Below are 115343 nucleotides of genomic sequence, written 5' to 3' on the forward strand. Positions count from 1 at the left end.
TTTGATCTCGCTTGCTGAACGTATTGGTATGCCTGATACAGAGCGGATTCATTTTTTTCGTATTGGCGCTTTTTCTGCTCATATTTTGTCTGCATGTCACGATATGCGCCGACTTGGCTGTGAATTTCCTGCTCGATTCGGGCAAACTCCGCTTCACATGAGGCTTTTCGCGCAGAAATATCGCGCCGTTCCTGAAGATGCTTTTCATTGTTGTCTGCAAGCCTCTGTAATGTGACAGCGGATTGGGACATCTGGTCATCCAGCAGCTGGAGCTCATTGCGAATTGAAGCCTGGCTGTTTAACAGCTCAAAGTAATCGCTTTTCAGCTGCTCGATCTTCTCTTCGACATTTTCATTGTGAAGACTGAGAGCCTGCTGTTTTTCTTTCACCTGAGCTCTTAACTGTTTCACCTCTGCCTGAAGCGTTTCGAAGACAGCTTCCTGCTTCGCAAGCTCTTCTTTCAGCACCGTTTCTTTTTGCTGAAACTGAATGATGGCTTCTTCCAGCTGTTCTTGGTTTTGCACAGCGTTTTTCTTGCGTTCTTTCAGGACTTCTTTACGGCCTTCAAGCTTTTCCAGCTCTTCACTCGTCACCAATAAGACCTGCTGGAGCTCATCTACTGATTCATCTAGCGCTTGAATTTTGTCTCTCGCATCTTCAATTTTCGCTTCTTTCGCAGAAAATGCAGACGATTCAGCGAGCTCTTCTTCCTTTGCGAGCTGCACTTTCTCTTTAAGCGTTGACCATTTGCCGTGCAGCTCTTCGATATCATAGGCAGTCAGCGCAATTTCAACATGCTCCAGCTCTTTCTTTTTCTCCAGATAGTCTTTCGCGATTGAAGCTTGAATTTTAAGAGGTTCAACCTGTCCTTCAAGCTCATGTAATATATCTTCTACCCGGTTTAAATTGTCCTGTGTCTCAAACAGTTTATTTTCTGCTTTTTTCTTTCTCGTTTTATATTTAAGCACCCCGGCCGCTTCTTCAAAGATACTGCGGCGATCCTCCGCTTTGCTGCTCAGGATCTCTTCCACTTTCCCTTGGCTGATAATAGAAAATGCTTCTTTACCTAGACCAGAGTCCATAAACAAATCAATAATATCTTTTAAGCGGCACGGCTGATTGTTAATCAGAAACTCACTCTCGCCTGATCTGTATACACGTCTTGTAACACTGACCTCATGGAAGTCAATCGGCAAGAAATGATCATCATTATCAAGAGTAAGTGTAACTTCAGCTAGGTTTAATCGCTTTCTCGAATCACTGCCGGCAAAAATGATATCTTCCATTTTTCCGCCGCGAAGAGACCGTGCCGATTGCTCTCCAAGAACCCAGCGAATGGCATCTGTGATATTGCTTTTTCCGCTCCCGTTTGGACCGACAACCGCTGTAACGCCTTTTACAAAATCTACGGAAATCCGTTCTGCAAACGATTTAAATCCTATAACGTCTAAACGTTTGAGGAACATAGCGATCCTCCTTATGTAATAAGTATTTCAATTCTATCATAAAACATGGATGAAATAAGACGGCATACATACTGAAATCCCCCTGAATGATAAAGGGGGATTTTATTGTCTCGTATGGTGTTTTTGCAATTTAGCTAAAGCTTCCTGAGCAGCGTGCTGTTCGGCTTCTTTCTTTGAACGGCCGTTTCCGACTCCGAGTGGTTCACCTTTTAGAGATACGATGGCTTCAAACTCACGGTTGTGCGCAGGCCCTTTTTCGTTGGAGATTTTATACTCCAGAGAGCCTTTGCCGTCCCGCTGCACGTATTCCTGCAGCTGGCTTTTGAAATCCATCACATGAGAAAAAGCACCATCGTTAATTTTAGGGAACACATAGACTTTTAAGAAACTTTCGACCGGCTCTAATCCCTGGTCAAGATACAAGGCTCCGATAAATGCCTCAAAAACATCCGCCAATAGAGCAGGACGCTTTCTTCCGCCTGTCATTTCCTCACCTTTACCTAATAGGACAAGGTCGCCGAATGACAGTTCGTGAGCCAATGAAACGAGAGACGGTTCGCATACAATCGCAGCTCTCAATTTCGTCAAATCTCCTTCACTCATAGCCGGGTACTTGGCAAATAAGAATCTGGAGATGGTCAGTTCCAAAACAGCGTCACCTAAAAATTCAAGCCTTTCATTATCTTCATACGGCTTTTTCCGATGCTCATTCACATAAGATGAATGTGTAAATGCTTGATACAAAAGCTTTTCATTTTGAAAGTGAACCGAAATCCGTTCTTGAAACTCTTTAAATTGTTCTACTTTTTTATAGAACTTTTTTTTATCTTTATAATGTGAGTGTTTTGACATAGTAACCTCCATAGGCACATCAGGTTCACCGCGCTTCTCTGACTAAACCGGATACAGCGCGCGTAAAAGCGGCATGCTGTAATAACTGCACGAATAAAGGGCTAAAGCCCCGCGTTTCGGCGGGACTTTTAGCATCAGCTTATTGCTGGTTTTGTATGTAGTTCACAGCGTCGCCGACTGTTGCAATCTTTTCAGCATCTTCGTCAGAAATTTCCATATCAAACTCGTCTTCAAGTTCCATAACAAGCTCAACTACATCTAGGGAATCAGCACCTAAGTCTTCCTTGAAAGAAGCTTCAAGTTTGACGTCTGCTTCATCAACGCCAAGGCGATCTACGATGATTTTCGTTACACGCTCTAATGTATCTGCCATAGCAATTCACCTCCCCTCAAGTATTATAGTGGATTCGTTTTTAAAAAACTAGAGAAACTATGATGAAATTTTCGAGAAAAAAACTTACATCACCATTCCGCCGTCAATATGAAGCGTTTGGCCTGTCATATAACGAGCTCCCTCTGAAGCAAGGAACGTGACCACGCTGCTGACGTCGCCAGGTTCGCCAAAGCGCGCGAGCGGAATTTGTTTCAGCATTTCGTCTTGAACATCTTTTGTTAGCTTATCTGTCATATCAGTTGAGATAAATCCAGGCGCAATCGCATTTACCGTAATATTGCGGCTTGCGAGCTCTTTAGCAGAAGATTTTGTTAAACCGATCACGCCGGCTTTTGCGGCCACGTAGTTTGCTTGTCCAGGATTTCCACTGACACCTACGATAGACGACACGTTAATAATACGGCCTGAACGCTGTTTCATCATTTGTCTTGTAACAGCTTTCGTGCAGTTGAAAACACCCTTTAAGTTAATGTTAATGACGTCATCCCATTCATCTTCTTTCATTCTCATGATGAGATTGTCTCTTGTAATTCCGGCGTTATTAACTAAAATGTCAATCGCAGAAAAAACAGACAGCGTTTCTTTTATCATGTTTTGTACATCTTCGGGATTTGATACATCCGCTTTGACAGCAATTGCTTTTCTGCCCAATGATTTGATTTCATCTACTACTTCATTAGCTTTCGCTTCATTGCCGGAGTAGTTCACGACAACGTTTGCGCCGCTTTTTGCCAAGTCAAGGGCGATTGAGCGGCCGATTCCGCGGGATGCGCCAGTGACAATAGCTGTTTTGTCATTAAGCATTTTCATTCTCCTCCTTAAGCGTTTGAATTGCCAGCTCGATCGTTTCCGGATCTGATACAGCAATTGTTTTTAAGCGTCTGTTTACTTTTTTCACAAGGCCTGAAAGCACTTTTCCGGGGCCGATTTCAATAAAAGTCGTAACACCCTCTGCAATCAGCTTGTTAATGCTTTCCTCAAAACGAACCGGAGAGTAGAGCTGCTCAATGAGCTTCTCTTTGATTTCTGCTTTATCAGTCATGGCATTAGCAGAAACATTTGAGATGACTGGAACGTCAGCGTCTTTTATTTCACAGGAGTCCAATACTTCTTTCAGCTTTTCAGCTGCTGGCTTCATCAGTTCAGAATGGAACGGACCGCTTACTTCAAGCGGAATCGCACGTTTTGCACCGTTCTCTTTTGCCCGTTCAGATGCAAGCTCTACCCCTTTAGCTGTTCCGGAAATGACGATTTGTCCGGGGCAGTTGAGATTCGCAAGCTGGACAAGGCTGCCTTCCTCCGTAACTTTATCGGTTACTTGCTTTAATGCTTCAGCATCCATGCCGAGAATCGCAGCCATGGCTCCTTCGCCAGCCGGCACTGCTTCATTCATAAACTCTCCGCGTTTTCTGACGGTATAAACAGCATCTTTGAAAGACAGTGCGCCAGACGCAACCAGTGCGGAATATTCACCAAGGCTGTGTCCTGCTGTAAAATCAGGTGTAATGCCTGATTCTTTAAATTTTTCAAGAACAGCAATGCTTGTCGTCAGCAAAGCAGGCTGTGCATTATATGTAAGCGTTAATTCTTCAGTATCACCTTCAAAAATCAGCGAACTGAGTTTTGTTTCCAATGTTTCATCCGCTTCATCAAAGAGACGCTTTGCAGCAGGGACCTGCTCATAAAGCTCTTTCCCCATGCCGATAAATTGTGATCCCTGACCCGGGAATAAAAATGCAATCTTACTCATGATGTAAAAACCTCCAGACTACTCATCTGTTTTTTCTTCTTTTACTTCTTCCTGAATGAGCGCAGCCACATTTTGGCTGACCATCTCTCTTGCTTGACGAATCGCGTGAAATACAGCATTAGAATCTGAAGAGCCGTGCGCCTTGATCACAGGGGCTTTTAAGCCAAATAGACTTGCTCCGCCATAATTCGAATACTCCATTTTCATTTTCATGTCTTTCATCTTCGGCTTCAGCACAGCTGCCGCGAGCTTTGATGTGAAATTAGACGTCATGACTTCCTTCATCATTTTAAAAATAGACAACGCAGAACCTTCCAGCGTTTTGAGTGTAACATTCCCGGTAAAGCCGTCTGTTACTACAACATCCGCCACATCATCTAAAAGGTCTCGCGCTTCCACGTTTCCGATAAAATGTATATTAGCTGTTTCTTTTAATAATTGAAACGTCTGCTTCGTCAGTTCGTTTCCTTTTTTATCTTCTGTTCCGACATTTAAAAGCCCGACTCTCGGTGAAGTGACACCGCGCACTTGCTGAGAATAAACAGAACCCATGATGGCATATTGGGCGAGGTGCTCCGGCTTGGCATCGACATTGGCGCCGACATCAAGGAGAAGAAATCCATCTCCTGAAATGGTCGGAAGCGTCGGGGCAAGCGCCGGACGGTCAATCCCTTTAATTCTGCCGACAATAAACAGACCGGCTGTCATTAACGCGCCGGTATTTCCTGCTGATATGCAGGCGTCAGCTCTGTTTTCCGCAACTTCCTGCGCCATAAGGACCATAGATGAGTTCTTTTTTCTTCGCACGGCGCGGACCGGTTCATCCGTAGGCTCAATCACTTCATCTGCGTGCAGCACCGTGATGCGATCTGGTGTTGTTGTTAAATGTGATTCTATCGTTGTTTTGTCACCGACAAGTGTGATATGGAGATCATCAAATGCCTCTATACCCTTTAAAACTCCGTCAATAACAGCTTTGGGAGCGTGGTCTCCTCCCATTGCATCTACAGCTATTCTCATGCATGCTCCACCTTTATAATTGTTTTGAACGGTACATGTCAAAATGTCCAGAAAAAACAATTTCTTCGCCAACATAGCTGTTCACTTCGACAACTGTTCTTCCTTTTTCTTTTTCGACCGCCGTCACTTTCGCTTTCGCTACAACACGTTCTCCCTGCTTTACCTGTCTTGTAAAGCGGATGTCTGCGCTTGCAGTCAGTGCCAGCTCGTCATCAATAACTGCCACAGCCAAAGAATTCGCCTGTGCAAACAAATGGTGTCCTCTCGCAATTTGATTCCGGCTGAACACATGCTCCTGTTTGATTTCTAAAATGGATATCGCCTGATCATCCAGCTCAAGGTCAATAATTTCTCCGATAACTTCGTCCAGTGACAGGGATTTCACTTCATCTTCAAGCGTTTTCTCTGCAACGTTCTTAATTCTTTCTCTCAGCTCCGGTATCGATAGCTCTAAGCGGTCCAAACGAATTGTCTGGATGCTCACCCCGAATTTACCCGCTAATTCTTCATCTGTAATAAAGGGGGTTGCTTGTATCGTCTGCTGAAGTAATTCCTGGCGTTCTCTCTTATTTCTTCTCATGTCTAAACACCATCCGGACAATTAAGACTAGGTACTAATAGTAGTATATAATTTCATAGATTGGAATGCAACGATTGTTTCTAGCTGAACACCGAAAACTTCTGGTAACTAGCTTAATTTTTCCCCGTCCATTGCTCCGCTCGTCAGTAATCGCTCTCTCAGCACACCGTATTCCGGCTCGTTCCAGAACGCGTCAGAAGCCACAAGATTCGCAGCATCCTGCCTTGCCGTTTCAAGCGCTCTGTAATCATGAACCATGTCCGCCACCTTGAATTCAGGCATTCCGCTTTGTTTTTTACCGAAGAAATCTCCCGGGCCTCTTAGTTCCAGGTCCTTTTCAGACAACTCGAAGCCGTCATTGGTCTCGGACATAATTCTCATCCGCTCTTTCCCTGTTTCTGATTTAGGATCGGCCATCAGAATGCAAAACGATTGATGCTCTCCCCGTCCGACACGGCCGCGCAGCTGGTGAAGCTGTGACAGTCCGAAACGGTCGGCGTCATAAATCACCATAATGGTTGCATTTGGAACATTCACGCCAACCTCAACAACAGTGGTTGATACGAGGATTTGACAGTGATTCGCACTAAACTCTCTCATGACCTGATCTTTTTCATCGGAATGCAGCTTTCCGTGCATCAGGCCGACATTCCATTTCCCTTGGAAAATGTCAGAAAGCATATTGTACACGTCAATGGCGTTTTGTACATCAAGCTTGTCTGATTCTTCAATCAGCGGGCAGATGATATAAGCCTGTCTGCCCTGTTTTAATTCTTTTTCGACGAATGCCAAAATACGATCCAGCATGTCATGTTTTACCCAATAGGTTTCGATCTGTTTTCGTCCCGCCGGCATTTCATCAATGACAGATACATCCATTTCACCGAACACTGTGATGGCTAACGTTCTTGGGATTGGAGTGGCTGTCATAAATAGAACATCGGGATCCTGCCCTTTGTTCCGAAGTTTTTTACGTTGCTCAACTCCAAATCGGTGCTGTTCATCTGTAATGACGAGACTCAGCGCCTTAAACTCCACCTCATCCTGGATTAAAGCGTGGGTTCCTACAAGAATATCAATCTCCCCCGCGGCAAGACGCTCAAGCAGTTCTTTTCGCCGCTTCCCTTTGACAGAGCTTGTCAAAAGGGCGACGCTGACATTCCACTTTTCAAATAGTGAAACGAGCGAATCAGCATGCTGTTCGGCCAGAATCTCTGTCGGCACCATGAGCGCCCCCTGGTATCCGGACAGGATCGCGGCATACAACCCAATGGCCGCGACTGCCGTTTTTCCTGATCCGACGTCTCCTTGAAGAAGACGGTTCATTCTGTATGGAGAAGACATGTCTGCTGTTATTTCGCGAAGCACGCGCGACTGGGCGTTAGTGAGAGGAAACGGAAGGCTATTGATAAATCTCATGAGTTCTTCGTTTGAAAAACGCTGCCGTATCCCTTGAGTCTGCTCTCTTTCCGCCTTTCGAAATGCCTGCATTTTCAACTGAAACAACAAAAATTCCTCATAAACAAACCGGCGTCTTGCAAGCGTTAACGCTTCTCTTGTTTCAGGCTGATGCATCGTTTTTAACGCCTGCTGATAGTCCGGCAGCTTATAGCGTGTTTTTAGCTTTTCCGGAAGAGGATCCGGAAGCGAGTCTGCATACTGGGTCAGCGCCTGCTGAATAAAGCGTCTCATCATTTTGACGGTAACATTTTCTTTCACAGAATACACTGGTTCAATGCTTTTATCCTCTTGGTGCGGCCCGTTTTTCAACTCCTGAACAGAGATGGTTTGGCGGTGCTTGTCCCATTTACCTGAAATCGTCACGACAGAGCCCAGCGAGAGCTTTTTCTTCAAATAAGGCCGGTTAAAACATACGGCTGTGATTAAATAGCGGCCGACAAGAAGCCTGAATGTCAGCCTGTTTCGTTTTTTTCCATAATAGGTAAGAGAAGGCTCTGAATGAACCTTCCCTTCGACTGTGACTCTTTCATCATGCTTCACTTCTTCTAAATCCCTCAGCTCGTAGTCATCATAGCGATAAGGGAAATAATTCAGAAGATCAGAAGTGTCATAAATACCGAGTTCATGTAATGTTTTTTCTGTTTCCGGCCCAATGCCCTTAATGTTAGCTATACTAGTTTGCTGATGTTGTTTCACGTGAACCTAGCGCTCCTCCGAAAATTTTTTTCTCTAATTCTCTGCCAGTCGGTGTTGCTGCTAAACCGCCCTGACCTGTTTCTCTAAGCGCAGTGGGCATCGTTTGGCCAATTTTATACATGGCATCAATAACCTCATCACATGGAATGCGGCTTGTAATGCCCGCCAATGCCATATCAGCAGCAATCATCGCATTTGACGCGCCCATCGCATTCCGTTTCACGCACGGCACTTCAACAAGCCCCGCTACAGGATCGCACACGAGTCCGAGCATATTTTTTAATGTAATGGCCATGGCCTCTGCGCTTTGTTCGGGTGTTCCTCCTGCCATTTCAACAATAGCCGCAGCCGCCATGCCTGAGGCTGATCCAACTTCTGCCTGACATCCTCCGGCGGCGCCGGAAATACTTGCGTTATTGGCCACGACAAATCCGAAAGCCCCGGACGTAAACAAAAAGCGGATCATTTGTTCTCTTGTTGGGTTCAGCTTTTCTTTTACAGCAAATAACGTGCCTGGCACCACACCAGCAGAACCTGCAGTCGGTGTCGCACAGATGGTACCCATGGCTGCATTTACTTCATTTGTTGCAACAGCTTTCGATACCGCATCTAAAATCAGCGGGCCAGACAGGCTTTTACCTGATCGAATGTAGGCCTGCAATTTAACGGCATCCCCGCCTGTTAAGCCCGTTTGGCTCGTAACTCCCTCGAGTCCTTTCTGAACCGCTGCTTCCATAACAGACAGATTGTGATCCATCTGCTGAAAAATCTCTTCTTTTGTTTTTTCTGTTACTCCCATCTCTTGAGCGATCATCACATCAGAGATGGATATTTGCTTTTCTTTTGTAATCTCTAATAATTCCTTTACATTACGAAACATAACTGGCTCCTCCTGACCTTTCGCTAGTCAGCAATCTTTGTCACTTGAATAATATTCGGCAGCTTCGACAGTTCGTCGAGAACATGATCATCGATATTTTGATCAACCTCTATTGTCATCAGCGCAAGCTGGCCGATATCCTTTCGGGCTACTTCCATATGACCTACGTTGATTGAAAATTTCGCCAGGACATTGGCAACACCGGCAATCGTGCCAAACTTGTCATTATGAACAACTAATATGGCCGGGTGATTTCCTGACAGCCGTAGTTCAAAACCGTTTAATTCTGTGATTTCAATCTTTCCTCCGCCAATCGAAATACCCGTCAGCTCAAGCTCTCCCTTTTCATCAGATATGGTGATTTTGGCTGTATTCGGATGGACGGGGACAGCATCTTCAACCCGAAACTCTATATCAATTCCTTTATCTTCTGCAATTTGTATAGCGGTTTTAATCCGTTCGTCGAATGTATCAAAATCCAGCAATCCGCCGATAATCGCGACATCTGTGCCGTGGCCTTTATACGTTTCCGCAAAAGAGCCGTAAAAGGATACGATGATGCGCTCAGGCTCTCTGCCAAATAAACTTCTGGCCACTCTCCCGATTCTCGCCGCTCCCGCCGTATGCGAGCTGGACGGACCAATCATAACGGGTCCGATAATATCAAAAACGCTTCTGTATTTCATGCTATTCCTCCTTATGAACCAGAGCTTATAAGCGCTTTGCTTCTAGACTAATTGATCATATATAAAATGGCAAGCGGGCGCGTCACAGCGCTGCCGCACTTAAAAGCAGACATAAGAATAGAAGGGCGAATCGCCCTTCTATTCTGCAGAAACTATATACGAATACAGCGGCTGTTTTCCGTTGTGGATCTCAACCTCAATCTCCTCGTACTTTTCACTAAGGAACGCTTCAAGCTCCTCAGCTTCTTCCTGAGACGCATCCTCACCATATAGGATGGTGACAATTTCGTCGTCTTCTCCGATCATTTCTGACAGCAGCATTTTCGCGGCTGACAGCTGATCTTCAGCAGTGCCGATAATCGTGCCATTCAGAATTCCCATAAAGTCGCCTTTTTTAATGTCTTTGCCGTCAATATGGGTATCTCTGACTGAGTACGTCACCTGCCCGCTTTTTACATGCTGAATGGCGTTGAACATATTGGCTTCGTTCGCTTCAGCTTCTTGATCCGGATTAAATGCCAGCAGGGCTGACATCCCTTGCGGAACCGTTTTGGCAGGAATGACAAAAACCTGTTCACCCATTACACTGGCCGCTTGATTAGCCGCCATGATGATGTTCGAGTTATTCGGTAAGATAAACACTGTTTCCGCATTTACGGATTTCACGGCATCGACAATATCCTCAGTGCTCGGGTTCATGGTCTGCCCGCCTTCAATCACAACAGAAGCGCCGATGCTTTTGAATAAATCGGAAATACCTTCTCCCATCGCCACAGTCACAATGCCATACGGCTGTTTTGCCGGCGGTTTTTCGTTGTCAGCAGGTTTACTTTCCTGGCTGATGAGGGAGGTATGCTGCTCTCTCATATTTTCTATTTTAATTTTAATCAATTCACCGTAATGCTGGGCATAATTTAATACGTTTCCTGGTTCTTCCGCATGAATATGAACCTTCGCCAGCGATTCATCCGCAATGACTAACAGAGAATCACCGAACTGGCTGAGATCTTGTCTGAACGTACCTTCGTCGAATTCTCGTTTTGCCTGATCGAGTCTAACCATCACTTCGGTACAAAAACCAAATTCAATATCTTCGGTATTCATCACGCTTTGCGCGCTCTTATGATGCTCTGCGCTGACCATGTCGTCAAGTGACGGAAGAACAGCTTTCTGAGGCACAGCCTCACCTTTTAATGAAGCAAGGAAACCTTCATACACACAAAGCAGGCCTTTGCCGCCGCTGTCGACGACTCCTACTTCCTTCAGGACAGGAAGCAATTCAGGGGTCCGGTTTAAAGACGCTTCTGCTTCTTCTGTCACTGCAGTCATCAGCGCTGTGATATCGGTTTCTTTTTCTGCCAGAGCCATCACTTTTTTCGCAGCGTCTTTTGCAACTGTTAAAATGGTGCCCTCTACAGGTTTCATGACAGCTTTATAAGCCATGTCAACACCCGCTTGCAGCGCAGCGGCAAACTCTTGTGCATTTATTTCTTTTTTTGATTCAATGCTTTTACTGAATCCACGGAACAATTGGGACAGGATCACTCCTGAATTTCCGCGTGCTCCCATGAGCAGTCCTTTAGATAACGCAGAGCCTATCTTACCGATATCATCCGTATCCATTTGCTCCACTTCTCTTGCTCCGGAAGTCATTGACAGGTTCATGTTTGTTCCCGTATCGCCGTCCGGCACCGGAAACACGTTCAGCGCATCAACTGCACTCGCGTTTTGAGACAGATTCTGCGCTCCCGCGAGAATCATCCCGGCAAAAGTTCTGCCGTCTAATGTTCTAATAGACAATCCTACTCCTCCTAACTACGGGTTCGTCACTCGGACGCCTTGGACATAAATATTAACAGAGTCCACTGCCAGTCCGATGGTTTGATTTACTGTGTACTTTACTTTTGTTTGGATATTATGTGCCACTTCAGAAATTTTCGTGCCATAGCTGACAATGATATACATATCAATATGTATCTGTTCTCCTTCTTGGCGAACTTGGACACCTCTGCTGAAATTCTCTTTCCGAAGGATTTCAGTCAGTCCGTCTTTAATCTGATTTTTAGAGGCCATGCCGACAATGCCGTAACAGTCAATCGCCGCGCCACCTGCAACCATCGCAATGACTTCATTAGATATATCAATCTGCCCGTACTTCGTTCTTAATTCAATGGACACACTAGTTCCTCCTTCGAATGCATAGAGTTACAGCTATTCTACTATATGGTTTCCATTATGAAAAGAAAAGACCCGGCTGTCGCTGCCTGTCCCTCTACATATACTATAGCACCGCTGTTTCCGCAAGATGTCAAGTGGATTTTCTTGAAAGATGATGAAACAATAGTTGCAAACGTTTTTTAGCTGTGGTAAATTATTTAAAGTATCCATATCGAAAGCATCTAAGATCATATGAAATGTTAAAAAGTAGATGTTTTGTGCAAGTGAGGAGGGAAACAAATGGCACGTAAATGCGTTATCACAGGTAAAAAAACAACAGCTGGGAATAACCGTTCTCACGCAATGAACGCTTCTAAGCGCACTTGGGGCGCGAATCTTCAAAAGGTTCGTATCCTTGTGAACGGAAAACCTAAAAAAGTATATGTATCTGCTCGAGCTTTAAAATCAGGTAAAGTTGAGCGTGTATAACAAAATGAACGCCTGCCCCGATATGTGGCAGGCGTTTTTATGTGGTGAAAGAGGGCTTTGAACCCCTGGGCTTTAATCTTTTCTGAATGAGCCCAGCATCGCCCGGACAATTCCTCCTAAAAACTTCGGCAATTTAATGGTGTAAAATTTCATTTTTTGTCCCCTCCTATAACGTACCGTAACCGCCTGTTCATTGATTTTAGCAAATGAATGAAAGCACATGCTAATCCGTGCTTCTTATCATTATTAATATGCCTTTTGCAAACGAAAAAGTACCTCGTGAATGAATGAGTTCGTTACTAATACATAGTGTTGAACCGAGCGTAATATGACATTTATTTAGCGGATATTTAAAACCGGTCAGTGTCAGCTCATGTATTTCTTCGGAAAACGGTATGAAGGAGATATATCGCTTGTTTTCATCCTTCTCCATATCATATTCACCAGGAGGGAACATTTGAATATGATTTTGTTTGTCTATCAGCCTAATTTTTATATTCGTTTTTACACCTCTGTACAGAAGCTGAATATTTCCTAAAAAATGATCAGCTCTGCCGCCTGTAATGCCGAAAATCTGAATCATATCAGGCTGCTTTTCCAGCGCCCAATCAAGGGCGAGGTCCAAATCTGTCTGATCTTTTTCTGCTTGATACACATGGAGTGCGGGAGCCGCTTTTTCAATTTGGCGGCGTTCTTGATCTGTTATGCTGTCAAAATCTCCAAAAGCTTCATCAGGAATGATACCGGCATCCAAAAGATTGACGGTGCCTTTGTCAACACCGATCCAAAGGACGTCCTCAGCCGTATAGCCAGTTAAATCGGGAATGAGATCTTTAGGGCCTCCCGCAACGATATTGATTGTCTTCATCTTTGATTCCTTTCTCTGATACAGGAAAAAGAGCTTAGGCGTTGTATGCCCAGCTCTTTTTTTGCTTTTTATTAACTTCCTCTGATTTCAGAAATCGCTTTTTTGCGGTCAGGCTGGCCGTAAACAGCTGAACCGGCAACGAGTAAATTTGCGCCCGCTTCAATAACTAGCGGAGCGGTTTCTTTGTTGACGCCGCCGTCTACTTCAATCAACAGATCTTTTTTTCCTCTTTCATCCGCCATTCGCTTAACTTCTTTTATTTTAGGAAGGACGGAATGAATAAATTTCTGTCCGCCAAATCCCGGGTTCACCGTCATTAAAAGAACAAGATCGAGGTCGTCGAAAACATGCTCGATGACCTGTACAGGTGTATGCGGGTTCAGAACAACACCGGCCTTTGCGCCTTGCTCTTTAATAAGCTGGATGGTACGGTGCAGATGCGGACATGCCTCAGCATGCACAGACAGGATATCTGCGCCCGCTTTAGCGAAAGCCGGGATGTAACGATCCGGCTCTTCTATCATTAAATGAACATCAAGCGGCAAATCTGTTACCGGCCGTACAGCTTCTACAATCAGCGGACCGATCGTGATATTCGGGACAAAATGCCCGTCCATGACATCAATGTGAATACAATCGGCTCCGCCCTTTTCTACATCTTTAATCTCATTGCCTAAAGCGGCAAAATCAGCGGAAAGAATAGATGGTGCAACCTTTATCATTATGCTAATACCTCGGCTTTCTGTCTTTAATCTCCGTTATAAATTCAACATAATGGTCGTAGCGGTACTGCTTTAATTCTCCGTCTTCAACAGCTTGTTTAACTGCACATTTCGGTTCTTTTAGATGTAAGCAGCCTCTAAATTTGCATGAAGAGCTTTTTTCTCTGATATCAGGGAAGGTATAGCCCAGCTCTTCTTCCTCAATGTCTGTAAATTCAAGCGAGCTGAATCCCGGAGTATCCGCAACCAAGCCTCCGGACGTGTGAATCAGCTCCACGTGGCGGGTAGTGTGTTTCCCGCGGCCCAAATGTTCGGAAATCTCGTTTGTTCTTAAACCGAGCTCCGGACTGATTGCGTTGAGGAGCGAGGATTTTCCAACACCGGACTGACCCGCAAATACCGTTGTTTTGTCCTTAAAATGCGGGATAATATCCACCAAAGTGTCTTGGTCCTTAGAGGAGGTGAGACACACGTCATAACCAATATTCCGATAGTCTTCTGCATAGGCTTGTATCGTATCTTTTGTATCTTGATCTTCAATCAGATCCATTTTTGTAACGCATATAATCGGTTGAATATCATTAGCCTCAACGAGAACCAGGAAACGGTCGAGCAACGCCGTGCTGAAAGAAGGCTGAACCGCTGAGAAAACAAGGACCGCTTGATCAACGTTGCAAATTGGCGGCCTGATCAGCTCGTTGGTTCTTTCTTTAATTTCTAACAAATATCCCTCTTTGTCATTTTCAGCCTGATACACAACGTAATCGCCGACGAGAGGGGTAATTTTGTTCTTTCTGAAAATGCCTCTTCCTCTGCATTGCACCACTTTATCTGAATCCTCTGATTCATCCAGTACATAGTAAAAGCCGCTAAGCGCCTTAATAATTTTGCCCTCAGGCATATTTTCCCTCCTTGTTATTCATCTTTCGGATACTCAATGGTTTTGTAGCTGACGACTTTATTGTTTACCATCACTTGATAGTACCCTTTTTGGCCGGATTCAATCTTCAGTTCGATCGTTCGTTCAGTCGGCTCTTTTATCTTAAATTCTTCGTAAGTGTCAGAGATACTGTGATCCGCATCGTCAATAGCGATTTGCACTTCAAGCTCGTCCCCTTCATTTTCTGGCTCGTAGGGGATCTCGACCTTTTCTTTCACTGTTTTCGCAGGTTTTTTCTCAGGTCCGAGAGAGAAAGTCACTTCCACTTCGTTTCCCGGCTTTACTGCCGTTCCTGCTGCTGGTTTTTGTTTGACAACCTGCCCTTCTGGAACGTCATCTGAGTATGCTTCTTTTTCTTTCAGCTTCAGTCCGTTGTCTTCCAGATATCCAGACGCTGCTTCTTTACTGTAAGTTTTCAAGTCTCTAAGCGTAATGTCTTCAGGCCCTATACTGACTGTGAGTTTGACTTGATCATCACTCGGCACAAGCCCAGTCCCTGCTGACGGATTCTGTTCAATGACAGTGCCCGCGTCTTTCTCATCATTCACTTCATTCACCGTGACATGTTTAAAACCTTGGTCTTTCAACGCTTTTTTTGCCTGATCGACCGTTTGGCCTGTAACATCACCGATCTCCGTTTTAGCTTTTCCAGTGCTTTTATAAAGCGTGACCGTTGCGCCTTCTTTGACTGTAGAATCCGCTTTAGGATCCGTTTTTACCATCAGGCCTTCTTCAATTTTCTCATCTGAGATTTCCAAAACCTCAGAATCAACCTGCAAACCGTCTTTTTCCAAGATGTCTGCCGCCTTTTCGTATTCCATTCCGGAGACATCAGGTATTTTGACATCTTCAGGCATAAAAAGCGACGGAAAAACAGTGACAGCAAGAATTCCAGCCGTGATGAATACGACGCAAACCGTGAGCAAAACCCACGGCCACTTTTTTCTTTTGCCGTTTTTCTTTGTTTTATTTTCGTTGCTGGGTGTCAATTCGGCTTCTTTTTCGCCAGCAGCTTTAGCGAGCTCTTCATCTTTAATGATAGGAATCGCTTTTGTCATTTCTTCATCTTCTTGAATCATAAATTTCTTTTCATTGAGTCTGTCGGCATCAAAAGCTGTTTTGATATCAGCTTCCATGTCTTCAGCCGTTTCATAGCGATGAAAAGGATCTTTGGCAGTTGCCTTTAGGATCATGTTTTCTACGCTTTGGGGTACTGACGGATTCCACCTTCTCGCCGAAGGAGTTTCCGCCTGAAGATGCTTTAAGGCGATGCTGACTGCCGATTCTCCATCAAATGGAATACGGCTGGTTAAAAGCTCAAATAGAACGATTCCAAGCGCATAAATATCCGATTTTTTTGTCGCCAAACCGCCCCGGGCCTGTTCAGGTGATAAGTAATGTACTGAGCCCAGCACAGAATTGGTATGGGTGATTGTGGTCGAACTTAGTGCCGTCGCAATTCCGAAATCTGTCACTTTGATATTTCCCATGTGGTCAATCAAAATGTTATGCGGCTTAATGTCTCTGTGAACAATCTGATTTTGATGGGCATGAGCGATGGCTGAGACAATTTGCTCCATGATGTTCAGCGCTTCTTTAGGGTGAAGCGGCCCATTTGCTGTTATGTATTCTTTAAGCGTCATGCCCTCAACGTACTCCATGACAATATAATAAATATCATCTTCCTCGCCCAAATCGTAAATGCTGACGATATTCGGGTGATCGAGGCTTGATGCGGATTGGGCTTCTCTCCGGAAACGCCTGATAAACTCATTGTCATTCACATAGTCAAACCGCAGGATTTTGATTGCGACTTCACGGTCTAGAATCATATCCTCAGCTAAATACACGTTGGCCATTCCCCCGCCGCCTATGACGCGGAGAATTTGGTAACGTCCGCTGATCCGCTTGCCGATTAGCACTGATCTTCACCCTCTTCAACATGTAAAGCAAGCTCAAGCAAAACTGCTGTAATGTTGTCTTCCCCGCCATTCTGATTGGCTTTGTCCACAAGCAGGTTTACTTTTTCCTGAGGAGCTGAATCGCTTTGCAGGATGTCTTTTAATTCAGTGCCTTCCACTTTATTCGTCAGTCCGTCAGAACATAGAAGCAGTTTGTCCCCGGGTTCGATATCAAAAGAACGTGTGTCAATACTTACTGACAGGTCTGTTCCGAGTGCCTTCGTCAGCACATTTTTTCGCGGATGATGTTCAGCGTCTTCTCTTGAAATCTCTCCAGTGCGTACCAGCTCATTTACAAGCGAATGATCTTCTGTCACTTGAAAAAAATGGTCCTCCTGAAGCAAATAGCATCTGCTGTCACCTATATGAGCAACAGAAACTGTTTTCCCCGTAAAAAGCGCACATACAATCGTCGTCCCCATGCCTTGGCATTCTTCGTGGGCTTGGGCATGATCGTATATTTTGCTGTTTACCGCCAGAATCTGTTCAATGAGCCATTTTTCACATTCTGCGGGCGCAACTGGAATCGCCTCCGCTTCATTCCATTTCTCCCCCATGGCTTTCACAGCCATCTTGCTTGCAACATCTCCAGCAAGATGGCCGCCCATGCCATCAGCGACAACCGCTAATACAAATTCATCTTTCCCCTTGAATACCCCCGCATCATCTTCATTATGCTGGCGGATTTTTCCTGTATCTGATTTTAAGGCTGTTAACAACCCTCATCACCTCGTCTCGTCTTGACGCTCCTTCGCGCGAAGCTGACCGCAGGCTGCGTCAATGTCATGGCCTTGCTCTCTTCTGATTGTGACATTTACTCCGCGAGATTTCAGCGTTTTCTCAAAAGCAAAAATCTGATCACGCGGTGTGCGCACATAGTCCCGTTCAGGCACGTAGTTTACTGGAATCAAGTTCACGTGACATTTGATTCCTTCCAGCAAGTCGGCAAGCTCTTCAGCGTGCTCGACCTGGTCGTTTACGCCTCCGAACAGCCCGTATTCAAAGCTGATTCGGCGTCCCGTTTTGTTAATATAATATTTAACGGCTTCCATTAATTCAGGCAGCTTGTACGCTCTGTTAATCGGCATCAAACGGCTTCTGATTTCTGTATTAGGCGCATGCAGAGAAATCGCAAAGTTAATCTGCATTTTCTGATCAGCGAATTCGTAAATTTTCGGGATGATCCCGCTTGTAGAAACCGTAATATGGCGGGCACCGATATTCAGGCCCTTGTCATGGTTAATGATTTTCAAGAAAGCGAGCATTTCTTCAAAGTTATCAAAAGGTTCACCGATTCCCATGATCACGACAGAGCTCACGCGTTCATCCGTTTCATCAAGGGCTTTTTGAACTTTGACGACTTGAGCGACAATTTCGCCCGCTTCAAGGTTTCGTTTCAAGCCCCCGAGCGTCGAAGCGCAGAATGTACAGCCAATGCGGCAGCCAACCTGTGTCGTTACACATACAGAATTACCATACTCATGTCTCATTAAAACGGTTTCGATTGTATAACCGTCATGAAGTTCGAATAAAAACTTCATTGTACCATCTTCAGAGGTTTGTTTAACGGCCGTTTTCAGCGTTGTTAACACAAAATGAGTGCTTAATTTCTCACGCAGATCCTTTGACAGGTTTGTCATTTCCTCAAAAGAAGATATCCGTTTTTCATATAACCATTCAAAAATCTGTGCCGCGCGGAACGGTTTCTCTCCGTTGTCTGTCAGCCATTGTTTGATTTCATCTAATTCTAAAGAATAAATAGACGGACGCTCTGTCCGCAATTCTTTTCTTTCTTTCGTTTTTTTCATTTCTGCCATTGTTATCCCTTCTTTCTCATGCTGCAAATAAAGAAACCATCTGTTCCGAAATAATGAGGAAGGATTTGCACCCTTCCTTCCCGAACAAAGGGTCTCGCCTTTTCGGGCAGCCGCTTTTCCAGAGACAAATCGGGTTCAAAATCAGGATGTTCTTGTATAAACGCATGTATGACTTCTTCATTTTCTGTCCGGTCCATTGTACACGTACTGTAGACAAGAGTGCCACCTTTTTTTACTAATGGTGCGATTTCCGCCAAGATCGACAGCTGGATTTCAGCAAGACGTGCGCTGTCATCAGGCTTTTTCGTGTATTTCATGTCCGGCTTTCTTCGGATGACACCAAAACCTGAGCACGGGGCATCTACCAATATCCGGTCAAACTGTTCGTTTTCAAACGTTTCTCCTGCTTTTCTCGCATCCATTGTTTCCGCATGAATGATTGTAAGGCCAAGCCGGTCTGCCGCTTCTTTGATCAGCTTCACTTTATGTTTGTGAAGATCAAGCGACGTAACGTTTCCCTTGTTCTCCATCAATTCTCCGATATGAGCCGACTTTCCGCCAGGCGCCGCACATGCGTCAAGCACCGTTTCACCAGGCTTAGGATCAAGGGCACGGGCGACGAGCATGGAGCTCTCATCCTGGATGGACACTTCACCGTTTTGGAAGAAATGAGTTCCAGCAATTGTTCCCTTTAGGAGCTTCACAGCGTCTTCAGCGAGGTCGCCTTTTTCAACGTCGATTCCCTCAGCTGCCATTTGATCAAGCAAATCCGTTCTGTCCGCTTTCATTTGGTTGACACGCAATGTCTGCTTCGGCGGAATGAGGTGGATGCGGCAAATCTTTTCAGCTGCTTCAAATCCATACGCACCGGCCCATTCTTTCACGAGCCATTCCGGATGGCTTGTCTCTGTCGCCAGCCGGCGGACAGGGTCTTCAATGGCGTCAAAGGTTGGAACACCTTCGCGCTGAATGGAACGAAGTACGCCGTTGACAAATGAAGCAATGCCTTTGTGTCCTCGGATTTTCGCAATTTCGACCGCTTCATGAATAGCAGCCCTGTCTGGTATCTTCTCCAAATACTCCATTTGATATAAGGATAGGCGAAGAAGCTGAATCACCCACGGCTTTACTTTTTGAGGCTTATTAACAAACGGTTTGAGCATATAATCGAGCGCGATCTTGTTTTGCAATGTACCGTAGACAAGTTCAGTCAAAAGACCTCTGTCCTGATCGCTCAGTTCATTTGATTTAATAACCGACTTCAGGAGCAGATTGCTGTAAGCCTGATTTTGTTCTAGTTTGATGAGCGCCTCAAGGGCGATATCACGAACACTATTTTTTTTCATTGTTTACTCCTAACATATCGCCTGCTTCAACATGGGCGCCGCGCACAAAGTCCTCGCCTTTCATGCGTTTTTTGCCGGCCGGCTGAAGTTCGATTAATAACAAGGCCGTGCCGTTACCTGTGGCTACTATAATCCCTTCCTTTTCAATCGCAACGACTGTGCCGGGCTCGGCTTTTGTTGGTGCGGGTGTTTTTTTCGACGTCCACACTTTCAAGTTTTGTCCATTAAGAGTCGTATAGGCCACAGGCCAAGGATTTAAGCCGCGGACTTGGTTGTAAAGCTCTTCACCTGTTCTAGACCAATTGATCAGCTCTTGCTCTCTTTTGATGTTAGGCGCGTATGTCGCTTTCTCTTCATCTTGCTTTTCAGGTGATATGCTGCCGGCAATGACGTTTGGAACGGTTTCAGACAATAGCTTCGCGCCAGCCGCGCTTAATTTATCATGCAGCGTTCCGACATTGTCGGTTTCTTCAATGTCCACTTCCACTTTTGAGATCATATCGCCCGCATCTAATTTTTCTACCATATACATAATGGTAACACCGGTTTTTTTCTTTCCCTGCAGAATGGAGTAATGGATCGGAGCTCCGCCGCGCAGTTCCGGTAAAAGAGACGCGTGAACGTTAATGCAGCCGTATTTCGGGCTGTCGAGAAGCTCCTTCGGCAAAATTTGTCCAAATGCTGCGGTTACAATAAGGTCAGGCTTAAATGCCAGCACTTTCTCGATTTCTTCTTTCAATCTGACTTTTTCCGGCTGAAGAACCGGGATGCCGTGACGCAATGCCTCTTCCTTGACCGGAGGAGGTGTCAGCACTTTTTTTCTGCCCTTCGGACGGTCCGGCTGTGTGACGACCCCTACTACTTCATATCCGTCCTCTATCATGTTTCTTAAAACAGGAACTGAAAAATCAGGCGTTCCCATAAATACGATTCTTGTCATCAAATCATCCTTCCATATCCGCTAGTTCATCTTCTGTATAGTATTTGCTTATTTTAGATGTAAACAGCACACCGTCTAAATGGTCCATTTCGTGCAGCACAGCCCTCGCTAAAAAGCCTCGCGCTTCCAGAATGAACGGTTTTCCCTGACGGTTAAATGCACGCACTTTGACGTAATCGGCACGTGTGACATCACCATAGACGCCGGGAAAGCTCAGGCATCCTTCAATTCCGGTTTGCTCACCGCTTTTTTCTACAATCTCGGGATTAACGAGATCGATTCTGCCGCTGTCATCCCCAATGTCTACGACAGCCGCTCTTTTTAAAATGCCGATCTGCGGCGCTGCCAGTCCGACCCCATCCATTTCAAGCATGGTGTCGTACATATCATCAAGCAGTTTTTTTAGCTTTTTATCAAAAACAGTCACGGTTTCCGTCGGTGTTTCCAAAACCTCCGCAGGATGTGTGACGACCTTTTTCACAGCCAATTTGTTACCCTCCAAGACGTGAGATCTTACATCATCATATAAGGATTCATATCAATTGAAATCATTACATGCTTTTGTTCAATTTCGCGTTTATAATGTTCCAGTATCTTCTTCAATAAAGCGGATAACCGGGTTTCCTGTTTGTATTTTATCACGCATTGATAGCGATATCTATCTTTGATCCGGGCTATCGGCGACGCGCTAGGCCCGAGAATTTTCGTGTCAGCTCCGCAGTTTGCTTTCAAAAAGTGAGCGATTTTTTCAGCCGTAACAGCTGCTTTCGCCACTTCCTCATGAGAAACCGTCACAAGAGCCAAATAGTAATAAGGCGGATAGGATTGTTCTCTCCTGTGCGCCATTTCATGCTGATAGAACGTTTCATAATCGTGCGACTTCGTCAGCTGGATGCTGTAATGGGACGGTGTGTACGTTTGAATGATGACACGGCCGGGTTTCTCATGCCTTCCTGCCCGGCCGCTGACTTGCGTTAACAGCTGAAATGTTTTTTCGGCCGATCTGAAATCAGGAATATGGAGCGTTGTATCAGCGCTTAACACTCCGACAAGTGTGACATTGGGAAAATCAAGCCCTTTCGCGATCATTTGCGTTCCGAGAAGAATATCCGCTTTTCCTTCTCCGAAAGCTGACAATAATTTTTCATGGGCGCCCTTCCTTGAAGTCGTATCAACATCCATCCGAATCACTCTCGCATTTGGCAGAACTTTTGTCAGTTCTTCCTCCACTCGCTGTGTCCCCGTCCCGAAAAAGCGGATATGCTCGCTTGCACATTCGGGACAAGTATGCGGGACAGGCTCTTCATGTCCGCAATAATGGCATTTCAGCCTTTGGCCGTAACGATGATACGTCATGGAAATGTCGCAGTGCGGGCATTGCGGGACATATCCGCAATCCCTGCACATCACAAAGGAAGAATAGCCTCTTTTATTTAAAAACAGCACCGCCTGTTCACCCTTGGCAATCGTTTCTTCAAGCTGTTCCATTAATTCAACTGAAAACATTGAGCGATTGCCGTTTCTGAGCTCCTCTCTCATATCGACAAGCGAAACCTCAGGCATCACCTGTTGGTTAACGCGGTGCTTCAGCGAAAGAAGCTCGTACACACCCTTTTGCGCCCGTGCATATGACTCTAATGTCGGCGTAGCACTGCCTAACACAACGGGACAGCTGTGATGCTCAGCCCGCTTGATTGCCACCTCTTTCGCATGATAGCGCGGCATTTCTTCTTGTTTATAAGAGGACTCATGCTCTTCATCGATGATAATCATGCCAAGATTTTCAAACGGAGCAAAAATAGCCGATCTGGCGCCGACGACAAGCCGCACTTCCTTCCGGTGGATTTTACGCCACTCGTCATATTTTTCCCCTGTGGATAATCCGCTGTGCATGACTGCTACCTGAGAGCCGAAACGGCCCTTAAAGCGATTGACCATCTGCGGCGTCAGCGAGATTTCCGGTACGAGGACGATGGCTTCTTTTCCTTTCGCCAGTACTTTTTCAATCGATTGCAAATAAATTTCCGTTTTTCCGCTTCCTGTCACGCCGTGAAGGAGGAACACTTTATGCTCATCATTGTCCAATGTCTGTCGTATTGGCTGAAAGGCAGCGCTCTGTTCGTCTGTCAGCGGGAGCGGCTCTGTTTTTTTGAACATTTTGTCCTGATAGGGATCTCTGTAAACCTCTTCATAGCTTTCCTTCAAAAGCCCCTTTTGGATAAGGGTTTTGATGGTCGCAGAGCTTGCATCCGTTTTTTTGCACAAATCCGCCGCAGGGATTTTTACACCTTCCGGCTCAGCGATGAAAAAGTGAAGAATCGCCTGCTGCTTGGCTGCTTGGCGGGATAATTCCTCTGCTTGCTTGGCAAGCTCTTCTATATTCGCATTTGCCTGAATATGCCTGACCACTTTTTTATTCGTTTTTTGCGCGACTTTATATGTCACGTCAATGCTGCCTTTTTGAACATGCTTTTGAATCAGTTTCAGCGTATCGTGATCGGGTATATCTGAATACAGCAGAGTCTTTGTTTCAGAAAACAGCCGATCCACTTGCGGCGGAAGATCGGCGCCCTGTGTGATTTTTAGTTCTTTTTCATATTTTGCCTTTAATGCGGCAGGCAGCATCACTTGAAGCGCCGTTATTTTAAAAGACAGCGTTTTGTCGGACAGCCATGATGACAAATTCATCAGCTCCTCTGTCAAAACAGGTGTAAGATCTAATAAATCCTCTACTTCCTTGACAGATTTCCCCGAGAGATCAGATGCTTCTTTCACAGCTGTCACAAACCCTTGAATTTTACGGGGGCCAAATGGAACAATGACCCGCATGCCCGTTTTAATCATGCCTTTGAGATGGTCCGGGATTTTATAATCAAAAGGCCTGTCAATATTTTTAGTGCTGACATCAACGATGACCTCGGCAAAATTCATGATTGCTCTCCGGTTTGTTTTGAGAGGACTGCGATTTCCTGAAGGATTCCAAAAGAAACATCGAGCTTAGACATCATCGGAAGCTCGCGTTTGCGCCCGTCTTCGAAAAAGATTGTCACGATATTCGTATCAGCACCAAAACCGGCCCCGTTTGCTTTCACATCATTTGCCACAATCATATCAAGATTTTTGGCGGCGAGCTTTTTGCGCGCATAGTGTTCAACGTCTTGTGTTTCAGCGGCGAAACCAACTAAAAGCTGGGACTGCTTTTTCTCGCCCAATTCTTTTAAAATATCAACCGTTCTTGTCAATTCAAAGGTCATATCGCCGTCTTGTTTTTTTATTTTATGGTCAAATACGGTTTTCGGCGTAAAATCGGCTACCGCAGCTGTTTTAATGACAATATCGCTTGAGTCATACACAGAGAGCACCGCATCGCGCATATCCGCAGCAGATTGAACAGGAATGAACTGAGCCAGACCTTTAGGCTGATCAAGTGAAACAGGGCCAGAGATTAAGGTTACCTGTGCGCCGAGCTGAACAGCAGCCCCCGCTAATGCGTATCCCATTTTACCCGTTGATTTATTGGTGAAAAATCGGACAGGATCAATCGCTTCCCGTGTCGGGCCAGCTGTAATGACCACATGTTTGCCCTCCAAAGGAGCAATTTTTTCTTCAGCAAAATGCTTTTCGGCTAGCTCCACGATATTTTCTGGCTCTTCCAATCTGCCTTTCCCTACATAACCGCACGCTAAATAGCCCTCACTCGGCTCAATAAAACGATAACCATCCTTATACAGAACAGAAATATTTCGTTTGACTGCCGGGTGGTCATACATGTGAACGTTCATCGCCGGCGCGATCCATACGGGAGCCGTTGCCGCTAACAACGTGGTCGTCAGCATATCATCGGCGATGCCGTTTGCCAATTTTCCAATCACATTAGCCGTAGCCGGTGCCACGATAATCAAGTCGGCCCAGTCTGCAGCATCAATATGAGATATGACACTTGGATTCTGTTCTTTAAATGTATCTGTATATACTTCATGGCGGCTCAATGACTGAAATGTCAGCGGTGAGACGAATCGGCATGCTGATTCAGTCATAATCACTTTGACATTTGCTCCTGCCTGAACCAGCTTACTCGTTAACGCACAGGCTTTATAAACAGCGATGCCTCCGCTCACGCAAAGTAACACATTCCGATTGTTAAGCAATGACTTCTCCCCCTCTGCACTTTACAAAAACCGCACGGAAAAAAATAACAACCTACATGATATAGGTTGCTACTTGTGCTACTATTCGCGGTCTTCCTTTTCAAACGAAAGCAGGCCTGCATCAATTTCTTCTAAAGCTTTGCCTACATATTTGTGTGAAATCGTATGTTCAATCAACTGATCTTTTTTGATTTGCATTTCACGCGCACGTCTCGCAGAAACAGTCACGAGCGTGTATTTGGAATCTAATTTATTCATTAATGAGTCAATCGACGGATCTAACATCTGTTATTCAACCTCCAGCATTTTCTTATATCTCGGTGCAACGCGCTCCCGCTTCAAATGTTCAGCGAGAACGATTGCTTTGATTTTGTCGCAAGCCTTTTCGACATTATCGTTTTCAACGACATAATCATAAGCATCCATCATTTCGATCTCAGCTTTTGCGGCTTTCATTCGATTTTCAATCAGAGCGTCTGTTTCCGTTCCCCGTGTCACGATTCTGTTCTTCAGTTCAGAAAGGCTTGGAGGCGCAAGGAAAATAAACAGGCCTTCCGGGAAAGCATTTCTCACTTGAAGAGCGCCTTGAACTTCGATTTCTAAAAAGACATCTTTTCCATCTTGAAGCGTCTGTTCAACATAATCGACAGGAGTGCCGTAATAATTGCCGACATACTCCGCCCATTCAAGCAGCTTGTTGTCTGCAATCATTTGCTCGAATTCTTCTCTCGTTTTGAAAAAATAATCGACTCCGTTCACTTCGCCCTCTCGCGGACTTCTTGTGGTTACCGAGATCGAATATTCAAATTTTGTGTCTTCCTGCGAAAAGATCGCTTGCCGAACCGTTCCTTTACCAACTCCTGAGGGACCTGAGAGAACGATTAATAACCCTCTTTCTTTCATGCGGCAACTATCCCTGCCCTTCATCCATAATTTCTTCTTTAACAGAAAGTCTGTGTGCAACTGTCTCAGGCTGGACGGCAGATAAGATAATGTGATCACTATCCATGACGACAACTGCACGGGTTCTTCGCCCGTATGTAGCGTCAATTAGCATTCCGCGGTCTCTTGCATCCTGGATCATCCGTTTGATTGGCGCAGACTCCGGGCTGACAATCGAAATCATCCGATTGGCGGAGATAATATTGCCAAATCCGATATTAATCAGTTTAATCGTCATCTTCTACGTTCCCCCTGTAAAGTAGACGTCTCTAGTTTAGCCTAGTAAGACCGTCTGTAAACAATACGCACAGTCACTATTCTATATTTTGCACTTGTTCTTTTATTTTTTCAATAGAACTTTTCATTTCGACGACAAGCTTTGTGATCTGATGATCATTTGCTTTTGAGCCGATTGTATTTGCTTCCCGGTTCAGCTCCTGAACGAGAAAATCGAGTTTGCGCCCGACAGCTCCTCCACCAGCTAATATATCACGAAATTGGGCGAAGTGGCTCTTCAGTCTGGTAATCTCTTCAGAGATATCAGATCGGTCTGCAAAAATAGCGCATTCTGTTACAAGCCGGCTCTCGTCTAACACGTCTTCAGTCCATTCTTTTATTCTGGCGTACAGCCGTTCCCGGTAGCGAGATACGACATCGGCTGCCAGCAATTCAGTTTCATTCACCAGCTCTTCAAGCTGATCAATATGCATCAGGCAGTCTTTTGCTAAAAGCAGCCCCTCTTTTTCACGCATTTCACAGAGCCCTTTTACCGCTTCCTCTGCAGCAGCGGTGATTAACGCCTCCAGCTTGTCATTTTGCGTCTGTTCTTCATGAATCTGGACGACATGGTCAAGCTTAAAGAAATCCATTACTTCAGGCTCTGCAGCCAATTGATACCGCTTCTTCATATCTCTCGCGGCTGCGACATATTCATCGAGCAGCGGCCAATCAATTTCAAGCCTTTTCTCAACAAGCATATCGCTGTCAACGGACACGAAAAGTTCAATTCTTCCGCGCTGGATATGCTGCAGAATGGTCTGTTTCAGTTTATCTTCAAAATATAGCAATGGCCTTGGCAAACGAGCGTTCACTTCTTTAAATCTATAGTTCACAGATTTAAGTTCAACGCTTACAGAGAGATCATCTTGTGTTTTGCTTGCGCTGCCGAAGCCTGTCATACTTCGTATCATTTTAAAACACCCAATTCTTCCCTGTTCTATAATAAAAGGGCAATAGACATGCTATTACCCCTAAGATTATATCATATGAATTTATTTTTTTCTTGTCAAAAGTGACCCAGCCAGCAAAAAAGTAGGAATGGCGGACATGCCGATGACGAGCATCCAGTCTCCCGGTGTGATGGCTACCGTATGAAAAATCGGCTGAAGCGGCGGATAGTAGATGACGACAAGCATCAGCAACATGGATGACAATACCGCGCCGATTAAGTACAGGTTTTCAAACGGATTTCTGGAAAAAACAGAGGTCTCGCTGCGGCAGTCAAAAACGTGAATCAGCTGAGCCAGCACCAATGTTGCAAACGCGATCGTCTGGGCGTAAGCCAAATTCTCCGGATTCCGGTGATATACAATGATAAACGCTAAAATAGTGGCAGCTCCGATTAAAAATCCTCTGGAGACGACCTTCCATCCAAGCTTGCGGGCAAATACCCCTTCCTTCGGATGACGAGGCTTCCGCTTCATCACGTCTCCTTCCGGCTGATCCATGCCGAGCGCCATTGCCGGCAATCCGTCCGTCACCAAGTTGACCCACAAAATCTGAATCGGCACGAGCGGCAAAGGAAGGGCAAGCAGCATCGCAAACAGCATGACAAGGATTTCTCCGACGTTAGAAGCCAACAGATACCTGATGAATTTTCTGATATTTTCATAGATGTTTCTGCCCTCTTTTATCGCTGATTTGATCGTCGCAAAATTATCATCCGCGAGAACAAGGGATGACGCTTCTTTGGCCACATCAGTGCCGGTAATGCCCATAGCGACTCCGATGTCAGCTTGTTTAATGGCTGGGGCGTCATTGACGCCGTCTCCCGTCATTGCCACAATATGCCCGTTTTCCTGGTAGGCTTTCACGATTTTCAGTTTATGCTCAGGAGAAACGCGGGCAAATACATACACATCCTCTACGACACCTGAAAGCTCTTCTTGAGAAAGTTCATTCAGCATCTTGCCGTCCATGATTTTGCCGCTTTTCGGAAGGAGGCGCAAGTCTTTCGCTATCGCTTTAGCGGTCTCCAGATGATCGCCTGTAATCATGACAGTCTTGATTCCCGCTTCACGGCATTCTTTAATCGCCTGTCTGACTTCCGGCCGCGGCGGATCAATAATGCCTGAAAGGCCGAGCATCGTCAAATCTTTTTCCGCCTGCTCCATAGACGGTGTTTCACCTGCTTTAATCGGCTTGTAGGCAACTGCTATCGTTCTGAGCGCCTGGGATGCCAAATGTCTTAATACCGACTCTGTTTCTGCTTTTCTCTCATTAGAGAAAAGAGCCGCTGAGCCGTCATAATAAATACGGGAAGAACGCTGCATCAGCACATCCGGTGCACCTTTTGTAATGATATACCGCTTTCTGTCCTGATCCTCTACAATGACAGTCATCATTTTTCGTACAGAATCAAACGGAAACTCTTCAATCACCCGATAATGAGATTCAACAAACTCCTTAGAAAAACCGCCTTTTCTCGCCGCGGTAAGCAGCGCCCCCTCTGTCGGATCTCCGTCAAGCACATATTCGCTGTCTCTTTTCTCAATATTGGAGTTGTTACAAAGCGCTCCGAACAGCAGCATCTGCTGAAGCGGCATATGCTCATTGACACTGATCTCTTTTTCATCCAGTGTGAAGCTTCCATTCGGTTCATAGCCGGTCCCAGTTACTCTCCATGTTTTTCCTCCGGACCAGACATGTGTCACCGTCATTTTGTTTTGCGTCATTGTCCCTGTTTTATCTGAACAAATGATGGATGCACATCCAAGCGTTTCAACCGCAGGGAGCTTTCTTACGATTGATTTTTGCTTAATCATCCGCTGTACGCCAAGTGACAGCGCCACTGTCACAATCGCCGGGAGCCCCTCCGGAATAGCAGCTACAGCCAGCGACACACCCGCTAAAAACATACTGTACAGATCATGGCCCTGAATGACACCGACAGCAACGACAAGTACCGTCAGCAGCAACGCAACAACAATTAAAATCTTCCCGAGCTGCTCCAGTCGTCTTTGCAGCGGTGTTGACAGTGTCCCCGCCGATTCAAGCATATCGGCAATTTTCCCCATTGCGGTATTCATACCTGTTCCGACGACGACCCCGATACCGCTGCCGCGGGTCACAATCGTTCCCATAAATGCCATATTCGTAATATCACCGAGCGAAACATCCGATTTTTTTAATTTGTCGGCATGCTTCACAACCGGAATTGATTCCCCGGTCAGCGCTGATTCTTCTATTTCAAGGCTTTTCGCTTCAACAATTCGAACGTCCGCGCCAATTCTGTCACCGCTCGTAAATTTCACAATATCCCCCGGCACAAGTTCTTTAGAAGGAATCTTTATCCAGCTTCCTCCCCTGAGCGCCATGACATGTGGTGTTGAAAGCTCTTTTAAAGCCTGAAGAGATTGCTCAGCACGCCTTTCTTGAAAGAAACCGAGTATGCCATTCACAAACACAATCGCAATAATCGCAACCGCGTCTACGTATTCACCAAGAAATCCTGAGATTAACGTTGCCGCCAGAAGCACAAGCACCATAAAATCTTTGAACTGCGCGAAAAACAAGAGAAGCGCTGATGTTTTTTTTCCTTCTTGAAGCTCGTTTGGCCCATGCTTGTCGAGGCGTTTTTTCACCTCTTTTTCTGTTAATCCTTGTTTCATGGACGTATTGGTTGCCTCTAGTAAATCTATTTGTCCCATTTCATGAAACTTCATTCCGCTCGTCCACTCCCCTGCTCTTATAGAGATATCACTCTATAAGCATGCTTATTCTGACTCGTCCCATTTCATGCTATAATTATCGAATGCAGGAAGAATGAGAGGGTGTATTGCATATGTCGTTTGATGGCATGTTTACATACGGAATGACACACGAACTTAACGAGAAAATCATGGGAGGGCGAATTACGAAAGTCCATCAGCCATATAAGCATGATGTGATTTTTCACATTCGCGCGAATGGAAAAAACCAAAAACTATTATTATCGGCACACCCGAGCTATTCACGGGTGCACATCACAACGCAAGCTTATGAAAACCCAAGCGAACCGCCAATGTTTTGCATGCTGCTGAGAAAGCATATCGAAGGCGGATTTATTGAGAAAATTGAACAAGCGGGCTTAGACCGCATTATGATTTTTCATATTAAAAGCCGGAACGAAATAGGCGATGAAACAGTTCGGAAGCTTTATGTGGAAATTATGGGACGCCACAGCAATATCATTTTGACAGATGGAGCTGAAAATCTGATCATCGACGGACTTAAGCATTTATCTCCGTCAATGAACAGCTACCGTACAGTACTGCCCGGCCATGATTATAAGCTTCCGCCGGCCCAGAACAAAATCTCGCCGTTCGAGGCGACAGAAGACGATATTTTACGTCATCTCAGTTTTCAAGAAGGACGGCTTGATAAACAAATTGTCGACCACTTTTCAGGCGTGTCTCCGCTCTTTGCCAAAGAAGCGGTCCACAGAGCGGGTCTCGCCAATAAAGTCACACTGCCAAAAGCGCTGCTGGAGCTGTTTGCGGAAGTAAAAGAACACCGGTTCATTCCAAACATTACGACTGTAAGCGGAAAAGAATATTTTTATCTGCTGGAGCTGACTCATTTAAAAGGTGAAGCGCGCCGGTTTGATTCATTAAGCGAGCTGCTCGACCGTTTTTATTTCGGAAAAGCTGAACGAGACCGCGTTAAACAGCAGGCACAGGACCTTGAACGGTTTGTTGTCAATGAACGGAAGAAGAATGCAAACAAAATCAAAAAATTAGAGAAAACACTGGAGTATTCGGAAAACGCGAAGGAATTTCAGCTTTACGGGGAGCTTTTAACTGCTCATTTATATAGGCTGAAAAAAGGTGATAAACAGGCTAAGGTCATCAACTATTACGATGAAGAAAGTCCGACAATCACGATTCCTTTAAACCCGAATAAAACGCCGTCTGAAAACGCACAGGCCTACTTCACGAAGTATCAGAAAGCAAAAAACTCGGTCGCAGTTGTCGAGGAACAAATTAGGCTGGCGCAGGAAGAGATCGAATACTTCGATCAGCTGATTCAGCAGCTTTCGTCCGCTTCCCCTCGAGATATTAGCGAGATCAGGGAGGAGCTTGTGGAGGGTAAATATTTACGCCCTAAGCAGCAAAAAGGGCAGAAAAAACAAAAACCTCACAACCCAGTTTTAGAAACATATGAATCCTCTTCAGGCTTAATGATTTTAGTAGGAAAAAACAACCGCCAAAATGAGTATTTAACGACAAGAGCCGCAGCCAGAGACGATATTTGGCTTCACACGAAGGATATTCCAGGCTCCCACGTTGTGATCAGAAGCAGCGAGCCGGATGAGCAAACAATCATGGAAGCCGCGACGATTGCTGCTTATTTTTCAAAAGCTAAAGATTCAAGTTCAGTGCCTGTAGACTATACAAAAATCAGGCATGTCAAAAAACCGAACGGCGCGAAGCCCGGCTTCGTCACCTATGATAGCCAGCATACCGTCTTTGTCACACCTGATGCTGATACTGTCATCAAGCTGAAAAAAAGCTGAACCGCATGGATAAAGAAAAGCCAGAGCTTTGTATGCTCTGGCCAGCGTGTCGACAAACCCTCGCATTCGTTGTCAGGCCTGCGCGTCGGTGCTCACGAACTCCGAAAGGAACGGCGGCTAAATGCTTAGGCGTCCTGCCTAAACACCGCCGTCATCACATCCTGTGAAAGTCTGCTTAGATGCTCGTCCTTTCTAGACTTCAAGGGTTTTCAATCACGCTGAAAAAACGACAAAACCCTAAAACGAAAACTGTTTTAGGGTTTTGTCAACAATCTGAAGTCAGAGCATTTGTATGCTCTGGCTTATTTCTTTCTTCTCGTCTGATAAAGTCTGTCAACTTCAGCGACAAAACCGCCGTCAACCAGCTCATCCACTTTTTCAGCCAGCTCCTTTGTGTGCTTTGGGCTGGCTCCGTTTGTAGAAACAGATACCGTAACATGCCCTCTTTTTACGATTTTCGGTATGTACACATTGCCAAGCTCAGCATCACTGACACAATTGACAAGCTGAAAAGGCGAAGCGGTTTGAGCAATCTCTTTGTTGACTGCCGCATTATCCGTTGCGGCAATAATCAAAAACGCATCGAGATAATCTTCTTTTTCAATCGTACGGCTGACCCATCTGATGCGGCGATTGTCTGCCATCTGCTTGATTTCCGGTTCAACATCCGGGCTGACAAGCGTAATATCAGCTCCCTCTGAGAGCACCGTTTTCAGTCTTCTGAGAGCGATGCCGCCGCCTCCCGCAATGACAACCTTTTTCTTCTCCAGGCTAATGTGCAGCGGGAGCATATGAACCTCCGTCAAAATCAAATTGTCCTTCAGGGTTTGTAGCGGTTTCTCTCACACGATTCAAAAATGCGTTTTTCACGTGAGGGTGGAAACCGATATAGGAGGAGAGGTAAACATTCGGATTAACAGCCTTTAATTCCTGAAACTCTCGTTCGATTTCATTCATCAGCATGCCCGTAAAGAGCAAATAGGGAACGATAAAGGTTGTTATGCCGTCATTTTCTTTAAGTTCTGAAAAAATCTCTTTGTAATTCGGGCCGCATGCTGTCAAAAAGCACGGGATGACCTCCTTGACCGGAATCATATTTTGAAGAAGATTGGCAATACCGGTTACATCTCTTTTGACTTCGGGGTCTGAACTTCCCCTCCCGATGAGCACGACTCTGGCATTTTCATACGGAACACCTATGTCTTTCATTCGGTGGTATACGGCTTTGACTACTTCTTCGTCAATTCCGATCGGCCTTCCGTATGAAACGCGGACCGAAGGATATCGAGATACGGCACGCGCAATTTCTTCCGGAATATCATGTTTTGCATGCGCAGCTGTTAAAAGAAGCAGAGGCACCACTGCGATATGAGTGGCGCCTTGTTTCACACATGCTTCAAACCCTGTCTCAATTGTTGGCTCCTGAAGCTCTAAAAAGCTGATTTCCTGTACAGGCGCAGAGACGTGCGCCTTGCATCCTTCCAAAAAGGCCGCGGCTTCTTGCTGCGCCTTTTTCACCCGGCTGCCGTGGCCGACATATAAAATTGCTTGTTTCATTTTTACAACGCCTCGCTTAAATCTTGTTTTTTCAGTTCAGACTTAAACCATTCCAGCTTATAGTGATAATTTACAACATTTCCAACGACAATTAAACTCGGATTTTTAATGTCCTCTTTTATCACCGTTTCTGAAAGGGTATCAACTGTACAAAAAACAGTTTTTTGCTTGTCCGTTGTTCCCCAGTGAATAAAGGCTGCCGGCGTAGATCCGTCCCGGCCGTTTTCAAGGAGCTTTCTTTCAATCTGCTGTATGTTTTTGATACCCATATAGATAACAAGTGTATCAATTCCTGTAGCCAGCGCTTTCCACTTTTCCTCAAAATCCTCTTCTTTTTTATAATGACCCGTTACAAAAGCGACGTTAGAGCCCGCATCACGATGAGTAACAGGAATCCCGGCATAGGCAGCTGCCGCAATTCCTGACGTAATGCCGGGGATGATTTCAAACGGAATTCCGTTTTCTGAGAGGCATTCCGCTTCTTCTCCCCCTCTGCCGAACACAAAAGGGTCACCGCCTTTCAGTCTGACAACAGTTTTTCCTTTTTGCGCATACTTCACAAGAAATCGATTGATGGTTTCTTGCTTCATCGTATGAAAATCTGGAAGCTTCCCGCAGTAGATCAGGTCTGCTTGCTCTTTGGCATATTGTAAAATCTCTTTATTTACTAATCTGTCATATAAGATGACATCAGCTTTTTCAATGGCTTTCAGCGCTTTAATTGTCAGCAGATCAGGGTCTCCGGGACCCGCTCCTACAATATATACTTTCCCCATCGTATTTCCCCCGATCTATTCGAGTTCTTCCAGAACATTCGCTGTAATGTTGTTCTCGCTTGCATTCCGGCATCTGAGAAGAACACAGCAGATCATACTAGCTCAATTTTTTTTGACAAACTCGATCAGCTGGTTTTTACACGCTTCACGGTCATGCTGTCCTGAATCAAGAACAAGCTCCGGTGCTTCCGGCTCTTCATAAGGAGAATCAATTCCCGTGAAGAAGGGAATTTCCCCGTTTCTTGCTTTTTTGTAGAGCCCTTTCGGATCCCTTTGTTCACAAATATCGAGGTCGCATTTAATGTATACCTCATTGAATTCGCCTGCTTCTACAAGCTGGCGAACCTGTTCTCTGTCCTCGCGGAAAGGAGAGATAAAAGCAGTGATCACAATGGTGCCCTGCTGAACAAACAACTTTGCCACCTCTCCGATTCGGCGGATGTTTTCTTTACGTTCTTCATCCGAAAAACCAAGATCCTTATTTAAGCCGTGACGGATATTATCCCCGTCCAGCACAATGACTTGGTAGCCCAGCTCAAACAATTCTCTCGCAGCGGCATTGGCAATGGTTGATTTGCCTGAACCGCTTAACCCTGTCAGCCAAAGAATAGAGCTTTTATGCTTGTTTTTTTGCTGGTACTCTTCTTTTGTAATAGAGGCTTCATGCCATACGATATCGCGATTTGTCACTGCCAGTCCTCCTTAAAATACGCCTGCTTCTTCTTTTTTCTTCATCCCTTTGATTAACACTTCTACGACTTCTGCGCGGCTGAATTCAGCAGGCGGCAGCACACCGTCTCTCAGCATGCCTCTTACCTTAGTGCCTGATAAAATCACGTGATGCTCTCTGCCGTGAGGGCAAGTTTTCGCGGTTCCCATATTCCCGCATTTTTCACAGAAGAAGCTGTGCTCGAATTTCAGCGGTGTAATCCCGAGCTCTTCAGGTTTAAATGTGTCAAACAGCTCCTGTGCTTCGTATGTTCCGTAATAGTCACCTACACCCGCGTGATCGCGGCCGACGATGAAATGCGTGCAGCCGTAGTTCTTTCTGACAAGCGCGTGGAAAATCGCTTCTCTCGGTCCTGCATAACGCATCGCCGCTAAGAAGACGCCGAGGAACACGCGATCTTTCGGATAATAATTGTCAAGAAGCACTTGATAGCTTTCCATCCGCACATCAGCTGGGATGTCATCAGATTTTGTTTCACCTACCAGCGGGTTTAAGAACAAACCGTCTACTGTTTCAAGAGCCGTCTTTTGAATGTATTCATGTGCTCTGTGAACAGGATTTCTTGTTTGGAAACCGACAATTGTTTCCCAGCCATTTTCCGCAAACTGGCGTCTTGTTTCTGCCGGTTCAAACGTAAATTCAGGGAACTGTTTTGAAGCTTTTTTAATCAATGTGATCGGTCCGCCGACATATGTATCGCCGCGGCTGAACAGCTTTTTAACACCCGGGTGTTCCTGATCATCGGTTTTGTACACATTGACCGCTTCTTTTTGTTTGTCTGGCACGTACAGATCTTCAATTTGGATAACGCCGTATGTGTCTCCTTCATACGTTAACTTTACCGTTTCACCGACTGACAGTTCAGCTGCTTTTTGCGCGCCCACCGGGAGCGTGATCGGCAGAGACCAGACAACACCGGAAGAAAGACGCATGTTTTCAACAACAGATACGTAATCCTTTTCATTAAAGAAGCCTTCGATCGGGCTGTAGCCGCCGATTCCAATCAACTCTAAATCGGCAAAAGAAATTAAATCAAGTTCAATTTCTTTTTGAATGCTGCTTACATCATATGATTCATCTACTCTGTTTACTAATGTTCCTCCGTGAGGTGCTAAGTTCATAATATCTATTTCCTCCTAGTTAACATATAAAAAAACTCAGATTAATGATCAGATTCCCCCACCTTGTTCGTGGACAGAGCGTCTCTCTTTACGTATGGCCTTCATCAGGCTGACGGCACCGACCGTCGCTAAGAGCACACTTACCATAATAAAGATTGAATAATAATCCGCTTTTAAAAACAAGGATACAAGCATATAAGAAATCGATAAAGATAAAAACGGCGATACAATCCATACCTTCAGCATCGTTTGAACAACTTGTTTATGGAACACATTCGGACCGTTTTTTGCCATGCCTATTCCGATAATAGACGATGAAGTGACTTGCGCCAAAGGCACCGGCATCCCAAATACCGAACTGATGATCACCAGTCCCGCTCCCGTACCGGATAAGAGAATGCCTTCTCCTTTTGAAAATCTCGTAATTTTCTTCCCGTTTGTTTCTAACACACGCCGGCCTAATAACAGCGCGCCAAGAGCAACAAAAGCTCCTCCGTACAAAGTTCCTTTCGCGACATCCAGCACACCGGCCGCCACTAACGGGCCAACGGCATTCGCCACGTTGTTCATGCCGGCAGAGAAAGCTTCGAAAAATCCGGCACCTAACAACGCAATACCAAGGAATTTTTGCTTTTTAGAAGATTTAATTTCAATCTTAAAATAACGAAACAGCTTAAATACGAAATAGGTGAAGCCGAAAGCGAACAGCGGGACAAAAACCCAAAACGACACAATGACCAAAAGGCTGTTCACAAACAATACTTTGTAAGCGACTCCCACGCCGACAACAGCGCCGACTGTTACTTCACTTGTCGACAAAGGAATGCCGAGCAGATTAGCCGTAAAGAGCGACAGCGCAGCGGCTCCAATAATAATGCAAACAACCGTCAGTGTAATCGTCTGCTCGGGGATAATTCCGGAACTGATGGTTTTTACAACCTCCCCCCCGCCAATGACCGCCCCAGCTAGCACACCGACTGCGCATAGGATCAAAGCGTAGGTTTTCTTTCTGATGGCTCCAGAGCCGTAAGCAACTCCCATCGAAGCTGCAGCGCCGCTTGCACCAATATTCATCGCGAAAAACAAGCTAAATAAAATAGCGGCTAGTTCCATTTTGCAGCTCCTTATTCATGCAGTCCGCATTCTGTTTTCGCCATGCCATTCCATCTGCCTGAGCGTAAATCCTCTGCGGTAAAAGCAGGAGCCGTACAAGGCGCGCAGCCAATACTTGGATAACCTTGGTCATGAAGCGGGTTGTAGTCCAGCTCATTCCGGGATGTGTATCTCCAAATGTCTTTCCAAGTCCAATGGATAAGCGGGCATACTTTTACTGATTTGAATTTTTCATCTTTGTTTAAGAAATTCGTATTGGCACGGCTTGGCCCTTGATCGCGGCGCAGACCGGAAAGCCAGGCCGGATGTCCCGAAAGCGCCTCTCTTAAAGGAACGATCTTTCTGAGATAGCAGCATTGATTAGGTTCTCTTTCCCACAGTTTGTCACCATATTCACCGGCTTGCTGTTCAAGGGTAAGGTCTGGTTTTTTCAGGATGATATGAAGACCGGGATAACGCTCTTTCACTCGTTCAATCGTTTCATATGTTTCTTTAAAATGAAGCCCTGTATCAAGAAACACAATCTCTGCGTCTTTTTTCACTTTATAAATTAAGTCAATCAAAACGATTCCTTCAATTCCGAAACTGCATGCATAAACAAGCTGATTGCCGTAATGGCCGTATGCCCACTTTAAAACTGACAGCGCTCCTTTATAAGGATCGTCTTCCGGAAATGTAATCGTTGGTTCTTCCCAATTATCGTACGTTAACATTTCTTCTTTCCTCCTTTCGGAGACAACAGTAGCTTTCTGCTGGTTGTCTTTTACCAATTGTATTGCGCGGCTGCGGTTATCGCAGTCAGCCTTTTTTCCTCTTAAAATAAAAAACTTTCAATCCGGCGGAAAGAAAGACAGGAACAGCATGTAGCCCTTATCTTTCAAAATGGAATTCATTTTGCTGGAAGTAGCACCTTACAAACTGTGCAGGTTGCCGGGCTTCATAGGTCCAGTCCCTCAGCCGCTCTTGATAAGTTTTTAGATTTGTAGTAAATTTTAGCACAATTCTAACATAAGTCAACCCGACTTTTTTTATAGGATTAATAAAAAAACAGGCTGCAAGGCCTGTTTTCAAGTACAGAAAGGCTTTGGAGCCCTTGTACATCACCAAAATTTATTTGTTATTTTTTAAACCAATCTTTTGACTCGGGATTTTGTTTCCACGTTTTCAGCTTTTCTAAATCGCCTGAATGAATATTTCCGTTTTCAAGCGCGACCTGTGTGAGCGTATCATAATCAGTTAAAGAGTAGTATGGCAGCTCTGCCTTCGCAAACGCTTCCTGCGCTTTAGGCAGTCCGTACGTAAAGATTGAGACGACACCAAGCACTTCACAGCCTGCCGCTTGTAAAGCCGCCGCAGCTTCAAGCACACTGCCTCCTGTGGAAATTAAGTCTTCGATCAAGACCGTTTTTTGGCTTTTTTGAACAGTTCCCTCAATCTGATTGCCTTTTCCGTGCGTTTTCGGCTTGCTTCTCACATAACACATCGGAAGATTCAAACGGTCAGCCGCCAGAGCAGCATGAGGAATACCGGCTGTTGCTGTTCCCGCAATCATTTCAGCTTCAGGAAAATGCTCTTCGACAAGCTTGCTGATGCCTGAAGCGACATCATTTCTGACCTCCGGGAATGATAGCGTAAGGCGATTGTCACAGTAGATGGGCGATAAAATGCCGCTAGCCCATGTAAATGGCTCGTTCGGGCGTAAAAATACAGCTTGGATGTTTAATAGATGTTTTGCGATGACTTGTTTCATGATTTGATCCCCTCCCATTCGAGTCTGACAGCTTCATAGGCTTTTACCGGGTCTTTCGCTTTTGTAATCGAGCGTCCCACCACAATCGCTGATGAACCTTTCTCTCTTGCAATTGCAGGTGTCGCTACGCGGATTTGGTCATTCGCAGCGTCCTCTGACAGCCTGATCCCCGGAGTAACAGTCAGAAATGAAGGCGATACCGCTTCGTAAATGGCTTTTGCTTCATGAACAGAGCAGACCACTCCATCCAGCCCGCTTTCTTCCGCCAGTTTGCTGTAGTGGACGACCGTGTCGATCAGAGGCTTTTCGATCAGCAGTTCATCTTTCATGAGTTGTTCAGATGTGCTTGTCAGCTGGGTTACCGCGATAAGGGAAGGGCGTTTTTGTCCGGCCGGCGTCCCTTCTTCTAAGCCTTCCAGAGCTGCTTGCATCATTTTTTTGCCTCCTGCCGCATGAACATTGACGAGGTCTACTCCGAGACCGGCAAGGCGCTTCATCGCTTTGTTTACAGTGGTCGGGATGTCATGAAGCTTTAAATCTAAAAACAGCTCGCAATTTCTTTCTTTTAGTTGTTTGACGATAGATGGTCCTTCTTGATAAAAAAGCTCCATCCCAACCTTTACAAATAACGGTCCTTGCTGAAAAGGCGCTAAGAATGCAAGTGTTTCTTCAGCTGTTGCAAAATCAAGCGCGATGATGGGCAGGTTGTTTTTCATGGTTCCAGCTCCTTCCGATGCATTCTTCAATTGATTGATAGCCGTATTGGCGCAAAACAGCTGGGAGCTGGCCTATAATGTCTGGGCATGCAAAAGGATTTACAAAGTTTGCTGTTCCGACAGCGACCGCGCTTGCTCCCGCAAGAAGAAATTCCAGTGCATCTTCGGCCGTCTGCACGCCTCCCATTCCGATAATCGGGATGTTGACCGCCTGACTGACTTCATACACCATGCGAATAGCAACCGGCTTCACAGCGGGACCAGAAAGCCCCCCTGTTTTATTCGCTAATATCGGCTTTCCTGATTTTAAATCGAGTCTCATCCCGATTAATGTGTTGATCATCGTAAGACCGTCCGCTCCCGCCCCCTCGATCGCTGATGCAATTTCTGTGATATTTGCCACGTTCGGGGAAAGCTTCACATAAACGGGTACATCTGAAACCTCTTTAACCGCTTTCGTCAAATCAGCAGCCATTTTAGGGTTCGTGCCAAAAGCGATTCCGCCTGTTTTCACATTCGGGCAGGAAATGTTCAATTCAAGTGCATGAACGTTGGGCGCTTTACTGATATACTCTGCGACTTCTACATAATCCTCGATCTGAGAACCTGCGACATTGGCAATGATCGGTGTTGCAAACTGCTCAAGCCACGGCAGCTCATTTTGCAAGACGCTTTCCAGCCCCGGGTTTTGCAGACCGATCGCATTGAGCATTCCAGCGCCAGTCTCAGCTACCCTAGGCGTTGGGTTCCCGAAGCGAGGCTCCTTCGTCGTAGCTTTGATCATGATTGCTCCGAGACAAGATAAATCATAAAAACGCGCAAACTCTTTTCCAAAACCGAAGCAGCCTGATGCAGGAATGATCGGATTTTTCAAATCTAGTCCAGGCAATTTCACCTCTAGCATTACAGCGCCACCTCCTGAGCTTTAAATACAGGCCCGTCGAGACATACTTTTACGTAGGATGTTTCACTTTCGTTTGTATGGCACACACACGCGAAGCATGCGCCGATTCCGCAGCCCATTCGTTCCTCCATCGACAGGTAAACTTCTTTATGGGCATATTCCTGTTTTAACGCCTTCAGCATCGGTGTCGGCCCGCAGCTAAGAAGGATGTCAAACTCTAGGTTTTTCTGTTTTATCACGTCTGTGACAAATCCGGTTTCCCCATAGCTTCCGTCAGCTGTTGCCACATAAGTGTCTCCGTACTGCCGGCACGCTTCTTCGTAAAAAACATCCTTTGCCGATTGGAATCCTAAAACGTGTATGACTTTGACCCCTTTTTCGTTCAAGCGTTTCGACAGCTCTTGGAGAGGGGGCACACCAACACCGCCTCCCACCAGCAAAGCCGTCTTTCCGGGTTTGACTTCATTGACAGGAAAGCCATTTCCCAAAGGCCCGAGGACATCCACAAGCTCTCCCTGCTGCTTTAGCGACAAGAGTCTTGTTCCTTCCCCATCTACTCGATAAATGATGGTGACTTCATTTTTTTCAAAGTTGACGTCGGCGATGCTGATTGGTCTTCTCAATAGAGGCGTAACCGCTTCGCTCACTTTAAGATGAAGGAACTGTCCCGGGGTTGTAAACCCTTGGACAAGCTCCCCTTTCAAAACCATTTGATACACCCGGTCCGCAATTTGCTGGTTAGAACATACTGTCAAATACGCTTTTTTCATATAGTGACTGCCGCCTCCTGATTTGTGTTAACTTCCGGCATTTGATCAGCACGGAAGGTCATGCTTTCCAGCACTCGCAATATCGCTTCTGCCGTATCTAAAGATGTTAAGCAGGCAACACCGTTTTCTACTGATTCACGTCTGATTCTAAATCCGTCTCTTGCCGGCTGCTTTCCTTTTGTCAGCGTATTGATGACAAACTGCGCTTCTCCGTTTCTGATCACGTCAAGCAAGTTCGGGCCGTCCTGGCCGATTTTTCCGACCACCTTCGCAGGAATTGAAGCTTCTTTCAGGTAACCTGCCGTTCCTTCCGTCGCTAAAATGTTGTAGCCGATCGCATGGAACCGCTTAGCGATGGCAAGCCCTTCTTCTTTGTCCTTATCAGCCACTGTTAAAAGCATGGAACCGTAGTTAGGGATTTGAATGCCTGAAGCGATCAAGGCTTTATAGAGCGCCTTTTCAAGGGTTGAATCTTTCCCCATGACCTCACCAGTTGATTTCATTTCAGGCCCTAACGTAATGTCCACTCTTCTCAACTTAGCGAAGGAGAAGACCGGCGCTTTTACAAATACACCCTGCTGTTCAGGCTGAAGGCCCTCTGTATAGCCAAACGCTGCCAGCTTTTGCCCGAGAATGACTTTTGTGGCTAGGTTCGCCATTGGGATACCCGTAATTTTGCTTAAGAACGGTACGGTTCTGCTTGATCTCGGATTCACTTCGAGCACGTACACTTCGCCTTGTGACAGTACGAATTGAATGTTGAGCAAACCGACAATGTTCAGCCCTTTGGCTAATGCGATCGTATATTGTTCAATTTTTTTCTTAATGTCTTCTGTGAGTGACTGAGGCGGATAAACAGCGATTGAGTCTCCGGAGTGAACACCCGCCCGTTCAATGTGCTCCATAATTCCCGGGATTACAACTGTTTCACCGTCAGATACTGCATCCACTTCAATTTCTTTCCCTGTTAAATATCTGTCAATTAATACTGGGTGCTGCGGATTGATTTTGACTGCGTTTTTCATGTAATGAAGCAGTTCTTCCTCATGATACACAATCTCCATCGCCCGGCCGCCAAGAACATAGGACGGGCGCACCAGTACCGGATAGCCGATGTCACTCGCGATGCTTACCGCCTGATCAACTGATGTCGCTGTTTTGCCAAGCGGCTGCGGAACACCAAGTGCTCCAAGCGCTTGTTCAAATTTATCCCGGTCTTCCGCACGGTCTAAATCCTCTAATGAAGTCCCAAGGATCTTCACTCCGCGTGCAGAAAGCTCATCAGCAAGGTTAATGGCAGTTTGTCCGCCAAACTGTACGACAACGCCCATTGGCTGTTCGAGGTCAATGATGTGCATCACATCTTCAATCGTAAGCGGCTCAAAGTACAGCTTGTCCGAGATACTGAAATCTGTAGAAACGGTTTCCGGGTTGTTATTGACAATAATGGCTTCGTAGCCTGCCTGTTTGATTGCCCACACAGAATGAACAGTGGCGTAATCGAACTCAACCCCCTGACCGATTCGGATCGGACCGGAACCCAGCACGATCACACTTTTCTTATCCGTAACGACTGACTCATTTTCTTCTTCATATGTGCTGTAGAAGTATGGCGTTTCCGATTCAAACTCCGCCGCGCACGTATCTACCATTTTGAATACGGGCGCAATTGCCGCTTGTTTTCTCAAGCTGTAAAGCTCCGATTCTTTCATTTTCCACTCACGGCTGATGTACTTATCAGAGAATCCGAGTTCTTTTGCCCGTCTCAGCACATCCGTATCGCCCACATTTGCCTTCAGTTCTTTTTCAAACTTTACGATTCCCAAAAGCTTATGCAAGAAGAAGACATCGATAGCGGAAAATTCATGGAGGGCTTCTACCGTGTAGCCTCTTCTATACGCTTCAGCTAAGTAGAATAAGCGTTCATCACCGGCCTTTTTAATTCGTTTTTCAAGAAGCTCATCTGAAATGTCGGCAGCGTCTTTCAATTCCAAGTGATACACATCTGCTTCCAGTGAACGCACAGCCTTCAGTAATGACTCTTCAAGCGTGCGGCCGATCGCCATGACCTCTCCTGTCGCTTTCATTTGCGTGCCAAGCTTTCTGTTTGCTGATTCAAACTTATCAAACGGCCAGCGCGGAATTTTGGATACGACATAGTCAAGAGCTGGTTCAAATGCTGCATATGTTTTTCCTGTCACTGGGTTCATCATTTCATCTAATGAAAGGCCGACTGCAATTTTAGCAGCGAGCTTTGCAATCGGATATCCTGTCGCTTTTGATGCAAGGGCAGATGAACGGCTGACACGCGGGTTTACTTCAATAATGTAGTATTGGAAGCTGTCTGGATCTAAAGCGAGCTGGACGTTACATCCGCCTTCAATTCCAAGCGCGCGGATCAGTTTTAATGATACATTCCGCAAGAGTTGATATTCGCGGTCGCTGAGCGTTTGGCTCGGCGCGACAACAATGCTGTCTCCAGTGTGGATTCCGACTGGATCAATGTTCTCCATGTTACAAACAACGATGGCGTGATCCTGGCTGTCTCTCATGACTTCATACTCGATTTCTTTATAACCGGCGATGCTTTTTTCAAGCAGACACTGGTGAACCGGACTTAATTTTAAGCCGTTCTCAACAATTTCTTTCAGCTCGGTTTCATTCGAGCAGATGCCTCCGCCTGTTCCGCCTAATGTATATGCCGGGCGGACAATGACAGGGAATCCAATTTGACTGACGAAGTTTTCTGCTTCTTCTAAGGAGTGGATGATTTCACTTTCAGGCACCGGTTCATTCAGTTCGTTCATTAATGTTCTGAACAAGTCGCGATCTTCAGCCTGCTGAATCGCAGACAGCTTCGTGCCAAGCACTTCGACGCCGCACTCTTCCAGCACGCCTCTTTCAGAAAGCTCAACCGCAAGATTCAAACCGGTTTGGCCTCCAAGAGTAGGAAGAATGGCATCCGGGCGCTCTTTTCTGATGATTCGAGTCAGGAATTCAGGAGTGAGCGGTTCGATGTAAACCCGGTCAGCCATTTCAGTATCTGTCATGATTGTGGCGGGGTTTGAGTTGACAAGAATGACTTCATAACCTTCTTCTTTCAAAGCAAGGCAGGCTTGCGTTCCCGCATAATCAAATTCTGCTGCTTGGCCGATGATGATCGGTCCAGACCCGATTACTAAAATTTTGTTAATGTCTACGCGTTTTGGCATACCGCTTCCCCTTCTTTCTCCGTTGTTTCAATCATTTCGATGAATCTGTCAAATAGATGGTTGGCATCCTCTGGGCCAGGTGAAGCTTCTGGATGATATTGAACCGTAAATGCCGGCAGTGTTTTATGCTCCAGCCCTTCAATCGTATCGTCGTTAATTGCGATATGCGTCACTTCCAGTTCTGTTTCGCTGATGGATGACACTGTATAGCCATGGTTTTGAGATGTTAAGGCCACTTTTCCGGTTGCCAGCTCTTTTACCGGGTGGTTTGAACCCCTGTGGCCGAATTTCATTTTTTCAGTATTCGCTCCGCACGCCAGCGCGAATAATTGGTGGCCGAGACATATTCCGAATAATGGCACTTTACCGAGAATACCTTTGATCATTTCAATCGCTTCAGGCACATCTTTCGGATCTCCAGGTCCGTTAGAAAGCATGATGCCGTCCGGTTTCAGCTGAAGCACTTCTTCCGCTGTAATGTTGTAAGGCACAACGATGACGTCACATTTCCGTTTGTTCAGCTCTCTTAGAATCCCGTGTTTCATGCCGAAGTCAACCAAAACGATGCGTTTGCCTCTTCCCGGGCTCGGATATGCTGTTTTGGCTGATACTTGAGATACTTGATTTCTCGGCAGTTCAGTTTCATCAAGCCTTTTCAGCACTGCTTCGATATCTTCATCAGGTGAAGCGAATGTTCCTTTTAGCGCGCCTGCCGTGCGGATCATTCTTGTTAGCTTTCTTGTATCAATTCCCTGCAGTCCGGGAATGTTTTTCATTTTTAAATATTCGTCTAAGGTGTATGCTGAACGCCAGTTGGAAGGCAGTTCGCATAATTCTTTGACGACCAACCCTTTTACAAAAGGGGTAATGGATTCAAAATCATCACGGTTAATACCGTAATTTCCGATAAGCGGATACGTTAATGTTACGATCTGCCCGCAGTAAGAAGGATCAGATAAAATTTCCTGATAGCCTGTCATCCCAGTGTTAAAAACGACTTCCCCCATGCTGTTTTCTAAGCTTCCGAAGGCTTTCCCCTCGAATACCGCTCCGTTTTCCAGTACTAATCGTCTCTTCATTTGACAAGTCTCCCTTCTTCATAAGCAAGCATCCCCGCCGCAATTGTAGCGACTGGCCAGCCGGTGCAGCTGATGCCGTTGAATGGTGTATTTTTTCCTTTTGACAAAAATGTCTCTTTGTCTATCACTGCTTCTTTTTCCAAATCAATTAACGTAATATCAGCAACTTGCCCCGTTTGTAATGTTCCGTATGGGAGACCGAACGCTTCGCATGGTTTAATTGTCATATAGTCAATCAGCTGTTTCAGCGACCAGCTGCCATTTTTGACAAAGTGTGTGTATAGAAGCGGGAACGCTGTTTCTAAGCCGACAATTCCGAATGGCGCCAGCTTCATTTCTGTATTTTTCTCTTCTTCTGTATGCGGCGCATGGTCTGTTGCGATAAAATCAATCGTTCCGTCTAAAAGACCTTCGATTAAAGCAGCTCTGTCTTCTGCGCTGCGGAGCGGAGGATTCATTTTATAATTTGTGTCCAGCCCCGGAATGTCCTCATCACAAAGCAGCAAATGGTGTGGTGACACTTCTGCCGTCACTCTGATTCCTGCTTTTTTCGCATCACGTACGACCCTGACAGACTCTTTCGTGCTGATATGGCATACATGGTAATGGCAGCCTGCCGCCTCAGCCAGCAATACATCGCGGGCAATATGAACCGATTCACACACAGAAGGAATGCCGTTGAGCCCGTTTGCTTTTGAGAATGTCCCCTCATGCACACTTCCTCCGTAAATTAAGGAGTTGTCTTCGCAATGTGCAACAATCGCTTTGTCAATTGCGGCTGCCCGCTTCATCGCTTCATACATCATTCCTGCTGTCTGTATACCGACGCCGTCATCTGTAAAAGCAAATGCTCCGGCTTCTTTTAAAGCTTCAAAGTTTGTCATCTCATCACCGATTTGTCTGATCGTAATGGACGCATATGGAAGAACTCTCACGCATGAGGTTTCTTTAATTCTGTTTTGCACCCATTCCATCTGCTCCTTCGTATCAGGAACCGGCCGCGTATTCGGCATTGCCGCCACAGTTGTATAACCGCCGCGCGCCGCTGCTTTTGCGCCGGTTTCAATGGTTTCTTTCTTCTCACCGCCTGGCTCTCTGAAGTGTACGTGGAGATCAACAAACCCAGGTGAAACGAGCAATCCTTTTGCATCAATTACCGTTTCTTTATCCGCTGCATCAAGCTTTCCGATTTCGGAGATGATTTCTCCTGTCACTCGAATATCCGCTTCTGTTTTTTCACCATTTTCGTTAAGTATCCAGCCGTTTTTAATGAGATATGACATACGCTGCTTCTCCTCTTTTCACATTGGTTTGTAAGGCACGCTGTATCACTGCCATTCTGATAAATACACCATTTTGCATTTGCTTGAATATTCTTGATTTATTACTTTCTACTAAGCTGTCATCAATCTCCACTCCTCTGTTTACCGGAGCCGGATGCATAATGATCGCATGCTGCTTCATACGCTCAGCCCGTTCTACTGTCAAGCCGTATTTGTTTAAATAACCTTTCTGGCTGACAGCGGACTGATGTCTTTCATTTTGAATGCGCAGCAGCATCACGACATCGGAAGACTCAACTGCTTCATCCATTGAAGCAAACGTACCGAATGTGTTTTCTTCATCCTGCCATTCCGAAGGACCGGAAAACAGGACGCGGGCACCCAGTCTTGTCAAAACTTCCGCATTTGACCTTGCCACTCTGCTGTGCTTAATATCGCCGTGAATGGAGACGGTAAGCCCTTTGAACGTATTGAACTCTTCATAAATCGTCATGACATCAAGCAGTGATTGTGTCGGATGCTGGCCGCATCCGTCACCCGCATTCAGAATCGGGATATTCACCTGGCTGACAAGCTCTTTATAGTACTCATCCTCACTGTGCCTGATGACGCACACGTCTACACCGATTGATTCGAGCGTCCGGATGGTGTCATATAGGGTTTCGCCTTTTTGCACGCTTGTGCTTGTTCCATCAAGATTCAGGACATTCATGCCCAGCTTTTTTTCCGCGACTTCAAAGCTGAACCGCGTCCTCGTGCTCGGTTCAAAAAACAGGTTCGCTGCAAATTTCCCCGCAAGCCCATTGTCTGTGTTTCCGCTTTTGAGGTCGCGTGCTGTTTGAAGCAAATCTTTGATTTCCTCAGTGCTGAGTTCACTCATTGTCGTTAAATGCTTCATGTTTTTTCCCCTCTCATTTCAACTTTAAGGCTGAAAAAACCCCGGTCTAAGATAGACTCGGGGTATGGTTAAATAGAGGGCAGCATTGAAGCTTCCTTCTCTTTATAACCCTTCCAAGCCTCTCTGGACTTTCATTAAAAGGTTTTAGATATGATGTTGTTCAGATGTGTCAACCTGCTCTTCCTTCGCCTGCGGAAGAATCAGGTTTAAGATGACACCGACAATTGCGGCAAGCGCCATTCCCGACACTTGGAATCCTCCTTGAGACACTTGGATAAACGCGCCTCCTACACCGATCACGAGGATCACCGATGTGATAATAAGGTTTCTGTTGTTTTCATAATCAATTTTGTTATCAATCAGCATTCTCAGACCGCTCGAAGCGATGATTCCGAACAGCAGGAAGGAGACGCCTCCCATGACCGCTGACGGCACTGAACTGATCAGCGCTGAGATTTTGCCGATAAAACCGAAGCATAAGGCAATCACTGCCGCGCCGCCGATGACAAAGACGCTGAATACTCTTGTGATGGCCAGCACGCCAATGTTTTCCCCGTAAGTCGTTGTCGGCGGACCGCCGATCAGGGAAGCAAGGATTGTCGCCACGCTGTCACCCATAATAGAGCGATGAAGCCCCGGCTTTTTAATGAAATCTTGTCCGACAACTTTGCTCAGCACCATTTGGTGGCCGATATGCTCTGACATTGTCACAAACGCGACGGGAACCATTGCCGCTGCGATGCCAAGTGTGACTGACGGTGAATAGTCTTTGAACGGGATGATAAACTCAGGCACTGCAAACCATTTCGCGTCAAGCACAGGCTGGAAGTTGACAATCCCTTGAGTAAGGGCAAACAAGTATCCGCCGATGATGCCGATCAGAACCGGAATCAGGCTTAAAAACCCTCGTAAGAAAGTCGCGCAAATAATCGTAATCGCCAACGTAACGCCTGCGACACTGAAGTGCTTTAAGCTGTAAACCAATTCACTCGCGTTCGGATCAGCGTACATCGCCATGTTTACCGCAGTGCTGGCCAGCCCGAGCCCAATGACGATAATAACAGGTCCTACAACAACAGGAGGGAGAACCTTCATCAGCCATCCTGTTCCAAGCTGTCTGATCAATAAGGCAATCAGCCCGTACACTAACCCTGCAAGAAACGCTCCGACCATTGCCGCTCCCGGCCCGCCGGTCGCTTTGACCAGTATGATCGGAGAAATAAAGGCGAAGGATGAACCGAGATACGCCGGAATTTGCCCTTTCGTAATAAGCAGATAAGCGAGTGTCCCGATGCCGCTTGTCACCAATGCCACAGCAGGACTCATTCCAACCAGCTTCGGAACCAAAATTGTTGCGCCAAACATGGCAAATAAATGCTGCAGACTGAATGAAACCCACGAGAAAGGTGTCGGGACATCCCTGACTCCTAAATTCACTTTTTTCTTACTCATGATGATTTTCCCCCTGATAGTTGACTTTCATTTTAGGATGACTCAATGACTGTATAAAAAAACCTCTTTGCTATTTTTTACGCAAAGAGGCATACAAAGATCCGCCGTATACTTTCGGGGCTTTGTTGTGCACCTCTTTGCAACCTCTCTGGATTGCCTTTAAAAAGGTGATCTATTATTCATTCATTTTGATAAATGGCCACGAGATCGTTTTGATCTACCTCATGAAGCTGAACCATAACCTTTTCAGCCTTTGATGTCGGGATGTTTTTCCCGATATAATCCGCTCGGATCGGCAGCTCCCGGTGTCCTCTGTCAACAAGCACAGCAAGCTGAATGGAGGAAGGCCTGCCTACATCAACAAGCGCATCCATACCGGCTCTGACCGTTCTTCCGGTGTACAGGACATCGTCAACAAGAATGACTTTTTGATCGTTGATGTCTACCGGAATATCTGCACCTTTCACTAGCGGTTCTTCGTTGCTCGTTTTTTTGGAAAGATCGTCTCTGTAAAGGGTAATATCAATCTCACCGACTGTTACAGGACTTCCTTCAATCTGCTCGATTCGTTCCGCAAGGCGTTTCGCCAAGTAAATCCCTCTTGTCTTAATGCCGACAAGGATGCAGTTATTCATTCCTTTATTGCGTTCGATCATTTCGTGAGCAATTCTGGTCAGCGCCCGTCTGATTGCCTGTTCGTCGAGAATGACAGCTTTTTGATTCAATATGTGACACCTCACAGTTCATTTAGAAGAAAAAACCCCTCTTGCCAGAGCATAGAGGGGTTTTGGGACAAGGTGCGCGCATATACACGCATCCCAGTCTATCCGTTATCCTTCTCAGCCTCTCTGGACTGTTTTAAAGAATCTATTCAGCTTCGTTTATTATTTCAGAAAAGAAATAGTCTGTCAACCATTTCTTCTAAGGTTTTCGATTAATTCTGCCATATCCTCCGGAAGCGGCGCTTCAAATTCGATATATTCGCCAGTGCGGGGATGATCGAAACCTAAAATTCCGGCGTGAAGGGCCTGACCGTTAAAATCGATCGTTTTTCTCGGCCCGTACTTTGGATCGCCCGCCAATGGAAATCCAATATATTTCATATGCACACGAATTTGGTGCGTTCTCCCAGTTTCAAGCTGGCATTCCACCAATGTAAAATCCTGAAAACGCTCAAGCACATGAAAATGGGTGACGGCGTTTTTGCCATCACGCGCCACAGTCATGCTTTGACGGTCTTTCTTGTCCCGTCCGATCGGAGCGTCAATTGTGCCGTCATCGTGAGAAATAAGCCCGTGGACAACTGCCGTATATTTGCGTGTGACCGTTTTGTGGACCAATTGATTTACGAGTGACTCATGCGCCATATCATTTTTCGCCACCATTAGTAAGCCGGACGTGTCCTTATCGATTCTATGAACAATTCCCGGACGCATCACGCCATTGATTCCGGAAAGATCCGTGCAATGAGCCATAAGGCCGTTTACAAGTGTGCCCGTAAGATGCCCTGGGGCTGGGTGGACAACCATTCCACGAGGTTTATTGACAACCAGCACATCCTGATCTTCATAGTAAATATCCAAATCCATAGGTTCTGCCAGTACGTCGAGCGCTTCCGGCTCAGGTACAGTGACGGTCACCTGATCACCCGGCTGAATTTTATAATTTGATTTTACGGGGCTTCCGTTCACGACAACTTGTCCGTCTTTCACCCATTGCTGAACCTGGGTTCTCGACCAATCATTCTCAGTCGAGGCCAGAAATTTATCAATCCGCTCACTTTTTTGTTCTTCTGAAGCGGTTATATCAATTTGATTCATGCTATTGCTCCTTTTTCTTTTTCCCGCTGTCCAACAGCATTTGTATAAATAAAAGCATGACGCCGACACATAGTGAAGAGTCCGCGATATTAAAAATCGGGTAATTGTAATCCACAATAATGACATGGATAAAATCCACAACTTCCTGTCTGAAAGCCCTGTCGATGAAGTTGCCGATGGCACCGCCGAGCATAAGTCCAAGAGCTACGCCAAGAAGCCTTTGTCCTTTAGTATAACGCTGTATGTAATAAACAATGCCAATAATAACCGCGGTTGTAATGAGGTAGAAAAACCACATCTGACCGGCTAATATCCCCCATGCAGCACCCGTATTGCGATGGGAGGTGATATAAAATACCTGATCAATGATCGGAATGCTTTGGCCAAGCTCCATGTTCTTGACGACAAACCATTTTGTCAATTGATCGGCTGCAATAATAAGTAGTGCGATGACATAATACAGCACAAACGTTCCTCCAGTTTACGGTAACTTTAATCCATTATGCATTTTATCAATAAAAAGCACTGGAGTAAAGAAATATCAGGCATATTAACCGGCCAGACACTGTTATTCATACAGTGCCTGACCATATTCGATATCTGTTGACTTCCAGAGCGGAAGCGTTTTTTTTTCAAATTGGACAGAGTAAAGAAAATCGTCTGTAGTGCGGGCAGTCGGCAGCACAGCAAGCTTTGAAAGAGGAATGGGAGCCCCGGTTTCTTCACAATATCCGAATGTGTCGTTTTCGATTTTGGACAATGCGAGGAGAACGTCTTGAAGCTCTTCTTTAATGTGATAGATCAGAGTTGCTTTTTGTTTATGATTGATTGCTGCTTGCGGGCTTGTGGAAGCCTGAAAGCAAGAATACTCAAATAATCTCGACTGTAATTCTTCTTTCATTAGAAGAAGTTCCGTATAAATTGCGGTCAGTTGATCATTCATTCATCACAACTCCTGCTCTTAACGTAGTACTTATATTGTTGCCTGTGAATGATGATCTAAAGCCCATAAGATTTTTCCTTTCGTTCTAAACCATGTCACTCTTGGCACAAAAAAAGCCCGGCTTTTACGCCGGGCTCTCTTTTTCATTATTTTTGATAGTATTTTTCAACGATTTCAGCGTTTCGCAATGAAAGGGTAGGATAGTTCGGATTTGCACCCACATCTTTTGAAATCACACGAGATCTCTCACACATTTCGCCCTCGGCTTTCTCGACAGCAATTTTGCCTGTCGTAAAGCTTTGCGCATCGTTCGGCGCTTCATTTTCTTCGCTGATTGTCAGTTCAGAAACAATAAACAACTGAGAAAGATTTTCTTTTATGGAAGCTAAGAGCTCTTTGTTTTCTTTGTTTGGATACAATTTCAAGTTTGCTTCCAATGATTTGCCGATAATTTTTTCGTTCCGCGCGGTTTCTAACGCTTTTAGCACATCGTCACGGAAAGTCAAAAAGCGGTCAAATTTATCTTCTGTCGCTTCGCTGTTTGGAACCGTGATTGTTTCCGGCATATCTGTCAGCTGAACGCTTTGCTCTTCAACGAATGTTAAATGAGACCATAATTCGTCAGCCGTATGAGGAAGGATAGGAGCCGAAAGCTTCACTAATGCAAGCAGCGTCTCATAGAATACTGTCTGCATGCTGCGTCTGTCCGGATGATCCGCATGCTCGATGTACACAATATCTTTTGCGAAATCAAGATAGAATGAGCTCAATTCGATTGTGCAGAAATTATGGATACTGTGATACACAACCGCAAATTCGTACTCGTCATACGCTTTTTTCACTTTATCAATCAGTTTGTTCAGCTTAATCAGCATATACTGATCCACTTCGCGAAGATTTTCGACAGCCACCGCATTCGTTTTTGGATCAAAATCGAATAGGTTTCCGTGAAGAAAACGGAACGTATTGCGGATTTTACGGTATACTTCAGCAACCTGCTTCAAAATGGCGTCAGACACGCGAACATCCGCCTGATAGTCAACTGAAGATACCCATAATCTCAAAATATCGGCACCAAGCTGTTTCATGACTTTGGCTGGAACAACGACGTTACCGATTGATTTACTCATCTTACGTCCTTCTCCATCCAGTGCAAACCCATGGCTGAGCACACCTTTATATGGCGCTTTTCCTGTTACGGCTACCGCTGTAGAAAGAGACGAGTTAAACCAGCCGCGATATTGGTCAGACCCTTCTAGATATAAATCAGCCGGGCGAACGAGGTCTTCACGCTCTTCAAGCACCGCTTGATGGGAAGAGCCTGAATCAAACCAAACATCCATGATGTCCTGTTCTTTTGTAAATGTGCCATTCGGGCTGCCAGGATGCGCAAAACCTTCCGGAAGAAGATCCTTCGCTTCTTTTTCAAACCAAATGTTTGATCCGTGCTGCCTGAACAATTCAGAAACATGTTCGATGGTTTCATCTGTAATAATCGGTTCTCCGTTTTCAGCGTAAAATACCGGAATCGGCACACCCCACGCACGCTGTCTGGAAATACACCAGTCTCCGCGGTCACGAACCATGTTGTGCAAACGCTGCTCGCCCCATTCAGGAACCCATTTGGTTTCTTTAACGGCATCCAGCAGGTCTGATCTGAAATCTTTAATTGAAGCAAACCATTGCGCTGTCGCTCTAAAAATGGTTGGTTTTTTTGTTCTCCAATCGTGCGGATAAGAGTGAGTAATAAATTCTAGCTTCACAAGCGCGCCTTTATCATCAAGCTGCTGGGTGATCACTTTGTTCGCATCATCATAGAACATGCCTTCAAAGCCTGGAGCTTCACTTGTCATGACACCTTTTGCATCAACCGGGCATAGCACGTCTAAACCGTATTTTTGGCCGATGATAAAGTCATCTTCCCCGTGTCCCGGCGCTGTATGAACACAGCCTGTTCCGGCATCAGTTGTCACGTGTTCGCCAAGCATAACAAGAGAGTCTCTGCCATACAGCGGGTGTTCAGCAATAATGTTCTCAAGGTCTTTCCCTTTGATCGTTCTTGTCACTTCATATTGCTCAAACCCGCATGCAGACGCAACATTTTCGACTAAAGCACTTGCTGCGACAAAGCGGTCTTCACCTACTGCAATCACGCTGTACTCAAGATCAGGATGCACTGAAATTCCGAGGTTCGCCGGAATTGTCCAAGGTGTTGTTGTCCAGATAATAATACGCTCGCCGTTTTCAAGAACGCCTTTGCCGTCTTTTACACCAAAAGCCACGTAAATAGATGCTGAACGTTTATCTTGATATTCGATCTCTGCTTCAGCCAACGCAGACTCACTTGAAGGTGACCAGTTAACCGGTTTAAGACCTTTATAAATGTAGCCTCGTTTTGCCATCTCACCAAATACGCGGATTTGCTGCGCTTCGTATTCCGGTTTTAATGTCACATATGGGTTTTCCCAGTCACCGCGGACACCAAGGCGTTTGAACTGCTCACGCTGTCCCTCGATTTGCTTCCAAGCGTACTCTTCGCACAGTTTGCGGAATTCCGCTACTGACATTTCTTTGCGGTTGACTTTTTTGTTTTTTGTGAGAGCCGTTTCAATCGGCAACCCGTGTGTATCCCAGCCAGGTACATACGGCGCGTTGAAGCCGCTCATTGATTTATAGCGGACAATGAAGTCCTTCAAAATTTTGTTAAGCGCATGCCCCATATGGATGTCTCCATTTGCATACGGAGGTCCGTCATGTAAAACAAATTTCGGGCGGTCTTTCGTCCGTTCCTGCACAAGATGGTAAATATCCTCTTCTTCCCATTCCTTTTGAATGTCAGGCTCACGGTTTGGCAAATTTCCTCGCATCGGGAAATCTGTTTTCGGCATTAAGAGCGTGTCTTTAAAATCCATTTTCATTCCTCCACTGCATTTTTTCAGAAAATAAAAAAAGCCCTCTCATCCCATAAGGGACGAGAAAGCTTATCTCGCGGTACCACCCTTTTAGAAAAAGCCAGCATACGCTTTTTCCTCTCGAGCATCGTAACGTGATGAACGTCCTAACCTACTGTGAGTTCAGAAAGGAAACTTAAGGGCTGATCTACATGATTCCGGCCATCCCGGACTCTCACCATCTCCGGGTCGCTATGAAGGCCTGAAGGAAACATGACTGTCCCTTTCAACCGTCTTTTCATCTGGATTTATGAACGTATTATATTCGACAAGCTAAGAAAATGTCAAGATGATCAGAAAATTTATTCCTTTTCCTCAAATACTGCGTCGACTTCATACTCAAGCAGATGGTCCCAATCGTCATTTTTCAAAAGATCGAGCTGTGCTTCAATCAGCATTTGGAAACGTGTTCTGAAAACTTTAGACTGTTTTTTCAGCTCTTCAATTTCCATTGCAATTTTTCTTGATTTTGATAAAGATTCGTTGATAATGCGATCCGCATTTTTCTCCGCTTCCCGAACGATCAGCTTTGCTTCTTTTTGAGAATTACGTTTTACGTCTTCAGCCGCTTCTTGAGCAACTAAAATCGATTTATTCAGCGTTTCTTCAATATTGGCAAAGTGTCCGATTCTTTCATCAAGTTCATTGACTTTCGCTTCAAGCTCAGTTTTCTTACGGAGAACAATTTCGTAATCTTTTCTGACTTGCGCTAGGAATTCATTTACTTCATCTTCATCATATCCGCGAAAACTTTTTGTAAACGTCTTGTTGTGAATATCATTTGGCGTTAATGGCATGATGCCACCTCCATTTTTACATTTCAGTACGGTTATCTAGTTCACATTATAAAACAAATTTCGCACAGATGGAGAAAAAAACTGAAAAACCGACTATTTTTGTCGTTCAAACGTAACTCTCCATTTGTCTTTTTTGGTTTTTCCTTCGATTTTTGTCAAGCTGCACCGGCCAAAGCCTCTGATAGACAGCATGTCCCCTTCTGCCACCATGTATGAAGGATCTTCAACTACCTTCCAGTTCACTTTCACGAGGCCGTTTTTCACAAGCGTCTGTGATTTCTGGCGGGATTGCCTGCTCATAGAGGCGCAGACGGCGTCAAGCCTTAAAGAAGAAACCGTGTCATCTCTTATTTCGACATCAACTGCGGGAATGTTAAGGTCTGACAAGTCAATTTTCTCTAAGTTGACCGCAGCTTTGCCTGCTTGGGTCAGCTGTGCAGCCACAAAATCTGCGGTATCGGCTGAGACAATCAATTGCACTGATGTCTCAGAAAACACGATGTCACCAAACTTTTGCCGCTTTAAGCCTATGCCCATTAATGCACCAAGCAGAGAACGGTGATCTACTGAGACAAATTTTTCAGCATAACGGACGTTAAACGCCTGCAGTTCAAAATCCGACTCTTCCGGCGTGATGTACTCTGGATACAGAATCGCCCGTTTTCGCTCAGCTCTGCCATAGCCGCCGGAAAAAGCAAGCCCGACGTCTGCCTGTCCCGTAACAGCAGAGAGGATGACCTGCTCTCGGGGGTCTAAAAAGTCGGTCAGCTTCATCCTGTACTGTTCCTGGACAATGCTTTTCCATTCGAGCGCCTGATCAATAAAGGCCCGCTCGTCTTTTCTGAAGTGCTGATATATATCGCTCATCGTCTTTCCCTTCTATGTAAAGAGGCTTGGCTGCTGCCAAGCCCCCTATCAAACTGTCACTTTAAAACGCAATCATGCGATAAAGCCCCCACAAGCCGGTTGTCGCAAACCGAAGCACAAGAATAGCCACGATCGGTGAAATATCCAGCATTCCGATTGGCGGGATGATTTTTCTGAATGGTTCGAGATATGGTTCACAAATCGAAGCTAAAAAACGCCCGACAGCTGTTTCCCTCGTACTCGGCACCCATGACATAAAAATATATATGATCAGGGCAAATGAGTATATTGTGATTAATAAGCTTAAAACCGAAAAAACTTGATAAAGGATCATCTGGCTTTACCACCTCTGATGTTCGTCTTCAGATATGAGCTCAGAAATTGTGCCTGATACATCTACGTTATCAGGCGTGCAGAGGAAAATATCCGAGCCGATTCTTTGAATGTCGCCGCCGATGGCATAAACGGTTCCGCTTAAAAAGTCAACAATCCGCTTAGCCTGGTCATGCTGGATCCGCTGAAGATTGACGACAACTGCCCGCCGATTCTTCAAATGATCGGCTATTTCCTGTGCCTCCGCATAAACGCGCGGCTCACTCAACACCACTTTAGAGGATTTCTGAACACTTTGCAAGCTCACTACATTCTGTTTGCCCGCAGGTTTATGAGCAGCGTAAGCCGGCTTTTCTTTGTGCTCCTGCTGCTCCTCGTCAGATTCCCGCTCTGTCTCAATATATTCATATTCGTATTCTTCATCTTCCATTGAGAAAAAGTTTTTCAGTTTATTTTTCATACTCATTGCTGTACACCCCCTGTTTCATTTCCGACTAACGATGAGCCGATTCTAATATAAGTAGCCCCTTCTTCAATTGCAATTTCAAAATCATTTGACATGCCCATCGACAGTTCTGTACACGGAGCGTTCGGCTGTTTCAGCTCCTGAACCTGATGACAGAGTTCTCTCAGCGACCGGAAACAGCTTCTGACCTGATCTTGCTCATCAGTCAGCGGAGCCATTGTCATCAGTCCGGCCACAACGATATGTTCGAAACCGGAAAGCTCCTGTATGAATGGTATGACTTCTTCTTTTTTCATGCCGTGTTTAGAAGGCTCAAGAGAGGTATTGACCTGCACAAAGCACTTGACAGTACCTTCAGCCCGTTTTTCAATTTCTTTCGCTAATGAGAGCCGATCTAAGGAATGGATATAGGAAACCGCATTGACAACGGCTTTTGCTTTTCTTGATTGCAGACTGCCGATAAAATGCCATTCCGGATTCCCTTTTATGATTTCCTGTTTTCGGAGCAGTTCCGTATCCCGGTTCTCTCCGAGGCAGGTGATGCCCGCATCCACTGCCTCCTGTGCTCTTTCAGGCGATACATATTTTGTGACTGCAATAACCGTAACTTCATCGGAGCTGCGGCCCGATCTGTTACATGCTTCGTTTATTCGTTCGTTTATATGTCGTAAATGATCAACAACACGCAAGATCTTTTATGCCTCCTTCATTCCGATAAAGGACATCATTCGTCCAGTTTTCCCCTGATCGCGGCGGTGAGAATAGAAAAGAGACGGCTCACTTTCCGTGCATAAACCGCTGACAGAAATCTGTTCAGTTGCCAAACCGCTGTCGATCAGTATAAGGCGGTTCAGCTCTTTCAGATCAAGCTGATATTGTGCCTTTTCCGTCTGATTAACGGCACGTCCTGCCGAAACCGGCAATGCCCGGACAGCATCCATAACACGGTCGTCTACCGTATAGCATGCTCCGCTGATAGACGGTCCAATAACAGCATAAATGTCTAAGAGATTTGACCCTTCCTGCTCGGTCCATTGCTTCACCATTTCTCTGCCAATCTGTTTGACAGTGCCTTTCCACCCGGCATGGGCGACCCCGACAAGCGATTTAACCGGATCATAGAAGAAAAGAGGCACACAATCAGCAAAGCATAATGCCAAAAACACATTCTTTTCATTTGTGTAGAGCCCGTCCGTTGCTTTCAGAGCCGTGTGATACTCACGGGCGCCTTTTCCCCTATCTCTCTGCGTCACTTTTTGAACGCGATTATCGTGTGTCTGATCAGCAAATACCCAAGACTGCAAATCAATATTAAACATATCGGCAATATATTCGCGATTTTTAACTACATCTGCATCTTTGTCATGAACGTGCAATCCTGTATTTAACGATTCAAAAGGCTTTTGGCTGACACCGCCGTTTTTCGTCGTGAACCCGGCAATGACTTCTCTGTTGTTTTGATTCGTTTGTGTCCAGTCTTGTATCATGAGTGTCGAGGGTGTGGTAAGACTGAATGGGTGATATGTATTCATGATGATCCAACCTTTCGACAAACATTTAAAAAAGCGGAATTTCCCACTTATTTTACCACATCTTTCTGCATTCGTTGAGCGCCGATTTGCATATTTCTAAATGAAATGTGCCGGAAGAATCGAGACTTCCGGCATTTGCCAATCTGCGGCAGACAAGCAGGTTATGCATGCGGTTCACTTAATCGGACCAAGATCACATCTTCCCCGATTTTTACTATATTTCGCCATGGAATGACTAATTCCTCTTCTTTTCCAAAAAATCCGAGAACTTTCCCATTCCCCCCTAATATGATCGCCTGAATTTTACCAGTAGTCACATTGATATCGATATCGCCAATGCTCCCCAGCTTTTTACCGTTTGAGACATTGACAACATCCTTCACCTGAAATTCTGAAATGCTGATCATTCCATCACGTCCTTTTTCCGTCCTTTTTTCAAGTATATGAATGGGCGGGCTGAACCTTGTCAGCAAGAAGAAATTTTCATGGTTACTGTTCTTTTTTACCGCTGCACCATCTGATGATAAAATCGAGCATGATTTTTGTGTAATCCACCAGCTGCTCAATCGATACCTCCTCGTTCACAGAGTGTGCATTTTGCAGATCGCCAGGACCGTAAATCACGCTTGGTATGCCGGCATTATACAGCCAGCCTCCGTCTGTAACGGATTGAGAAACGTCAATAACCGGACGCTCCCGTTTCACTTCCTCATGAGACGCTGTAAGCGCTAAGACGCCTGGGTGGCAAGGGTCAACTTCCAGAGCCGGAAAAATTTCTCCTCTGTCTTCAATCATAGATGAGCCTCCCCACTTAAAAACAGGACGGTTTTCCCTAAGCCAAATATCACTGTCGCTCAGCCGGTTGATGTAATCTTCTATTTCAGCTGCCACTTGGTCATGGGTTTCATTCGGGTAAAAATGGACCGTAATCCACAGCCGGCACACGTCCGCTATAAAAGCCGCATGTCTGCCGCCTTCAATAACAGCCGGATTAATGGTATTTGTGCCGGGTTTAAAGCCATGGTAACTTTTCATAATGGACCAGTGGCGCTCAAGTTCACCGAGTCCCGCAATGATTTTTGCCATTTTTTCAATTGCGCTTGCCCCGAATGTGCCTCCTCCTGCGTGAATCATATTCCGCCTCGTCCCATCATGAAACGTTTGACTGCTTTTGATTTCAATCCAGCCTGTAATGACACCTCCTTGGCCTTGAATATGCATATCGCTCGTATCCGCGACAACTGCAAAATCAGCATGATAGCCCCTCTTGCAGCATTCAAGCGTGCCGGCTTCTCCGACTTCCTCCCCAATCACCGATTGCAAAATCAAATCTCCGGGAAGTTCAATGCCGGCTTCACGAATCAATTTGACCGCAAACAGCACACACGCCAACCCGCCTTTCATATCTGAAGCGCCTCGTCCGATTAAGAAACCGTTTTTTTCAATTGGGTGAAACGGATTATGCTCCCAATCCTCATTCTCTTTTACCTCTGCAACATCTACATGGCCATTGATGATCAGGCTATGATAACCGGCTGAATCCATTCCTCTTAGAAGACCCACTACATTGGGATCTCCCGGGTACACGTCCCATTTATCGATCGAGAATCCCATGTCATGTAAAAACCCTGCAATCCATGACTGGACGCCGTCTGTATTCCTTGCAGGCGGAGCAGGTGTCTGATAAGAAATCAGCGTTTTTGCAAGCTCAATCAGGTCCTCCTTTTGATCTTCCGCCTTTTTGATCAGAGAGTCTATTTGTTGATTCAATGTGATTCGCTCCTTTTCTTGAAAATCAAAAAGCCGTTTCATATGTTATGAAACGGCTCAATCAAAACACACAGAGTCCTATGTACTCCGCTTTTCACCGCTTCCCTCCGCTGGCATGATCCAGATCAGGTTAAAAGGGTTGAGACAATGTCTCTCTCAGCTTCGAAAAGCACCCCTAGGATGAGTCTGTATGTGTTTGTCAGGCATGTGTTATCGGCTCCGCTCTTGTTAAAAACGGCCGATCCTGATTCCATAATACATGGATTGGCGTATCAAAAAAAGCCGAAAGTATGTGATCAGTAAGCATTTCCTTTATTTCTCCGGATTTAAAGACCTCTCCCTGTTTTAACAAAAGGGCTTTGTCAAAGACCGGCAAAATTTCTTCCGCATGATGAGTCACATAAAGGATCGATGGCGCATTTTCTTTGTTTGCAATGTATGTAATCGTGTCTAACAATTTTTCCCGGGCAATAAAATCCAGCCCTGTGACCGGTTCGTCCAGTATCAGCAGCTCCGGATCCGCCATTAGCGCTCTTGCAATCAAAGCTCTTTGTTTTTCTCCTTGAGAAAGGGTTTCATAGCGGCGGTCGGCATATTCAATCGCTCCCAAGTCCTCTAACAAACCAATCGCTTTTTCCCTGATTTCCGCACTTGGCGTTTCATACAATCCAATTGAAGCGTAAGCGCCGCTCAAAGCAATTTCAAACGCTGAATCTGCCGGGTGCAATTTTTGCTGAAGAGCCGCTGAGACGAGGCCGATTTTCTGCCTGAGCTTCTCCCCAAGCTCGGTTTTGCCAAATTCATGGCCAAGCACCTGCATCTCGCCTGATGTTGGAAAATAATATGAACAAAGCATATTTAACAGTGCGGTCTTTCCCGCGCCATTCAGTCCGTAAAGCACCCAATTTTCCTTTTCTTCCACCCTCCAATGGATATCCCTCAGTATCCATTTTCCATTTCGTTTTAATGAGACATTATCAAGCTGCAAAATCATCGTGGTCCTCCTCTTTACTGCCTTCTATAATTGTTTAAATTTTCATAAAACTTCGTACGAACTAGGATACCTTATTTTTTCCAAAACGTAAACCGCCCGCAATCAATAGAAAAGCCTTTAAAACAAAAATTGTTTTAAAGGCTTTTCTTTATTGATGAATATTCTTATTCATTTGTTTGATAGCCGCTTTTTCTAGCCTGGACACCTGCGCTTGGGAAATCCCGATTTCCTCGGCTACTTCCATTTGTGTTTTTCCTTGGAAGAACCTCTTTCGCAAAATCATTTTTTCCCTATCATTCAGTCTTCTCATGCCCTCTTTTAAAGCCAGCTCTTCAATCCATTGTGAATCTTTATTGCGCTCATCACTAATTTGGTCCATCACATAGATAGGGTCTCCGCCGTCGTTATAGATCGGTTCAAATAGAGAAACCGGATCCTGAATGGCATCAAGCGCAAATACAATTTCTTCATGCGGTACTTCAAGAACTTTTGCGATGTCTTCTGCAGTCGGCTCCTTGCTTGTCTCACTGATTAACCGCTCTCTTACCTGAAGTGCCTTGTAAGCGATGTCCCGGAGTGATCTTGAGACACGAATCGGGTTATTATCGCGTAAATACCTTCGGATCTCTCCGATTATCATAGGTACAGCGTATGTTGAAAACTTAACATTGTGGCTTAGGTCAAAATTATCAATGGATTTCATTAGTCCGATGCAGCCGACCTGAAATAAGTCATCAACATACTCTCCTCTGTTATTAAATCTTTGAATGACACTTAAGACAAGACGCAAGTTCCCGTTTACAAGCTTTTCTCTCGCTGAATCATCGCCTTCATCCTGCAGCTGCCTAAACAGCTTTCTCATCTCTTCATTCTTGAGTACTGGTAATTTGGAGGTATCCACCCCGCAGATTTCGACTTTATTTCTCGACACTTTTTTCCCTCCCTACAGGAGCTGCTGTACAACGTTAAGTATCTCCTTGGGTGGGAAAAATATGCACTGCACTCAGATCGAAAAACAGTCGAATTCAGGAAATCCCTGTAAAATCAAGGGTTCTATACTATAAAAAATTTTACACCATTTTGTTGAACTCTTTTCTCAATCTTTTTATTATTCTTTTCTCCAGACGTGAAATATAAGACTGGGAAATTCCCATCATATCCGCTACATCCTTTTGGGTCTTTTCTTCTTCGCCGACAAGCCCAAACCGCAGCTCCATGATTTGCTTTTCCCTCTCATTAAGCTGTTCAAGCGCTTTTTTCAAAAGCTTTTTATCTACGTTAGCTTCTATGTCTTTTGTGATAATGTCATCGTCCGTGCCGAGCACATCAGAAAGCAAAAGCTCATTGCCGTCCCAATCAATATTAAGCGGCTCATCAAAGGAAACCTCTGACCGGATTTTGTTGTTTCTTCTTAAATACATCAGGATTTCATTTTCTATACAGCGTGAGGCATAGGTCGCCAGCTTGATTTTCTTTTCTGGATTAAACGTATTCACAGCTTTGATTAATCCGATGGTGCCGATGCTGATTAAATCCTCTATATTAATTCCTGTATTTTCGAATTTACGGGCGATATAGACGACCAGACGCAAATTGCGTTCAATCAAAATGGCGCGAGCCGCCTGATCGCCGTTTGGAAGCTTCATTAACAGAACCTGCTCCTCATCTTTAGATAATGGAGGAGGCAGAGCTTCACTCCCGCCTATGTAATAGACTTCATCACTTTTCAGCCCAAGTTTCATCAGCAGCTTATACCAGAGGTGCGTCAATCGCAATTTCAGTTTTTTCATCTTCCTCTCCCTTCTAAATGTCACGTCGTTTGAGTATGATAAGTAACGGACATTTGCGAACATTATGAGACGTGTTTGATGGTCTTGCCCGAAAGCATTTTCGGATGAATAATGGCGTCAAACTCGCCATCTGCAGATAGCTTTGTTGTGCTGATGCCGATTAAGCATTTATCCGCAGAAATCATTTCTTGTTTTGTCATAATCGTTACGTGATCCGGTTTAACGCATAGTAAAAATTGATTTTGCTGACCTACTCCCCTGTATGGAATCAGCCTCATTTTATCCAAAAAGCGAAATGAATCATCGAGCTGCTGAGTGGCTTCCAATGGATCTGTGTTTCGAATAATCATCGTTTCGGCTGCTCCGAAAATCGGTTCCAGTTTATCAAGGTGAATAATCATGACAGGCGTTTTAGTAAGCGGATCGTACAGCTGATTACCGGAATCAACCAGCCCTCTGACATGAAGCGTTTGGCCGCCCAAATCAGCCTGTACGCTGACTCGTTCCTCATATTGAATGTTCTTTGTTTCAATCTCTTCAATTCTTCTCTTAGAAAAAAACCATAACACTGGAAAGCCAGCAACAATAAACAACCAGCTGATCGGGTCTCCAAACCCTGTTTGATTCGTCATCATGACACCGTTTCGAACAACGGAATTGGTCTGCAGCAAAGAATGGGCTCCGATCATTCCTCCCCCCATTAAAAAAGTCGCAAAATAAAAGGAAAACAAATTTTGAAAGAAATAACGAAATCTTTTAAAGCCAAATGTCACCATCACAATAACAACTGAAAAAGCCAGCTTACCGGCCGGATGTTCAACGATCGGCGAAAAAGGAGTAAACATCAATAGAACAATACTTGAACCGATGAACGCTCCGCCTAGCAGTCTTCTTTTTTTCACATGCCGTTTTAAAATAAATGCCGTGAGCAAAAGCAAAAGTGCGTCAAAGCAAAAGTTCAATAGCCAAATGACATCCAAATAGATTTTCACATCTGACTCCTTTCTTTCTTGCATCACGCTGTTCCCCTTCTTGTTTCATAAGTATAAATCAAGCTCTGTGGGAAAGTCTGTCAATTAATGTTGAGAGGAAAATACAATTTTTCAGGGATAACTGCTTAATTTGTCGAGGGAATAAATGAGAGTATACATAAAAAAGCTGCCCTTGACGGCAGCTTTTTTACACTTAATTTCCAGTGTTGATATAGAGTTTTCCGTTCGCTGTTTTTCTTGTTTCATTTCCATAATCATCACGTACAATCACTTCTACTTTTGCTCCGTTTGCTTTAATAGAAGAAGTGGCTGTCCAATAGCCTTCATATCGCCCCGGAGAAATTTCTCTTAACGGGAGCTCGGTGGCGTTTTGCACACTCGCTCTTGCATTTGTCAGCGGCATACGAATGACGAACGTTGCATCCAAATCTTTAGCGCTTGAGAAAGCGACTTTCACAGATTCACCGGCTTTTAAGATTTTGTCCTCTCCCGGGATCAATCCGGAGATGACAGGCTGGTCATAGTTGACATCAATGACAGCCTTTTTCTTCGTTTTGTTACCTGCTAAGTCTGTTGCCGTCACCTTGATTTCATTGCTTCCGTTCTCCAAAAGAATACGGGCTGAGTATGAACCAGCAGTGACCGTTGCTTTTTTGCCATTCACTTTGACTTCTTTCAGATTGTCATCGGATACAGACCCTTTGACAGTCAGCGCTTCTTTATTTATTTTCTCGCCATCCTTTGGATTGTCCAGCGTCAATTCTGGCTTGTCTTGATCAAGCGTGACCATGACAGGGCTGGAAGCATCCGTAGTCCCGTTGTCTGTTGATGCCGTGGCCGTCAGCTCATTTTCACCCTCGCTGAGTGATACGCCTGCCTGAAACGCGCCATCCGCCGCAGCTTTCGTCTCTCCTGCTTCTTTCTTTCCATTATAAATGTGTACCGTTGTTCCCGGAGAAGCTTTTCCTTTTACGGTGACGTTCTCCTTATTTGTGTATGATTTGTCTGCCGGTGAAGTGATCTCAGGTACAGCCGCTTCATAATCAACTAATGCGCGGATCATATAGTTGCCGTCAGCTTCGTCACCCGGCTGCCATTCTCCGTCTATATACTGCCAGTTGCGGCCGGAATTCTGACTGGTTTCATCCATTGCCAGTCCTGGTGAATATGGATCTGGTTTCGACTGGATATATACGAGATAAAAGTCTTTATCGACCATAATCCCTTTTGAACTGAGATCTACCTTGGTCCATTCGCCATTGCGAAGGGCTTCAGCGTTAAATGGCCCGGCAATTTTCTTGCCCGGTGCGCCATCTTCTCCTGTAGCATCGTATACCTCAACCTTAAACTCTGTGCCGCCAGGATCAGGGAACTCTGTATCCCAGAATCTAAACAGTCCTCCTGTAAGCATGCCTTTGTCTTTGCCGTCAGCCAATGTCATTTTGACAGCCCATCCATTACCAGCTGCAAAATAGGAATTGGCATTCTCCGCCGTTCCATCATCATATGCAATCTCACCCGGATAACCGACGAAAGGCTTCAGTACAGTTTCCTTCGTAACATTACCTTTTAAATTAACGGAAAATTCATCGCTGTAATAACCTGGTGCAGCGACTTTAATCGTATAGGCGCCTTCATAGGCCTCAAGCGTATATTCACCTTTGTCATTTGTTGTAGCCGGTTCAACCGCGGCATCCTCCACGACATAAACAGAGGCTCCTTTTACCGGCTCTCCTGTCGTTTTATTGATGACCGTGCCTTTTAATGTGCCCTTCTTCATTTCTTCTAACGTAAAATTAGCTGGTGTCGTCTGATCTGCCTGCAGAGAAACCTTTTGTGTTTTCGATTGATAGCCGTATGCTTCTGCCATAAGCGTATAGCCTCCCGCTTTGTGCGTCAGCGTGTACTGCCCTGTGGATTGATCTGAATATGTTGATTTTCCTGTTTCCACAACACTGACTTGCGCCCTGAGCGGCAAAACTTGAGGCTGTATCTCTTTACTCTGGTTTTTTACCGCTATGTTTGCAGATGGCTTAGCTTTTTTCGGATTCACTGGCTTTTTCTTTTGCTTTCCAGACGGCTTTTCAACACCCAGCTTATTCTTTTTGGCTGTTTTTCCGGCCGATTTGTCAGAAAGCACTACATCATCAATGTACCAGCCCTCTTTTGCAATGCTATCATCGGATTGAAGATTAAACATGACTTGAATGTTTTGACCTTTATAAGCGGATAAATCAATTTCTTCGTCCATCCAGCTTGATGTCTTTCCATTATAGACGCCAGCCTGCTCCCAATTCTTCTCACCTTCAGGCAAAACAAAAACATAGCCATAATCAAAATCATTCTCTAAATTGTGCCAGCTTTTAAATTGGAGAAACAGGTTTCCTGAATCCGGCACTTTAAAAGGAGGCATCACGAGATTCATATTTGCTAAGTTGCCATAGTTTCCTGCCAGGTCTGTTCCGTATACTTTTTCTCCGGAAGCTGCTGTATTTGGGCCTGCTGACGGAACTCCCCACTCCCAGCTATTATTTGTGCCGCTCGCAATCCAGCCGCCGGGTTCAGTTTCAAAGTCCTGCTTATAGCCCGCCGTGATGCTTGGTTTCACTGTTACATCATATGTGTCAGACTCAACGACATGGCCGCCAAAATCCTGAATCATCCACTTATAGCTTAGTGCAGCTCCTTTTACGTTTGGGATCTCCGCCTGATACGTTCCTTTCAGGTGATCTCCGCTGATTCGTTTAGCCGTTACTTCAGTCCACTCGCCTTGATCCCGCTTATAGGACAGTTTGACAGATGTCACACTTACATTGTCTTCAGCTGTCAAAGTCAGCGGCAGGTTCGCGCCTTCATAGGCTTCTGTTACTTTCTCATGCTGATAGACAGGAGGCTCTTGATCATCTCCCTCTACAGAAACCTGTCCTTCTGCTTTTCCTAAACCATCTGTAACAGCTGATACAGCGTCAAAAGCGTTCACCAAACCATGGCCGTATCCGTTATTCGGAGAATCAGGAAATGTTGAATCCGTCAGCGGTTCAGCCGTGCTGGTTAAAATATCCTCCATCTCATCAACAGAAAGTGAGGCATCCGCCTGTTTAAGCAATGCGGCAACAGCGGACACATGCGGCCCTGCCATTGATGTGCCATTCCATCCGTCCTCGTATGTCTGGCCGGGAACGGAAGAGCGAATATTAACGCCAGGTGCAGAAATTTCCGGCTTTATTTCATCATATGGAGATGGCCCTTGGAGAGAAAAGTCAGCAAGCTTTTTGTTAATATCAGTCGCTCCAGTTGCAAACGATTCCGGATAGTTTGCTGGGTTTGCGATAGAACCAGGCCCGCCCGGAATAAAGATATCTGTATTTCCCGCTGAAAACTCAGGGAAAATATCGGCCGCACGCCAGGCATTGACCATGTCCCTGTACCATTCATCAAGTCCTGAGCCCCCGCCCCATGAATTATTGACAACATCAGGAGCCATTTCCGGGTGAGGATTTCCATCTGCGTCCTTTGGAGCTAAAACCCATTCACCGGCCTCCAAAATGTCAGCATCAGTGCCGCCATCTTCGGAGAACGCTTTAACAGCAATCCATTTTGCGCCTGGCGCTACACCGATTTGATTTGTTCCATCGGGTTCAGATCCCACCATCGTACCTGTCACGTGGGTTCCATGAGCCAAATCATCATAAGGACTTGCTTCGCCTGCTACGGCATCATACCAGTTCATTTCATTATCAGGCTCATCAGGATTTTCCGGATTATATCCGCGATATTTCTCTTTTAATGCCGGATGGTTCCATTCCACACCTGTATCAATGGACGCGACAACCGTGCCAGTGCCGTCATATCCAAGTGCCCAAGCTTTCGGAGCGTCGATTTGGTCTACATTCCATTCCACACCGTCAGTTGCTTTGACAGATTTTTGCGCTTTTTTCATATTGAATGGGGAGGATGACTTAAACAGCTGCCGTTTCTCATTTGGAAGCACTTTTTCCACTTCGGGAAACTGCGCCACCTTTTCCATCACTTCTTTTGAGGCATGAACAGCGATCCCATTCACTACATAATAAGAGTGAATCTGATCTGCATTTCCTTTATTTTTCTGACTCTTCAAGTATGTTAAAACGTCTCTCTGAGATTCATTGGCTGTGACTTTTAGAGATGACACAACGGCGGAACGCTTTTGATATTCCGTCTTAGCGGACGTCAGCTTCTTTGATTTCGCTTTTTTAACAGCCGCTTTTGCCGCTTTTTTTGTGTCAGCTTGATCTTTAAATTTAATCAGAAAGGTCGTTTTTTCTTTCTTTTTAAAGCTTTTCTTTAATGAACTAGAGATCTTGTTCTGAATGGATTCAGCAGATTGAAGCTCCTGTTTAACAAAAGTTGAGGCGCTTTTGCTGCTTGCTCCGGCTACACCCGGAAAAAGCATTGAACCGATGACAACCGTACTTAAAACAGAGCTGATGAGTCTGTTTTTCGTTTTTTTCCTCATTTTTATCCCCCTTTTTCAACATGCTTTGAAAAAAAAAGTCGTCCCTCCTTATAAAAATGAATGGTTTGTCAGAACATCGCTGTACGTTAACTGTAGACAATCTCTATTACAGATATTGTCGTTTTATGTCACCTTATTTCCATAAATATGAAAACAATAAAATTGTCATGGGATTTAAATGAGTCTAATGACCTGATTTTATTTTTATGTGAAGGAAGGCATAAGGAAAAAGACTTTATATAGAAGAAAGGTTTTGGAGAAAAACAAAAAGGACAAAATCGAAAACGATTTTGTCCTTTACATTAGCCGCGTTTATTTCGGTTTCTTAAGAATGTCGGGATGTCAAGCGTATCATCAGCCGGCTGTGAGGTATGACGGCTTACTGTATTTTGTTGCTGCTGAGGCTCCTCACGTTTTGGCTCACGCTTTGGAGCACTTTGATTATTTGTTTTGATACTTTGGTTTAAGCTTGGACGCTGAGATTTCGTCACGTCCTTCTCTTGTTCAATGAAACCAGTCGCAATCACTGTCACCACAATCTCGTCTTTTAGATTTTCATTGATAACAGAACCGAAAATCATATTTACGTCTTGGTCAGACGCAGAAGCGACAATGTCTGCTGCTTCCTGAACTTCATATAGGCTGAGATTTGTACCCCCAGTGATGTTCATGAGAACGCCTTGCGCACCGTCAATGGCCGCTTCAAGAAGCGGGCTGGAGATTGCCTTTTTCGCTGCCTCTGCCGCGCGGTTTTCTCCAGTCGCAATACCGATACCCATCAAAGCAGATCCTTTGTTTGACATGATTGTTTTCACATCAGCAAAGTCAAGGTTGATAAGACCAGGTGTCGCAATCAAGTCTGAAATACCTTGAACCCCTTGGCGGAGTACGTTATCCGCTTCACGGAATGCTTCAAGCATCGGCGTGTTTTTATCAACAATTTCAAGGATCCGGTCGTTCGGGATCACGATCAGTGTATCCACCGCTTCTTTCATTGCTGTGATTCCGCCTGCAGCCTGAAGCTGTCTTTTACGTCCTTCAAATGTAAACGGTCTTGTAACGACTCCGACTGTTAATGCGCCTAAGTCTTTCGCGATTTGTGCGATAACCGGTGCGGCACCTGTTCCTGTTCCGCCCCCCATACCAGCTGTCACGAACACCATGTCAGCGCCTTTTAATGCTTCTTCAATCTGCTCTTTGCTTTCTTCAGCGGCTTTTTTTCCGACTTCAGGATTCGCACCTGCTCCCAATCCTCTAGTCAGTTTTGCGCCGATTTGCATTTTCACTTCTGCTTTTGACAGGTTAAGAGCTTGAGCGTCCGTATTTACCGCGATGTACTCTACTCCTTGCACTTCATTTTCAATCATTCGGTTAACGGCGTTGTTACCGCCGCCTCCTACTCCGATTACTTTAATTGATGCTAAGCCGTCTATGTTTGTTTCGAACTCCAACATGCTAAATCCTCCTAATCTGCCGAATGACTATCTATCTATTCCCAAAACATGCTTAATAGTTTTTTCATTTTGCTCTGTTTATGATGTTCGGCTTGTGTTTTTTGTTTTCCTTTTGGCCGCTGCTGCACCTCATTTTGGTAATGATGCTGCTCTTGTTCCTCTGATGATGAGACTGCGATTTCCTGTATCGCTTCTTCAGGCATCTTGAAGCCTATTTTTCTGCCTTGGATTCTTGCATTTCGGCAGGCGAATTGGATCATGCCCACTCCCGTCATATATTGAGGATCTCTTACACCGATATAATTCGGGCTTGCCACTCTAACATTGTTTTGCAGCACATCCTGTGCCAATGACATGACACCCGGCATTGCTGCTTGTCCCCCTGTCAGCACGAAGCCTCCCGGCAGATCGGTAATTCCCATACTGCTAATCTCTTCTGAAACAATTTCAAGAATTTCTTCTACTCTTGCTTCAATGATGTTCGCTGCTTCCTGCTGTGTAAATGTTTGTTTTTGATTGGTGCCGATAACGGTTACCTCAAATACTTCATCTTCCGAGGCTTCGTCATAGTAGGCATGTCCAAATTGCTTTTTCACGCGTTCTGCTTCTTCTGTTGACGTTCTCAATCCGATGGAGATATCTTTGGTGATATTTTCGCCTCCGAGTGGAATAACACGGGTAGAAGTCAGATGTCCGTTCTCGAATACGGCAATGGTCGTTGACCCTCCCCCTATATCAATGAGAGCCACTCCAAGGTTTTTCTCGTCCTTTGACAATGCAGCAGAACCAGTTGCCAGCGGCTGAAGACAAATATCAGTTATTTCAATACCGGCTCTTTCAACACAGCGAAGCAAGTTATGTAAAATTGTTTTTGAACCGGTGATCAAGGTGCCCTCTACTTCTAAACGCACACCAAGCATTTTTTTCGGGTCGGTGATTTCATCTCTTCCATCTACGATAAACTGTTTAGGAATGACATCCACAATCAGCTGTTCGTGCGGTACTGACACAACCTGTGCCGCCTCCATGACTCGGCGCACATCTTCAACCTGAATTTCTTTATTTTCACTGGAAACTGCTACAACACCGTTTGTATCTTGAATATTGATATAATTTCCATTAACGCCGACAATAGCTTTTCTAAGCGGAAAACCTACCATTCTTTCAGCTTGGTCAAACGCTTTTCTTATAGAATGAACAGTTTCATCTATATCAACGATTGAGCCTTTTTTCAACCCTTCAGACGGTACATTTCCCACACCGATAATATTTAGGGAATCATCTGTCATTTCTCCGACGATCACTTTTGTATTGGACGTACCGATGTCAAGACTGACGTAAAGTTCATTGTTGTTCATTCTATGGCACCTCCTCACATTTCAATCATTTCTATTCTATTATTTGCGGAACAACAATACAATGAATGTGGCTTTACAAGTGTGTAACAAAAAATAACAACGGAATATTCCTTATGTGCTCTTCACATTTTATGTTTATTGAAAATATTCGTTATATCCTATGTATATCCTCTTTTATATCACATTTTTTTTATTTTTTTTAGAAAGAGTCCACTTTGTTAGTAGATTTCTTCTGATCACGGCAATATTCTGAAATAATCTGACTCCAAATGCGAATATACCTGCTAAATACAAGTCTACACCAAGATGGACTCCCAGAAAAGCTAAACTTATTGCCAATATAATATTAAAAAAGAAACCGGAAACAAATACCATTTCATCATATGCACCTTGTAAATGCGCCCTGATTCCGCCGATTAATGTATCAAGCGCGGCAAGCACCGCAAGCGATAAATAGTTTGAGTATTCACTCGGTATCGTTAAGTTTGTCATCAGTCCAAGCGCAATTCCGAGCACCAGCCCCAATACGGGCAGCCACATGACGGTTCTCCTCCTTTTCAGTCTTTAAGCGGTTTTAGCCGTTGTACATCCAATGGCCTGTCATATGCTTTTAATGTCAGTTCGCTTTCAGATTTACCGGCTTTTAATGCTAAATTTTCAGATGCAAAGAGATCCTCAAGGCCTGATCCCTTCACTCTGCTGTACAGCATGACCGGATCTTTGGCAAGCACATTTACTGTTAAAGGATAATCGTCAAGGCCGTATCCGTCTATTTTCGTTGTGCCGTTTATATCCCTTATGACTGTATGATTCACAACTCTTCGCTCATTAATAGAGATTTGTTCTGCACCGAAGGAGTTGAGTTCATTGATCAGCTTCTTCAGCAAATCCGGAGGCGGATTTTTGATCGGCTCTCCTGTTAAACTTTCAGAAAAAAGCGGAGATATGGTGATGACAATTCCGCTACCTGTTATATCGGTCATGCCGGCTGTTTTTTTTAAGGTTTGCAAGGTATTATTGAGCGCGGTTTCTTTTGTCATTTCTTTCGTTTGCGAATAGCTATTCAGCAATTTATCATATTTGTTTATTTCATCCAGCAGCTTTTCCTGCTTCTTCTGCTCTGAAGTCAGCTCTTCCCTTATATCCCACATATCTCTCGTGTCTCGGACTTTGGGGTGCTTTAATGAGTTAAACTGAACAGCTATCATGATGCCGAAGATGATCATAAGCACACTGATGCTTATGAAGGAACGCTTTATTTTCAATCTGTTTCACCCGCTTTTTCAGTCATTCCTTCGTTTTCAGAATCGGTTTCATTTGAACGTTTTTCTCTTTTTCTGCGGAAACAGAAATATGATCCATTGACAGCTGATCGATCAGGCCTCCTGCTATATTTAACGAAGGCAGCAGAACATCAGGATCTCCAATAGCTGATATCGTAAACGGAGCGGGATGCTGCACTCCGTCTACCGTTACAACGGGACCGTTGCACTTGATATAGGAATCATGTGTCAAACGCTGGCCATTAACGGCAACAGCCGCCGCACCCGAAATATACAATTCGTTTACCACTTGAAAGATATGGCTTTCGTGAACGATGTAACTGTTCACATTCTCCCCTTCCGGTATGTACGACGCATCTTCCAAGGTCACCTCAACGCCCCCTCCCTGCACACCGACTTCCCCAATATACATTCTGTATTTTTCTGTATCTTCAAGGACGTTATAGTATTCCGTCTTTTCTTTTTTCAGCTTATTTTCTGCCTGACGGACTTTATTTTGCTTTTGATACAATTCTTTTTCAAGAGTCTTATTTTCTTTCTCCTGTTTCAACAGTTCATCTCTCAGCGCATATTCTTTTTTCCACTCTTCTGACTCAGCCGCTCCTTTTTCATTTTCTTTAGTCATTTGAAAAGAAAATGAAATCAAAAAGCCTGCGATAAGCATGATCAAAGAAAGAAGGACTGCTGATTTGCCCCTCAATTTTCATCTTCCTTTTTAGCAGATTTATCGTTTTTTCCAAACTCTTCAAAATAGGTGGCAACCTCTAAATGAATAATTCCCTTTTTACTGCTGCTAAGCTGTGAAATGATAGAAGGATACGTTTTCATTCGGTCTGCAAAGGTTTTTATAGACGCAGTGACAACATAACCGTCGTTCATGTACAATTTAATACGGTTTTCATCCATTTTTACAGGTGTATAGTAGATTTCTGATATTGACTGTTTTAACGAATTTGACAAAGCATTAAGCTGCTTAGCCATTTGAGACCGTTTTTTTGCGTTAGTCCAATTCACCAAAATCGGTCCGGCATCATCCGGCGTTACTTCGTTTGGCAGAACGGAACCATTTTCAAGCACTTCATAGTACACATTGTCTTTTTCTAAATAAGCAATCGCTTTATATTCTTCGATCGCAATGTTGATTTTATTAGGAAGCGATTTGCTGATCTCCGCTTTTTTCACTAATTTATTTTGCTGAATCTTCTTTTCTGTTTTTTTCTTGTCCAAACTCCAAAACTCGGTATCTCCACTGTTGATATCGGAAAGGTGAATAATTTCCTTTTTGGATACATTCTCATTCCCTGTTACAGAGATTGTCGAAACTTTACTGATTGGCGTCTGAAGATACACAATGATCAACACCATCATAAAAAAAAGCATAATAAATGAAATGAGACGGCGGTTTGCCTTCTGTTTCCGCTGCTCTTTAATTTTAGGAATCCGTTCTTCAATGTTTACGATTTTTTCTCGGTCATGCCCCGGGTTCATTGCCTGTTCACCTCATTCAAATGAAACAGCTGTTAAAAGTCTGTCTATTCCAAAACAAACGGCATACTATGATGCCGTTTGTCGTTTGCTTACAGTATATCATATGAACAGCTTCAGTCAGAACTTGAATCAGCGATTTTCGCCGATGATTTCAACCTCTGTATGCATATCAATCTCGTATTTTTCACGAATTGTCTTTTTCACATGGTCAATAAGATCAAGCACATCTTTTGCTGATGCTCCGCCCGCATTGACGATGAAGTTTCCGTGCATCTCCGAAATTTTTGCACCGCCGATTTGATATCCTTTCAAGCCTGCTTTTTCGACAAGGTTTCCGGCATGATTCGGAAGCGGATTTCTGAATATGCTTCCAGCACACGGGCTTGAATACGGCTGTGTATTTTTTCTGTAGTCTTTATTGCTTTGCATTTGCTGAACGATTGATTCCTTATCCTTCTGCTCCAGCTGCAGAACAGCTTCAAGGCAAACGCCCGGACGTTTCTGTTGCAATACAGACGTTCTGTAGCTGAAATCCATCTGCTCATTCGTCAGCCACTCAATTGTGCCATCTTCAAATAAAATATGCGCTTTGACGAGGATTTCGCTCATATCAGAACCGTGAGCGCCGGCATTCATATAAACCGCTCCACCGATTGATCCTGGAATACCCGCAGCAAATTCCAAACCGGACAAGCCTTTTTTACTCAATGATGTAGCAAGACGGACCACTGAATAACCGCCTCCGACCGTTACTTGTTCTCCGTCAAGCTCCAAATGGTCAAGGCCTGCCCCCAGCTTAATCACTACGCCTCTGATTCCCTCATCTAAAACAAGAAGGTTTGACCCGCGGCCGATGACTGTCCACTCCACATCATATTTTTTAATAACGTCCATGATATTTTTGACAGCATCTACACTGCTTGGAATCACCAATACATCCGCAGGGCCGCCGATTTTCATCGTTGTATGATTCGCGAGCGGTTCATTTGCAAGAACCTTGCCGACTTCGCGTTCTTTTAATTCCTGTATCACTTTCTCCATCGTAAACCTCCGCATTCCATTTGCTTTTCTATTATTTTTTCAATTCTTCGAGTACGCTGTATAAACGGGCAGCCGCGTCAGGAACACCGAGTGACTTTGTCCGTTCGCTCATTTCCTTTAACGTTTGCTCATTCAGTACAATCCGGTCAAGCGCAGCAATCAGCTTTTCCCCGCTGAGCTCTGTTTCTTTCAGAACAATCGCCGCATCATGCTGGCCGAGAGATCTCGCATTGACCTCCTGGTGATTCGCTGTTACATATGGGCTTGGGATCAGAACACTTGGGATTCCGAGAGCAGTAATTTCGGCAATCGTTGTCGCCCCGGCTCTGGCCACAATGACATCTATGGCCTTTAAATACTCCGGCATTTGATGAAGAAACGGCTTGGTGACCATATTATCAGCGGCACCCTTGCTTTTCAGCTCATTCATCACTTTTTCATAGTGAACTTCACCGGTGATATACAGCACTTGGTAGTCTCTAGTTTTCAGCGCATTCTGCATGTCAATAACAGCACGGTTAATCGGTGCGGCGCCTCGGCTTCCGCCGAAGATTAAGACCGTTTTTTTCTCTTCAGAAAGCCCAAATTCCGCCATCGATCGGCCCGTCTTTATTGAGACGACTTCAGAGGCTCTCGGGTTTCCCGTAAATACCACTTTCTCGCTAGGAAAATGTGATTTTGCTTCTTCAAAACAGATCGCTACTTTATTAACATATTTTGAAAGAAACTTATTCGTGATGCCCGGCAGGCTGTTTTGTTCATGGACAATAGTCGGAATTCCCATTTTCGCAGCGGCATAGACAACCGGCCCGCATACGTAACCGCCCGTTCCGATCACGGCATCAGGCTTAAATTCCGCTAAATACGATTTGCTCTTTTTTACGCCCTTCAGAAAACGCATCACAGTTTTGACGTTTTCAAATGACAACTTTCTTTTAAAGCCTGTAATTTCAATTGAACGAAACGGTATATTCTCCCGTTCAACAATTTTTTTCTCCAGCCCGTTTTCTGTTCCGATATATAAAAATTCCACTTCAGGATGACGGCGCTGCACTTCTTTAATAAAGGCAAGAGCAGGATAAATGTGTCCTCCTGTACCGCCTCCGCTTATTGCAATTCGCATATCTCTTCCCCCAGTCTAAGTTTCTCTATAACATAGCGATAACCCTGTTTTGTTGGACAGGGTTATCGCATCAATTGTTTCTCAGGCTTCCTGTTCACAGGACGCTCGGCAATACATTCATTAATACCTCGAGTATCGGCTCACGTTCAGCAGAACGCCGACGGCCATCAGCATCAGGGTCAATGATGAGCCTCCGTAGCTCAAAAACGGCAGCGTGATGCCTGTTACCGGAATAAGGCCCGTTACTACACCAATATTAATCATGACTTGAATGGCAATCATTGAAATAATGCCGACTGCGACAAAGCTTCCGTACAGATCAGGTGCGCCGAGGGCAATTCTGATCCCTCTCCACAGCAGAACGCTGAAGAGGAGCAAAATAAGGGTCCCCCCGATAAAGCCAAGTTCCTCTGACAATATGGCGAAAATAAAGTCTGTTTGCGGCTCAGGCAGATAAAAGAACTTCTGTCTGCTTTGTCCTAGCCCCATTCCGAACAATCCGCCGGGCCCCACCGCATAAAGCGATTGAATGATTTGAAAACCGCTGCCGAGCGGATCTTCCCACGGATTTAAGTAGGAGGTAATCCGCTTAATTCGGTATGGAGCCGATAGTACCAGTCCAACAAATCCGCTGAGTCCGATCAGCCCGAGAAAAACGAAATGGGCGATGCGCGCGCCGGCTACAAAAATCATGACAATACAAGTCCCAACCATTACTGTCCCTGTTCCAAGGTCAGGCTGGCACATGATAATCAAAAACGCTGAAAACACGATGCCAAGTGCCGGGATAAATCCCCGTCTGAATGATGTTATGTTTTTTTGCTTTTCAGAGAGAAATTTAGCAAGGAATGCAATCATCGCAAGCTTCATAAACTCTGAAGGCTGTATGCTGAATGCCCCGACCCCGATCCAGCTTCTTGAGCCGTTCCGCACCATGCCGACGCCTGGTATCAAAACAAGCATCAGGAGGAAAAAGCAAATAACCATCAATAATTTGGACCATGTCCTCCACGTCCAATAATCAACATTCATAATAAAAAACATGGCAATAACGCCGATTCCCGCAAACAGCAGCTGCCGTTTCGCGAAAAAGAAAGAGTCGTCAAATTTATAATCCGCCCATACGGCACTCGCACTGTACACCATAATTAATCCGATTGTTAATAATAATAGCGTAATGATGACCAATAACAAATCAGGCGATGTTTTTTTAGTAGTCAAAGCAACCGACACCCCAAGCTTAAAGTCATTAGGGCTGCCGATTTACTTCAAGACAAGCCCTTACTTAAGCATATGCACGGCATCTATAAACATGTCACCGCGTTCTTCAAATGTTTTGAATTGATCCCAGCTCGCACACGCAGGTGACAGCAGGATGACATCGCCTTCATTTGAGAGCGCAAACGCCGCAGATACTGCTTGTTCAACATTATCGACACGTTTGACATGTTGTATTCCCATCTCATTGCCGAGCTTCTCGAGTTTCGGCGCTGTCTGGCCAAATGTAAGCACTGCTTTGACATGCTTCATATACGGTTTCAAATCGTCAAAACCATTTCCGCGATCCAGTCCGCCCGCAAGCAGAATGACCGGTTTGTCAAAAGCTGAAAGCGCCTTGGTTGTCGCCAAAATGTTTGTTGCTTTACTATCATTATAAAACTTGCGGCCTTGCACTGTTGTGACATATTGGAGACGGTGCTTGACGCCAGTAAAGCTTGTCAGCACCTTTTTGACTGCTTCGTTGGACACTCCTGCCGTTTTCACAACTGCAATGGCAGCTAAAATGTTCTCCATGTTATGTGCGCCGGGCAGCACAACCTCTTCCAGAGGAAGAATGGCTTCGCCGTTGAACATCATCATACCGTCTTTTACATAAGCGCCCTTTTCAAGCGTTTTGCTGACTGAGAATGGGATGACTTCGGCTTTTCCGTCTTCAGCCAGACGCACGACAGTTTCATCATTCTGATTAACAATGGCTTTATCTGAAGCTTTCTGATGAAGATACACTTTCTGTTTCGCTTTTTCATAGTTTTCTCGTGTATGGTGATAATCCAAATGAGCGTCAAATATGTTTAAAATCAAGCTGATTTCCGGCCTGAAAGCGTGTGTTCCCATCAGCTGAAACGAAGAAAGTTCAGTAACGATCCATTCATCCCCATCAGCATGATAAGCAACTTCGCTTGCGACAGTGCCGATGTTTCCGGCAATCAGCGCTTTTTGCGAGTCAGCTTTAAGCATTTCATAAATCAGCGTTGTCGTGGTTGTTTTTCCATTCGATCCGGTAATCCCGATAAACTTGGCGTTTGTCAGGTAGTAAGCGAGCTCAATTTCCGTCCAAACCGGGATGCCTCTTTTTTCCGCTTCCTGAACCATGATATTTTCATAAGGAATGCCGGGGTTTTTGATTAGAACCGTGATTTGATGCTGATCGAACAGAGAAACAGGATGCTCTCCGCAAACAACCTCAATGCCTGCTTCAGAAAGCTTTTGCGCTGGTTCGTTTTCTACAAAAGGTTTTTGGTCATTGACCGCAACATACATGCCTTTTTCATGAAGAATAGATGCCGCCGCATACCCGCTTTTCGCGAGCCCAAGGATTAAAAAATGCTGATTCTGTAAAAATTGATCGTTTTCCACTTATAACCACACCTCGATGTAAATTCCTAAAACGGCAAGCAAAAGTCCCGCAGTCCAAAACGTCACGACGACTCTCCATTCAGACCAGCCGACAAGCTCATAATGGTGATGAAGCGGACTCATTTTAAAGATTCGTTTACCTGTCGTTTTAAAGCTGATGACCTGCAGAATAACGGATAATGTCTCAATAACGAATACACCGCCGATGATAACAAGCAGGATCTCTAATTTCGTTAAAATAGCAATGGTAACGATGGCTCCTCCCAATGCCAGTGATCCCGTATCTCCCATAAAGACTTTGGCCGGATGAGCATTAAATACAAGGAAGCCCAGCACCGCACCGACAACGGCAACTGAGAAAATCGCTACGTCATATTGAGACTGATTCCATGCCAGGATGGCAAAGGCGCCAAAAGCAATCGCAGCCGTACCGGATAATAAACCGTCAAGACCGTCAGTCAGGTTAACCGCATTTGACCCGCCGACAAGCATAAAGAGCACCAGGATAAAGTAAGCCCAACCAAGATCAAATGATAAATCAGTTCCAGGCACGCGAATATCCGTCGCGAAATTGTAGTAATGGTACACGGCATAAAATACAACCGCAATGATAATTTGTCCGATCAGCTTTTGCTTTGACGTCAATCCAAGGTTGCGCTTCATGACGACCTTGATGTAATCATCTAAAAAGCCAAGCAAACCGTAGCCGAGCGTAACAAACAGAAGCAGCACCATTTCCGGGCTTATTTCTGAAAACTTCTGTGTCATCACAATTGTTGTCACAATGATAGAAAGTATGATCATGACCCCGCCCATTGTCGGCGTCCCTGATTTTTTCTGATGTGATTTCGGTCCTTCTTCTCTAATACTTTGGCCGAATTTTAATCTTCTTAAAAACGGAATAAGAATCGGAGAGAGCAGAACACTAATTAAAAACCCCATTAAAATTGTAAACAGAATGACTTGCTCAAGCATTGTCCTTTTCTCCTCCTGTTTCTTTCAAACGACATACGTAGTTATCATATTCATGATCTTTTTCCATATGAAAAATCTTTTGAAGCTCCATTATTCAATAACATCTCTTTCCTATGAATTTGTCTTATTCTTATTGAGTTCGACAATCGCTCTCGCCGCCACTTCAGCATCGTCAAAATCGAAGGTTTCGTTTCCGATCTGCTGATAGGTTTCATGCCCTTTTCCTGCAATGAGAACAACATCGCCTTTTTTGGCATTGGCAATCGCGAAAAAGATCGCTTGCTCGCGGTTTGCAATGCTATGGTAGTATGCATTCTCTACTCCAGCTTCCATATCTCTTAAAATCGCGCGGGGATCTTCGCTTCTCGGGTTATCTGAAGTGAAAATCGGTTCGTCAGCCAGCTCCGCAGCGATTTTAGCCATTTTCGGGCGTTTTGTCTTATCTCTGTCTCCCCCGCAGCCGACAACGACAAAAAGCTTACCTTCTGTCATGTCTTTGCATGTCTTCAGTACATTTTCAAGGCTGTCCGGCGTATGCGCGTAATCAACAATGACTGGAAACTCCTGCTGCTGATTAACCAATTCAAAACGGCCTCTTACGCCATGCAATTCTTCTACCGCTTCAGTGATCGTTTCAAACGGTATGCCTGCTGCAATACATGTTGCAACAGCCGCCAGCACGTTATACACGTTAAACTGTCCGACGAGCGACATTGTGATATGTTTAGTGCCTTTGTTTGTCACAAGATCAAATCTTGTGCCCTGTGCCGTGATATTGATGTTCTTCGCCATCACATCAGCGTTGTTTTTTATTCCGTATGTACAAATATGCGCTGCGGTCACCTTTTCAAAATAAGCGCTCGCCTCATCGTCAGCGTTCAGTACGGCACGCTTTGGATGTTCATGGTCGAAAGCCCCGCCAAGCTGAGAAAAGAGCAGGCTTTTTGCCTGTCGGTACTCATCCATCGTTTTATGATAGTCCAGATGGTCCTGCGTTAAATTCGTAAACACGGCAATATCATAATCACAGCCATGAACACGACCTAAAGACAATGCGTGAGAAGAAACCTCCATGATGGCAGTGTCAACTTGCTTGTCATTCATTTTCTTAAACGTTTTTTGCAGCGTGACGCTTTCAGGTGTCGTGTTTTTAACGGGAAGTGTTTCTTCGCCGATTTTCATGTACATTGTGCCGATTAAGCCTGTGCGTTTTCCCGCTTTTTTCAGAATCTCATCGACCATGTGGGTCGTTGATGTTTTTCCGTTTGTGCCTGTGATCCCGATCAGCTGAAGCTTCTTCGTCGGCTGTCCGTAAAACGCATCAGACAAAACGCTGAGCGCTCGCAGTGACTGCCGGACAATAATGACAGGCACATCCACATCAAGCTCTCTTTCTGCCACAATAGCCGCTGCGCCGCTTTCTGCTGCTTTTTGCGCAAAATCATGGCCATCCACCGTATACCCTTTTACACATACAAAAAGACTCCCTTTCTTTACTTCCCTGGAGTCCATCTCAATTGAAGTTATTTCAGGGTCTTGTGAGTCGTTTACAGAAGGTTCGGTTGTTAAGTATGTAAGCAGCTTTGTCAGTTTCATCGTATCAAACCTCTCAACATTCTAATTCGTTCTTTTTATCATTGAAGTCACGTCAATTGATGTGATAATGATTTTAAAGCATACAGTTCATATTTTAGCGTAAATAAAAGGATACATCCAGCTAATCTTGAAAGATCATAGCATTTTTCTGCAATAAAATATAGGCAGCCCGAATCAATCGGCTGCCTCCTTTTCATCCTCTTCAGTCAAATAAACGCGTATCTTTGAGCCCTCTTTTACTTTCGTTCCGGCAGCTGGCGATTGTTTCACGATTTTGCTTCCTTTCCCGGAAGCATCGACATTGAGATTCACCAAAAGTGACTCAAGTTCTGAGATAGACATCCCTACAACATTCGGAACTTCTACTGTTTTTGTGTCGTTCCATTTGTATTTTTTCTCGATTTGATTTTTCCGAGGCTTGACACCAATCTCAGGCAGGCTGTCTCTCATAATATTCCCGACAATAGGCGCTGCAACCGTTCCGCCAAACTGAATCGTGCCTTTTGGGTTATCCACCGCGACATAGACGACAAGACTCGGATCGTCAGCCGGCGCGAAACCGATAAATGATACAACATGGTTGTTTTCAAGGTATTTTCCATCTTTAACCTTTTGTGCAGTTCCCGTTTTTCCGCCGACACGGTATCCTTCTACAAATGCGTTGCGGCCGGTGCCTTCTGCGACGACGCTTTCTAAAGCGTAGCGGATTTGTTTGGAGGTTCCCTCTGAAATGACTTGTTTCTTGGCGATTGGCGATTGTTTTTTAACCGTTTTTTTCGTTACAGGGTCGATCCATTCCTTTGCAATATAAGGTGTGTAAAGCGTTCCTCCGTTTACAGCGGCAGATACGGCTGTAACCTGCTGAATCGGCGTGACAGATACCCCCTGCCCGAAAGCCGTAGTTGCTTGTTCGACCGGACCTACTCTGTCAAGCGGGAATAAGATTCCTGTTCCCTCACCTTGCAGATCAATTCCTGTTTTTTGGCCGAAACCAAAGTCTTTGATATATTTGAAAAGCTTATCCTTGCCTAGGCGCTCGCCCAATTCAACAAACCCCGGGTTGCAGGAATTCTGTACAACTTCTAGAAACGTCTGCAGCCCGTGCCCGCCTCTTTTCCAGCACCGCAGTCTCGCTCCGTCCACTTCCACATGCCCTTTATCATAAAATTGATCACGTTTCAAATTTACTTTTTGCTCTTCAAGAGCTGCTGCAAGTGTAATAATTTTAAAGGTAGATCCCGGCTCATACGTGCTCCATACCGGCAGATTCCGATTGTAGACGGACGGATCGACTGATTGATAATCAGCAGGGTCAAAGTCAGGCCTGCTGGACATTCCCAATATTTCTCCGTTTTTCGGATTCATGGCCACGGCAATCATACCGTCTGGATGATATTTAGCCTCAGCGTTATCAAGCTCTCTTTCCATTATCGTTTGAACCTTTGAATCAACTGTCAGCTTCATATCAAGCCCGTCCTTAGGCGGAGTATAGTCGTCCGCTTCATCAGGCATCTTCTTTCCTTTGGCATCTGTATAAAACTTAACAGAGCCCTTTTCCCCTTTTAAATCATCATCGTAATAAGCTTCTAGACCAAGGAGACCTTGGTTGTCAATTCCGGCAAATCCAAGCACATGAGACAAAAAGCTGCCGAACGGGTAATGGCGGATACTGTCCTCAGCAACATACACACCTTTTAAATCGAGCGCTTTGATTTCTTTCGCCTTTTCATTTGAAATCTTTCTCCCTTCAGGAGTGATCTTTTCGATTGACGTTTTTTTGGTCACGTGCTTATATACTTTTTCTTCTGACATGTTTAAAACCGCCGCAAGCTGCTTGCTCGTTTTCATCGGATTCTGAACTTGGCGCGGCACGACGAATACGGTCGGCGCACTTTTGTTTGTTGCGAGCTTCACACCGTTGCGATCAAGGATCTCGCCTCTCTCCGGCTCGAACGGCAAATTCCTGCTCCAAGAATCCTTTGCCAGCGAAGTCAGTTTCTCACCCATCACAAACTGAACATATCCCAGCCTTGTATCAATGATCAGAAACACGATCACGCCAAAAAGCAAAACAAATAATAAACGTTTTCTAACCGTTACATTCGAGACGCGCAAGAGACCGTTCACTCCTTATTTAAGCTTGTTTCATTTTATGCCTGAACTTGGACAAGTAGAACGATGCTCCTCTGAAGGTATAAAAAAAGAAAGCCTGCATAGTAGGGAAATCCCCGGCAAGCTTTCTCTCTATTTAATCAGGATTTTTAAACGTTACCTTGATGACGGTTTTGTCTTTTATTTCTTTGTCTTTCTTAACGCTTTGGCTGACAGCATAGCCCTGTCCGCTTACTTCAATGTGAATTCCCGCCAGCTCGGCGTACTGAAGAACCTCTCTTCTCGACCAGCCTGTCATATCAGGCATTTTGATTTTACCGCCCGTTTTCAGGAAGACCTTCTGATTGGTCAGAACCTCCTCATCCGCTTTCGGGTACTGTTCTTTTACAGCGACATCACTGCCGATGACAACCGGTGTGAGATTTTCTTCTTTTGCTTTCTTTTGAGCACCGGCTACCGTTTGGTCTGTTAAATCAGGCATCGTCTGCGCTTTTGTTTCTTCATTATCCGAGTCAGATTTTTCAGTTGGTTCGATGTTCAGGTAGTGCAGGCTGTTTTTCATTGTTGGGTTGAAGATTTCTGATACTGGATCTGAACTGCTTTGCCCTGCTTTTAACTGCGGCTGCTGTACAGCAACATAGATTAAAAGCTCAGGGTCATCTTTTGGCGCCATACCCATAAACGAAAAGATATAATTATCTGAACCGCCTAAATATCCGCCTTTACCTGCTATTTGTGCAGTACCTGTTTTTCCGGCAACATCAAACCCTTCGATTTTATAGGGCTTCCCTGTTCCGATTTTCGATGTAACGACTTCTCCCAAAATATCTCGCACCTTTTTCGCAGTGCTTGCAGAAATTGGAGTTCCAGCTGATTCAGGCTTATTTTGATAAACGGTTTTATCTGTATCTGGATCAACAATATGGTCAATGACATACGGTTTCATCATTTTGCCGTCATTCGCAATTGCTGTTGCGGCCTGAAGCTGCTGAATCGGTGTAACAGCAGAAGCTTGTCCATATGCGGTTGATGCTTTATCAAATTCATACTTAAAGTTGATTTTACTGGAGACTTCTCCAGACAAATCAATACCTGTTTTTTGATAAAAGTTGAATTTGTGTAAGTACTGATTGAGGCGGTCGTAACCCAGCTTTTCTTTCGCCAGTTTCGCAAATGCAACATTCGACGATCTTAGGACGCCGTCATGATACGTTGTCGGCCCCCAGCCTACACCCTGATTATGATCCTTCACAGGTTCCCCGCCAACTTCAAACGTACCAGATTTGTATTTTTCATTCGCCTTAAACACATTTTCCTGCATCGCAGCAGCAAGTGTAAAAATCTTCATCGTTGACCCGGGTTCATATGCATATGAAATCAAATCATTATAGTAGTTTGTCACATCGCGGGTGTTCGGATCAAAGCTTGGGCGCTGTCCCATGGCAAGCACTTTGCCCGTTTTCGGATCGACGACTGCTGCCATGATTTTTTTCGGATTGTATTTTTTCGCCACTTTTGTCATGCTGTCTTCCAAAAAGGTTTGGATTTTCTGGTCAATGGTTAAATAAACATTGTCACCATTTTTTGGTGCTGTAATTTTATTTTTGCTGTTCGGGAGCTCCCAGCCGGATTTGTCGCTTTCATAGGTCACATATCCGTCCCGCTCCTTCAAATACTTATCCAGCACTTTTTCTAGTCCCATCGCGCCGGAAATTTCATTTGTGTCTTCATCAACCTCGGCATACCCTACTAGATTGGATGCAAAAACACCATTTGGATAGTAGCGTTTGGTATCCCGTAAAAATGAAATGCCCGGGAGTTTCAACTTTTCGATTTCTTTCTTTTGCGAATACGTAATATCCCGGCCCGCTGAACCGAACTCCACTTGCTTTAAATCCTTGTTTAAGATATCAAGGATATCAGCCTTGTCCATCTTAATCTCTTTAGAGAGCGCTTCCGCCGTTTTTTCTTTGTTTTGAACATGCTGAGGATGCTTTTTATCAGTGGTCATTTTTTTATCAAGAACGGCAATCAGCTTATACGTTGCTGTATCTTCCGCAATCACTTTACCGTTTCGGTCTAAAATCGAGCCGCGGCTTGCTTCGATGGGCCGTTTCTTTTCATGCTGCTCTGTCGCTTTTGTCGCAAGCACCTCGCCATTCGCTTTTCCGGTTATTTGAATATATGCCATTCTCCCAAGGATAACAAAGAAAAAGAGAGCGAAACAAATACTTAGAATCGCTGCTCCTCTATTCATAAATTTATTCTTTTTTGGCATTTGAATCATTCCTGTATGTTTTTCACTTTTTTATCTTTTAAATTCAAGCCGTTCTTTTCCGCAATGTCCATAATGCGCTGCGGTTTGCTTAAATCAGCAACGTTTTTTTCGAGGTCACCAATTTGCTTATTTTCGGATGAAATTTGCTCCTCAAGCTTTTGCACCTCAATATTGGTTTGATATGCCGCATACGCCTTTGATACGATCAAAAGCGATACGCTGAGCACCACCGCAGCAAAGAGGACAAGAAGCACTTTTTCTCCGAGAGTAATGGAAGCCCTTTTCTTGACAATCACTTTTTTCTCAGGACTGATCGCATGCCGCTGCTGTTTCTCTGGTTGGTAAGCTAAATTGCTCATAGGCTGATGACCTCCTTTTTATTTTGCGTTTGTGTTTCGTTATTTTCTTTTTTCGGCAATCCGAAGCTTCGCAGAACGAGCCCGGTTGTTTTCTTCAAGCTCTTCCTGAGATGCCGTAATCGGTTTTCGCGTGATGAGTTTAAGTTCTGGTTCAAACTCTTCCGGTATGATAGGAAGACCCGGAGGAAGTTCCGGAAGTGACGACTTTTCTTTAAAAGTAGATTTACAAATTCTGTCTTCAAGCGAGTGGAAGGTGATGACTGATACCCTTCCCCCTGGTTTCAGAACCTCTATTGCCTGCTCCAAAGCCTCTTCAAACACCTTAAGTTCATCGTTCACGGCAATTCTGATTGCCTGAAACACGCGTTTAGCGGGATGTCCTCCGCTCCTTCTCGCTGGAGCGGGAATCGCGTCTTTTATTAGATCGACCAGTTGGCCCGTAGTTTGAATAGGAGATTTGATTCTTGCCTCTTCAATTTTTCTGGCGATCTGTTTGCTGAACTTCTCTTCGCCGTATTTAAAGAAGATACGGACGAGATCCTCATAGCGCCACTCATTAACGACTTCTTTCGCCGTAAGCGTGGCCGACTGGTCCATCCTCATGTCCAACGGTGCGTCATGATGGTAACTGAATCCGCGTTCCGGTGTATCCAGCTGCGGGGAGGATACCCCTAAATCAAATAAAATACCGTCTACTTCAGTAATACCTTGTTCATTCAAACATTCTTTTAAATACCTGAAATTGCTTTTCATCAGAATGAGCTGTCCTTTATAATCGGACAACGCTTCTTTGGCATGCTCTAATGCCGTATCGTCTTGGTCAAAAGCGATTAAACGCCCCTTCTCGGATAATTGCTGCAATAAGTATGTACTGTGCCCAGCTCCGCCGAGTGTGCAGTCTACATATGTACCGTCCGGTTTAATATTAAGCCCGTCTACGGTTTCACGAAGAAGTACTGTTTTGTGTTGAAACATATTGTGTTGGTCCCACCTTTTATCAGGATGAATTGAAATTGTTTTTAGAGTGTTATACACGAAGAATCATTATATATCAAACCCAATCATGTTTTCAGCAATTTCAGCAAATGAATCTTCTTGCTCTTCTGTGTATTGTTCCCAAATTACTTTACTCCACAATTCAATTCGATTAGAAACCCCGATAACAACACATTCTTTTTCCAGTTTGGCGTAATTCAATAGAGATGATGCGATATTTACCCTGCCTTGCTTGTCCAGTTCGCATTCGGTCGCCCCTGAAAAGAAGAAACGGGTAAACGCGCGGGCATCTTTTTTAGTGAGAGGAAGTGCTTTTAGTTTTTCTTCAATTTGTTTCCATTCGTGCATAGGGTAGCCGAAGAGACATTGGTCAAGCCCTCTGGTCAGCACAAACTGCTCGCCAAGGCCTTCTCTGAATTTAGCGGGTACGATCATGCGGCCCTTCGCATCGATGGTATGCTGATATTCACCCATAAACATGATCTCTTGCCCCACTTTCTCTCCTAAACTCACCACTATCCACCACTTCTCTCCACAACTTCATTTTACACTGTTTACCCATAAAAAAAAACCCTGAACTAGTCAGGGTTCTTTAAAACTTTATTTCAAAGTTTGACAACTTGATGTTGATTTTGAAAAGAAAATGGCAGATTCTTGAATGATGTGAAGAATTTTGGACCGTACCTGTTCAAATAATACATGATATTCCAAATTCGCTCTTGCGGCGCAAGCAACGGCTTAATGCTATTTTGGATTCTCTCATAATCCTTCAAGACGCAGCCTTCTTTTTCTTCAATTCGTTTCGTCACTGTCCGCTCTAAAAATTGAAGCTGATCCTGAATAAAAGCGGCGTTCTTCAGGAGTAAAGGTTCCATGCTTTGATCAACCTTTAACGCCTCGTTCCTTACCGTTTTGTGAACCGCTTCAATTTGGCTTTTCGCCTGATCCATCACCGCGGTAAACTCTTCCGGAATCTGATGCTCAAAGTATATCTCTCTTTGATTCTCCGTACCGCGTTCAATCGCATCTTGTAATGAGATATCCCGTTCAAGCAATTTTTTCTCAATATGCCGTTCAAGTATCGTAATATTCAGCCTCGGCATAACCGGAGGCATTTTAAAGCCCATCACCGTAAAGGCCTGTTTAAGCTCACCCCAGTAGTTAATTTCTCCAGGCCCTGCAATAAAGGCTAAAGTCGGAATGAGGTATTCCTGCATTAACGGTCTCGTTACCACATTATTGCTGAAGCGCTCAGGATGTTCTTCTATATGTGTATAAAGTTCATCCATCGTCCATCCCATATCAAGCTCATTGATGACAAAACGGCCGTTGTCTTTTCCAATTAAAAAACGCTCTTCTTCATATTCATAAAACAGATTCGCCTGCTCTTTTCCAGACTCGATAATCGGCTTGTAGCCAGCTTCACGCATGAAGGCCTGCTGATCTGAAACAGCAAGGGCGAGTTCATCATTTTCCCGGAGAATCTTTTGGAACATGGCCGTTTCAAGCTTTTTAATCCCCGGATCTCCAGAGTTTAATAAAACTAACCCCTCCTCTTGGAACAGATCCGCGATCAGCAGTTCAAAGAAATCAGTGAATGTAACAGATTCACTTAAACATCGCTTCACATTGTCGAGAAGTGTATTCGTATGGTCTGTTTCTTCAAAAGCGGCAAATACACCATCTATCCATGCGGCGCATTTTTCCTGATCAAGAGTTGTGCTCGCTGCCGAAGATTTCTTCCAATAAGACTGGGGCAGCTTTGTTTTCACAGGACCATTCTCTTCAGATGTATGGACAAAATTAATCTCATCCAAATCGTGGTCTTCTCCGGCCACCCAGAAAATCGGTATGACAGGCACTTGCAGCTGCTTTTCTTGTTCCTTTGCTAACACAATGATTGAAATGATTTTATGTATAGTATAAAGCGGTCCTGTTAAAAGTCCTGCCTGCTGTCCGCCGACAACAGCTGCGCTTGACGGATCCTTCAGCTTCTCAATAGCAGACTGCATGGCACTTGAACCGAATTTATGATGGTAAGAGGATAAGTATGCCGCCAACTCCTCTCTTGCGAAAAACCGGGAGGATAAGTCCTTCAGTCTGTCGCGCCACATGTCCTTATGATGAATGCTGTAATCAAAAAAAGAAGACATTTCTTCTTTGCCATCTATATAGTGCTGTACAAACACATTCTGATTTTTGATGGAAAGTTCAGTTAGCTGCATCTTCTAGAACTTCCTTTCTAAATAAATAGTTAGTTATCCGAAATGAGTATAGCATGTTACAGAAAAAGCTCAAAAGACTTTGTTTGTATTTCGCTCCAAAGCTTTAATGCTCCCGTATAAAAACTCGAGGTGGACAGCATCAAGGCCGCGAATGCTAGCTTCCTTCAATAAATATCCGATAATGGCGTCAGCTTCCGTCTGCCGGCCTTCGATAACGTCAACCAGCATAGAAGAGCGGTTTTCTTTCGTTTGCCCGCAAACGGCCCGAACCCTCTCCCAAGCCTCTTCTTCGTTTTCAAGCCTTAAAATGCGGGACGCCTCCTGAAAAACCAGCTTCATAAAAGCGAGATAAGCCGGCGCTGTCAGCAGTTCTCCATTTTTCACCTGCAATAACGCGGTTAACGGATTGATACAAACGTTAACAATCAGCTTGCCCGTCAGCAAGCGGTACCAATCCGCCTCATAACGAATCGGAAAATCCGAATGGTTGTGCTGAAACAAAATGTTGAGCCGATCTGGTTCAGCGTCATCGAACGCGCTCCATTTTATCGCACCCAAACCCGTATGATCAACAGCTGTATCCGATTTCCTAACAGCTCCGTGCTCAACAATTCCAACATAAATGGAATGGCCAACGCGCCATTCTTTCAAGTCGTGGATATGCCCCATACCGTTTTGCAAAAATAATATATTCGTTTTCCTGATCCGTTCAAGCGACGGAAAAACAGACTGGAGCTGATGCTGCTTTACTGTCACGACAAGCAGATCAAAATCCGAATTGATACTCGTGTCCGCACTGCAATCAGCACTGAATTCTTCTCCGCCTTTATCCAGCTGGATCCCTTCAGACTGAATGGCCGCAGCCTGCTCTTTCCGCCTCGTCACAACAGTCACCTCGTGATACAGTGACAAATAATAGGCGCATAAAAGACCGACAGAGCCTCCGCCGATAATCCCAATTTTCATGTTGTCACACCCAATTAACATTTACGTATTATCATAGCAGAAGTACGAACAAATTACTTCTCAAAGGTTCCGTGTGCTTAAAATTAAAGTTTTAATATTTGGATTTTTTAAATAAAGCGTTTACAATATATGTAGAAACAACAAAGGGGGAGATTGCATGGTAAAGGTAGAACGTCTGCTCGTCAACTATAAAACGCTTGAAGAATTCAAGAAGTTCAAAGAATACGGCATTCAGGAGCTTTCAATGCTTGAAGATCTTCAGGATAATATTATTGAAAATGACAGCACTTCGCCTTTTTACGGGATTTATTTTGGGGATAAACTTGTAGCTCGAATGAGTTTATATCAAGTTAATGGCAAATCGAATCCTTATTTCGACAATCATCAGGATTATTTGGAGCTTTGGAAGCTTGAGGTTCTTCCGGGCTACCAAAACAGGGGATACGGGAAAGCGTTGGTTGAATTTGCTAAATCATTCAAAATGCCGATTCGGACAAATCCGCGAATGAAATCAGCGGAATTTTGGAATAAAATGAACTTTGAAACTGTTAAATATGATATGGCGCGGGACAAAGGGGAAAACCCGCTCATCTGGCACCCTGATATGGATCAAGAAATGACACCGGGAGAATCTGCATAGAAATAAAAACAACCGGCCTATTCACACTCTACGGCCGGTTCATTTCAGGCGTTTATTACGTTTCTTGAGCCTTTTTTTTCATTCTTCCGTCTTCCTTAGAAACAACCATTTTTCTGGCCCGGTCCATAATATCGATCAGCGCCTTGTAATCCTCTTCTGTCATCTCTAGCTGGTTCCTCAATGTTTGATTTTCACTCCGTAAATCCTCAAGCTCCTTTTGCAGCGATTGGATTTGCCTCTTCAATTTTTCCCTTTCGAGCTGAAATTCATGTGCAGACGGCGTTTCTTTGAATTGTTCGAGAAATTGAATGACATCCTGAATGGACAAATCTCGTTTTCCTTCTGTTGACGCTGCCGCGGCGGTCTGCTTTACGGAATTCGGCAAATTGACCGAATGAACGCCGATTTGTTTTCTCAGTTCTTTCCTCTGCTTTTTTGCAAGCTCTATGCCTGATTGGTATTGTTTTCTCACATACGAGTTCCACCTGAACCCACAGGCTGCTGCGGTTCTGGTCAGCGCTCTTCCAACCTCCTCAAAGGCTGATAGCTGTGTTCCTCCCTCTCGAATATGGCGAAGCACCACTTCTGCCAGCAGCAAATCCTCATCCTGAGTCCAAGCATCTTGTCTTGTAATGGTCAAATTTAATCTCCCTCCATGTCAGCTTATTTATCTCATACATATGCCGGTAATAGATTAGATAGACTATTTGCACTTACAAATTTTCCGCAAGCTGACAGGAAGAGAAAAAGAAAAAGCGCAGGGCTTTCACCCTGCGCTTTTCTTATTAGTTACTTTTTACATTTATGTCTTTGCCGTTGTATGATCCGCATGCTTTGCATACACGGTGAGACAATTTCATCTCTCCGCATGACGGACATTCTGTCATACCAGGTACATTAAGTTTGAAATGTGTACGGCGCAATCTTTTCTTCATTTTAGAAGTTCTTCTAAAAGGTACAGCCATTATTCCCACCTCCTTAAAGAGTTAAGATTCATCATCTTGTTTTAAGAGCTTTTCGAGGGCTGCAAGTCTCGGATCAACTTGATTCTTCTTGTCTTCCTCTGAAATGACTTGCCAGTCCTTTCCTTCTTGAGGAGCAGCTCCTTTTTCTTGTTCAGATTCACAAAAGATTTGCATAGGGATTTCTAAAAGAATTTCTTCTTTCACGATCGGAGTTAAGTCGATAGTATCGTCCTCAACAATGTGAACGTCATCATCTTCTATATCATCCGTCTGATGAAATATAAACAGTTCTTTTGTTGAAATTTCAAATGGATACGCAACATCAACGAGTGTTCTTGAGCATGGCAAAACCATTTCGCCTGAAATCGTAAAATCAAACGAAACCTGTTTCGATTTAATATCCGCTCTGCCCTTCACCCGAACGGGAGAAATGCGGCGGATGTCAGAATTCAGCTTTGTCAGCTCATTTAACTCAACTGTTTCATCAAACTCAAAACTTTGGTTTGGCATTTGATGCAGCTGATAAATCGTCCATTTCATTTGTATCACCTCATGAAAGCAACAAACATGATTATAGCTTTTAAGATTGTTTTTGTCAATATTTTTTCTTTACAGCATAATGCTGCCATTCAAGTATCGTTGACAGCGGTATATGCGATGCATACACTTAGAATAAAAATAAGACGTAAGAGTTTCCATTTGCAAATGTACCATACGTTTTTAAACATAGCAAGAAAGGCGGAAAAAATATGAAAGCTGTCGGATTGGTGGTTGAATATAATCCCTTTCATAACGGTCACCTTTATCATGCCCAAACAGCAAAGCGGCAAACCGGATGTGACACGGCTGTTGCTGTAATGAGCGGACATTTTTTACAGCGCGGAGAACCGGCTGTAGTGTCAAAATGGGCCCGAACAAAAATGGCGCTGCAAAGCGGAGTCGATCTTGTCATTGAACTGCCTTATCTTTATGCGGTGCAAAAGGCGGAGATTTTCGCACGCGGCAGTGTTTCCATCCTGAACAAACTTGGATGCGAGGCGCTTTTTTTCGGGAGTGAAGATGGTGATATTAAGCCGTTTATAGAAACAGCAAAGCTTATTGATGAGCATAAGCATACATTTGATCAGTGTATCAAAGAAGAACTTAAAAAGGGGGCCAGTTACCCAGCCGCGGCAGCTATCGCCTTCAGATCCATTTTACATACAGAAAATGCGCTTGATTTATCAAAGCCAAACAACATTCTGGGATATCATTATGTCACTTCCATTCTTTCCGGGGGATATCCAACGAAACCTTATACCACAGCGCGCATTTCCTCGGACTATCATGATGCCGACCTTCCTGAAGGCGAAAACCATATCGCAAGCGCCACAAGTATCAGAAAAGCGATGTTTGAACAGAATCTTGAAGCCTGCCTTCGTTTTCTTCCTGGTACATCCGCAAGTGAATTAGCACATTACCGAAAATCTTTCGGATTGTGGCATACACCTGAAAGCTATTTTTCTTACTTAAAATACAGCCTGTCGACTGTAACAGCACAGGAATTACAGCACGTATACGAGGTGGAGGAAGGCTTAGAACACAGAATTCTTCGTTCGATCAGAAAAGCCAGCTCCTATCAGGAATTTATGGAGCTGCTGAAAACAAAACGTTATACGTGGACAAGGCTCCAGCGGATGAACACGCACATTTTAACCAGAACGAACAAACAGGAGATGCATAAGCTGCTTGCCGACGAAGAGGTGCCTTATATTAGGCTTCTCGGCATGACGAAAAAAGGACAGGCTTATTTATCGGAAAAGAAAAAAGCGATGTCCGTTCCGCTTGTCAGCAAACTGTCCTCTTTCTCCCATCCCGCACTCGATCTGGATATAAAAGCAAGCAGAATCTACAGCCTGCCGATAGAAGAACCGCTGAGAACTGAGTTTGACCTGCAGGAATACGGACATGCACCAATTCGATATGACGAGGATGAACAACGTTTTTTAAATATATAGAAAAAGCACCTGAGTATCAGGTGCTTTTCGCTTTCAGCTTATTCAAATAATCAATCGCGTCTTGCATCGTATCAATAGGCACAATCTTCATATCTGAATCAATATCTTTTGCTGTTTTCACTGCGTTTTTATAATCGGAATTGCTGGCGCCGTTTTGATTTGGGGCGAAGAAAATGTCTTTTCCGGCTTTGTTCGCGGCGACGACTTTCTGATCGATGCCGCCGATCGGGCCTACTTTTCCGTCAACATCAATGGTACCGGTTCCCGCAATCTCGTAGCCTTTTGTTTCGTCTGGTTTTGTCAGCTGATTATAGATTTCCAGAGACATCATTAACCCTGCTGACGGGCCGCCGATATTTTCGATTTCAAAATCAATATCGGGCTCCACTTTTACGTTTCTGTCCGTATAGAGCGAAACTCCGATGCCTGCCCGTTCCGGCTCATCAGGAAATTGTTTTAATGTAAGGGTGATCATCTTTTCTTTTTCTTCTCTTTCAATTTTTAACCGGACTTTATCTCCCGCTTTTTTGCTGCTGATATAATCAATCAGCTTTTCAGCAGACTGATAGTTTTTGCCGTCTGCGCTAATAATTTTATCACCGACTTCTATTTTTCCTTTTGCGGGCATGTTTTCTACAACTGAGCTAGCGTATATGCCGTTAAAGGAATAACTGACTTTTTTTCCTGCCTTTTGATAGGCCGCTATGACGGCATTTTCTTGCGAGCTTTTCATCATTTGGAGCTGCCTTTTCATATACTCCTCATCTGATTCGCCTTCTTCCTTGATGCTTTCATCAGGAACTATTTCATAATAAGAGTGTACCTTCGCCCACACATATGTAAACGGATTAGCCGGTCCCACTTTGACAGTCATTAAGGACAGACTACCTGTTTCCGGGTAGCCTCCCTCCACTTTTATCAGTGAAGCAAGCTCTGTCGCTTCTCCCGGTTTTGTAATATAGTATGGAAGTTTTACAAATGATAAAACGGCAATCAGGATGAGGATGACAAGCATCCAGCTAAAATGTTTTTTACGCAGCAAATTATGAGCCCTCCCAATTCTCTATTTCTTTTTTTATCTTGCTGATCATTCGGTCTGTCGCTTCCTCGCCTGCCGATATCATTGCTTCAATATTAGCAAACGAGCTGGAGCTGTATGTTTCAAGAGAAGGGCGAATCATGATATCCGCGGCAATCGTTTGATGTCGCACCAATTCATTTTGCAGTATATCCATACTTTGCATAATCACATCAAAAATATGCGCCGCCGTTTCGGTTTTTCGAACCCTAGAGACATCCGAAGCGATGATAATATCAGCCCCCATGCCTTTGACAACAGAAACCGGGATTCGGTCGACGACCGCGCCGTCTACAAGAAACCGTCCGTCCAGCTTCTGCGGAATAAAGATACCTGGTATGCTGATGCTGGCCCGCACCGCATCTGACACCGAGCCCTTGCGGAACACAATCTTTTCTCCTGTCTGTAAATCACACGCCACAATGCCCAGCGGGATTTGAAGCTCTTCGATCGGTTTTCCGAATGTATAAGCATGCACAAGCTGCCTGACGCGATCACCTTTTAAAAAACCGAGCCTCGGAACCGTATAATCAGCATAAAGCCTCCGTTTAAAGGCTTTAGCGACTTTCTCCATCGTTGCCACATCGTGGCCGGCGGCATAGAAACTACCTACCAAAGCGCCCATGCTGCTCCCCGCAATCATATCCACTTCAATTTGATGCTTATGTAAACTGGAGAGCACACCGAGATGAGCGAGCCCCCTGGCCCCTCCCGATCCTAACGCTAACCCGATTTTAGGTTTAACCAAAGCGTTAACCTCCTGCCTGAATTCCCTGTATACCGAATTCTATGGTCTAAACTGAACCCCTATGCTCGTATATTAGTACAAAGATTCAAAAGGACAGGTACTGCTTGGCCGTTTCGTGTCATACATATTTTATCATGATATACATGTGATTGGGCATTTTTAGCATCGGGGAGGTAAGAATGAACTTGTCGAAGATTCATACACTTTTAATTGCTTCGTTTTTTCTTTTTTTAACAGCGACTGTCATCTCACATCCGCAGGCCTCATTCGAAGCCTCTAAAACCGGGCTTTCTATGTGGTGGGAGGTTGTGTTTCCGTCATTGCTGCCATTTTTCATTCTGTCTGAACTCTTAATCGGTTTTGGCATTGTGCGGTTTGTCGGTGTTTTGCTTGAGCCTTTTATGCGGCCGATCTTTCGCGTGCCGGGTGTCGGCGGCTTCGTTCTTGCAATGGGAATGGCATCAGGAAACCCAGCTGGAGCAAAACTCACTGCCCGTCTGCGGCAGGAAAAACAGATTTCAAGAGTAGAAGCAGAACGGCTTGCGTCGTTTACCAATTCTTCAAATCCGCTCTTTATTTTTGGCGCTGTTGCCGTCGGTTTCTTTCAAAACGCGTCATTAGGAATATTATTAGCTACCGCACACTATTTAGGGAATCTGGCTGTCGGTTTAACGATGCGTTCCTATGGACGCAAAGAAGAGCAGCATCTCAGAAATAAGAAAACGATTCCTTTTCCTTCGATCAAAGATGCTTTACACGCTCTGCATACCGCCAGACTAGCGGAAAAACGGCCTCTGGGAAAAATTTTAGGCGACGCCGTGACATCTTCTGTTCAAACGCTTCTCATGGTAGGCGGGTTTATTATTTTGTTTTCTGTCTTTAACAGGCTGTTATCCGTGGTGCAGCTGACTGATATTCTGTCTGTATTCACAAAAGGCGCGCTGACCTTGTTTCAGCTTCCGGCTCAATTGGACATCCCTCTATTATCAGGAATGTTTGAAATCACGCTGGGAAGCAAGCTTGTCAGCGAAACAGACGTTACTCTTCTGCAACAAGCCATTATCGTCAGCTTTATTCTCGGGTTTAGCGGCTTTTCTGTTCAAGCTCAAGTGGCAGGTATTTTATCGGAAACCGATATCAGATTTAAACCATTCTTTATCGCGCGTTTGCTGCAGGGCGTTTATGCCGCCGTCTTCGTCATGCTTTTATGGAAACCTCTATACACGGCATGGAATGATCCATATCAGTATGTTTTCAAATCTCTTCATAGCGGAGAAATGCCAACAGCACTTATAAACGGCTGGAATCAGCTGGTGCAGATTGGACCTGTTGTCACATTATGCGCACTGTTTACGTACATTATCATTTGTTCTTTCAGACTGACAAACGGCACAAAAAAAGGATGAGTTAAAACCCTCATCCTTGTCTGAATTTTTGCTGAAGCGCCAGCTCTACTTCCGGCGGCACAAACTCTGATACAGTGCCATTGTATCTTGCCACTTCTTTGACAATGCTTGAACTTAAAAACGAATATTGATTGTTTGTCATCATAAAAAACGTTTCAATGGATTCATCAAGCACACGGTTTACAGATGTCCCCTGCATCTCGTATTCAAAATCAGACACCGCTCTCAAGCCTCTTAAAATCGCTTTCGCATTTTTTCTTTTTGCATAATCAATTAATAGCCCTTCCGACGTTTCAACTGTTATGTTCGGGATGTCTTTTGTCACTTCTCTCAAAAGCTCACACCGTTCTTCTACACTGAACAAAGGTTTTTTTGAAGAATTATTCAACACACACACATACACTTGTTCAAAAATATGCGCCCCGCGTCTGATGATGTCCAGATGCCCGTAGGTCACCGGATCAAAACTGCCGGGACAGACAGCTATACTCGCCACAACACTACCCCCTCTTTTTATAAATCGCTACACCTGTAAGTCCATAGGTTTCTTTTCTTGTCATCACAAGATCTCCTACGGCTTCGGGAAGCTCGACCTCTCTGTCATGCTCAGTAATGATAAAGCCGTCTTCTTCCAGCATTTGATATTCGTCAATCATCGTTAAAAGCGCTTTCAGCTTTTGTTCCTTATACGGCGGATCAAGAAAAATGCCTCGAAAGGCAGTTTCTCTTTTTGCAGCAGCGTGCAAAGCCCGTTCCGCATCATTGCGGTATACCTGTGCATGTTTTGTAAGCTCCAGCGTTTTTAAATTTGATTTTACCGTTTGAATCGCTTTAAAATCACGGTCAACGAATATACAATGCTCAAACCCGCGTGAAAGCGCTTCGATTCCAAGTCCTCCGCTCCCCGCGAATAAGTCCAGTCCCCTGCCCCCGTCAAAATAAGGGCCGATCATATTGAAAATGGATTCCTTCACTTTGTCGGTTGTCGGTCTTGTTGATGTTCCCGGCACGGCCTTTAGGGAACGGCCTTTTTTTGATCCAGAAATTACTCTCATATTCCACACCACTTTTTCTAAAAGCTATTTTGTTTCTTTGTTCGGCCGGACGCCGCTATGTACATCGAAAAAAATCAATCCTATCTTAACATAAAGCATTCTTGCAAACAATGAACGTAATCTTGTTAAAACAGGTGTATAGGCAGACTGCTCCTTGTCCATACTATAAACAACAGCATCTAGAGGATGTTGTTGCCAACCGCGGAGAAGACTTACGTTTCCCCATAAGTTCTTCCTCCGGTTTCTCCTCTCCCTTTGCCTTCTCCTTAACTTGTTAAGGAATAGAAGGACCCCGCAGAAGCCTGCGGGGATTTTTTTATAGAGCTATATGCCGATTTTATAATCGTATTCTTTTGCTTTATCAAGCTTTGACTCGAATTCCAATTTTAAAAACGGTTTATAAGAAGGCTCCACTTTTTTCACAAACGAGTAAGAAGCGATCTTGTCCATTGTTTTTTCAATTTGATTCATATCGCAATACAGCACGACATATTTTAAGCGTTTTGATACATAGTGCACATTTCCGAACTTCCTCAGCATTTTGCTTTGTTTTAGGGAATGCAGATACACAACCATACCCTGGCGCCTATTCTCCAATACAATCACCTGCCTGATTTCTCTTATATGTAAAAGACGAGACGGCCAGTCTCGTCAGGACACTTTGCATCCGCAGCCTCCGCCCGAACCGCAGCCGCCTCCGCACGAAGACAAACCATCAAAATAAGGGTTCCCAGTCGGAACTTTAACATGCTCTGAAACAGCTGTTCCAATCTCGACGCTAACCTCATCAAGAATAGACTGGAGCTCATTTTCAGCTCTCTTGAAGTCAGCCACATTATCGTTCAGATCCAGCTCCCGCTTGATCTCCCTCATTTTCCGGGATATTTCTCTATAGTCAGGATGATATTTGCCAAAACGCTGTACATCCTCATACTGCTCTTTTATTTGAATAAAAGAACGAATAATCCGCCCTGCCTCTTCATCTTCCTGGAGACGCTTGTAACAATTGCGGTAGTTCTCAGCCGTCTCCGACTGCAGAATCATCTCGGCAAGCTGCTGAGCTTCACTTTGAAGCCGCACGGATTCCATCGTCGCATACATAACACGCACCTCCAGTTGTTAGTTTACCATGAAACCAGCCAATTGGAAAATCCTTAGCCGAAGCCTGAAAACAATCTCCCTGCATTTACAGCATGAAAAAAGACCCTCTTTCGGGCCTTTCAATCTTTTGTCCGCATCGCTTGAAACATTTGCATCATCATTTGCGCCATTTGAATCCCATTCGTAAACTGGTTCACCCGGTGCGGTATAGTTATTTCATAAAAGTTCATCATCTCAAGCTGAAAGGAGGACAGATCATCCGGTTTTCTCGAAAGCCTGCGGTACCATATCGGCTGTTCTCTGATGAATCGTTTCCGTTCTTCGTTTGCTGAAATAAATTCCTGAACCTCTTTGCGCATATAAGCTCCCCTTTTTTAATCCTTTCGAAAAGAAAAAGGATGCTGTCCAGAGCCTGGCTGAGTTTGCTTTTGGCTGCTCCCGGAAAATGTATGAAGAAGACTTTGCAATGATGAAATTGACTGGCTCATTTTATTGATTTGTTCGTTCATTTGATTGACATCCATTTTTTTCACCGCTGTTACCATTTTAGAGACAAAATCATTTTTTTTCGCCGTTTCTGGCACAGCATTCGCACCTTCTTCCGGTTCCCGATACGGATCCCAAATCGGGTCGCTCTCCCCGAAGAGGACCCAATTTTCATAGACGTCCTGCCAGCTTCTTTGTTCTTTACGCACTTCTTTTATCAGCTTGGGATGCTTTTTGACGAATTGTTTAAAGTCATTGATTGAATGATTGGCGTGTTGGTTCGCCACAATCCTCACCCCCTCCGAAAATGATACCTACTACAATGTATCGTTTTGTGAGGCATTGTGTTCGCCTATATTCACACCAATATCTTCATTTATTATCACAGGGAGCGTAGAGCAATTTGAGAGTCAGAATACCGCCGTGCTGCTCCGTTTTTTAAATATCGCACAGATGGCTGCTATCAGGATGGAATGTTTCTAGATTTGCCCCAATACAATAAAGGTGATCGAACGCAGGAAGAGTATCGGCCTCCTCTGTACCATCACATCCAGACCAGCCGATTATGTAGAAATAAAAAAGCCGCGGAACCAACCGTTCGCGGCTTTTCATTACCATCGCTTAATAAAATTTTGGGTGTAATATTTCCGGTCTACTCCGACACCTAGATGCGTATAATCGGAATTTAGAAGCGCTTTTCGATGGCCTTCACTATTAAGCCAGCCTTCTACAGCGGCCGGACCGTCCACATAATTGTATGCGATGTTTTCTCCCGCTTGCTGAAAGTCAACATCCCCTTCTTCTAAGCGGTCTTTCAGCGTCCCGTATTTTTTAGAAACATGGGAGAAATAGTTATTGTCCTTCATATCCTTGCTATGTCCAAAAGCTACTTCCGCCGTCGGCTGGTCCCACTCAAGCTTCGCAAGTCCATACTTGACACGTATGACATTCGTCAAATCAAATATTTGCTTTTCGCTCGTCGTTTGGATCTTTTCCCACTTATCATCTGAAACATCTTTGGATTTCATTAATTCACCGCGGTACACAACCTCATAAGGTCTTTGCTTTACAAAGGCTTGCGCATCAAACGCCCTGATGCTGGATAGCTTCCCCTCAAATTTGTCCATATACAGCTGGACATACATCTTTCCTACCTTCACAGTCGGTCTGGTATTGATATCCTCTTCAGAAAACTCAAATCGATAGGAATTTCCTTTATACTCTACATTCACAAACGGCGCCACCTGGGTCGTCTTGAATACTTCTCCGGTTGATTCGCCAATTTTGAAAGGCTTTGCGTTAATATCATTCCCAGCTGCAAATAATGTGACCACTTTATTATTTAATACTCCGATTTGGATATATTGGTCCTTTCCTTGATTGTAAACCCACCAATCGTAATCATATGCGGAAGGGTCAATGCGTTCAGGTTTCCCAAGCTTTTTTGTTACATCATCGGCGGACTTGCCCATAAAGGACAATAACCCTGAAGTCGGCATATGTATTCGTTTGCCGCTTTGCGCTTCCTCGTTAGACACTTGAGGCTCGCTGTCATTGGATTTTTTTTCAGGAACAGATCCGTATTGAATAAACAGAACATAAGTTCCGCAGATAATCAAGAGGATAACCAGTGCTCTCAATATATTTTTCAATCTATCACCCCCGTGCGATCACGTGTCTTGCCTTACATCTCATTACAATACAGCCTATTTAACATGTCAAAGATTTATGTGTTAATGAAAAAAGCCTTCTTCTCTGTCATCACCCTCGGAAATATCCGATAAGGCGCTGCCGGCACGTTCATTCGTTTGCTCAGATAAAGAAAGATCACCAAGCGTGACGATTCCAGTCAGCTTTTTGTTTTTTGTAACGGGTATCCTTCTGAGCTGATGTGATGCCATCAAATGAAGAACCTCATCGACTGAAGCATCTTCCTGCACACTGACAGGTTTTTCGGTCATCGCGTCAGTGATTTTTTGCGAATTCGGTTTTTTTATAGCGATACCTCTTAACACGAGATCCCGGTCGGTCACGATGCCAACGAGGGTTTCTCCATCCTCATCTACTACCGGAACCGCACCTATATTCGCGTCCTTCATCTTTACTGCAGCTTCATATACATTATCTAATACCGTGCAATATTGCAAGTCGGCTGTCATCAGATCTTTTATTTTTGTCATCCGTATAATCCTCCTTTAGTCTAGTGCTATTTTCGTCAAAATTTATTTTTTGCATACTTTCAAAAGAAGAAGATTCATTGAAAGTTTAACGCTTTCATACTATGATTGTCAGGAAAGGTAATTTTTATAAGGAGGGGTCAGTGTTGAAGTTTACTGAAAGCGGGCTTGAAGGAGTAAAGGCTGAGCTCAGCTGGCTAGACGACTTGATGGAAAGCAAAGGTCTCATCAGAGCGGGTCAATGGGATTACGAAAGAGTCACCTATGACAGAAAGTTTTCGACGATTGAGGGTACGTTTTACCTGCGGATACCAGGCATTGCGGCTGAGGGCGATGTTGGAAGCGGCCGCGCCGTGATTCAATTAATGCCCCCTCTCTTAGGAAAGCATTACTACCCGCACGGAGTAGAATATGGAGAAACGGAAGAGTTTCCCGTACAGGTTGTAACAAAAAGCAAGGCACTGATTCAGGACATATCCGACATGTTAAAAACAGTTCAAATGTAATGAAAAGGAACAGCATCTTCTGCTGTTCCTTTCAGATTTGTTGACAAAATGCAAAACGGTTTTGATTTTAGCACTTTGTCATCTTTTCAGCGTGATTGAAAACCCTTGAAGTCTAGGAAAGGCGAGTATTGGAGCGGAGCGAATGTTTTCATTCGTGAGCGCCAACGCGCAGACTTGACAACGAATGCGGGGGTTTGTCGACACGCTGAAAAGGTACAGCATCTTCAGCTGTACCTTTTATGATATCGTCTGTTGAATATACGGCGGTTCCTCCTGCCCGTCCTTTTCTCTTTCTTTCTTCACCCATTGAAAAAAAACAAGCGCCAAAAAAGTGCCGTACACAATTTCCTGGATGATTTTCATCATGACTGCTCCCAGCTGCTGATCCTCCAACAAAGGGAGTGTATTGAACATCTCCGGTCCTGTTAATGGGACCTGCCCCATCATATCCGCAGGTACACAAAGCTTCATTGCCTCAGCCCATGCAGACGGGTCTGTATAGGTCGCGTATAACGGCGCGCCGCTGAACATGATCAGCGCGCAAGCAGGCGTGAGCAGCATACCGTCCGCCATAATATATCCCAGCTTCATCAAGCCGCTGAGCTGCCGGAGACGCTCTACCTTATGAACAAGCGGCCACCACATCAAAAACGCCAGCACAAAGATGAGCCAAGTCATTAATGTATGATAAAACGGATCCGTTTTGACAGTATCAAATATAAGCGGAACATGATATAACGAAAAAATGCCGTTAAACAAAAGCAAAGCAATTAAAGGTGTCGAAAAGAATGAAAAAACCGGTTTAATAGCGGGCTTGAAAATGACTTTTTCCCAAAGCCATGCAGGAATTCCCGCAATCAATAGCGGCGGGACGACCAAATACAGGACAGCCATCTGAACCATATGCGCGCTGAACATAATATGTCCGAGCAGGTCAACCGGGCTTCCCTCGGCTGCATATAAAAACAGCATCGCCGACAGAAAGCACACCATCTCTTTACCTGTTATCCGTTCAGGCTTTGAAGACATTCGCCAGTAAAAATAGAGATAAAGCACCGTAATACCCAACAGGATACAAAAAAGATAAGGGCTCCACATCGCGCGAAACCCAAACACGTCTAACTGATTCATTACTTCACCTCCGGCAGCTGTTCAAATTACCACCATATAATTGTGACAAACGCAAGCACCGTAATAAACGCGACAAACATGCCTGAATACAAAAACAGTGCCGGCGCCTCATGCCCTTTTTGATTCATATGCATGAAATAATACAGTTGGAAGATGACTTGAATTGCAGCAAGCAGAATAATGAAAGGAATCGTAAACCAACTGGCGACACCGTCCGTTGCCACAGTCAGAAAGGCAACAATCGTTAGTCCAATCATTAAGCCAAAAGACAGAACCTGATATTTCATCTCCTGAGCATGCTTCTTTTTCTTAAATTCAAGATCGCTGTTGATATGCCCCCTGCTTTTTTTACCGACCATGTTTATCCCACCATCCCCATTAAGTATACAACGGTAAAGATAAAGACCCACACGACATCAATAAAGTGCCAATAAAGACTGGCAACATAAAACTTAGGCGCCGTATACAGGTTCAGTCCCCTTTTGGCATTGCGTATCATCAGCGTGCTGATCCACATAAGCCCAAATGCCACGTGGGCGCCGTGTGTACCGACAAGCGTGTAAAACGCGGAACCGAGTGCAGAGCTTGTGATGGTAAAGCCAAACTCATGGGTGTAATGCTTAAACTCATAAATCTCCAATGCTAAAAAGCCCGCCCCCAATAAGATCGTAATTCCCAGCCAAAGCTGCATTTTGCCGAAAGAAAAGTTCTTCATGTGGTACATCGCATACACGCTCGTTAAACTGCTTGTTAATAAAAGCATTGTGGCGATAAACACAAGCGTCACATCAAACATTTCCGTCGTAGGCGGGTCACCGGCGTTTGAATTCCGAAGTGCGAGAAACGTTGCGAAGAGAGACGCGAACAGAACTGTCTCTCCTCCAAGAAAAAGCCAAAAGCCTAAAAATTTATTTTTTCCTTCCAGTGTTGCTTTTTCGGGAGAAGCTGGAAAGGTTTCTGCAGTGAATTTTTCTTCAATTTGCATTATGCCTTCACCCCTTTATCATCGTTCGGCAGTTCTTCTTTATGAATATGATAGCCGTGATCATCAATGACTGAGCGAAGCAGCATCGTAATAAATGTGATACCGAGTCCGATAAAGATCACCGGCAGGCCCCAAGCGTGATCTGTTCTGTACATCAGCCCGAAAGCTGCGACAAAGAGGCCGAAAGAAATAATGAGCGGCAGGATTGAGCCGTTCGGCATATGAATATCATCAACCGGTTCAGCCGGCGTCATTGAGCTGTGCCCTGCCTGCTTCTCAATCCAAAGCGGATCAAGCCCTCTGACAAAAGGAAGCTGTTTAAAATTATACTCAGGCGGCGGTGAAGAAACAGTCCATTCAAGCGTACGTCCGTCCTGCCATGGATCGGCTCCGACATATTCTCCTTTTATCGATGTCCAGATGACATTGACCAGCAGAAGAATAACTGCCGCCGCCATAAAAAACGCCCCGATTGTACTGATCAAGTTGCCGGTTTCAAGACCCTGGCCTGGTAAGAACGTATAAACCCGGCGCGGCATACCCATTAAACCGACAAAATGCTGTATGAAAAACGTAAGGTGAAAGCCGATAAAAAACAATACAAATGAAATTTTCCCCATCGTCTCATGCAGAATTTTACCGAACATTTTCGGCCACCAGAAATGCACACCGGCTAAAAGGCCGAATACCACACCGCCAATAATGACATAGTGGAAATGCGCCACCACAAAATACGTATCATGGAACTGATAATCAGCAGCAGCCGCTGCCAGCATAACTCCCGTTACACCGCCGAGCACGAAGGACGGTATAAATGAGACGGCATACAGCATAGCGGTCGTATACTTTACATTTCCTCCCCAAATCGTCAAAAGCCAGTTGAAAATTTTAATCCCGGTCGGAATCGCGATAGCCATTGTGGCAACCGCAAAAATCGCATTTGCAATCGGTCCGAGACCTGTTGTAAACATGTGATGGACCCAAACCATAAAACCTAGAAAGCCAATAAGCACGATGGCAAAAACCATTGATGAATACCCAAACAAACGCTTTCTGGCGAACACAGGAATGACCTCTGAAAAAATACCGAATGCAGGCAAAATCAGGATATAAACCTCCGGGTGGCCAAAGATCCAAAATAAATGCTCCCAAATGACCGTATTCCCGCCAAGCTCTGGATTAAAGAAATTGGTGCCGAACAGCCGATCCAGCATCATCAGAGCCAATCCGGCCGTAAGCGGCGGAAATGCAAACAAAATCAATGCCGAAGCCACAAATGTCGTCCATGTAAACAAAGGCAGCCTCATGTACGTCATGCCGGGCGCCCTCATGTTGATAATCGTGGCCAAAAAATTAATCCCGGCTATCAGCGTCCCGAGCCCCGATATTTGCAGTCCGAGGACGAAAAAGTCTATGCCATGCCCTTCAGAATGAAGCGAAAGTGAGGCGTATGACGTCCAGCCCGCATCTGGCGCTCCGCCCAAAAACCAGCTTAGATTTAAGAAGACGCCCCCGAAAAAGAAGAGCCAAAAACCGAGTGAGTTTAAAAATGGAAACGAAACGTCACGAGCCCCAATCTGCAAAGGCACGACCGCATTCATCAAGGCAAATAAAAGCGGCATCGCAGCCAGAAAGATCATCGTCGTCCCGTGCATTGTCATGACTTCATTGTACGCTTGAGCACTGAGAAAAGCATTTTCCGGCTTTGCAAGCTGAATTCTAATAAACATCGCTTCAATTCCGCCGACAAGAAAGAAAAATCCCCCGGCGATTAAGTAAAGAACCGCGATTTTTTTATGGTCCACCGTCGTCAAATAATCCCAAAGTATAGATCCGCGCGTCCGCTTTTCTGTAAGCGTATTCAACATATGCGACCTCCCCTAATATCTCCCTTTCTTCCCTACTTGCTTTCCGTTTTTAAGCCTTTTAAGTATTCATAAAGCGCATCTGTTTCACTGTCTGAGAGCTTCGGATATGTTCCAGTCATTTTGTTCCCCGGTTTTATGCTCTCAGGATCCTTCAGCCAATCCTTCACATTTTCTTCGTTAGCGTCTTTCACCCCTGCCACTTTTGCCCTTTCACCGAAGGTCGCTAAGTTGGGGGCCGTTCTTGCTGCTTCTGCCCGCTTATCATTCGGCTCGACCGCATGGCAGCTCAGGCAGTTCTTCTCTTTAAACAGTTCTTCGCCCTGCTTAGCCAAATCACTCTCTGCTGTAGACTTATAGTTTTTCATTTCTTTTGTCCAGCCCTGAAATTCTTTTGCAGACATCGTCTTTACTTTAAAATCCATCAGCGCGTGTGAAGGGCCGCAAAGCTCTGCACACTTTCCAAAAAACATATCTCCTGCCTCTTTGCTTCGTTTTGAATCAAATGTCAGGAAAAACTTATTTTCATTATCCGTATTCGTATCAAGTTTTCCTCCAACTGAAGGAATCCAGAAGGAATGTTTTACATCTGAGGCTTTTAAATTAAAATACACACGCTGGTCTGTCGGCACAATCAGCTCCTGACTTGTGATAATTCCGTAATCAGGGTATTCAAACTCCCACCAATATAAATTTGCCCGAACATTGACTACAAGAGCATCTTCAGCTTTGCGGCTTTTCTTATCCATTGGTGATGTATCTGCTAGCTCTAGCGTATATAGTACGACAGGGATCACAAGAATAATGAGCAGCAAAATCGGGATCACGGTCCATGTGATTTCTAAAAATTTGTTCCCCTCTACCTGTTTCGGTATCGTATTCTCACCGACCCGTGATCTTCTGAATCTCACAATCACATAAAAGAAGATAACAGATACTACTGCAACAACAACCACCATAATCAATGTGCTGAGCACTGTCAGGTCATACTGTTTATCAGCCACCTCGCCAGCAGGCTTGAGCGTGGATAAAAAAGGTTTTCCACATCCGCTTAATAGAAGCGGCACTAAGGCTAATAATGAAATAAGACGCCAATGCTTTACCATTTCACCCAACCCCTTTTCTGGTCAATACAAAGGCGGAGAGCAGATCGAAATTCGTCGCAATCCAGCCTATCCCCAATAAAGCACTTACATTTCCACTTCTCTTAAAATATGAGTTTTTTGACTCAAAATGCCATCTATGTATAAAAGTAAAGCCGCCTGATTAAACAAAAGGTCAAGGCGGCATTTACTAGTTGTCATCGATTATTTTGAAGCGATAAAACAAGCAATGTATCTATTTTTTAAAAAAGAGTCAAGACAACCATGGCAACGAAATAGATTGTCATGTAATTGAGCGAGTAAATGAACATCTGCGTTGCCCACTTCATGATATTTTTGGTGCGGAGGCCCATCAAGCCGAGAATCAGCCAGCCGATATTTAACAGCAAGCCGAGAATGACAATCGGCAGGCCCAAGCTTCCAAGGAAAAACGGAAGCGGCATCAGGCACGCAACCCACACAATAATTTGTCTTTTTGTCACTTCAAATCCGTATACGACAGGAAGCATCGGAATATTTGCAGCTCTGTAATCCTCAGTTTTCTTAATAGCCAATGCTAAAAAATGAGGGATCTGCCAAATAAATAAAATCATGAATAATACCCATGCCACGACACCGATATGCCCTTCCACTGCCGTCCATCCAATAAGCGGCGGAACAGCACCGGAAACACTTCCTACTACTGTGTTAATCGTATAGCGGCGTTTCGTCCACATTGTGTACAATACAACATACGTAAAGACTCCGATAAAACCGATAACAGCAGCCATGACAGTTGTCATCAGCAGCATGATCAATCCTAAAGCAACCAGCAAAATTCCGGACCATAACGCCTGATTCGGCTGAATTTTACCCGTAACCGTCGGTCTTACTTTCGTGCGCTCCATCAGATGATCGATATCCCGGTCATACCAGTTATTGATCGCGCAAGAGCCCGCAATAATCAGAGATGACCCGATTAATGTAAGAAGAACGGTGTTTATATTGCCTAAAAAACTCAAACCGGAAATATGCAGTGCAAGCCACATTCCAGTAAAAGTCGTGATGAGATTGGAATTGACGATCCCTATTTTAATAAGGGACAGAAAATCTTTCCATGCCGTTGTTTCTTCAATTTGTCCGTCTATAGCTGTATCATTTATGATTCTGGAGTTAGCCATAACGTAAACCTCCCTTACAAACCTAACGCAGGACAATAAAAAACCTGCAACTCTATCATACAAGATAACATCTTGTAAAAAAACATCCTATTAAATATTAAACGACAAACAGGAATTTATTTGTGAACTTTTTATGAATTTTACCAAAGAAAAAGGCAATCGCGAAATCGGCAGTGCGTTTACCTTATTTCTATCAGACCCGGCCTGAATAATCAAGTGTACATTTTCCGGAAGCCGCCATTCTATTATATTTTTGTGAACAAAAGGCTCTAAGAATTGCCTCAAAACACATATTCGCTTACACTTGGAACGTATATAAAATTGCAGCAGTATGTTAAGAAGGTGAATTAAATGAATAAAGCATTAAAAGCTCTCGGTGTTCTGACAACATTTGTCATGCTTATTGTTTTAATCGGGGGAGCCCTCGTTACAAAAACAGGTTCCGGCCAAGGATGCGGCAGACAGTGGCCGCTGTGTCACGGCCGTTTTTTCCCTGAAATGAATCCGGCTTCAATTATTGAATGGAGCCACAGATTCGCAAGCGGGATCTCTATTATCCTTGTGTTAAGCCTTGCGTTTTGGTCATGGAGAAAAATCACGCCGATTTTCCGTGAAACAACGTTTCTCGCGATCATGTCTATTATCTTTTTATTTCTACAGGCACTGCTTGGCGCATTGGCCGTCGTATTCGGTTCAAACGCGCTGATTATGGCGCTTCACTTCGGCATCTCATTGATATCTTTCGCTTCAGTGCTTATTTTGACGTTGCTTATATTTGAAGCTGACAAATCAGTTAGAAAACTGGTTAAACCGCTTAAAATCGGCAAAAGAATGCAATTTCACATGATAGGAATATTAATATATACCTATATCGTTGTGTATACAGGCGCATATGTAAGACATACAGAATCAAGCCTGGCATGTCCTGATGTGCCGCTGTGCAGTCCGCTGAACAATGGACTTCCGACTCAATTCCCTGAATGGGTGCAAATGGGCCACAGAACAGCAGCATTGCTCTTGTTTGTATGGATTATTGTGGCCGCTGTTCATGCTATTACTTCCTATAAAGATCAAAAGCAGATCTTTTGGGGCTGGATCTCATGTCTTATTTTTATTACATTACAGGCACTGTCCGGTATTATGATCGTGTATACTGAACTGGCTCTGGGATTTGCTCTTGCCCACTCGTTCTTTATTGCCTGCCTGTTTGGCGTTCTATGCTATTTCATATTATTGATTGCACGGTTCCGTTATGAATCCAGACAATCATAAAGATTTTAGACCAAAGCTTCCAGTGCTTTGGTCTTTTTTATGTCATATTTTTTGCCGTTTCATATGTTTCAATGGCCGGCCTCCGCTGAACTTGATGATCAATGAGCGGCTTTGGATAATCCTCGCCGATGATGCAGGATGAACTCCCTTCAATTTGAGGCGTCATTTTCCATGGCTCGTGAAGAAATTCATCCGGAATATGTTTCAATTCGGGAATGTATCTCTTAATAAACAGCCCATCCGGATCAAACTTCTTAGATTGGGTGACAGGATTAAATATCCTGAAGTACGGCACAGCATCCATCCCGACAGAAGCAGCCCACTGCCACCCGCCAATGTTAGATGCAGGATCGTAATCAATTAATTTATCAGCAAAATATGCTTCCTCGAGACGCCAATCGATTAAAAAGTCCTTAACGAGAAAAGAAGCAGTGATCATGCGAAGCCGGTTATGCATCCAGCCTTCTTTGTTAAGCTGCCTCATCCCCGCATCAACGATCGGAAAACTAGTGCACCCTTCACACCACGCTTGAAACAGCTTGTGATCATGATTCCAGCTGATGTTGCAGAACCTCTCATCAATTTCCGTCTCAGCCATGTGCGGATGAGCGGCGTATACCATGTTGTAAAAGTCGCGCCAAGCCAGCTCCTTGATAAAAACGTCCTTCGCTCCTTGCGGCGACTCATGCTGCAGTACTGCATAATATACCATACGCGGTGACAAGACGCCGGTTTTTAGAAACCGGGACAGCTCGCTGGTGCTATTTGCAAAAGGAATGTCTCTATTTTTATGGTGCATTGACAGCTTTTCATCTATAAATCGGAAGAGAGCCTCTTTTGCAATGGAGGCATCAACATGCACCCAGTGTCTTTTGCTGGACTGCACAAGATGTTCCAGCACCCGTTCGCCCTGATTAGATAACGACTGATTTCTAATCATCTGTGTTGAACATAAAAAATGAGGATCGATCTCCAACATTTTCGGCTTTTCAGCCTTTGACCATGATCTAAAATATGGCGTAAACACCTTATACATACTGCCATCTTGTTTCACGATGTCATCCGCACCGTGAATATGTGCATCTGTCCACGGCGAAGGATAAATCCCGTTTTTTCTTAAAAACGCTGATACTTCATGATCCCGCTGCGCTTCGTATCCTGCGTCATCCTGATTATAAAAAATCGCATCAATTTCATATGCATCCATCAGCCTGCGAAACATATGTATCGCTTCAAGATAAAAGATGTGCAGATAGAGTCCCTTTTGTCGCGCTTCATTTGTAAAAACAGATAGTGTCTTAAAAAAATATTCTGGCTCATATCATACTTCATATCTACAAAGTGAGGATCGACCTGAAAGATCGGAAGCAGACCAGCCTGTTTTTGTTTTGAATAGGAAATAGCTTTTGACAGTGCTGTATTGTCTTCAAGCCTTAAATCTCTTCTAAACCACACAATGACAACTTTCATTTGTTTCACTCCGCTTTTTTCTAAAAAACAAGAGTGTATATCAAATGATATACACTCCGGTTTATTATGCTTTTTCAATTTCGATAAGCAGATCTCCCGTTTGGATCGGCTCGCCATTTTTCACATGAACCTGCTTGATTGTTCCTGAGAAAGGCGCCTGAACCGTTGTTTCCATTTTCATCGCTTCATTGATCATCAAGTGATCACCTTTATTGACTTTTGCACCTGCCTCAGTCAATACCTTAATAACCGTTCCAGGCATGGAGGCAGCGATGTGGGTTGGGTTTGTCCGGTCCGCTTTCAGCTTTTCCTGAACGGAAGACTTAATGCTTTCATCTTTAATGACAACTTCACGCGGCTGCCCGTTCAGTTCGAAATAAAGGACGCGAGTGGCATCAGGCTGAGGCTCGCCGATTGAAATCAGCTTAACGATCAGCGTTTTTCCGCGCTCAATTTCCACTTCTATTTCTTCACCTAATGTCATGCCATAGAAGAATGTCGGTGTATCTAATACCGAAATGTCTCCATAGCTTTCTGCCGTTTTCACATAATCAGAGAAGACTTTAGGATAAAGGGCATACGCAATAGTATCTTGATCTGAAATCTCCAAGTTATGCTGCTCTTTAAATTCCTGTTTGATCGCTTCAAATGATACCGGCTCAAGCAGTTCTCCAGGTCTGACCGTAATTGGCTCCTGCCCTTTTAAGATCAGCTTTTGGAGTTTTTGCGGGAACCCACCATGAGGCTGGCCGATATTTCCTTTGAATAGCTCAACAACTGAATCAGGGAAATCCAATGATTCGCCTTTTTCGTACACGTCCTTTTCAGTCAAGTTGTTTTGTACCATGTAGAGCGCCATATCTCCAACGACTTTTGAGGAAGGCGTGACCTTCACGACATCGCCGAACATATCGTTGACGCGTCTGTACATTTCTTTGACTTCATTCCAGCGGTCACTCAGGCCTACTCCCTTGGCCTGCTGCTGCAGGTTGCTGTATTGGCCTCCAGGCATTTCGTGTTCATAAATTTCAGTATGCGGTGACTTCATTCCGCTTTCAAATTCGCTATAGTATTTACGCACTGACTCCCAATATTGGGACAGCATTTCAACACCTTGGACATTCATTTCCGGGCGGCGGGCGTTGCCTTCCATCGCATGATAAAATCCGCTCGCACTAGGCTGAGACGTTAACCCCGCCATTGCGCTGACCGCCACGTCTATGATATCAACGCCTGCTTCAACAGCTTTTGCATACATATAAATACCGTTTCCGCTCGTATCATGCGTATGCAGGTGAACCGGAATGTCAATCGTCTCTTTCAATGCAGAAACGAGTTCATATGCAGCCTGCGGTTTTAACAGCCCTGCCATATCTTTAATCCCGAGAATATGAGCTCCGGCAGCCTCAAGCTCCTTCGCCATCGACGTATAATAAGCAAGATCATATTTCGTGCGATTCTTGTCAAGGATATCACCTGTGTAACAAATCGCAGCTTCTGCCACTTTGCCGGTATCCCGAACAGCATCAATGGCTAATGTCATCCCTTTTACCCAGTTTAAGCTGTCGAATATACGGAACACGTCAATACCGGATTGAGCGGATTGTTTCACAAATTCTTTAATCACATTGTCCGGATAATTCGTATAGCCGACTGCGTTTGATGAACGGAGCAGCATCTGGAATAAGGTATTCGGCACTTCCTTTCGAAGGTCCTCCAAACGCTTCCACGGATCTTCTTTGAGGAATCGGTAGGCTACATCGAAGGTCGCGCCTCCCCACATTTCCATGCTGAATAGCTCAGGCCATAAAGCAGCCGTCGGATTCGCGATTTTTTTCAAATCATGTGATCTGAATCTTGTTGCCAATAAGGATTGGTGTGCATCCCTGAATGTTGTATCAGTTAAAAGGACAGATTTCTGTTCCTTCACCCATTTCGCAAGACCTTCAGCACCTTTTTCATCAAGGATTTGCTTCGTTCCTCTGGCAGGCTCCTGATCAACGCCTGCTTTTACGTGTATCGGCTTGTCAAACGCCGGTTTTTCTTTTTTCCCGATTCCAGGGAACCCGTTCACTGTCACATTGCCGATGTACGTGAGCATTTTCGTGCCGCGGTCTTTCTGTTTAGGGAAAATAAATAGCTCAGGTGTTGTATCAATGAAGGACGTATCATATTGTCCTGTCAGGAATTTATCATGTTTTGCAACGTTCTCAAGGAACGGAATATTTGTTTTAATGCCTCTGATTCTAAACTCCTGAAGGTTTCGGACCATTTTGGCCGCCGCCTGTTCAAATGTTAAAGCCCAAGTTGAAAGCTTAACGAGAAGTGAATCGTAATACGGGGTAATCACGGCGCCTTGGAAGCTGTTGCCAGTGTCTAGCCGGACACCAAAGCCGCCGCCAGAGCGGTAAGCCATAATTTTTCCTGTATCGGGCATGAAATCATTCTGCGGATCTTCAGTCGTTACCCGTGACTGAATTGCATAACCGATTGTAGAAATGTCCTTTTGCTGTGGAATATTTACTTTTTTGCTGTGAAGACTGTGTCCCTGGGCAACAAGGATCTGTGTTTGGACAATATCGACACCGGTAATCATTTCTGTAATTGTATGTTCAACTTGAACGCGCGGGTTTACTTCAATGAAATAGAACTCGTTGTTCGCGACAAGGAACTCAACCGTACCGGCGTTTATATAATCCACATTTTTGGCAAGCGCAACTGCCGCTTCGCAAATTTGATCTCTCAATTCAGGTGACAGCGAGACACTCGGCGCTACTTCGATTACTTTTTGATGGCGTCTTTGAACAGAACAATCCCTTTCAAAAAGATGAACCACGTTGCCCTGCTTGTCCCCAATGACTTGAACTTCAATGTGCTTAGGGTTTTCAATCAGTTTCTCTACATATACTTCGTCATTGCCAAAGGCTGCTTTTGCCTCTGATTTTGCACGATCATATGCTTCTTTTACTTCACTTTCACTTCTGACAATTCTCATGCCGCGTCCGCCGCCGCCAAGAGAAGCTTTAATAATCATCGGATAACCGTGCGTTTGTCCGAATTGTTCGACGGCTTCAAGCGTTTCTGCAGGACCATCGCTTCCCGGGATTACAGGAATTCCGGCTTTTTCTGCCTGTTCACGCGCTTTCACCTTATCACCAAACATATTTAAATGTTCAGAAGTAGGACCGATGAACACAATGCCTTCTTCTTCACAGCGTTTGGCGAAATGTATATTCTCAGATAAGAAACCGTATCCCGGATGGATTGCATCCACTTTGTTTCTTTTCGCAATATCAATGATACCC

111 protein-coding genes, 1 pseudogene, 2 riboswitches and 1 other annotated feature (2 of these 115 cut by a window edge) are annotated in these 115343 nt (G+C 44.6%); of the genes and pseudogenes, 8 read left to right on the forward strand and 104 right to left on the reverse strand.

All coding sequences use genetic code 11. The annotated features are described in order from the left end of the window. The 12 genes from smc to V6D41_RS06210 form a co-directional block, all read right to left on the reverse strand. Positions 1 to 1466: the start of a chromosome segregation protein SMC gene (gene smc / locus V6D41_RS06155; protein ID WP_333517608.1), read on the reverse strand. It extends 2095 nt beyond the left edge of the window; the window shows 1466 of its 3561 coding nt (coding positions 1-1466); it begins with the start codon at positions 1464 to 1466; the stop codon falls past the left edge of the window. A gap of 102 nt (positions 1467 to 1568) precedes the next feature. Next, positions 1569 to 2318 (reverse strand): ribonuclease III, encoded by a 750-nt coding sequence (gene rncS / locus V6D41_RS06160; RefSeq protein WP_014113767.1) that lies wholly within the window; start codon positions 2316 to 2318, stop codon positions 1569 to 1571. A gap of 139 nt (positions 2319 to 2457) precedes the next feature. Next, positions 2458 to 2691 carry an acyl carrier protein gene (gene acpP, locus V6D41_RS06165; RefSeq protein ID WP_003154310.1) on the reverse strand — a complete coding sequence of 78 codons (234 nt, stop codon included), beginning with the start codon at positions 2689 to 2691 and terminating at the stop codon, positions 2458 to 2460. Between the two features lie 84 nt (positions 2692 to 2775). Continuing rightward, positions 2776 to 3516, reverse strand: a complete 741-nt coding sequence (fabG, locus tag V6D41_RS06170; protein ID WP_087992081.1) for a 3-oxoacyl-[acyl-carrier-protein] reductase — start codon at positions 3514 to 3516, stop codon at positions 2776 to 2778. Further along, complete coding sequence (fabD, locus tag V6D41_RS06175) at positions 3509 to 4462, reverse strand: ACP S-malonyltransferase (RefSeq protein WP_333517609.1); 954 nt, start codon at positions 4460 to 4462, stop codon at positions 3509 to 3511. The genes fabG and fabD overlap by 8 nt, the downstream gene beginning before the upstream one ends. Positions 4463 to 4480: 18 nt before the next feature. After that, positions 4481 to 5482, reverse strand: a complete 1002-nt coding sequence (plsX, locus tag V6D41_RS06180; protein ID WP_289347181.1) for a phosphate acyltransferase PlsX — start codon at positions 5480 to 5482, stop codon at positions 4481 to 4483. Between the two features lie 13 nt (positions 5483 to 5495). Further along, the gene (gene fapR / locus V6D41_RS06185) at positions 5496 to 6062 is read right to left on the reverse strand and encodes a transcription factor FapR (RefSeq protein ID WP_087992084.1); all 567 of its coding nucleotides are present in this window, start codon (positions 6060 to 6062) and stop codon (positions 5496 to 5498) included. A 108-nt stretch (positions 6063 to 6170) separates the two neighbouring features. Next, complete coding sequence (gene recG, locus V6D41_RS06190) at positions 6171 to 8219, reverse strand: ATP-dependent DNA helicase RecG (RefSeq protein WP_333517610.1); 2049 nt, start codon at positions 8217 to 8219, stop codon at positions 6171 to 6173. Continuing rightward, positions 8197 to 9099, reverse strand: coding sequence for an L-serine ammonia-lyase, iron-sulfur-dependent, subunit alpha (gene sdaAA, locus V6D41_RS06195; RefSeq protein ID WP_333517611.1), 903 nt, complete (start codon positions 9097 to 9099; stop codon positions 8197 to 8199). Before sdaAA ends, recG begins: the two co-directional genes overlap by 23 nt. A gap of 23 nt (positions 9100 to 9122) precedes the next feature. Next, complete coding sequence (gene sdaAB / locus V6D41_RS06200) at positions 9123 to 9785, reverse strand: L-serine ammonia-lyase, iron-sulfur-dependent subunit beta (RefSeq protein ID WP_019714380.1); 663 nt, start codon at positions 9783 to 9785, stop codon at positions 9123 to 9125. A gap of 138 nt (positions 9786 to 9923) precedes the next feature. Further along, entirely contained in the window at positions 9924 to 11585 is a 1662-nt protein-coding gene (locus V6D41_RS06205) for a DAK2 domain-containing protein (protein ID WP_333517612.1), read from the reverse strand. A gap of 15 nt (positions 11586 to 11600) precedes the next feature. Beyond that, positions 11601 to 11963 (reverse strand): Asp23/Gls24 family envelope stress response protein, encoded by a 363-nt coding sequence (locus V6D41_RS06210; protein WP_087992089.1) that lies wholly within the window; start codon positions 11961 to 11963, stop codon positions 11601 to 11603. Positions 11964 to 12242: 279 nt separating this feature from the next. On the opposite strand from V6D41_RS06210, the gene rpmB reads away from it, so the two are divergent. Further along, positions 12243 to 12431, forward strand: coding sequence for a 50S ribosomal protein L28 (gene rpmB / locus V6D41_RS06215; protein WP_003221548.1), 189 nt, complete (start codon positions 12243 to 12245; stop codon positions 12429 to 12431). A 72-nt stretch (positions 12432 to 12503) separates the two neighbouring features. On the opposite strand, the gene spoVM is transcribed toward rpmB, so the two are convergent. From spoVM to V6D41_RS06300, 17 genes are all read right to left on the reverse strand, one after another. After that, the gene (gene spoVM / locus V6D41_RS06220) at positions 12504 to 12584 is read right to left on the reverse strand and encodes a stage V sporulation protein SpoVM (protein ID WP_003221545.1); all 81 of its coding nucleotides are present in this window, start codon (positions 12582 to 12584) and stop codon (positions 12504 to 12506) included. Between the two features lie 70 nt (positions 12585 to 12654). Beyond that, positions 12655 to 13299 (reverse strand): thiamine diphosphokinase, encoded by a 645-nt coding sequence (locus V6D41_RS06225; protein ID WP_333517613.1) that lies wholly within the window; start codon positions 13297 to 13299, stop codon positions 12655 to 12657. Positions 13300 to 13370: 71 nt separating this feature from the next. Beyond that, a complete protein-coding gene (gene rpe / locus V6D41_RS06230) occupies positions 13371 to 14021 on the reverse strand; it encodes a ribulose-phosphate 3-epimerase (protein WP_333517614.1) in 651 nt (216 codons plus the stop codon). A gap of 4 nt (positions 14022 to 14025) precedes the next feature. Then, positions 14026 to 14922: a ribosome small subunit-dependent GTPase A gene (gene rsgA, locus V6D41_RS06235; protein WP_333517615.1), complete on the reverse strand. Its 897-nt coding sequence runs from the start codon at positions 14920 to 14922 to the stop codon at positions 14026 to 14028. A 14-nt stretch (positions 14923 to 14936) separates the two neighbouring features. After that, complete coding sequence (gene prkC, locus V6D41_RS06240) at positions 14937 to 16883, reverse strand: serine/threonine protein kinase PrkC (protein ID WP_333517616.1); 1947 nt, start codon at positions 16881 to 16883, stop codon at positions 14937 to 14939. After that, a complete protein-coding gene (gene prpC, locus V6D41_RS06245) occupies positions 16877 to 17641 on the reverse strand; it encodes a protein-serine/threonine phosphatase PrpC (RefSeq protein ID WP_148961853.1) in 765 nt (254 codons plus the stop codon). Before prpC ends, prkC begins: the two co-directional genes overlap by 7 nt. Before the next feature lie 6 nt (positions 17642 to 17647). Then, complete coding sequence (rlmN, locus tag V6D41_RS06250; protein ID WP_148961854.1) at positions 17648 to 18739, reverse strand: 23S rRNA (adenine(2503)-C(2))-methyltransferase RlmN; 1092 nt, start codon at positions 18737 to 18739, stop codon at positions 17648 to 17650. Between the two features lie 2 nt (positions 18740 to 18741). Continuing rightward, positions 18742 to 20085: a 16S rRNA (cytosine(967)-C(5))-methyltransferase RsmB gene (gene rsmB, locus V6D41_RS06255; protein WP_148961855.1), complete on the reverse strand. Its 1344-nt coding sequence runs from the start codon at positions 20083 to 20085 to the stop codon at positions 18742 to 18744. Beyond that, complete coding sequence (fmt, locus tag V6D41_RS06260) at positions 20072 to 21025, reverse strand: methionyl-tRNA formyltransferase (protein ID WP_333517617.1); 954 nt, start codon at positions 21023 to 21025, stop codon at positions 20072 to 20074. Before fmt ends, rsmB begins: the two co-directional genes overlap by 14 nt. A gap of 4 nt (positions 21026 to 21029) precedes the next feature. Then, positions 21030 to 21512: a peptide deformylase gene (gene def, locus V6D41_RS06265; protein ID WP_333517618.1), complete on the reverse strand. Its 483-nt coding sequence runs from the start codon at positions 21510 to 21512 to the stop codon at positions 21030 to 21032. 26 nt (positions 21513 to 21538) lie between these two features. Next, a complete protein-coding gene (gene priA / locus V6D41_RS06270) occupies positions 21539 to 23956 on the reverse strand; it encodes a primosomal protein N' (RefSeq protein ID WP_333517619.1) in 2418 nt (805 codons plus the stop codon). Beyond that, on the reverse strand, positions 23953 to 25173 hold the full coding sequence (gene coaBC / locus V6D41_RS06275) for a bifunctional phosphopantothenoylcysteine decarboxylase/phosphopantothenate--cysteine ligase CoaBC (RefSeq protein WP_333517620.1): 1221 nt from the start codon (positions 25171 to 25173) through the stop codon (positions 23953 to 23955). The genes priA and coaBC overlap by 4 nt, the downstream gene beginning before the upstream one ends. 81 nt (positions 25174 to 25254) lie before the next feature. Next, positions 25255 to 25458 (reverse strand): DNA-directed RNA polymerase subunit omega, encoded by a 204-nt coding sequence (gene rpoZ / locus V6D41_RS06280; RefSeq protein ID WP_087992101.1) that lies wholly within the window; start codon positions 25456 to 25458, stop codon positions 25255 to 25257. A 3-nt stretch (positions 25459 to 25461) separates the two neighbouring features. Then, the gene (gene gmk / locus V6D41_RS06285; protein WP_010327898.1) at positions 25462 to 26076 is read right to left on the reverse strand and encodes a guanylate kinase; all 615 of its coding nucleotides are present in this window, start codon (positions 26074 to 26076) and stop codon (positions 25462 to 25464) included. 7 nt (positions 26077 to 26083) lie between these two features. Then, positions 26084 to 26353: an extracellular matrix/biofilm regulator RemA gene (gene remA / locus V6D41_RS06290; protein WP_003154355.1), complete on the reverse strand. Its 270-nt coding sequence runs from the start codon at positions 26351 to 26353 to the stop codon at positions 26084 to 26086. A 76-nt stretch (positions 26354 to 26429) separates the two neighbouring features. Then, complete coding sequence (locus V6D41_RS06295) at positions 26430 to 27305, reverse strand: YicC/YloC family endoribonuclease (protein WP_333517621.1); 876 nt, start codon at positions 27303 to 27305, stop codon at positions 26430 to 26432. Positions 27306 to 27386: 81 nt separating this feature from the next. Then, positions 27387 to 30059 (reverse strand): calcium-translocating P-type ATPase, SERCA-type, encoded by a 2673-nt coding sequence (locus tag V6D41_RS06300; RefSeq protein ID WP_333517622.1) that lies wholly within the window; start codon positions 30057 to 30059, stop codon positions 27387 to 27389. 119 nt (positions 30060 to 30178) lie between these two features. On the opposite strand from V6D41_RS06300, the gene rqcH reads away from it, so the two are divergent. Then, a complete protein-coding gene (rqcH, locus tag V6D41_RS06305; RefSeq protein ID WP_333517623.1) occupies positions 30179 to 31891 on the forward strand; it encodes a tRNA modification protein RqcH in 1713 nt (570 codons plus the stop codon). A gap of 302 nt (positions 31892 to 32193) precedes the next feature. Here the strand turns inward: rqcH and sirC are convergent, their stop codons facing one another. The 53 genes from sirC to V6D41_RS06570 form a co-directional block, all read right to left on the reverse strand. Further along, entirely contained in the window at positions 32194 to 32682 is a 489-nt protein-coding gene (gene sirC / locus V6D41_RS06310; protein ID WP_148961941.1) for a precorrin-2 dehydrogenase, read from the reverse strand. Next, complete coding sequence (gene sirB / locus V6D41_RS06315) at positions 32663 to 33448, reverse strand: sirohydrochlorin chelatase (RefSeq protein WP_333517624.1); 786 nt, start codon at positions 33446 to 33448, stop codon at positions 32663 to 32665. The genes sirC and sirB overlap by 20 nt, the downstream gene beginning before the upstream one ends. A gap of 2 nt (positions 33449 to 33450) precedes the next feature. After that, on the reverse strand, positions 33451 to 34224 hold the full coding sequence (cobA, locus tag V6D41_RS06320; protein WP_333517625.1) for a uroporphyrinogen-III C-methyltransferase: 774 nt from the start codon (positions 34222 to 34224) through the stop codon (positions 33451 to 33453). Between the two features lie 102 nt (positions 34225 to 34326). Beyond that, a complete protein-coding gene (cysC, locus tag V6D41_RS06325) occupies positions 34327 to 34914 on the reverse strand; it encodes an adenylyl-sulfate kinase (protein WP_333517626.1) in 588 nt (195 codons plus the stop codon). A 12-nt stretch (positions 34915 to 34926) separates the two neighbouring features. Next, positions 34927 to 36075 (reverse strand): sulfate adenylyltransferase, encoded by a 1149-nt coding sequence (gene sat, locus V6D41_RS06330; RefSeq protein WP_333517627.1) that lies wholly within the window; start codon positions 36073 to 36075, stop codon positions 34927 to 34929. 48 nt (positions 36076 to 36123) lie between these two features. After that, positions 36124 to 37188 (reverse strand): sulfate permease, encoded by a 1065-nt coding sequence (cysP, locus tag V6D41_RS06335; RefSeq protein ID WP_333517628.1) that lies wholly within the window; start codon positions 37186 to 37188, stop codon positions 36124 to 36126. An 11-nt stretch (positions 37189 to 37199) separates the two neighbouring features. Beyond that, on the reverse strand, positions 37200 to 37901 hold the full coding sequence (locus tag V6D41_RS06340; protein ID WP_148961866.1) for a phosphoadenylyl-sulfate reductase: 702 nt from the start codon (positions 37899 to 37901) through the stop codon (positions 37200 to 37202). 154 nt (positions 37902 to 38055) lie between these two features. Next, a riboswitch (SAM riboswitch) is annotated at positions 38056 to 38161 on the reverse strand. Between the two features lie 144 nt (positions 38162 to 38305). Then, positions 38306 to 38938, reverse strand: coding sequence for an orotate phosphoribosyltransferase (pyrE, locus tag V6D41_RS06345; RefSeq protein ID WP_333517629.1), 633 nt, complete (start codon positions 38936 to 38938; stop codon positions 38306 to 38308). Continuing rightward, the gene (pyrF, locus tag V6D41_RS06350; protein WP_148961868.1) at positions 38935 to 39654 is read right to left on the reverse strand and encodes an orotidine-5'-phosphate decarboxylase; all 720 of its coding nucleotides are present in this window, start codon (positions 39652 to 39654) and stop codon (positions 38935 to 38937) included. Before pyrF ends, pyrE begins: the two co-directional genes overlap by 4 nt. Further along, on the reverse strand, positions 39623 to 40558 hold the full coding sequence (locus tag V6D41_RS06355) for a dihydroorotate dehydrogenase (protein WP_333517630.1): 936 nt from the start codon (positions 40556 to 40558) through the stop codon (positions 39623 to 39625). Before V6D41_RS06355 ends, pyrF begins: the two co-directional genes overlap by 32 nt. Next, on the reverse strand, positions 40558 to 41328 hold the full coding sequence (gene pyrK / locus V6D41_RS06360) for a dihydroorotate oxidase B electron transfer subunit (protein ID WP_087992116.1): 771 nt from the start codon (positions 41326 to 41328) through the stop codon (positions 40558 to 40560). Before pyrK ends, V6D41_RS06355 begins: the two co-directional genes overlap by 1 nt. Then, the gene (gene carB, locus V6D41_RS06365) at positions 41325 to 44540 is read right to left on the reverse strand and encodes a carbamoyl-phosphate synthase (glutamine-hydrolyzing) large subunit (protein ID WP_333517631.1); all 3216 of its coding nucleotides are present in this window, start codon (positions 44538 to 44540) and stop codon (positions 41325 to 41327) included. The genes pyrK and carB overlap by 4 nt, the downstream gene beginning before the upstream one ends. Beyond that, positions 44525 to 45619 carry a carbamoyl phosphate synthase small subunit gene (locus tag V6D41_RS06370; RefSeq protein ID WP_333517632.1) on the reverse strand — a complete coding sequence of 365 codons (1095 nt, stop codon included), beginning with the start codon at positions 45617 to 45619 and terminating at the stop codon, positions 44525 to 44527. The genes carB and V6D41_RS06370 overlap by 16 nt, the downstream gene beginning before the upstream one ends. Continuing rightward, positions 45616 to 46902 carry a dihydroorotase gene (locus V6D41_RS06375; RefSeq protein ID WP_333517633.1) on the reverse strand — a complete coding sequence of 429 codons (1287 nt, stop codon included), beginning with the start codon at positions 46900 to 46902 and terminating at the stop codon, positions 45616 to 45618. The genes V6D41_RS06370 and V6D41_RS06375 overlap by 4 nt, the downstream gene beginning before the upstream one ends. Then, complete coding sequence (locus V6D41_RS06380) at positions 46886 to 47800, reverse strand: aspartate carbamoyltransferase catalytic subunit (protein WP_148961872.1); 915 nt, start codon at positions 47798 to 47800, stop codon at positions 46886 to 46888. Before V6D41_RS06380 ends, V6D41_RS06375 begins: the two co-directional genes overlap by 17 nt. A gap of 144 nt (positions 47801 to 47944) precedes the next feature. Further along, on the reverse strand, positions 47945 to 49252 hold the full coding sequence (gene pyrP / locus V6D41_RS06385; RefSeq protein WP_333517634.1) for a uracil permease PyrP: 1308 nt from the start codon (positions 49250 to 49252) through the stop codon (positions 47945 to 47947). Positions 49253 to 49431: 179 nt separating this feature from the next. After that, positions 49432 to 49977 (reverse strand): bifunctional pyrimidine operon transcriptional regulator/uracil phosphoribosyltransferase, encoded by a 546-nt coding sequence (pyrR, locus tag V6D41_RS06390; RefSeq protein WP_087992122.1) that lies wholly within the window; start codon positions 49975 to 49977, stop codon positions 49432 to 49434. Between the two features lie 183 nt (positions 49978 to 50160). Next, positions 50161 to 51072 carry an RluA family pseudouridine synthase gene (locus tag V6D41_RS06395; RefSeq protein ID WP_333517635.1) on the reverse strand — a complete coding sequence of 304 codons (912 nt, stop codon included), beginning with the start codon at positions 51070 to 51072 and terminating at the stop codon, positions 50161 to 50163. A gap of 1 nt (position 51073) precedes the next feature. Next, the gene (lspA, locus tag V6D41_RS06400) at positions 51074 to 51538 is read right to left on the reverse strand and encodes a signal peptidase II (protein WP_333517636.1); all 465 of its coding nucleotides are present in this window, start codon (positions 51536 to 51538) and stop codon (positions 51074 to 51076) included. A gap of 102 nt (positions 51539 to 51640) precedes the next feature. Beyond that, on the reverse strand, positions 51641 to 52015 hold the full coding sequence (ylyA, locus tag V6D41_RS06405; RefSeq protein WP_333517637.1) for a sporulation-related RNA polymerase-binding protein YlyA: 375 nt from the start codon (positions 52013 to 52015) through the stop codon (positions 51641 to 51643). A 146-nt stretch (positions 52016 to 52161) separates the two neighbouring features. After that, positions 52162 to 54927 carry an isoleucine--tRNA ligase gene (gene ileS / locus V6D41_RS06410; protein WP_333517638.1) on the reverse strand — a complete coding sequence of 922 codons (2766 nt, stop codon included), beginning with the start codon at positions 54925 to 54927 and terminating at the stop codon, positions 52162 to 52164. A 52-nt stretch (positions 54928 to 54979) separates the two neighbouring features. Next, positions 54980 to 55206: a binding site (T-box leader), on the reverse strand. A gap of 62 nt (positions 55207 to 55268) precedes the next feature. Next, positions 55269 to 55763 carry a septum site-determining protein DivIVA gene (divIVA, locus tag V6D41_RS06415; protein ID WP_003221468.1) on the reverse strand — a complete coding sequence of 165 codons (495 nt, stop codon included), beginning with the start codon at positions 55761 to 55763 and terminating at the stop codon, positions 55269 to 55271. Positions 55764 to 55856: 93 nt separating this feature from the next. After that, positions 55857 to 56630: a YlmH family RNA-binding protein gene (locus V6D41_RS06420; RefSeq protein WP_148961877.1), complete on the reverse strand. Its 774-nt coding sequence runs from the start codon at positions 56628 to 56630 to the stop codon at positions 55857 to 55859. A 61-nt stretch (positions 56631 to 56691) separates the two neighbouring features. Continuing rightward, entirely contained in the window at positions 56692 to 56964 is a 273-nt protein-coding gene (locus tag V6D41_RS06425; RefSeq protein WP_087992128.1) for a YggT family protein, read from the reverse strand. Positions 56965 to 56970: 6 nt separating this feature from the next. Continuing rightward, positions 56971 to 57429 carry a cell division protein SepF gene (sepF, locus tag V6D41_RS06430; RefSeq protein ID WP_148961878.1) on the reverse strand — a complete coding sequence of 153 codons (459 nt, stop codon included), beginning with the start codon at positions 57427 to 57429 and terminating at the stop codon, positions 56971 to 56973. Beyond that, on the reverse strand, positions 57426 to 58118 hold the full coding sequence (locus V6D41_RS06435) for a YggS family pyridoxal phosphate-dependent enzyme (protein WP_333517639.1): 693 nt from the start codon (positions 58116 to 58118) through the stop codon (positions 57426 to 57428). The genes sepF and V6D41_RS06435 overlap by 4 nt, the downstream gene beginning before the upstream one ends. A 6-nt stretch (positions 58119 to 58124) precedes the next feature. After that, a complete protein-coding gene (gene pgeF / locus V6D41_RS06440) occupies positions 58125 to 58961 on the reverse strand; it encodes a peptidoglycan editing factor PgeF (RefSeq protein WP_333517640.1) in 837 nt (278 codons plus the stop codon). A 161-nt stretch (positions 58962 to 59122) separates the two neighbouring features. Next, positions 59123 to 59368, reverse strand: a complete 246-nt coding sequence (locus V6D41_RS06445) for a YlmC/YmxH family sporulation protein (RefSeq protein WP_003232153.1) — start codon at positions 59366 to 59368, stop codon at positions 59123 to 59125. A gap of 82 nt (positions 59369 to 59450) precedes the next feature. After that, positions 59451 to 60731, reverse strand: a complete 1281-nt coding sequence (locus V6D41_RS06450; protein ID WP_333517641.1) for an acetylornithine deacetylase — start codon at positions 60729 to 60731, stop codon at positions 59451 to 59453. A gap of 85 nt (positions 60732 to 60816) precedes the next feature. After that, positions 60817 to 60918: riboswitch (TPP riboswitch) on the reverse strand. Positions 60919 to 60930: 12 nt separating this feature from the next. Continuing rightward, entirely contained in the window at positions 60931 to 61725 is a 795-nt protein-coding gene (locus V6D41_RS06455; RefSeq protein WP_333517642.1) for an ABC transporter ATP-binding protein, read from the reverse strand. Between the two features lie 148 nt (positions 61726 to 61873). Next, on the reverse strand, positions 61874 to 62656 hold the full coding sequence (gene sigG / locus V6D41_RS06460; protein ID WP_003221449.1) for an RNA polymerase sporulation sigma factor SigG: 783 nt from the start codon (positions 62654 to 62656) through the stop codon (positions 61874 to 61876). Between the two features lie 139 nt (positions 62657 to 62795). Then, positions 62796 to 63515 carry an RNA polymerase sporulation sigma factor SigE gene (sigE, locus tag V6D41_RS06465; protein WP_003221446.1) on the reverse strand — a complete coding sequence of 240 codons (720 nt, stop codon included), beginning with the start codon at positions 63513 to 63515 and terminating at the stop codon, positions 62796 to 62798. A 62-nt stretch (positions 63516 to 63577) separates the two neighbouring features. Continuing rightward, positions 63578 to 64507, reverse strand: a complete 930-nt coding sequence (gene spoIIGA / locus V6D41_RS06470; protein WP_333517864.1) for a sigma-E processing peptidase SpoIIGA — start codon at positions 64505 to 64507, stop codon at positions 63578 to 63580. Positions 64508 to 64700: 193 nt separating this feature from the next. Next, positions 64701 to 69002: a S8 family serine peptidase gene (locus V6D41_RS06475; RefSeq protein WP_333517643.1), complete on the reverse strand. Its 4302-nt coding sequence runs from the start codon at positions 69000 to 69002 to the stop codon at positions 64701 to 64703. A gap of 302 nt (positions 69003 to 69304) precedes the next feature. Next, complete coding sequence (ftsZ, locus tag V6D41_RS06480; RefSeq protein ID WP_148961884.1) at positions 69305 to 70456, reverse strand: cell division protein FtsZ; 1152 nt, start codon at positions 70454 to 70456, stop codon at positions 69305 to 69307. A 35-nt stretch (positions 70457 to 70491) separates the two neighbouring features. After that, positions 70492 to 71814: a cell division protein FtsA gene (gene ftsA / locus V6D41_RS06485; RefSeq protein WP_333517644.1), complete on the reverse strand. Its 1323-nt coding sequence runs from the start codon at positions 71812 to 71814 to the stop codon at positions 70492 to 70494. 174 nt (positions 71815 to 71988) lie between these two features. Then, positions 71989 to 72354 (reverse strand): small basic family protein, encoded by a 366-nt coding sequence (locus V6D41_RS06490; RefSeq protein WP_333517645.1) that lies wholly within the window; start codon positions 72352 to 72354, stop codon positions 71989 to 71991. 17 nt (positions 72355 to 72371) lie between these two features. Then, positions 72372 to 73079, reverse strand: a complete 708-nt coding sequence (locus V6D41_RS06495; RefSeq protein WP_333517646.1) for a DUF881 domain-containing protein — start codon at positions 73077 to 73079, stop codon at positions 72372 to 72374. 22 nt (positions 73080 to 73101) lie between these two features. Then, positions 73102 to 73797, reverse strand: coding sequence for a DUF881 domain-containing protein (locus tag V6D41_RS06500; RefSeq protein ID WP_333517647.1), 696 nt, complete (start codon positions 73795 to 73797; stop codon positions 73102 to 73104). Then, positions 73794 to 74585: a cell division protein DivIB gene (gene divIB, locus V6D41_RS06505; RefSeq protein ID WP_333517648.1), complete on the reverse strand. Its 792-nt coding sequence runs from the start codon at positions 74583 to 74585 to the stop codon at positions 73794 to 73796. Before divIB ends, V6D41_RS06500 begins: the two co-directional genes overlap by 4 nt. A gap of 129 nt (positions 74586 to 74714) precedes the next feature. Beyond that, positions 74715 to 75626, reverse strand: a complete 912-nt coding sequence (murB, locus tag V6D41_RS06510; RefSeq protein ID WP_202327700.1) for a UDP-N-acetylmuramate dehydrogenase — start codon at positions 75624 to 75626, stop codon at positions 74715 to 74717. 31 nt (positions 75627 to 75657) lie between these two features. Next, complete coding sequence (murG, locus tag V6D41_RS06515) at positions 75658 to 76749, reverse strand: undecaprenyldiphospho-muramoylpentapeptide beta-N-acetylglucosaminyltransferase (RefSeq protein WP_087992141.1); 1092 nt, start codon at positions 76747 to 76749, stop codon at positions 75658 to 75660. A 120-nt stretch (positions 76750 to 76869) separates the two neighbouring features. Next, complete coding sequence (gene spoVE / locus V6D41_RS06520; RefSeq protein WP_333517649.1) at positions 76870 to 77970, reverse strand: stage V sporulation protein E; 1101 nt, start codon at positions 77968 to 77970, stop codon at positions 76870 to 76872. A 60-nt stretch (positions 77971 to 78030) separates the two neighbouring features. After that, complete coding sequence (murD, locus tag V6D41_RS06525) at positions 78031 to 79386, reverse strand: UDP-N-acetylmuramoyl-L-alanine--D-glutamate ligase (RefSeq protein ID WP_333517650.1); 1356 nt, start codon at positions 79384 to 79386, stop codon at positions 78031 to 78033. After that, positions 79387 to 80361, reverse strand: coding sequence for a phospho-N-acetylmuramoyl-pentapeptide-transferase (gene mraY, locus V6D41_RS06530; RefSeq protein WP_087992144.1), 975 nt, complete (start codon positions 80359 to 80361; stop codon positions 79387 to 79389). It abuts the gene before it with no gap. Positions 80362 to 80472: 111 nt separating this feature from the next. Continuing rightward, positions 80473 to 81957: a UDP-N-acetylmuramoyl-L-alanyl-D-glutamate--2,6-diaminopimelate ligase gene (locus tag V6D41_RS06535; protein ID WP_087992145.1), complete on the reverse strand. Its 1485-nt coding sequence runs from the start codon at positions 81955 to 81957 to the stop codon at positions 80473 to 80475. A 174-nt stretch (positions 81958 to 82131) separates the two neighbouring features. Next, positions 82132 to 84072, reverse strand: coding sequence for a stage V sporulation protein D (locus tag V6D41_RS06540; protein WP_333517651.1), 1941 nt, complete (start codon positions 84070 to 84072; stop codon positions 82132 to 82134). 133 nt (positions 84073 to 84205) lie between these two features. Then, complete coding sequence (gene pbpB / locus V6D41_RS06545; protein ID WP_442893048.1) at positions 84206 to 86347, reverse strand: penicillin-binding protein 2B; 2142 nt, start codon at positions 86345 to 86347, stop codon at positions 84206 to 84208. Between the two features lie 5 nt (positions 86348 to 86352). Then, positions 86353 to 86706: a cell division protein FtsL gene (gene ftsL / locus V6D41_RS06550; protein WP_148961893.1), complete on the reverse strand. Its 354-nt coding sequence runs from the start codon at positions 86704 to 86706 to the stop codon at positions 86353 to 86355. Between the two features lie 39 nt (positions 86707 to 86745). Continuing rightward, entirely contained in the window at positions 86746 to 87681 is a 936-nt protein-coding gene (rsmH, locus tag V6D41_RS06555) for a 16S rRNA (cytosine(1402)-N(4))-methyltransferase RsmH (RefSeq protein WP_333517653.1), read from the reverse strand. Positions 87682 to 87750: 69 nt separating this feature from the next. After that, the gene (gene mraZ, locus V6D41_RS06560; protein WP_003221402.1) at positions 87751 to 88182 is read right to left on the reverse strand and encodes a division/cell wall cluster transcriptional repressor MraZ; all 432 of its coding nucleotides are present in this window, start codon (positions 88180 to 88182) and stop codon (positions 87751 to 87753) included. Between the two features lie 125 nt (positions 88183 to 88307). Further along, positions 88308 to 89927, reverse strand: a complete 1620-nt coding sequence (bshC, locus tag V6D41_RS06565) for a bacillithiol biosynthesis cysteine-adding enzyme BshC (RefSeq protein WP_333517654.1) — start codon at positions 89925 to 89927, stop codon at positions 88308 to 88310. A 69-nt stretch (positions 89928 to 89996) separates the two neighbouring features. Beyond that, entirely contained in the window at positions 89997 to 90893 is an 897-nt protein-coding gene (locus V6D41_RS06570) for a 2-dehydropantoate 2-reductase (protein WP_333517655.1), read from the reverse strand. A gap of 157 nt (positions 90894 to 91050) precedes the next feature. Here V6D41_RS06570 and V6D41_RS06575 point away from each other — a divergent pair, with 157 nt between their 5' ends. Continuing rightward, entirely contained in the window at positions 91051 to 91533 is a 483-nt protein-coding gene (locus tag V6D41_RS06575) for an N-acetyltransferase (RefSeq protein ID WP_087992152.1), read from the forward strand. Between the two features lie 55 nt (positions 91534 to 91588). Here the strand turns inward: V6D41_RS06575 and gerR are convergent, their stop codons facing one another. The 3 genes from gerR to V6D41_RS06590 form a co-directional block, all read right to left on the reverse strand. Further along, a complete protein-coding gene (gerR, locus tag V6D41_RS06580) occupies positions 91589 to 92173 on the reverse strand; it encodes a sporulation specific transcriptional regulator GerR (RefSeq protein ID WP_087992153.1) in 585 nt (194 codons plus the stop codon). 145 nt (positions 92174 to 92318) lie between these two features. Continuing rightward, complete coding sequence (gene rpmF, locus V6D41_RS06585) at positions 92319 to 92498, reverse strand: 50S ribosomal protein L32 (RefSeq protein ID WP_003154457.1); 180 nt, start codon at positions 92496 to 92498, stop codon at positions 92319 to 92321. Positions 92499 to 92519: 21 nt separating this feature from the next. Beyond that, a complete protein-coding gene (locus V6D41_RS06590) occupies positions 92520 to 93038 on the reverse strand; it encodes a YceD family protein (RefSeq protein WP_333517656.1) in 519 nt (172 codons plus the stop codon). Positions 93039 to 93065: 27 nt separating this feature from the next. Between V6D41_RS06590 and V6D41_RS06595 the strand changes: the two genes are divergently transcribed. Beyond that, entirely contained in the window at positions 93066 to 93251 is a 186-nt protein-coding gene (locus V6D41_RS06595; RefSeq protein ID WP_148961899.1) for a hypothetical protein, read from the forward strand. Continuing rightward, positions 93248 to 94495, forward strand: a complete 1248-nt coding sequence (locus V6D41_RS06600; RefSeq protein WP_333517657.1) for a nucleotidyltransferase — start codon at positions 93248 to 93250, stop codon at positions 94493 to 94495. Before V6D41_RS06595 ends, V6D41_RS06600 begins: the two co-directional genes overlap by 4 nt. A gap of 16 nt (positions 94496 to 94511) precedes the next feature. Here V6D41_RS06600 and ddcP read toward each other — a convergent pair whose 3' ends face one another. Together ddcP and V6D41_RS06610 are read right to left on the reverse strand one after the other, a co-directional pair. After that, on the reverse strand, positions 94512 to 95537 hold the full coding sequence (gene ddcP, locus V6D41_RS06605; RefSeq protein ID WP_333517658.1) for a protease DdcP: 1026 nt from the start codon (positions 95535 to 95537) through the stop codon (positions 94512 to 94514). Between the two features lies 1 nt (position 95538). Then, positions 95539 to 96321, reverse strand: coding sequence for a patatin family protein (locus V6D41_RS06610; RefSeq protein WP_333517659.1), 783 nt, complete (start codon positions 96319 to 96321; stop codon positions 95539 to 95541). 179 nt (positions 96322 to 96500) lie between these two features. Here V6D41_RS06610 and spoVV point away from each other — a divergent pair, with 179 nt between their 5' ends. Then, a complete protein-coding gene (spoVV, locus tag V6D41_RS06615; protein WP_333517660.1) occupies positions 96501 to 97727 on the forward strand; it encodes a dipicolinic acid transporter SpoVV in 1227 nt (408 codons plus the stop codon). A gap of 10 nt (positions 97728 to 97737) precedes the next feature. On the opposite strand, the gene coaD is transcribed toward spoVV, so the two are convergent. The 8 genes from coaD to V6D41_RS06655 form a co-directional block, all read right to left on the reverse strand. Next, a complete protein-coding gene (coaD, locus tag V6D41_RS06620; RefSeq protein ID WP_148961904.1) occupies positions 97738 to 98223 on the reverse strand; it encodes a pantetheine-phosphate adenylyltransferase in 486 nt (161 codons plus the stop codon). 4 nt (positions 98224 to 98227) lie between these two features. Beyond that, positions 98228 to 98782 carry a 16S rRNA (guanine(966)-N(2))-methyltransferase RsmD gene (gene rsmD / locus V6D41_RS06625; RefSeq protein ID WP_148961905.1) on the reverse strand — a complete coding sequence of 185 codons (555 nt, stop codon included), beginning with the start codon at positions 98780 to 98782 and terminating at the stop codon, positions 98228 to 98230. A gap of 324 nt (positions 98783 to 99106) precedes the next feature. Then, complete coding sequence (locus V6D41_RS06630) at positions 99107 to 99379, reverse strand: YlbG family protein (protein ID WP_015715839.1); 273 nt, start codon at positions 99377 to 99379, stop codon at positions 99107 to 99109. Between the two features lie 54 nt (positions 99380 to 99433). Then, complete coding sequence (ricF, locus tag V6D41_RS06635; RefSeq protein WP_333517661.1) at positions 99434 to 99883, reverse strand: regulatory iron-sulfur-containing complex subunit RicF; 450 nt, start codon at positions 99881 to 99883, stop codon at positions 99434 to 99436. Between the two features lie 119 nt (positions 99884 to 100002). Continuing rightward, positions 100003 to 100242 carry a YlbE-like family protein gene (locus V6D41_RS06640; protein WP_333517662.1) on the reverse strand — a complete coding sequence of 80 codons (240 nt, stop codon included), beginning with the start codon at positions 100240 to 100242 and terminating at the stop codon, positions 100003 to 100005. A 15-nt stretch (positions 100243 to 100257) separates the two neighbouring features. Next, positions 100258 to 100656, reverse strand: a complete 399-nt coding sequence (locus tag V6D41_RS06645; RefSeq protein WP_333517663.1) for a YlbD family protein — start codon at positions 100654 to 100656, stop codon at positions 100258 to 100260. 324 nt (positions 100657 to 100980) lie between these two features. Continuing rightward, positions 100981 to 102021, reverse strand: a complete 1041-nt coding sequence (locus tag V6D41_RS06650) for a CAP domain-containing protein (protein ID WP_333517664.1) — start codon at positions 102019 to 102021, stop codon at positions 100981 to 100983. An 81-nt stretch (positions 102022 to 102102) separates the two neighbouring features. After that, entirely contained in the window at positions 102103 to 102549 is a 447-nt protein-coding gene (locus V6D41_RS06655) for a CBS domain-containing protein (RefSeq protein WP_333517665.1), read from the reverse strand. A 140-nt stretch (positions 102550 to 102689) separates the two neighbouring features. On the opposite strand from V6D41_RS06655, the gene V6D41_RS06660 reads away from it, so the two are divergent. Further along, positions 102690 to 103052, forward strand: coding sequence for a YugN family protein (locus V6D41_RS06660; protein ID WP_087992166.1), 363 nt, complete (start codon positions 102690 to 102692; stop codon positions 103050 to 103052). A 237-nt stretch (positions 103053 to 103289) separates the two neighbouring features. Here V6D41_RS06660 and ctaG read toward each other — a convergent pair whose 3' ends face one another. The 6 genes from ctaG to cyoE form a co-directional block, all read right to left on the reverse strand. Beyond that, positions 103290 to 104183 (reverse strand): cytochrome c oxidase assembly factor CtaG, encoded by an 894-nt coding sequence (gene ctaG, locus V6D41_RS06665; RefSeq protein WP_333517666.1) that lies wholly within the window; start codon positions 104181 to 104183, stop codon positions 103290 to 103292. Between the two features lie 26 nt (positions 104184 to 104209). Beyond that, complete coding sequence (gene ctaF / locus V6D41_RS06670) at positions 104210 to 104542, reverse strand: cytochrome c oxidase subunit IVB (protein WP_087992168.1); 333 nt, start codon at positions 104540 to 104542, stop codon at positions 104210 to 104212. 2 nt (positions 104543 to 104544) lie between these two features. After that, positions 104545 to 105168 carry a cytochrome c oxidase subunit III gene (gene ctaE, locus V6D41_RS06675; protein WP_333517667.1) on the reverse strand — a complete coding sequence of 208 codons (624 nt, stop codon included), beginning with the start codon at positions 105166 to 105168 and terminating at the stop codon, positions 104545 to 104547. Beyond that, the gene (gene ctaD, locus V6D41_RS06680; protein WP_333517668.1) at positions 105168 to 107036 is read right to left on the reverse strand and encodes a cytochrome c oxidase subunit I; all 1869 of its coding nucleotides are present in this window, start codon (positions 107034 to 107036) and stop codon (positions 105168 to 105170) included. Before ctaD ends, ctaE begins: the two co-directional genes overlap by 1 nt. A 32-nt stretch (positions 107037 to 107068) precedes the next feature. Further along, positions 107069 to 108139, reverse strand: a complete 1071-nt coding sequence (coxB, locus tag V6D41_RS06685) for a cytochrome c oxidase subunit II (RefSeq protein WP_087992170.1) — start codon at positions 108137 to 108139, stop codon at positions 107069 to 107071. A gap of 239 nt (positions 108140 to 108378) precedes the next feature. After that, positions 108379 to 109296 (reverse strand): heme o synthase, encoded by a 918-nt coding sequence (gene cyoE / locus V6D41_RS06690; RefSeq protein ID WP_039073848.1) that lies wholly within the window; start codon positions 109294 to 109296, stop codon positions 108379 to 108381. A 351-nt stretch (positions 109297 to 109647) separates the two neighbouring features. On the opposite strand from cyoE, the gene ctaA reads away from it, so the two are divergent. Beyond that, the gene (gene ctaA, locus V6D41_RS06695) at positions 109648 to 110568 is read left to right on the forward strand and encodes a heme A synthase CtaA (RefSeq protein WP_148961911.1); all 921 of its coding nucleotides are present in this window, start codon (positions 109648 to 109650) and stop codon (positions 110566 to 110568) included. A gap of 37 nt (positions 110569 to 110605) precedes the next feature. Here the strand turns inward: ctaA and V6D41_RS06700 are convergent, their stop codons facing one another. The 3 genes and pseudogenes from V6D41_RS06700 to pyc form a co-directional block, all read right to left on the reverse strand. Further along, positions 110606 to 111604, reverse strand: coding sequence for a cryptochrome/photolyase family protein (locus tag V6D41_RS06700; RefSeq protein ID WP_442893053.1), 999 nt, complete (start codon positions 111602 to 111604; stop codon positions 110606 to 110608). A gap of 12 nt (positions 111605 to 111616) precedes the next feature. Beyond that, positions 111617 to 112155, reverse strand: a pseudogene (locus V6D41_RS21515) (deoxyribodipyrimidine photo-lyase); the annotation flags it as partial. Further along, positions 112103 to 115343, reverse strand: the 3' portion of a protein-coding gene (gene pyc / locus V6D41_RS06710; RefSeq protein ID WP_333517670.1) for a pyruvate carboxylase. The gene runs 206 nt beyond the window's last position; 3241 of the gene's 3447 nt are visible here — the last part of the coding sequence; the start codon falls outside the window, past its right edge — the gene reads right to left on this strand; it ends in the stop codon at positions 112103 to 112105. The gene pyc and the pseudogene V6D41_RS21515, both read right to left, overlap by 53 nt.

This window comes from Bacillus sp. 0102A, assembly GCF_036765155.1.
GTDB classification, from domain to species: Bacteria; Bacillota; Bacilli; order Bacillales; family Bacillaceae; genus Bacillus; species Bacillus subtilis_G.

Bases quoted from the DNA above. Each gene is read 5' to 3' on its own strand.
- divIVA (WP_003221468.1), bottom strand. From the start codon at position 55,763: ATGCCATTAACGCCAAATGATATTCACAACAAGACGTTTACAAAAAGT.
- mraY (WP_087992144.1), bottom strand. From the start codon at position 80,361: ATGCTTGAGCAAGTCATTCTGTTTACAATTTTAATGGGGTTTTTAATT.
- pbpB (WP_442893048.1), bottom strand. From the start codon at position 86,347: ATGCCAAAAAAGAATAAATTTATGAATAGAGGAGCAGCGATTCTAAGT.
- ileS (WP_333517638.1), bottom strand. From the start codon at position 54,927: ATGGATTTTAAAGACACGCTCTTAATGCCGAAAACAGATTTCCCGATG.
- rpmB (WP_003221548.1), top strand. From the start codon at position 12,243: ATGGCACGTAAATGCGTTATCACAGGTAAAAAAACAACAGCTGGGAAT.
- ctaD (WP_333517668.1), bottom strand. From the start codon at position 107,036: ATGTTGAATACGCTTACAGAAAAGCGGACGCGCGGATCTATACTTTGG.
- pyrF (WP_148961868.1), bottom strand. From the start codon at position 39,654: ATGAAAAACAACCTGCCCATCATCGCGCTTGATTTTGCAACAGCTGAA.
- cyoE (WP_039073848.1), bottom strand. From the start codon at position 109,296: ATGGCTAACTCCAGAATCATAAATGATACAGCTATAGACGGACAAATT.
- ftsZ (WP_148961884.1), bottom strand. From the start codon at position 70,456: ATGTTGGAGTTCGAAACAAACATAGACGGCTTAGCATCAATTAAAGTA.
- rsgA (WP_333517615.1), bottom strand. From the start codon at position 14,922: ATGCCTGAGGGCAAAATTATTAAGGCGCTTAGCGGCTTTTACTATGTA.
- sigE (WP_003221446.1), bottom strand. From the start codon at position 63,515: ATGAAAAAACTGAAATTGCGATTGACGCACCTCTGGTATAAGCTGCTG.
- fabD (WP_333517609.1), bottom strand. From the start codon at position 4,462: ATGAGTAAGATTGCATTTTTATTCCCGGGTCAGGGATCACAATTTATC.
- V6D41_RS06490 (WP_333517645.1), bottom strand. From the start codon at position 72,354: ATGTGGCTGCCCGTATTGGGGCTGGTGCTCGGAATTGCGCTTGGACTG.
- rncS (WP_014113767.1), bottom strand. From the start codon at position 2,318: ATGTCAAAACACTCACATTATAAAGATAAAAAAAAGTTCTATAAAAAA.
- carB (WP_333517631.1), bottom strand. From the start codon at position 44,540: ATGCCAAAACGCGTAGACATTAACAAAATTTTAGTAATCGGGTCTGGA.
- priA (WP_333517619.1), bottom strand. From the start codon at position 23,956: ATGAATTTTGCCGAGGTCATCGTTGATGTCAGCACTAAAAATATTGAC.
- V6D41_RS06575 (WP_087992152.1), top strand. From the start codon at position 91,051: ATGGTAAAGGTAGAACGTCTGCTCGTCAACTATAAAACGCTTGAAGAA.
- V6D41_RS06300 (WP_333517622.1), bottom strand. From the start codon at position 30,059: ATGAAGTTTCATGAAATGGGACAAATAGATTTACTAGAGGCAACCAAT.
- V6D41_RS06225 (WP_333517613.1), bottom strand. From the start codon at position 13,299: ATGAAGACAATCAATATCGTTGCGGGAGGCCCTAAAGATCTCATTCCC.
- rsmB (WP_148961855.1), bottom strand. From the start codon at position 20,085: ATGAAAAAAAATAGTGTTCGTGATATCGCCCTTGAGGCGCTCATCAAA.
- V6D41_RS06425 (WP_087992128.1), bottom strand. From the start codon at position 56,964: ATGATCCTTTATCAAGTTTTTTCGGTTTTAAGCTTATTAATCACAATA.
- sdaAB (WP_019714380.1), bottom strand. From the start codon at position 9,785: ATGAAATACAGAAGCGTTTTTGATATTATCGGACCCGTTATGATTGGT.
- remA (WP_003154355.1), bottom strand. From the start codon at position 26,353: ATGACGATTAAACTGATTAATATCGGATTTGGCAATATTATCTCCGCC.
- sirC (WP_148961941.1), bottom strand. From the start codon at position 32,682: ATGCTCCCGCTGCACATTAGCCTGGAGAAGAAAAAGGTTGTCATTGCG.
- ctaG (WP_333517666.1), bottom strand. From the start codon at position 104,183: ATGAATCAGTTAGACGTGTTTGGGTTTCGCGCGATGTGGAGCCCTTAT.
- V6D41_RS06380 (WP_148961872.1), bottom strand. From the start codon at position 47,800: ATGAAGCATTTAACGACAATGAGTGAACTCAGCACTGAGGAAATCAAA.
- sepF (WP_148961878.1), bottom strand. From the start codon at position 57,429: ATGAGTATGAAAAATAAACTGAAAAACTTTTTCTCAATGGAAGATGAA.
- V6D41_RS06340 (WP_148961866.1), bottom strand. From the start codon at position 37,901: ATGTTAACGTACGATAATTGGGAAGAACCAACGATTACATTTCCGGAA.
- rqcH (WP_333517623.1), top strand. From the start codon at position 30,179: ATGTCGTTTGATGGCATGTTTACATACGGAATGACACACGAACTTAAC.
- plsX (WP_289347181.1), bottom strand. From the start codon at position 5,482: ATGAGAATAGCTGTAGATGCAATGGGAGGAGACCACGCTCCCAAAGCT.
- fapR (WP_087992084.1), bottom strand. From the start codon at position 6,062: ATGAGAAGAAATAAGAGAGAACGCCAGGAATTACTTCAGCAGACGATA.
- pyrK (WP_087992116.1), bottom strand. From the start codon at position 41,328: ATGAAAAAAGCGTATTTGACAGTATGTTCTAACCAGCAAATTGCGGAC.
- ctaE (WP_333517667.1), bottom strand. From the start codon at position 105,168: ATGCAAATTGAAGAAAAATTCACTGCAGAAACCTTTCCAGCTTCTCCC.
- V6D41_RS06595 (WP_148961899.1), top strand. From the start codon at position 93,066: ATGATTATAGCTTTTAAGATTGTTTTTGTCAATATTTTTTCTTTACAG.
- V6D41_RS06295 (WP_333517621.1), bottom strand. From the start codon at position 27,305: ATGATACGAAGTATGACAGGCTTCGGCAGCGCAAGCAAAACACAAGAT.
- bshC (WP_333517654.1), bottom strand. From the start codon at position 89,927: ATGCAGCTAACTGAACTTTCCATCAAAAATCAGAATGTGTTTGTACAG.
- fmt (WP_333517617.1), bottom strand. From the start codon at position 21,025: ATGACAAGAATCGTATTTATGGGAACGCCTGATTTTTCAGTTCCTGTT.
- cysP (WP_333517628.1), bottom strand. From the start codon at position 37,188: ATGGAACTAGCCGCTATTTTATTTAGCTTGTTTTTCGCGATGAATATT.
- pgeF (WP_333517640.1), bottom strand. From the start codon at position 58,961: ATGAATACATATCACCCATTCAGTCTTACCACACCCTCGACACTCATG.
- rlmN (WP_148961854.1), bottom strand. From the start codon at position 18,739: ATGGCAGAAATGAAAAAAACGAAAGAAAGAAAAGAATTGCGGACAGAG.
- V6D41_RS06455 (WP_333517642.1), bottom strand. From the start codon at position 61,725: ATGATTTTGCAGCTTGATAATGTCTCATTAAAACGAAATGGAAAATGG.
- pyrE (WP_333517629.1), bottom strand. From the start codon at position 38,938: ATGAAACAAGTCATCGCAAAACATCTATTAAACATCCAAGCTGTATTT.
- fabG (WP_087992081.1), bottom strand. From the start codon at position 3,516: ATGCTTAATGACAAAACAGCTATTGTCACTGGCGCATCCCGCGGAATC.
- rsmH (WP_333517653.1), bottom strand. From the start codon at position 87,681: ATGTTTCAACACAAAACAGTACTTCTTCGTGAAACCGTAGACGGGCTT.
- V6D41_RS06355 (WP_333517630.1), bottom strand. From the start codon at position 40,558: ATGCTAGAGGTGAAATTGCCTGGACTAGATTTGAAAAATCCGATCATT.
- V6D41_RS06395 (WP_333517635.1), bottom strand. From the start codon at position 51,072: ATGAATCAAATTGATATAACCGCTTCAGAAGAACAAAAAAGTGAGCGG.
- V6D41_RS06445 (WP_003232153.1), bottom strand. From the start codon at position 59,368: ATGATCAGCATTTCAGAATTTCAGGTGAAGGATGTTGTCAATGTCTCA.
- V6D41_RS06375 (WP_333517633.1), bottom strand. From the start codon at position 46,902: ATGTCATATCTCATTAAAAACGGCTGGATACTTAACGAAAATGGTGAA.
- divIB (WP_333517648.1), bottom strand. From the start codon at position 74,585: ATGAACCCGGGGCATGACCGAGAAAAAATCGTAAACATTGAAGAACGG.
- pyrP (WP_333517634.1), bottom strand. From the start codon at position 49,252: ATGAGTAAGAAAAAAGTGAATTTAGGAGTCAGGGATGTCCCGACACCT.
- spoVV (WP_333517660.1), top strand. From the start codon at position 96,501: ATGAACTTGTCGAAGATTCATACACTTTTAATTGCTTCGTTTTTTCTT.
- rpoZ (WP_087992101.1), bottom strand. From the start codon at position 25,458: ATGTTAGATCCGTCGATTGACTCATTAATGAATAAATTAGATTCCAAA.
- V6D41_RS06655 (WP_333517665.1), bottom strand. From the start codon at position 102,549: ATGACAAAAATAAAAGATCTGATGACAGCCGACTTGCAATATTGCACG.
- murG (WP_087992141.1), bottom strand. From the start codon at position 76,749: ATGCGAATTGCAATAAGCGGAGGCGGTACAGGAGGACACATTTATCCT.
- rsmD (WP_148961905.1), bottom strand. From the start codon at position 98,782: ATGAGAGTAATTTCTGGATCAAAAAAAGGCCGTTCCCTAAAGGCCGTG.
- V6D41_RS06590 (WP_333517656.1), bottom strand. From the start codon at position 93,038: ATGAAATGGACGATTTATCAGCTGCATCAAATGCCAAACCAAAGTTTT.
- gmk (WP_010327898.1), bottom strand. From the start codon at position 26,076: ATGAAAGAAAGAGGGTTATTAATCGTTCTCTCAGGTCCCTCAGGAGTT.
- cobA (WP_333517625.1), bottom strand. From the start codon at position 34,224: ATGGGGAAAGTATATATTGTAGGAGCGGGTCCCGGAGACCCTGATCTG.
- murB (WP_202327700.1), bottom strand. From the start codon at position 75,626: ATGGAGAAAGTGATACAGGAATTAAAAGAACGCGAAGTCGGCAAGGTT.
- V6D41_RS06535 (WP_087992145.1), bottom strand. From the start codon at position 81,957: ATGAAACTGACAAAGCTGCTTACATACTTAACAACCGAACCTTCTGTA.
- ctaA (WP_148961911.1), top strand. From the start codon at position 109,648: ATGAATAAAGCATTAAAAGCTCTCGGTGTTCTGACAACATTTGTCATG.
- V6D41_RS06700 (WP_442893053.1), bottom strand. From the start codon at position 111,604: ATGTATAAGGTGTTTACGCCATATTTTAGATCATGGTCAAAGGCTGAA.
- rpe (WP_333517614.1), bottom strand. From the start codon at position 14,021: ATGATAAAGGTTGCACCATCTATTCTTTCCGCTGATTTTGCCGCTTTA.
- V6D41_RS06475 (WP_333517643.1), bottom strand. From the start codon at position 69,002: ATGAGGAAAAAAACGAAAAACAGACTCATCAGCTCTGTTTTAAGTACG.
- V6D41_RS06370 (WP_333517632.1), bottom strand. From the start codon at position 45,619: ATGAAGAGACGATTAGTACTGGAAAACGGAGCGGTATTCGAGGGGAAA.
- rpmF (WP_003154457.1), bottom strand. From the start codon at position 92,498: ATGGCTGTACCTTTTAGAAGAACTTCTAAAATGAAGAAAAGATTGCGC.
- acpP (WP_003154310.1), bottom strand. From the start codon at position 2,691: ATGGCAGATACATTAGAGCGTGTAACGAAAATCATCGTAGATCGCCTT.
- ricF (WP_333517661.1), bottom strand. From the start codon at position 99,883: ATGTATGCGACGATGGAATCCGTGCGGCTTCAAAGTGAAGCTCAGCAG.
- V6D41_RS06420 (WP_148961877.1), bottom strand. From the start codon at position 56,630: ATGAGCGATATATATCAGCACTTCAGAAAAGACGAGCGGGCCTTTATT.
- ylyA (WP_333517637.1), bottom strand. From the start codon at position 52,015: ATGAATGATCAACTGACCGCAATTTATACGGAACTTCTTCTAATGAAA.
- ctaF (WP_087992168.1), bottom strand. From the start codon at position 104,542: ATGGTCGGTAAAAAAAGCAGGGGGCATATCAACAGCGATCTTGAATTT.
- coxB (WP_087992170.1), bottom strand. From the start codon at position 108,139: ATGGTAAAGCATTGGCGTCTTATTTCATTATTAGCCTTAGTGCCGCTT.
- sat (WP_333517627.1), bottom strand. From the start codon at position 36,075: ATGAACTTAGCACCTCACGGAGGAACATTAGTAAACAGAGTAGATGAA.
- sdaAA (WP_333517611.1), bottom strand. From the start codon at position 9,099: ATGTTTCGTAATGTAAAGGAATTATTAGAGATTACAAAAGAAAAGCAA.
- sirB (WP_333517624.1), bottom strand. From the start codon at position 33,448: ATGAAACAAGCAATTTTATATGTCGGCCACGGCAGCCGGGTGAAAAAG.
- mraZ (WP_003221402.1), bottom strand. From the start codon at position 88,182: ATGTTTATGGGTGAATATCAGCATACCATCGATGCGAAGGGCCGCATG.
- V6D41_RS06600 (WP_333517657.1), top strand. From the start codon at position 93,248: ATGAAAGCTGTCGGATTGGTGGTTGAATATAATCCCTTTCATAACGGT.
- V6D41_RS06640 (WP_333517662.1), bottom strand. From the start codon at position 100,242: ATGCGCAAAGAGGTTCAGGAATTTATTTCAGCAAACGAAGAACGGAAA.
- spoVM (WP_003221545.1), bottom strand. From the start codon at position 12,584: ATGAAATTTTACACCATTAAATTGCCGAAGTTTTTAGGAGGAATTGTC.
- V6D41_RS06570 (WP_333517655.1), bottom strand. From the start codon at position 90,893: ATGAAAATTGGGATTATCGGCGGAGGCTCTGTCGGTCTTTTATGCGCC.
- ftsA (WP_333517644.1), bottom strand. From the start codon at position 71,814: ATGAACAACAATGAACTTTACGTCAGTCTTGACATCGGTACGTCCAAT.
- ftsL (WP_148961893.1), bottom strand. From the start codon at position 86,706: ATGAGCAATTTAGCTTACCAACCAGAGAAACAGCAGCGGCATGCGATC.